We start from the raw sequence: 109925 nt of genomic DNA, 5'->3' as shown, positions 1-109925 counted from the left end.
AACCAGAAGGCGAAGCCGGCAATGTAGCCGAATACCGCACCACCGATGATCACGTTGTGGAAGTGGGCGATTACGAACAGGCTGTTGTGCAGAACGAAGTCAGCACCTGGAACAGCCAGCAGTACGCCGGTCATACCACCGATCGAGAAGGTAACCATGAAGCCCAGGGTCCACAGCACCGGCGCGGTGAAGCGCAGACGGCCCTGGTAGATCGTGAACAGCCAGTTGAACAGCTTCACCCCGGTCGGAATCGAGATCAGCATGGTCGCCAGACCGAAGAAGGTGTTGACGCTGGCGCCCGAACCCATGGTGAAGAAGTGGTGCAGCCATACCGCAAAGCCCAGTACCGCGATCGCGCCCGAAGCGTAGATCATCGACTTGTGGCCGAACAGGCGTTTGCCGGCGAAGGTCGAGGTGACTTCCGAGAACACACCGAAGGCCGGCAGGATCAGGATGTAAACCTCAGGGTGACCCCAGGCCCAGAACAGGTTGACGTACATCATCGGATTGCCACCAAGTTCGTTGGTGAAAATGTGGAAATCCATGTAACGGTCAAGCGTCAGCAGAGCCAGTGCAGCGGTCAGGATCGGGAACGAAGCGACGATCAGAACGTTGGCCCAGGTGCAGGTCCAGGTGAAGATCGGCATGTCCATCAGCTTCATGCCAGGCGCGCGCATTTTCAGCACGGTGGCGAGGAAGTTGACACCCGTTAGCGTCGTACCGAGGCCCGATAGCTGTAGCGCCCAGATGTAGTAGTCGACACCCACGCCAGGACTGTACTGGATACCCGCCAACGGTGGATAAGCGACCCAGCCGGTCTTGGCGAATTCACCGACGCCCAGGGAGACGTTGACCAGCACGACGCCGGACACCAGCAGCCAGAAGCTCAGGGAGTTCAGGAACGGGAAGGCAACGTCACGCGCACCGATCTGCAGAGGCAGGGCCAGGTTCATCAGGCCGGTGAAGAATGGCATTGCCATGAAGATGATCATGATCACACCGTGGGCGGTGAAGATCTGGTCATAGTGTTCGGGAGGCAGGTAGCCCTCGGAGCCGCCGGTGGCCATGGCCAGCTGCGTGCGCATCATGATGGCGTCGGCAAAGCCGCGCAGCAGCATGATCATCGCGACGATGATGTACATCACCCCGATCTTCTTGTGGTCGACCGAAGTCAGCCACTCGGACCACAGGTAGGTCCATTTTTTGAAATAGGTGATTGCACCGATCAACGCGAGACCGCCGAGCGCAATCATGGCAATGGTCACCATGACTATCGGCTCGTGATACGGAATCGCATCCAGACTTAGTTTACCGAACATCTCTTACTCCTCTGCCCCAGCAGCCGAATGCATAGTCACGTCCAACCCTTCGGTACCGGCCGCTGCTTTGCTCTGCTCTTTTTCGTGGACCGGCCGACCGCGGTTCATGCCTTCGTACTTGTCGACGATGGACTGGAACTGCTCAGGCGAGGCCACGCTGTACAGCGCGACTGGATTGTTTTCGCTCGTTTTGGCCAATGCCGCGTATTCAGCCGCATCCAGCTGTTTAGGCGATTGCTTGACTTCGTTCACCCATGCTTCGAAATCAGCCTGGGAGGTGGCGGTTGCCTTGAACTTCATACCGGTGAAACCAGCACCGCTGTAGTTCGCGGAGATACCGTCGAACTCACCGTTCTCGTTGGCGATCAGGTGCAGTTTGGTGGTCATGCCAGCCATCGCGTAGATCTGCCCGCCCAGGCCCGGGATGAAGAAGGAGTTCATCACCGAATCGGAGGTCACGCGGAAGTTGACCGGGGTGTTGGCCGGGAAGACGATCTTGTTGACCGTGGCAATGCCTTGTTCCGGGTAGATGAACAGCCATTTCCAGTCCAGGGCGACCACGTCGATCTGCACCGGCTTCACGTCGGAAACCAGCGGACGATACGGGTCCAGCTCATGGGTGGTCTTGTAGGTCACATAACCCAGGGCAATGATGATCAGAACCGGGATGGTCCAGACCGCCACTTCGATCTTGGTCGAGTGCGACCAGTCCGGGGTGTAGGTGGCTGCCTTGTTGGAAGCACGATACTTCCAGGCAAACGCGAGGGTCATGAAAATGACAGGAATCACCACCAGCAACATCAAGCCGGTAGCGATCAGGATAAGGTTCTTTTGCTCAATGCCGACCTGGCCCTTCGGGTCGAGCAGGGTCCAGTTGCACCCACTGAGTAAAAGCATGCCTAAAAAGGGCAGAATGCCAAACAGTCTGGGGTAACGCTTTTTACTCATCTCACGACCTCTAGAGCAGCTTGCTTCAATGCAATTTGTGTTTTGGTCGCCAACACTTCGTCCTGCCAAGCGTCAGCATTTATGGGATCGAATACGGTCACGCCTTGAGGCCAGCTGCGGCGGCTCGGCATAAACCGGATATTGCGGTGTTTATTATTTTGACTTCAGTAGGCAACAGGCCTGTCTTCAGACCAATTCCATTTGGTGCGGGAAATCACGGAGGGGGGTCAGCCCGGCATCGCCGCAGGCGATGCTCGTCAGAGTCAGCGAAAAGAGCCTGGGGCTCCTTTAATCCTGCGACTCGCAAGCGGTGCCGAACGGAAATTGGGGGCGATTGTAGATAGGTAACCAATCGTTGACTATGACTTATTGAGCAACAGTCCTTTACCAATTACGTAACAATCACGCCTGAAAAATCAGTTTCGCGACAGTTTGTCGCACCCCGTCCAATACCCCTGAAACGCCCGCTCTACAAGGGCTGGAACTTGATCAGGATCAAGTATGGTGCGACAAACCTGGTAAATCTCATTGCACAACGGGCTTGCGTCAATACATGACTTTTGTCTAAGCCTGACGGCGGTTGCGGTAGATGCCCAGGGGCACCAGAACGGCAGTCAGTACAAAGGCCACCAGGGCCCATTGCGCCAGGGACAGGCCCATGACCGGCGGGTAAGGCGTGGAGCAGAAACCATCGACCTGGAACACCAGCGGCAGCACCGAAGCCAGCGGCAGGCCGTCGACGATCGGTTGCAAGGTGTCGATGCCGCAACTGACCGCCGGATTGGCGAGGATGTACACATGGTTGCCGGCGGCGGCGATACCACCGATGGCGCTGAGCACCACCAGGCCCTCGAGCAGGGTCAGGCTGCGCTTGCCGGGCATGGCGGCACCGATAAAGGCGAACAGCGCGATCAGCAGCAAAGCATAGCGTTGCAGGATGCACAGCGGGCACGGCGCCTCGCCCAGCACGATCTGCATGTACAGCGCCCCGCCGATGAGGGCCAGACAGATAACCCCCAGCAGTACCAAAAAGCGCCGTTCCCGATTCAGGCGCGATGTTTGCTCGTTCATTGCTGTTCCTTCGTAGACTGGATGGCTCGACTGCCGATCCGCAATTCTACACGCTGTAGCAGACCATAGAGAGCGGCAAAAGTGCCGCGCCAGGCCCCTGTGGAGAGTGGCGAACAGCAGAATGCTGATTTGCCACTATCTTAGTCCTGTGGATTACCCTATCATTAACACTGTACAAATAAACAGTATCGAATACATCGATTACCAAAGGCATGTGAGGTGATGAATGGCCGTCGAAGTGGTATACCGCAGCAGCCGCGACCTGGAGCGCTTGTTCATGGATAAAGCCGAAGCAGACCGTCACGACAAGATGCTTGAACTGGCCGAGCTCCTGGCCGAGGTCCTGAAAAAAGCCGTGCCGTCGCTGAGCGAACAGCAGGTCGAGGATGCCGGTATCTATATGGCGAAGAACCGTGACGTGTTCGCCAAGGCCTTCAAGAGCCAGCCAGACGCCCTGTCCGAGCTGCTCGGGGACAGCGCCGCCGAATAATCGACCTTCAGCTGTAGATCAGCCGCTCGGCAAGCATCTGCGCCACCCGCGCCGGCGAGCGTTTCTCGGCCTGGGCATGGGCAAAGACTTCGGTCAGCCGCGAAGGGATGCGCGCCAGGTGTGCGGTAATGGTGCCCAGGTCCTCGCCACGGTGCCTGAGCGCCACGTAGATCAACCCGCCAGCGTTGATCACGTAATCCGGCGCATACAGAATCCCGCGGCTTTCCAGCTGATCAGCCACCTGCAAGGTGGTCAGCTGGTTGTTGGCCGCGCCCGCCACCGCTGCACAGCGCAACTGCATCACGCTCTGGCCATTGAGCACCGGCCCTACCCCGCACGGCGCAAAGATGTCACAGGGCGTGCTGATCAACATCTCATTGGCAACCGGCCGCGCATTGAACTGCTCGATGGCCAGTTGCACCCTGCCCGGGTCATGGTCGCTGACCAACAGCTCGGCACCCGCCGCATGCAGTTGCTCGGCCAGCGCATAGCCAACATTGCCCAGCCCCTGTACGGCAATGCGCAAGCCTTCGAGATTATCGCTGCCCAGACGCGCCATCGAGGTGGCGCGAATTCCGGCGAACACGCCCATGGCTGCATGGGGTGACGGGTCGCCGGCAGCGGTGGTACTGGTCACGTGCTGGGTGGTCTGGGCGATGCAATCCATGTCCAGGGTCGAGGTGCCGCTGTCCACGGCAGTAATGAAACGCCCCTGCAAGGTTTCGACAAAGCGCCCGAACGCCTCGAACAAGGCCGCGCGGTTTTCCACATGGGGGTTGCGAATGATCACCGCCTTGCCGCCGCCCAACGGCAGCCCTGCCAGGGCGGCCTTGTAGCTCATGCCCTGGGCCAGGCGGATGGCGTCGATCATGGCGCTGTCGTCGTCCGGGTAGGCCAGGTAGCGACAGCCTCCCATGGCCGGCCCCAGGTGTTCGCTATGGATGGCGACTACCGCTTTCAGGCCGGTCGGCGGGTCGATGCACAGGTGCAGCGACTGCGTGCGGGTGCTTTGCATGAGAGCGAACATCAACGGGCTCCTCGATGAGGTGCTGATCCCAGTATAGGTCGCGCTTTACCGACTGATGACAACACTCGGACCACTGGACTAAAACCCGCACCAGCGCTACAACAGAAGCTTGAGCGGAGATTGTCATGAACCCACGTAGCGCCTGCCTGGCTTGCCTTGAACGTGACCCGGTCGCCTTGCTGGAAGCGGCACTATGGATCGCCGCCGAGCACGACGACAGCGTGGTGCCGGCACAGGTATTGGCCGAGGTTCAGGCCTTGCAGCAGGAGGTCAGCGCCGGCCTGCCGATGCTGCCGCTCAGCGAACTGGCCCAGCCGTTGCTGCGCCACCTCAACACCCTGGGCTTCCAGCAGGACGAGTACCACCCCCTGCGCCCCCAGGCGGCGCTGCTCGACAAGGTCATACAGCGTCGTCGCGGCCAGCCTCTGGCCCTGGCCCTGCTGACCCTGGAACTGGCTCGCGGCTTGTCGATCCCCCTTGAAGGCGTGAACTTCCCCGGGCATTTCCTGTTGCGCGTACCGGGTGCCGATCACCTGCTCGACCCCTGCGGCGGGCGCCGCCTGTATCCGGCCGACTGCCGCGAACTGCTGGGCCGCCAGTTCGGCCCGCAACTGGCCCTGAGTGCCGACCACCTGCTGACCGCCAGCCCGCTGCAGATGCTCCAGCGCCTGTCGCGCAACCTGCGCCAGCTGCACGCCAGCCACGACGATCACCTGGAGGCCCTGAAGGACGCCGAACGGGTGTTGCAGCTTGGCCCGGGCACCGCCGCCGACTACATGGCACGGGCAACGCTGTATCAGCACCTGGAGTGCCCACAGGCCGAACGCTTCGACCTGGAGCACGCCCTGCTGCTCAGTGACGATCCAATCCAGCGCTTGCGCCTGACTGAACGCCTGAGCCACCTGCCTCCTGCGTCGTCATCGGTGCACTGACAGCCTCGGCCGGGCTGCGCACCTGAATGATCAACAATGCCGCCAGCACCGCAGGAATCGCGCAGAAGAAGAATATCTGCTCGACCGGTAAATGCATGGCCAGCAGCAGGCTGCCGAACAGCGGCCCCAGTATCGAACCAAAGCGCCCCACTCCCAATGCCCATCCCGTGCCGGTCGCCCGCACCTGGGCCGGGTAGAAGTTACTGGTAAAAGCATTGAGGGTCAGTTGCCCGCCGATGATGCAGAAGCCAGCGGCAAACACACAGACCACCAGCCAGCGCGGGTTATCGTGGTTCAGGCCGACCAGTACGGTAAACACCGCCGCCGCCAGCAGCACGGCGCTGAGCAGGCGCACCTTGCGCTTGAGACGGTCGGCGAACCAGGCCATGAATACCGCGCCGAGGGTGCCGGCAAACAGGAACATCGAGGTCACCAGATTGGCCTGATTCAGGGCCAGGCCGCTTTCCAGCAACAGCGAGGGCAGCCAGCTGATCATGAAGTACAAGAGGATCAGGCTGACGAAGAACGTCGACCAGATCAGCAGGGTCGGCCTGGCATAGCCGTCACGAAACAGCGCCACCACGGTGAACTTGTTCTGGTTTTCTTCCATGGCCTGCACACTGGCCGCAGGCGGCTGCCAGCCCGGGAGCATCTTCGTCGTGAGCTTGAGCAGGCGCGCATAGGGCGGCGCGTCACGCAGCAGGCGTGGCAAGGATTCGGGCAGGTACAGGGCCAGGAACGGAAACAGCAGCAGCGGCGCAATACCGCCAGCAAGGAACACCGCCTGCCAGCCGAAACTGTCGATGAACCCGGCAGCGACGAAACCACCGGCAGCGCCCCCCAATGAGAAGCCGCAAGCGGCCAGAGTGACCATCAGGGTGCGCAAACGCGGCGGTGCATACTCGGACATCAGCGCCATGGCACTGGGCATCGCTCCACCCATGCCGATACCGCAGACAAAACGCGCCAGCATCAGGCTGTTGAGGGAGTTGGCAAAGACCATCAGCACGGTCAGGCTGGAGTACAAGAGCACACAGCACAACAGCACCCGGCGCACGCCGAAGCGATCCGCCAGCGGTGTCACCGCCAGCGATCCCAGGGTCAGGCCCAGCAGGTTGGCGCTGAACACCGGCCCGAACGCGGCCTTTTCCAGGCCCCAGTCCTGGGCCAGGGAAGGAATCACATAGCCCAGCACCTGAGCATCATAACCATCGGTAACCAGCAACAACACGAGTAACAACAGCAATAACCACTGATAACGCGACACGGGCCGGGCATCCAGCGCCGTGCGAAAGCTGGCAATCTGATTGTGCATCGCAAGGTACCTTTTATTGTTATGGGTATCAGGTGCGGGCAGCGTGGTTTATGGGGTGTCGGGCTGCCTCGACGGGTGAGCCTGGGCAAACGCCGAATGCGCCTCGGCCAGGGCAGCGACCCGGCGAATGCGCGGGAAGCCACTCAAGTCGATATTGAAACGCTCGGCTGCATACAGTTGCGGGATCAGGTAGACATCGGCCAGCCCCGGCTCGTCGCCAAAGCAGAAGCCTTCATCACCGATCAACTGCTCGACAGCGGCCAGGCCCTGGCTGATCCAGTGGGCGATCCACTGGTTGACCTGGACGTCGTCATGGCCCAGCCCACGCAGCTGATTGAGCACGCTGACGTTGTGCAGCGGATGGATATCGCAACCGATCAGTGCCGCGACGCCACGGGCCTGGGCCCGGCGAACCGGGTCCTGTGGCAGCAGCGCTGGCTGTGGATAAACCTCTTCCAGGTATTCGATGATCGCCGGCGACTGCACCAGCACTTCACCCGAGTCGATCTTCAGCGCCGGCACCCGCCCTTGCGGGTTGAGGGCCATGAAGTGTTCTTCGCGCTGTTCGCCCTTGAGCAGGTTGACCGGCAACTGCCGGACCTCCAGTTGCTTGAGCGCCAGGGCAATCCGCACCCGGTAGGAGGAGGTCGAGCGGTAGTAGGTAAAGAGTTCCATGGCCCTGCCCTCTCAGCGTGCCGGAAGGATCTTGCCGCGGCATTCGCCGAAGCCGATCGAGGCCACGCCATCGCGCTTGCAACGCGCACGCAGGATGATCTCGTCGCCGTCTTCGAGGAACTTGCGCACCTCGCCAGACGCCAGTTCGACCGGCTCCTTGCCACCCTGGGTGATTTCCAGCAGGCTGCCGAACTGGCCAGGCTGGGCACCAGACAAGGTGCCGGAGCCGAACAGGTCGCCCGACTGCAGCTGGCAACCGTTGACGCTGTGGTGGGCAACCATCTGCGCCACGGTCCAGTACATGCTCAGGGTGTTGCTCAGGGTCAGGCGATGCGCGGGCAGGTTCTGCTCGCGCATGCGCTCGGTCAGCAGCAGCACTTCCAGCTCAATATCGAAGGCGCCGTTGGCCTGGTCGCGCTTGTCGAGCAGGTACGACAGCGGCTGCGGGTCGCCTTCCGGACGCGCCGGCTGGGCACAGCGAAACGGTTCCAGGGCTTCGGCGGTAACCACCCATGGGGAGATGGTCGAAATGAAGCTCTTGGACAGGAACGGGCCAAGCGGCTGGTACTCCCAGGCCTGGATATCGCGCGCCGACCAGTCGTTGAGCAGGCAGAAGCCGGCAATGTGCTCAGCCGCTTCGGCCACCGGAATCGAATCGCCCATGTCGTTGCCCTGGCCGATCCAGATGCCCAGCTCCAGTTCGTAATCCAGGCGCGCGCACGGGCCGAAGCTCGGTTCGTTCTGGCCGGCGGGCAGGGTCTGGCCTTTTGGCCGGCGCACATCGGTACCGGACGGACGAATGGTCGAGGCACGGCCGTGGTAGCCGATCGGCACGTATTTATAGTTGGGCAGCAGCGGGTTGTCGGGGCGGAACAGCTTACCGACATTCTTGGCGTGTTCGATGCCGACATAGAAGTCGGTGTAGTCGCCAATGCGTGCTGGCAGGTGCAGCTGGCACTCGCTGGCCGGATACAGCAGCGGCTTGAGTGCGGCCTGGTGTTCGCTGTGCTCGCCGAGCAGCTCCAGCAGGCGTTCGCGCAGGGCTACACGGGCGGTACGGCCGAGGGCGAAGAAAGCGTTCAGCGCACCACCACGAGTGGCTTCGACCGCAGCGCGGGCCTGGCCGTCGAACAGGCCGGCAGCCAGCACGGCTTCAAGGTCGAGAATGGCATCACCGATGGCCACGCCACAGCGCGGCGCCTGGTCCTTGCGGCTGAAGATACCCAGGGGCAGGTTCTGCAGCGGGAAGTCGCCGTGGCTGTTGGCGTGTTCTACCCAACTGCGGGCAAGGGCGGACTGATTCATGGGTTATCTCCGATTCGGGGTAAAGGTGCTCGGCAACGAGGCCCAGCAACTATCGTAGTCGGCCTGCAATTGCGGGCATTCGAGCGCATGACGGCTCGGGCGCAGCACCTGGCTGGTCTCGAACATGAAGGCCATGGTGTTGTCGATCTTGTTCGGTGCCAGCTCGACGGCAATGGCCTTGCTGCAGGTCTCGGCATCCGGGCCATGGGCGCTCATGCAGCTGTGCAGCGAGGCGCCGCCGGGCAGGAAGCCTTCGGCCTTGGCGTCGTACTCGCCCTTGATCAGGCCCATGAACTCGTTCATCAGGTTGCGGTGGAACCACGGCGGACGGAAGGTGTTCTCGGCCACCATCCAGCGCGGCGGGAAAATCACGAAGTCGAGGTTGGCCATGCCCGGCACGCTGGTCGGCGAGGTCAGCACGGTGAAAATCGATGGGTCCGGGTGGTCGAAGCTGACCGTGCCGATGGTGTTGAAGCGGCGCAGGTCATATTTGTACGGCACGTTGTTGCCGTGCCAGGCGACCACGTCCAGTGGCGAATGGTTGAGCTGGCAGCCCCACAGTTCACCGAGGAATTTCTGCACCAACTGCACCGGGCCATCGATTTCTTCGTAATGGGCCACCGGCGCGAGGAAGTCGCGCGGGTTGGCCAGGCCGTTGCTGCCGATCGGCCCCAGGTCCGGGATGCGCAGCGGCGCACCGTGGTTCTCGGCCAGATAGCCGCGGGCCTGGGCATCGAGCAGTTCGACACGAAACTTCAGGCCACGGGGCAGCACGGCGATTTCCAGCGGCTCGACTTCCAGCACGCCCAATTCGGTGACGATGCGCAGGCGACCCTGCTCGGGCACCAGCAGCAGTTCGCCATCGGCGTTGAAGAACACCCGCTCCATGGAGCGATTGGCGCAATAGGTATAGATGCTGATACCCGCCGGTTTTTCACCCGCCGAGTTGGCCGCCATGGCCACCCAGCCGTCAATGAAGTCGGTCGCTTCGCTTGGGATCGGCTGTGGGCTCCAGCGCAGGCGATTGGGCGTCACCGGGCCCAGCGGGCCACCGGCCAGCTGGCGCTCCAGGCGCTCGAAGCGTGGGTGCAGGGCCGAAGGGCGAATGCGGTACAACCAGGTGCGGCGCAACTCGCTGCGGGCCATGGTGAAGGCGGTGCCGGAAAACAGTTCGGCATACAGGCCGTACGGGGCTTTTTGCGGCGAGTTCTGCCCGACCGGCAGGGCGCCAGGCAAGGCTTCGCTGGCGAATTCGTTACCGAAACCGCTCTGGTAGCCGAGGACAGGGGTGTTATCGAGGTTCATCGAGCCTCCGGGCCCAGTGCAGGCCGGTCAATGGCAGTTGGCTGCGGGCCTTGAAGGGGGTGGCAGCGCTTCTGCGTTATTTTTATCGTAATTACATTACGCATAACGTAATTTGATTGGTGAAGACCGTCAAGCTATAAAGACGCCCATTGAACTCCCCGGATCGACTCCATCATGGCCAAAGCCAGCTCCCCCGCCGACAGCTCCGGCAAACAGAAGGTCCGCTCGGCCGAGGTCGGTACCGACATCCTTAAAGCCCTGGCCCAATTGTCGCCGTCTACCTCACTGTCGCGCCTGGCCGAGCATGTCGACATGCCGGCGAGCAAGGTCCACCGTTACCTGCAGGCCTTGATTGCCAGCGGTTTTGCCGAACAGAACCCGGCCACCAACCACTACGGCCTGGGCCGCGAAGCCCTGCGCGTCGGGCTGGCGGCGTTGGGCGGGATGGACGTATTGAAAGAGGCGGCGCTGCCACTGTCGCTACTGCGCGATGAGCTCAACGAAAGCTGCTTCATCGCCGTGTGGGGCAACCAGGGCGCCACCGTGGTCAATATCGAGCCGGCGGTTCGGGCAGTCACCGTGGTCACTCAGATCGGCTCGGTGTTGCCTTTACTCACCTCTTCGACCGGGCTGGTATTCGGCGCCTACCTGCCCGAGCGCGAAACTATCGAGTTGCGCGAGCAGGAACTGGCCGCGTCAGGTCACAGCGCCGACGACTACGAGGCCTTGTTCGCAACCATCCGCCAACGCGGCCTGCATCATGTCCATGGTCTGCTGATGCCGGGGGTCGATGCCCTTTCGGCTCCCGTGTTCAACGCCGTGGGCAAGATCGCCGCCGTGCTGACCGTGGTCGGCCCGACCTCGATCTTCCATGCCGATGAGCAGGGGCCCGCAGCCGGGCAGTTGCTGGCTACGGCGAAGATGATCAGCTGGCGCATGGGGCACGAAGGCTAGACCGGGATAGCCATGTGCATGCTCTTGTGTTCGAGGATTTCCAGGAACTGTTTGAGTTCTTCCTCCAGCGCCCGATTCACACTGTAAATCGATTTCGCCCCCACCGGGCGCAAGTCGCTGAACAGTTGTTTCAACAACCGAACGGTGGGTGAACTCGGTCCTTTTGAAAGGCCCGACACGAGTTTCGCCAGCCGCCCGCTGATACCTGACAAGGAAACAAGGCCAACCCCCGCTGTCAGAAAGAACTTCGTGGCTGCCGCCCGATCTCCATCCAGGTAAGCGATGACGCCCTGTCCAAACGCGCGCAGGGTCATGACCACGCTGAGGGCTAGGCTTGCCGGTGGAAACGGAACCGAGAGTATTGCCGCTACCCCGATCGCAACCTCGAACAACAAACCGGAGATCCTTTGCGCCACACTGGTGGTGTCTTCGTCCACATCGGCAACGATGCGCTCGACCATTACGTCGAACTCACGGGCCAGGTCGGTAATGCGCTTATAGTCACTGATCGCCGCCAGGATAATCGCCTCGCCATCCCCTGCCCGCTGGAAGCGCTCGATCAGGGCGCCGACAATAGGCTGATCGCGAATACTGACCCGCAGGTAAAAATAGTCCTGCAGGGCAGGATCGTCCCATTGCCGGGCCAGTGCCTGCGGCGCTCGAAAGAACAGGCCATCAGGGGCCTCCGGCGTGTAGACAAGATCCTCTACCACGCCTTGCACCACATTCCTGAACAGATACACACCCTCGACCCGTCGGCCACTCAGCGCGAATTGGAACACCCCGTTCTTGTGGGAAGTCCGATCACCACCAACAACCGCAGGCTCAAGATCGAGTAATTCATCGACAGCATTCTCCAGCCACCGGCTGCGCACAGCCGTCAGTCGCCCCGCCATGGTTTCGCTCAGCCAGGCGCGGCGCATCTGCAAGCGCAATAGCTCGCGGTGCAGCAGGCGACGGCGCCTGTAGTGCGGGTCAGTCGCATCGAGCAAGCGACTGCGAATCGTCTGGATGTAGCGCTCCCCCAGCCTGGCCGAACGAATGTAGCCGTCGAGAAAACGACGATCCAGGCGTGACAGGTCCTGGCCAACGGTTGAAGTGATTATTGCGAAGTCGGCGAAATTGAAACTGCTGTCGTATCCACTGATGACCGTGCGGGTAAGGCTTGCGACGTTACCAGGCTCGAGCTCGACCAGCACGGTATCAGGATCGACCTCAGGCCCAGGCGCGCCGGCAAATGTGTTGATCCTTTCTTTGACCAGGCGATGGGCGTAATCGGCAAAGGGCTCGATGTTGTTAATCTGCTGGTAGGCGTTCTGTACCAGGGTAAGTGACGCATCGATGTTGCTCAGTTGCTGACGCTGGAACAGCGGCGCATCGATGTACCACTGGGGCGTGGCGAACTGCAGCTGCTCCAGCACCCCATTGACCTTCATAAAGGCAATTTCCGACAGCAACTCCTGCCAACCGGCGTCAGGCCAGCGCTCCAGCGTAACGGTTTGTCGCGACCAATAACCAGGCAGTCTCTGCGCCTGCTTGAGTAGCTGAGTGAACTGCGGCCGCGCGTCGACCGACAGTTGGCCAAGCAAGTAGGCTTGCCCCTGATCCGTCAGCGCCCACCGGGCGATTTCCAGGCTGAGCTGCCGTGCATTGCGCAACACCCGAAGATCACCTCCCGGCGCGCCTGGGGCGTAAAGCAGGAAGCGCTGATCATCACTCTGGCCATAGCTCAGGTAAAACACATCCCTGAACGCCAACTGGAAGGGATCGAGGATCACGCCACCGACTTCGATGCCAAGCTCGCTCAGGGCCCCTTGGTGGTTACGAGCCGCTTCGAGGGCGTCGAAGGCCCTCCCGTCGAGCCCCTGGTAACGCGCTGCCAGGGCACTCAGAGCCAGCCGCGCATTGACCACTTCACTCATCAGTTGCGGGCCAGGGCCGTCAAAGTACACGGCTTGCAGCGCTTCCCGGTAACTCAAACGGATATCCAGTTGATCGATCATGGCCTGGATAAAGCCCGGTGTCAGTTGTACGGCCAGCTCGCTGTCAATGATCTGCGCTTGCAGTTCGCGGCCGTGGTAACCACCGGAAATTACCCATTGCACCAGCGTCATCTCGCGCTCACCGCACAGCACTTCACCCACGATATCCAACACATGCCTGACCCCCACCCGCAGTCGCCGGACATCAACGTCAAGCCCCATGGCTTGCGTCAGGTAATCGGCTATCTGCTCAGCGGCATAATCCTGCGCACTGGCCATGCCTTGCAGATGTTCATCGACCCGTTGCTGGCACACAGCAACAGCTCGTTCGCGTAACTCGTAGGCCGTACGCTCTTCACCTTCGAGAAAGCGTAACCATTCAGGCAGCTGGGCGTGACGGTGCTGCCTGAGCCTGGTTGCCAGGCGTTGTTGCAACAGGTTTTGTACTGGCACCTCGCGCAAGGCTTGGCGGACATCGTCGACCTGGCGTCGAAACGGAATATCGCTCAACGGCACCAAGGTCAATCGCGGCGCTTGGCCTTGCGCAAGACGCTGCCTAATTCCATGCGGCAACGGTTGGACCAGGGGATCTTCGGCAGCCGGCTTGCTCAGGCGCAGCGTCATGCGGTCGATGAATCGCCGTGTACTGCCCTGCTCCTGCAAGCCCTCCTGCAGGCTGTAAAGCCAGAGTTTGCTCGAAGATGACGCTTCGAACGACTCGCCGATGACAAACACCAAAGGCAACGTCAGCGCTTCGCCCCCAATGCTCAGCGCCAAGAGACGGACATGCTCGTCTGGATCAAAGATCTGCTCTTCCAGGGCGGCGAGTGCCGACTGCTGTCCTGGTTGGCGCAAAGCCACGAAACGCAGGTCGAGAAAAAACAGTTTCGTCACCTGTATGAACAGGCTCAGCGGGTTGGTACCAGGCTTGCGCGCCTGCTTCCAGAACTCATCGAAAGCTGCATCCGTCAGGGAGGGCAGCGACTCGAGCTGGTTCTTGATCTGAAAGGTGGTACTGCTGAGTTCCAGCAGAATTGTCTCCAGGCTGTTGTCGTCGAAGCTAAATCCTGGTGCATCGAAAAAACGGGACAAATCCATGTGCTGATCTCTTTATTCGGTGATAGTCATATCGCGACAAATTGACTGGTTCACCGACAGCAGAATTTCAGCGTAACCGTTCCCTATTGATACTGACGAAAAGCTCCAAAGTGGCTTGTTCAGCAACCCGAGAGAAGTGTCCTACGGCTAAAACCAGCAACAGCCTATTGATACCTCGGAATGGACAAACCCCAAGCAGACTTGTTTACACATGCTCACAGTCATCAATGAAATAACGGGTTACTGTCTTGTGGCTTCACTGTTACCAGTGCTGTAACAGTGAATGTCAGAAACACCTATTTTTCCGCTACCGCCAGGCACCTATTCTGGTTGCACCAAGACGGTGCTGACGCAGATCGAAGCAGTCAGCCCGATTCCATCAATCGGCGTGCACACTCCGCCTGATGAAGCTTGGCCCAGGTTCACCGACGTTGATTTTGAAGCTCCTTGATCTGCGTCTTACTTGGCCGCTGCACTGCAGCGGCCTTTTTTATGCCCGCAATTCAATCGTCATCGGCGTCGTCAAAGTGAAATCGGTGTAACAATCGATGGGCAACAGGCGCCAGGATCAGACCGATGGTGGCAACAAATACCAGCCCGACGTACAAGCCGTAGCCGGCAAAGAACAGCTTGCCGCCGATACTCTCGGGCAGGATCACCGGCCCGACTCCGCCCAGCAGCAAAGTGGCGTTGAACACCGCATCGTGCCAGGGCACGTCTGGCTCGAAGTACAGATGGCCGAGCACACCGAAGAGGATCGAGCCGATCAACATCAGGCAGGCTGCCAGGCCGTGACGCATCATGCGATAACTGAACTGACGGGAAGAAATGACCGGGTCCGTTCTGGATTCGTACATCCTCTGTGCTCCTGCAGCAAGGGGGCCCGCCCAGCATAGGCAACTTCAACTGGCGACCACAACCTTGGGGCAGGTTCAGCCCTGTGGATACTTCTGCAGATTGGCCATCATCTGCTGCAAGGCTTGCAGGCTGTCTTGCGGGTGCACAGCGTTGTCGAAGTTGCCGATCTGCTGCCAGTTGGCCGCAATATCGTCGGGTGAAAAGCCCTCGCGCGGGTCAAAGCCGACACCCAAGCTGCGTTCCCAACGCACCTTGCCGACCCAGCCGCCGCCCACTTCATACAGGCCGCCACTGTCCTGACAGTCGTCACTGCCCAGGTACACCACCAGCGGGCTGACCAGTTCCGGCTTGAGCTGTTCGAAGACCTGCGGTGGAATCAGTCCTTCGGTCATGCGCGTGCCGCCGGTAGGGGCAATGGCGTTGACCAGGATGCCATTCTTGCGTCCTTCAATGGCCAGGGTGCGGGTCAGGCCATACAGGCCAAGCTTGGCCGCGCCATAGTTGGCCTGGCCGAAGTTGCCATAGATGCCCGAGGTCGATGCGGTGAAAATCACCCGCCCCCAGTTCTGCTCGCGCAGGTGTGGCCAGGCGGCGCGGGTGACTTTGTAGGCACCTTCAAGGTGAACCTGATAGACCTGCTCCCAGTCACTGTCCTCCATCTTGTGGAAGGTCTTGTCGCGCAGGATGCCGGCGTTGTTGATCACTACATCGACCCGGCCGAAGCTGTCCAGGGCCTGTTCGACAATGCGCTGACCGTCGGTGACCGAGTCATGGTTGGCCACTGCCGTACCACCCTCTTCGCGGATCTGCGCCACTACCCGGTCGGCGGCCGAGGCGCTGGCGCCTTCGCCATGGGTCGAACCACCCAGATCGTTGACCACCACCCGGGCACCATGCCGGGCAAACAGCAGGGCATGGGCGCGGCCCAGGCCGCCGCCAGCGCCGGTGACAATCACCACTTTATCGTCCAAGCGAATCGTCATGCTCGTTTCTCCAGCAGAACAAAAGAGAGGGATGCCCGAGTGTCAGCCAGCACTGGCTGGCACACAATCAAGCGGGCAGGCGCTGAATGGCAGGCGATAAGGCCGGGCGATGATTGCGCACACCGGGTCGCTCAGGACCAGGCGACTCTCTGCGGCACATTCACCAGGGGTTGCTCACGAAACGCCAGGTAATGGCGCAGCACCTGTACCGGTGCTTCAGTATGCGGATAGTGGCCAATGCCCTGGAGCATCACGGTGTTGGCATCGGGCACCAGCTCCTGATAGCGTTCGAGCATATGGATACCGGAAATCGGGTCGACCGCGCCGTTGATCAGCCGCAGCGGCACCCCGTCGGCCTGCAATGCACCGACCCAGCGCTCGCGGTGGGCGACCCGCTCGGGCAGGTAAGTGATCAGCTTGTGCAGGATGCGCGTGCCGCGGTTGGAGGCAATCAGGCTCCAGTAGTCGTCCAGCGCACTTTCGCTGGGATGGGTGCAGGGCCCGTAGATCTGGGTGACGTTACGCACCAGATCATCGCGCCCGAACGAGCGCCCGACCAGCCAGCCCAGGCGGCTGAGCAACAGCTTCTGGATCAGCAGCGGCCGATGACGCTCGGGGAACAGACCACCATTGAGGAACACGCAACTGGCGATCTGCGCGCGGCCCTCGTGGTGGCGGGCGAGCAACTCCTGGGCGACGCTGCCGCCATAATCATGCCCGAGCAGATGCACCGGCTGCTCGACCTGAAGATGCGCGAGCAATGCCTGCTGCAGGTCGGCCTGCTCCAGCAGGCTGTAATCATGGTGCAGCGGTTTGGCCGAGTCGCCAAAGCCGAGCATGTCACAGGCAATCACCCGAAAACGCTGGGCCAGGGGTGTCCACAGGTAATGCCAGTCCCAGCTGGCAGTGGGAAAGCCATGAATGAGCAGTAGCGGTTCGCCCTGCCCTGCGGTCCAGTAGCGGATGGTCTGGCCACGGAACGAGAAATTCAGGCCCCGGGTCCGCCAGACGCACAATGGAATTTCGGCCAAAGGCATCACAGTGGTCCCGGTAGGTTGTAGGTAGTCGTGTTGGGCAAGGCATCGGCTGCGATCATTGCAATCACCTCGGCACATTCGTGTGCTCTACTGATCGACAGTCTAGTCAGGCAGGCCCGCCCGAGAGTTGCGTTCGCAGCCAGCTTATTGACCTTGGGAGTCAGCAAGCAAAATAGCGAGGTGAATCACAACAGCAAAGTCAGCAAGGGCGCGGCGAAGAGGTTGAGCAGGCCGGTCAGGACCATGACCAGGCCGGCCACCGACCCCTCCTCGCCCCCCACCTCATGAGCGCGGCTGACGCCCGCCCCATGCGCGCCGACGCCAAACAGCGCGCCACGGGCCAATGGCGTGCGCAGCGGCAGGTACTTGAGCAGCACGCCACCGAACATTGCCCCCAGCACCCCGGTAAACATCACGAACACCGCGGTCAACTCCGGCACGCCGCCCAGGTCCTTGGCCAGCGGCATGGCAAAGGGCGTGGTGATCGAGCGCGGCACCAGCGACAGGCTGACCGAGCTGTCCAGCGCCAACAGGTGCGCCAGGCCCCAGGAACTGCCGATCGATGCCGCACTGCCGACCAGCATGCCCAGGGTCAGGGCCGGCCAGTGGCGGGCGAGCAAGGCGCGCTGTTGCCAGATCGGCACGGCAAAGGCCACGGTGACCGGGCCCAGCACCGACATCAGCCAGTGGGTGTTGCGCGCATATTCGGCATAGGCGGTATGCAGGGGCACGGCAATCGCCAGCAGCACAGCCGGTACCAGAATCAACGGTGACAGCAGGTAGCGCGCGGTGCGCCGGTACAACCAGCGACTGCCCAGATAAGCCAGCAGGGTCAGGGCCAGCCAGAACAGCGGCATCGGCTCAAGCGTCATGACGCAACCTCCAGCGGCAGATCCACTCCACCGTCACCGCCGTCACCACCATCACCAGCAAGGTACTGACACCAATCACCAGCAAGATCCGCCAGCCTTCATCGCGCAGCAGGCTGCCGTAATCGAGCAGGCTCATCAGCGCCGGAATGAAGAACAGCAGCATCTCGGCCATCAGCACCCCGGCCCCCAGTTGCAACATGGCCGGCTTGAGCACGCCAACGGCGAACAGCAGCAACAGCAGCGCCAGGCCGATCACCCCGCCCGGAATCGGCCAGGCCAACCAGGCGGCCAATACGCCACCAACCTTGTAAAGAGCAAGCAACACCGCAAGCTCGGCGAGCAGGCGGACAAATCGGTTAAACGCAGGGGGTTTCATCGCAGGGATCCTCTCAGGCCTTCATTTTAAAAGCCCGCTCCCCACGCCAAAAGCGAATTGTTAGACTGCCAACTATTCCAAATTGGAATTCAGGCAATGGAATTCAAACAGCTACGCAGCTTTCTCGAAGTGGTGCACCGCGGCGGCTTTACCCAGGCCGCGCTGACCTTGCACATCAGCCAGTCCGCAGTGAGCAAGCAGGTCGCCCAACTGGAACAGGACCTGGGTGTGCCGCTGTTGGAGCGCCAGGGTTCGCAACTGCACCTGACCGCCGCTGGCAAAATCGTCCTTGAGCGCGGTGAAGCCATGCTACGCCTGCGCCAGGAGCTGCTCAGCGAACTGGATGATCTCAGCCAGCTGGCCCGCGGCGAATTGCGCCTGGGCTTGCCGTTACTGGGCAGTGACGCGCTGTTCGCCCGGTTGTTCGCCGAATACCGGCGGCGCTATCCGAATATCAGCATTCAACTGTTCGAAGGCGGTAGCCGCAGTGTCGAGCAAGCAGTGCTCAGCGGCGAACTGGAACTGGGCGGCAGCCTGACGCCCAGCGACCCGGTCTTCGCCTACCAGCCGTTCTGCAACGAGCCCCTCGACGCCCTGTTGCCCACCGATCACCCGTTGGCGGCCGCCGGCCGGGTCAGCCTGGCACAACTGGCCGATACACCGTTCCTGCTCTATCAGCGCAGTTTCGTGCTCAATGACCGTTTGCTCAGTGCTTGCCAGCAGTCGGGCTTCACGCCCAGGGAAGGTGGGCGCAGCGGCCAGGCCGACTTTCTCGCCGCACTGGTGGCGGCAGGCCAAGGCGTGGTGCTGTTACCGAGTGTGGTTGCCCGAGGCCTGGAGCGGCCCGGGGTGGTGCGTCTGGCATTGAGCCAACCGACGGACCTGCGCTGGGACATTGCCTTTATCTGGCGCCAGGGCGCCTACCTATCGCGTGCCGCCCAGGCCTGGCTGCAGCTGCTGCGCGAGCAGCCACAGCCGCAGTGATCAGCCGCGCAGCTTTTCCACCAGCTCGGCAATCCAGGGCTCTGCGTCGGTTTCCGGAGTAACGGTTTCGCTGGCATCCAGGCGCAGCATCGGCAGCACTTCCACCAGGCCCATCTCGGCGAACAGTTCACGCAGTTGCTCACCGCCGCCGCAGAAGGTGTCGCCGTAGCAGGAGTCGCCCAGGCCGATCACCGCGCCTTTGAGTCCGCGCCACTCGGCGGGCAGCACGTCACGGATTGCACTGAACAGCGGCATGATGTTGTCCGGCAGCTCACCCATGCCGGTGGTCGAGGTTACGGCCAGAAATGCCTGGGGGGCAAAACCCTGAATGTCCTGCAAGGTCGCCCGGTTAGCGTGCCAGGCCTCGAAACCTGCTTGTTTGAGCAACTTCTCGGCATGCCGGGCGACTTCTTCGGCGGTGCCGTATACCGAACCGGAAAGGATGGCGACTTTCATAGAGGTTTCCGAAACTGAGTAAAAACGTAGGATACTAGCATCCGGCACTGGCAAAAGGCCTTAATCTGCCGCTGTACAGCGACGGTCAATCTACTAGAATCAGCCAGCATGCCCGATCTACAGCCCTTGCGGACCTAACAAGATGATCAATGCCACACTGCTGCAGCGCATGATTGACGCCTCCAACGACGGGATCGTGGTGGCTGAACAGGAAGGCGATGACGACACTATCCTGATCTACGTGAATCCGGCCTTCGAGCGCCTGACCGGCTACGACGCCAACGACATCCTCTACCGCGACTGCCGTTTCCTGCAGAACGATGATCGCGACCAGGACGCCCGCGCACTGATTCGCCAGGCGATCAAGGATGGCCTGCCAAGCCGGGAAATCCTGCGCAACTACCGCAAGGACGGCAGCGCGTTCTGGAACGAACTGTCGATTACCCCAGTACTCAACGAAGCCGACAGACGCAAATACTTCATCGGCATCCAGAAGGATGTCAGCCGCCAGGTCGAAGCCGAACTGCGGGTGATCGCACTTGAGCGCCAACTGGCCGAGGCCCAAGCGCGCATCGCTGCGCTGGAAGCCGACCAACGGTCTTAACAAACGCGCCGTTTGGTTGTCCATGACGCTGAAGAAACGCATTCACGATTGTAACTTCGAGTTCGACCATGCAAGCAGATGCCCTTCTGACCCAGGATGAACTGGACTTCATCCGCTCCATGCAGCACGCGCCTCAGCCCATCCCGGCTGAACCGGCGTCGCGCCTGCTGGTCAATGGCGGCAGCGAAATCAAGAACCTGCTGACCCGGCTGATCGCCGACGAGCAAGTGACCCTGCAGGCACAGTTCAACAACCAGCAGATGACCTTCCCGCTGCAACTGGTCGAAGACGAGTTCCATGCCCTGCACCTGCAACTGGGTGCACCGAACATCTATGAAGAAGGCGCCGTGGTCCGACCCTGGCGCCTGACGCTTGAGCAACCGGTTGCCCTGGAGGACGAACTGGGCTTGAGCACCGGTTTGTGGGTCAGGGAAATTTCGTTCAAGGGTGTGCTGCTGGAAGTGCGCGAGCAACCCGAACCGCCCAGGCACTTCGATCTCTGGTTCAGCCCCGACGGCGATGCCCCCATTGCCCTGCACGGCACTCTGCAACGGCGTACCGGCGAACATCTGGCCGCCTACAACCTGGGCCAGAGCCTGCCGGCAGAAATCGAGCGCTTACGCGAATACATCCTCCAGGCCCACCGCCGCACTCACCCCGAGCTGCACCCTCAAGAATCCAGGTGACCGGCCAGGTATTGCTGCAGTCGCCGACGCATCAACCGACCTTCACTGCCCAGGCACGCGACTTGCGAACCCATCAGGCTATCCTGAGCCAGGTCCGCTGCCTCCCCCGCCAGCAATAACGGGCATTCCAGGGCCAGCGCCAGGCGCGCCAGGCGCTTGGGCAAGTCACTGGCCGGTGGATGGTTGGAAAACAGCACCAAGGCATGGGGCGTCATGCGCTCGCAGACCAGGCTCAACTCTTCCAGGGGCTGGCCAAGGCCGAGCACGCTGATGGCGATTTCACTGGTGCCGAGCAACAGCGCCGCCACCAGCAACTCCAGCTCGCGGCACTGGCCGGGGATCGCTGCCAGCACCACGCGCACTGCTTGCTGCTCGCGCGCCAGTTGCAAACGCTGCAACACCCGTCCACGCAGGAAACTGTCGAGGAACAGCCATTCACTGGCCTGGCCGAAGGCTTCGTGGGTGCTGCGCAGCTCCTGCCAGACCGGCATAAGGATGTCCTGGAATGCCACCAGCTGTGGATAACTGCTGAATACCTGGCCATAGACCTGCTCCAGGCGACGCTCATCAAATGCCCTGACCGATTGGCGCAACTGCGCTTGCCACTGAATGAAGTCGGCCTGTGATTCGTCGCTGCGCTGCGGCTGGTTTTCGACCTTGAGGTTCTGGCTTTTGGCGAGGATGCGTCCCACTTTGCTGACTGCGACACCGCGCTCGATCCAGCCGAGGATGCTGCGCACCTCGTCGATATCCGCTTGCGAGTACAAACGGTGCCCACTTTCGGTGCGCGTGGGCTGAATCAGCCCATAACGGCGCTCCCAGGCCCGCAGGGTAACCGGGTTGATGCCGGTCATGCGGGAGACTTCGCGGATCGGGAACAGTTCTTCGTGGTCGAGCTCAGGCGTACTCAATGAAGGCTGGTCAGGTTCGATCATTGCCGGGAAACCGCGAGTTTGTGGGCCAACGGGCATTCTACTCCGCCTGCCGCGAGCACTACCATTGGCATTTCTCTCAGGTTGGCGACCGCCAGCACTGACGGGTCAGCTTATTTAAGGAATAATCCGCGCCCGATTCTTGCATCGATTCTTGCAAAGAAGCGAATGCCGCCCACCACCCCGGGCGGCGTTCAAGCGGTAGGCCTACCCGCCACGCCCAGTTGCCAGGAGATATACCATGTCTACCCCACCCGTAACCCTGATGGTTACCCGCCGCGTCGCCGATGGTCGCTACCAGGACCTGATGGCCTGGCTGCACGAAGGCGAACAGCTGGCCACCGACTTTCCCGGCTACCTGGGCTCAGGCGTGCTCGCCCCGCCCCCGCAAGGCGATGAGTTCCAGATCATCTTCCGCTTCACCAACGAACAGACCATGCACGCCTGGGAGCACTCGGCCTCACGCAAGGCCTGGCTGGACCGTGGCAATGGCCTGTTCGCCGAGCCGTCGGAACAGCGGGTCAGCGGCCTGGAAGGCTGGTTCGGCAGTAACCCGGTGCAGCGCCCGCCGCGCTGGAAGCAGGCGGTGGCGATCTGGCTGGCGTTCTTTCCGGTGTCGCTGCTGTTCAATCTGCTGTTCGGCCACTGGCTGGGCGCGCTGGACCTGGTGCCGCGCATCCTCCTCAGCACCCTGGGCCTGACGCCGCTGATGGTGTATTTCTTCATTCCGCTGTCGACCCGCCTGCTGGCCAACTGGCTGAACGCCAGCCCAACCCGCCCGGGGCCGCAGGGCGCGCGCAATCCCGCCTAGTTCGGGTATGCTGGGGGTTATCCAAGCGAACCAGTAAAAGTTGACCGCCCCCACCATGAACAGCCCAATTCTTGTCACCGGAGCCAGCCAGCGAGTCGGGCTGGCGCTGGCCCTGAACCTGGCGCAGGCCGGCCATACCGTGGTCAGCGCCAGCCGCAGCAAAAGCCCCGAGGCCGCGCACCCGAACATCATCCAGTTCCAGGCCGACCTGTGCCAGGAAGACGAGCGCCTGGCCCTGATCGAACACCTGCAAGGCAACTACGACGGCCTGCGCGCCATCGTGCACAACGCCTCGTTGTGGCTCGACGATGACCTGGCCAACCTCAATACCATGTTCAAGCTGCACGTCGAGGCGCCCTACCACCTGAACCTGGCCCTGGGCGAGCAACTGGCCAAGGTGGACAAGGCCGACATTATCCATATCTGCGACGAGACCTCCTCGCGCGGCAGCGGCAGCCATATCGGCTATGCCGCGACCAAGGCCGCCCTGCAGAACATGGTGCTGTCGTTCGCCGCCAAGTACGCGCCGAACATTCGCGTCAACGCGATCCTGCCGGGCTTGCTGATCCTCAAAGAGAACAGCGACGAGGCCTACCGCCAGCAAACCCTGAAAAAGGCCCTGCTGGAATTCGAACCCGGCGCCCAGCCGCTGATTGATGCCGTGCGCTTTCTGCTCGACAGCCAATACAGCACCGGCAGCAACCTGGTCATCAACGGTGGCCGCCACCTGAAAAACCGCATCGCGGTAGACTGAGCTACCGCTGTCACGAGAACGTCCATGAACGATCAACAGAAACTCGAACTTGAAGCCGCCGCCTTCCGCCGCCTGGTTGCCCACCTGGACAGCCGCAAGGACGTGCAGAACATCGATCTGATGAACCTTGCCGGCTTCTGCCGCAACTGCCTGTCCAAATGGTACAAGGCCGCCGCCGATGAAAAGCAGATCGAGCTGAGCATGGATGAGGCCCGCGAAGTGGTCTACGGCATGCCCTACGCCGAATGGAAATCCCTTTACCAGCAAGAAGCCAGCGCCGAACAACAAGCGGCGTTCGCCAAAGGAAAGCCCAATGACTGATCTCAATACCCTGCGCGCCAGCCTGAAGTCCGGCGAGCACATCTTCGCCGATACCCTGGCCTTCATCGCCGAGCACTACGCCTACCAGCCACAAGCCTTCAACAACGGCGGCGTAGACAACGCTGCCGGGCAGAACGAAGGTTCGTGCAAGACCCTGGGCCTGGCCTTGCTCGAAGGCCTGAGCAATGAAGAAGCTTTGCTGGCGTTCGGCGAACACTACCGCTCGGTGCTGGCCACCCCGCAAGGCAGCGACCACGGCAACATCCGCGCGCTGATCGAGCATGGCCTGGCCGGAGTCAAATTCGCCGAGCAGCCGCTCAAGCGCCTGGGCTGATCAAACGCCCCGGTGTACCTTCGGCCAGTTGCCCCTGCTGCAGCCAGTACAGGGCAATTGGCCAGAGCCTGGGCTGGAAGCGACTGTGGAAAAAGGCGAAATGGCCGATCCGGCTCTCGTCGATATCGCCAGGGGCGATGCGCAGATGGCTGCGCTCACTGGCCTCGAAGTACCCCAGTAATCGCTCGATGGCGGCAACCGTGCCGAACGGATCGTCGCTCAGGCTGATGGCCAGGGTCCTGGCCCTGACCCGAGCGAAGGGTAAATCAACCAGCGCCCGTGCACTCGGACGTTGCTCATAGGCTGCAGACGGCGTGCTCCAGTCCTGCACCACCCCGGCCGGGGTATCCTCCAGCCAGCCCAGGCGCTTGCCGGGAAAATAACCGAACACCCGCGTCAGCAACGGCATCAGTACGTGCCATTTGCCGAACAGTTGCCAGCGGCTGTCGGCGGCATAATCGCGCCAGTAGGCAAACTGCGCGCCCACCGTCACCAGCCTGCGCAGCTGATCAGCCGACGGCGCCAGCCCCGCCGCACAACCTCCAAAACTGTGACCGACCACGTCGATCGGCTGGCCGGGAAACAGGCGTTGGGCACGTTGCAGCATGGCTTCGAAATCCAGCGCGCCCCAGTCGGTCCAGGAGGCCTTGAAGTGGCGCATGGACGCCGGGCGCGACTCACCGATGCCGCGATAGTCATAGGTGATGACCTCGAAGCCATGGGCGAACAGGTACTGGGCAAAGCGGGCGTAGTAGCTGCAGCGCACCGAAGTGGCGGCGTTGATGATCACCAGCGGGCGCGTAGCGTCCGGCACCTGGTGGCGCCAACAGAAACCGCCGAGGGAGTATCCGTCGGCGGTTGTTTCGCGAAAGGCCTGGCCGATGTTGCTGGCAACGGGCAAAACCGGGAATGCTTCGAGACTGCTCATCGACCTCTGTTATGCCGAAGCCGCTACCTGCGGTGCAGGGACCTTGCGCAAGCCGCTCAGTCGCGACCCATCGTAGCGGGTTTCGCGAAACAGGCGCCAGCGTCCGAACAATCCGTACACGTGCATAACTCGACCCTGCTCGTGATAGCCCATGCGCAGGTGCAGTTTGAGCGCCGGAATATTATGGGTTTCGCAGACATCCACTACCTTGTCGCAGCCTTTGGCGCGCATGGCCTCCCACAAGCTGATCTGGGCATCCACCGACAGGCGGGTACCGAAGTAGGCGCGGATCATCTCGCCGCCGAATTCAAAGAACTCACCGGGCTTCACCGGAAAGGTGCAGCCGTAATAATGACGGTCGTGATAGTCGCGCATGCTGCCGAAGATGAACGCCACGGCATCGCCCTGCTCATCCAGGTACATGTGCCCGGTGTGGCCTTCGGCGGCCAGCTCGCGCATGGTCTGTACGCGGTCGCCGAAGTGGCGGGCGAAGGCGTCGGCGTTCTCCGGGGTGATTTCCACCAGGCGTACCGCAGGATGGTCGCGCAGGTTGTGAGGCGCAACCGGGCTGATCAGGTCGCGTTCCATCCACAGTAACTCCCAATGGAAGAAGATGTAACGCTCACACAGGGTTTTCAGAGTTTTCTGCAAACCCTTCTGCCTGATCCGCTCTTTTAGTTTTTGCAGTCCACTCATAGCACCTCCTGACCAAACCTTGGCGGTTGAAAAAGGGCATGTAAAGAGTGGTATAGATCAGCGCGGCGGCGGGAATATCAAAAGGCCAGTGGCAGACTTGTTTCAAATTGTGTTTCGAGGATGAAACTGTTGCCGCACCCGGGGAAAACAGGTGCGGCAACAAACGCTTAGCGAGGGCTGATTACAGCTCGATGCAGTCAAACCGTACGTCGGTAGCCACATCGGCGTCATAGTCAACATCCTGACGCTCGAAACCGAACAGGTTGAGGAACTGCTTCTTGTAACCGGCGTAGTCGGTAATTTCGAACAGGTTCTCGGTGGTCACCTGCGGCCACAGGGCCTTGCAGGCATCCTGTACATCGTCACGCAGTTCCCAGTCGTCCAGGCGCAGGCGGCCTTCTTCGTCCAGCGCCGCTGGCGCGCCATCGGCACGGTACAGGCGGTCACGGAACAGACGATCGAGCTGGTCCTGGGTACCTTCGTGAACGTTCTTTTCCTTCATGATCTTGAAGACCATCGACAGGTACAGCGGCATCACCGGGATGGCCGAGCTGGCCTGAGTAACGACGGACTTCAGTACCGCGACATTGGCACCACCACCGACCTTCTTCTCCAGGCGCTTGGCGGTTTGGTCCAGGTCCATCTTGGCCTTGCCCAGGGCGCCGTGCCAGTAGATCGGCCAGGTGATTTCGGTACCAATGTAGCTGAAGGCCACGGTGCGCGCTTGTGGCGCCAGAACGCCGGCGGCGTCCAGGGCGTCGATCCACAGTTGCCAGTCCTGGCCACCCATGACGGTGACGGTGTCGGCAATTTCCTGCTCGCTGGCAGGCTCGATGGACGCCTCGATGATGGTGTCCTTGTTGGTGTCGATGGCGGTCGACTTGTACGGCTGGCCGATTGGCTTGAGCGCCGAGCGCACCAGTTCGCCGGTCTGTGGCAACTTGCGCACTGGCGAAGCCAACGAGTAGACCACCAGGTCGACCTGGCCGCCCATTTCGCTCTTGATCAGCTCGATGACCTTGGCCCGCGCTTCATCGGAGAATGCGTCACCGTTGATCGACTTGCTGTACAGGCCTTCGGCCTTGGCGAACTTGTCGAAAGCGGCAGAGTTGTACCAGCCCGCGGTGCCGGCCTTGGTTTCAGTGCCCGGCTTTTCGAAGAACACGCCCAGGGTATCGGCCTTGAAACCGAAGGCAGCAGTGATGCGCGCTGCCAGGCCGTAACCGCTGGAAGCACCGATCACCAGCACCTTTTTCGGACCATCCTCGCGCACGCCCTGCTTGCGGGTGGCTTCGATCTGATCACGTACGTTCAGCTCGCAACCGGTCGGGTGCGTAGTGGTGCAGATAAAACCGCGGACTTTGGGATGGATGATGGCCAATGTCTGTACCTCGTCAGTGAATTTGCTGAGGGAGCCGAATCGCGTGGACTCGAGGTTCCGTTTGCTGTGAGGGTGAGACTACACCCGCAGCGTTGCCGACACATCCGGCCCCCTGGAATCCTTCAGGGCGCTACTTTGTCACAGCGCGGAAAACTTCAGCAACCGCTGATCTCAGACCCGGAACGCACCGATCAGGCGCTTGAGCTCCAGCACCTGGGTCGACAGCTTGCGGCTGGCGTCTTCGGTCTGGTGCGCGCCCTGGGTGGTGTTTTCCGCCGCCCGGTTGATCTCGACAATGTTCTGGTCGATATCGTGGGCCACCGCCGTCTGCTGCTCCACCGCCGCGGCGATCTGCTGGTTCTGGTCGACGATACTGCCAATGGCGCCAAGGATGTTCTCCAGCGCCTGCTGCACCTGCTGCGATTCGCCAACCGTGCCCGAGGCCATCTGATGGCTGCTGTCCATGGCCTTGACGGCGGCCCCTACACCGCCCTGCAGGCGCGAGATCATCTGCTCGATCTCTTCGGTAGACTGCTGGGTACGCTTGGCCAGGGTGCGCACTTCATCGGCGACCACGGCAAAACCGCGGCCCTGCTCGCCCGCCCGGGCCGCCTCGATGGCGGCGTTGAGGGCCAGCAGGTTGGTCTGTTCGGCGATGCTCTTGATCACCTCCAGCACCCGGCTGATGGCCTGGCTGTCACTGGCCAGCTGGTTGATCACCGCCACCGACTGGTCGATCTCACCGGCCAGGCGGGCGATGTTGCCCTGCTGGGTCTCGACCAGGCCGCGCCCGCTGACGGTTTCCTGGTTGACGCTATGGGCGCTGCTGACCGCCGCCGCAGCGCTGCGCGCCACTTCCTGGGCGGTGGCCGACATCTGGTTCATGGCCGTGGCCACCTGCTCGATCTGCCCGCGCTGGCCGCTGACCGCCTGGTTGCTGCGCGCCGATACCGCATGCACCTGCTCGGCCTGACGCTCGACCTCGGCGACGGTGTGACCGACCTGTTCAATCAGGTCATGGATGCGCCGCACGGTGCCGTTGAACACCTGACCCAACTCGCCCAGTTCATCGTGGCTGCTGGCCTGGAAATTGACCGTCATGTCGCCGGCCGCGACCTTGTCCATTACCGCGCCAAGGCTCTTCAGCGTGTTGCGGGTCGAGGCATAGAAGCCGCTATACAGGTAGACGATCAGCAGGAATACGGCGGCCAGCGCCGACACCAGCAAAATCATGTGCAAACGGTGCTCGGCCAGGCGCTGCTCGAGCTGCTGGCCGAGAAACTCGCCAATGGCGGTATTGAGCGTGTAGGTCTGTTCCATCAAGCCGCTAATCTGCTTGTAGAACCCCGGCCACGGCGCATCGAGGGTGTCGGCCACCACCACCTGTTCTTCGATCAGTTCGCTGGCCTGCTTGAGCGACGCCTGACTGCTGCTGGCCAGGCTGCCGAGCCTGGCTTGCGCGCCAGGCTCGGTGGCCAGCGCCTCATCCAGGCGGATGGCATAGTCAGCGCCGAGCTTTTCCAGCTTCAATAACAGGTCATCAAAGCGGGCGCTGGAAGCCGAATTGACAAAACCCTGGCCTAGCGAATACGAGCCGATGGCCCGCCCTTCGCCGAGGGTCTGGGTCACTTGCGGTGTCACCGTGGTCATCAGCTCGCTGAGCTGGCGGATCGCCGAGTCGCTGTCCTGGCTAAGCCCGGCCTGGCTGGCAATCACCTTGCTCAGTACCTGGGCCTGGCCCAGCAGCTTGTCGAACAGCGCCACCTTGCTCAACAGCGAAGTCTCGCTCTGAGCGGCCTTGAGGGTATCGAGCATCTCGCTGCGCTTGTCGTCGAAGGCCTTGGCCTGGGCCTCGTCACCGGTCATTGCAATCAAGCCGGACAAGCGGCTCTGCACCTGTTGCTCGACGCTGGCGATCTGCGCCTCGACGTCCTCGGCCTTGCCCGACTGGCCGAGCACGGCGTTGATCTGCACCAGGTTGCCGAGGGTTTCCACATCGCCGCGCAAGGCCAGGCTGCCGCCCAGCAGTTCCAGGCTCTGCAGCTCGGTGCGGGTGGCATGGAACTGCGCATAGGAATCGCGGACCAGGTAGTAGTTGGTCACCAGCATGGGCAGGAAAAACAGAATACTGATCAGGCTGAACTTCATCCCGAAGCTCAGGCGGTTCATCAGCGCGATGGCCGGATACAACAGGCTCTTCAAGGGTGGTGCCCTCCGATTCTTATTGTTTTTACGGTTCCTGCCTTTGCACCATCCTCTGTAGGAGCGGGCTTGCCCCGCGATTGCGGCTTGCACCCCCACAGTGGCACAAGGCCACCGAACGTATTCAGCAACACCTGTATAGCGCATATCGGATCGGGGGTTTGTAACTTAAGGTTAACCGCCAGCGGAGCGACCAACGGCCGCTCCGCGATGGGCTTCAGCCGAGCACTGTCCACAGGGCGAAACAGGCGTACCAGAGCACTGCCGAGCGCAGCAGCAACTCCCACAGGTTGTCCAGCCCGAGCAGGCCGTCGGGGCCCGCCGAAGTGCTGGCGGGCAGGTCACCCGCGACGCGGCCGACCGAGCCGATCAGGCCGGCGGCGCTGATGTGCCAGTTCAGTAGCTCGTGCAGCATCACCCGGCTGACCGCAACGAAGTTGCCGACCAGGGCGAAACTTACGCCCAGCACGCGCACGGGTGCCCAGTCAAAGGCGTGGCGCAGTTGCAAGGCATGGTCGCGCAGCGTAGGTGTCCGTGCATGCCCGGCGGTCAGGGCCAGCAGCCGATAAGCCAGGGCTGCGGCCGGACCGAGCAGGAAATACCAGAAAATCACCGCAAAAAAGCTCTGGTAGGCCTGCCACAGCAGGTTGCCCTGCACCCGTTCCAGCAAGGCCTGGGCATTGTCGGCGGTCAAACCCAGGTCGCGTTCGGCGACATGCACCGCTGCTTGCTCGTCGCCGCGCCGCCAGGCGTCGCGAAACGGTCCTTGCGCTGCCTTGATGTCGCCACGGCCGAGGCTGTAGATCAGCACCAGCAGGTGCACCGGCAAGGCCAGCAAGCCATAGGCCACCGGCTCCAGCACGTGCAGGAGCAAGGCCAGCAGCGCCACCGGCAGCAGCACCAGGATGATCAGTACCCACCAGGGATGGCGCCTGCCGTCACGCTCAAGGCGAGCAAGCTCGGTAACGAAAAAACCATCGCGTTGCAGACGCTGGCGCAAGGCCGAGAACTTCTCGAACCACAGCACCAGCAACAGCACCAGAAAACTCATGTTTCACTCTCCTTGTCCTTGAGGCCGGCGCGGTAGCGCGGCCAGTCAAAAGCGCTACCCGGGTCGGTCTTGCGTCCCGGGGCAATATCGCTGTGGCCCTGAATCCGTTCAGTGCCAATGGCCGGCCAGGCATCCTGGATCTGCCGGGTCAATGCTTGCAGCGCCTGATACTGGGCATCGGTGAAAGGCAGCTCGTCGGTGCCTTCAAGCTCGATACCGATGGAAAAATCGTTGCATGCCTCGCGCCCCTCGAAACAGGACACCCCGGCATGCCAGGCGCGGTCCAGACAGGAGACAAACTGAGTGACCTCGCCGTCACGCTCAATAAGAAAATGCGCCGACACACGCAGATGCTTGATACCTTCGAAATACGGGTGTTCGCAGGCATCCAGGCGGTTCTGAAAGAACTCCTGGACCTTGCCGGTCCCAAATTGCGCCGGCGGCAGGCTGATATTGTGGATAACCAGCAGGGAGATGACTTCACCCTCGGCGCGGGCATTGCAGTTGGGCGAAGGACAGTGGCGGACGCCGGCGAACCAGCCAGTAGCGCGGTCCAGTTGCATAGAAAATCCTGAGACACGGGGGCACGGGCTCAGTATGCCCCGTGGTGGCGCTGGATGCATCGTTAAAACGCGTAGGAATCTAGCGTGCTTGCGCCTGGCGCAACTGGCTGAGTACCGAGTCCAGCGCCCGGTCGAACAGCAAGGTGTCGTCCAGCTGGCGCACATGCCCGCGGCGCAAGGCTACGGCAAGGGCCATGCGCGACCATTCACGGACCTTGAGGCCGGTGCGGTTGACGAAGATGAAGCGGTCTGTGCTGTCGATCCGGGCGATCAGCTTGCAGCGCTGCACGTCGTCTTCATCGACCAACTCGACCCAGGCGCCGATACGCAGACGCTCGACCTGCAGCAACGCCGGATCATCGTCGGCCAGGCGCACCTGGGCCGCTTGCGGCTCGCAGGCTTGCGGGGTGGGCAAGACGATTTCATCGAGCACCAGTACCTGCTCGCTGGCGTCATTGTGGATAACACGCCCGCCCACTACCGGTGTATCGAACATCTGCACATGCAGGGTTTCGAGCTGGGCAAAGAATTCGCTGGTGGCAAACGGATCGAACGCGGCACTGGCCAGGCCATCGCGCAATGCCTTGAGCAGTCCCGGCACCAGCTCCAGCAGGCGCAGGCGCGCCTGGTCTTCAGTGTGCGGTTGCACGCTCCAGATCAGCTCATCCATGGTCTCCAGCGCTTCGAGCCACTGGCTGGAGGTGTCGCCATGCTTGAGGCAGGCCAGCAACACCACCTGGCTCCAGGCTTCTTCGAGCAGGCGCACCACCACCCGCGGCAACGAGCGGCCAAGCAGACGCCGGTTGAGTTCCTGCTGCACCCGCTGACGAGCCAGCGCGGTGCGTGCGCGGCCCTCCTCGGCGTCGCGCGTGCGTTGTTCCAGCAGCTCGTTGCGGCGTCGCTCATCACTGCTGAAAGCAAGGAATTCAGCGAGCAGTTCGGAGAAAATCGCCGGGTCGTCGACAAAGTCGCTGAGCAGCCGCTGGACGATTTTTTCGACCCGCAGGTACAGGCTGTCGCGCTGGCAATCATCACTGGCGCCCCAACCCATGGCTGCCGTGGCGATCTCGTTGAGCAGGCGCCGGGCCGGGTGACTGCTGCGGCTGAAGAAGCTCTTGTCGAGTACCGCCACTTTGAGCATCGGGATCTGCATGCGGCCGATCAGGGCGCGCAGCGAGCGCGGCAAGTTGCGGTCGGCGAGAATGAACTCGAAAAGCATGGCGATGAGGTTGATGACATCCTCGTCGACCACTTCGATCTTGCGGTAGGTGCCGCTTTTTACGCTGACCCGGGTCAGCAGTTGTTCAAGCTGCTGGTGCAGGTCGAAGTCGTCGGTCTCGGGTGTTGGCGGCACGTAATGCTGCAGGTGCGAGAGCAGGCGCAACAGGTCACGGGTACTGATCGCCTGCACCTGCTCGCACGCCTCCAGGCGCGGGGCAACACGCCCGCGCACCGGCGAAAGCAGGGCCTGCAACGAGGCAAACACCGCCTGGCCGTTGGCATCCAGCGAATCATTGGGCGATTCGTTGCCGGCTGCGCTGGCCGAAGCCTCGCGTTCAGCCTGCGGGCGGTCCTGGGCGCGGCGCCGCGGCACGGCCTTGAGCTCGGGGAGCACGCCAGTGGCAATCAGCAGTTGATTGGCTTCGCCGTACAACTGGTCGGCGTCGTGCAGCACATAGCGCTCGAACAGCTTGAGAATGATCAGCTTGACCTTGATCCCCACGCCCAGACTGCGCCCGGCACGCAAAAAGTAATCGCAGAGCATCGCCGGGCCCAGCGGGTTGCGCGGATCGTCCAGGGCCTGGCCCACCAGGGCGCTGAATCGCAGGGTCAACTGGTTGAGGGCGATGCCGTCGCGGGCCAGCACCCGCGCGACCATGGCATCCAGCGCCACGGTACGTTCCAGCTCGTCATTGGCCACCAGCGCCAGGCGGTCGTAGCCATGGCTGTGCAGGGCCGGCAGTGAATCGGGCTGACCGATCTGCACGAAGGCTTCATAGAAGTGGTCAAGATAGCCGCGCTCGATGTTCTTGCGCTTTAGGCGCAGGTCGCGCATGGCTTCGAAAAGGATGTTCTGTTCGACGTTGTTGGCGGCCTTGTCGGCCATCTCGAACAGGGTGTCGTCGGCGTTGTCGAACAACGCCTGCAGGCCCTGGCGCAGTTGCAGCGCGGCCTTGTCACGTACCTGCAGAAGCACCACCGGCAGACGAGCGAGGGGCGCATTGTGCGCCTGATCGGTGATGGCCTTGATCGGCACCACCTTCCCGTCGTTGTGCATCCTGGTCTCCTTGCAGGTTCGATTTTGAGCTTTTCTGGTGGTCGTCAAAGCTATGACGCCAAATACAAGGCGCATTATCGAGTAAAAACCCTTCACTCGCCAGTGCGCGCATACCGCTGCTGATAGACCGGTGCCAGCGTGAAACGCTCATTCGGCCTGACCAAAGGTCAAGCTTCGGCCGCCACTGCAGTGTTTGCTGCAAGCGCGGGCTGCCCTGCCCTATAATCGCCGGCACTTAGCTTGTGGAGCCCGCCATGCCGAATTTACGCCTCGCCGACCTGACCGCCGAAATCGAAGCCAACGTGCGCCGTGCGTTGCTCGAAGACATCGGCAGTGGCGACATCACCGCCCAGCTGATCCCGGCCGAGCGCCTGGCCAAGGCCACCATCATTACCCGCGATGACTGCGTGATTGCCGGTACGGCCTGGGTTGATGCGGTATTCCGCCAGCTCGACCCACGGGTAGCGGTGCACTGGCAGGTCAAGGATGGCGACCGCGCCACCGCCAACCAGGTGCTGTTCCACCTTGAAGGCCCGGCCCGTTCCCTGCTCAGCGGCGAGCGCTCGGCGCTGAACTTCCTGCAGATGCTGTCGGGCGTTGCGACTCACGCGCAGTTCCTCGCCGACAAGGTGGCCGACACCCAGGTCAAGCTGCTCGACACCCGCAAGACCCTGCCCGGCCTGCGCCTGGCGCAAAAGTACGCGGTGACCTGCGGCGGTTGCCACAACCACCGCATCGGCCTGTACGACGCCTTCCTGATCAAGGAAAACCACATCGCCGCCAGTGGTGGCATCGCCGAAGCGATCACTGCCGCGCACCGCATTGCCCCGGGCAAGCCGGTGGAGATCGAGGTAGAAAGCCTGGACGAGCTCAAAGAGGCCCTGGATGCGGGCGCCGACATCATCATGCTCGATGAGCTGAGCCTGGACGACATGCGCGAAGCGGTGCGCCTGAACGGCGGCAAGGCCAAGCTTGAAGCCAGTGGCGGCGTGACTGAAAGCACCCTGCGGGTGATTGCTGAAACGGGCGTGGACTACATCTCGATCGGGGCGATGACCAAGGATGTAAAGGCGGTGGATCTGTCGATGCGCCTTAGCCTCTGAGGCGGATTGCAGACACAAAAAAACCGGCCATCAGGCCGGTTTTTTGTTAGCTCACAAGATCAACTGTGGGAGCTGGCCTTGCCAGCGATCGAGCACAGAGCGCTCGCGCAATCCTCAGAGCGCTGCGTTCTGCAGGCCGTCCAGGTAGCGCTCGACATCCAGCGCCGCCATGCAACCGGCACCGGCCGAAGTAATGGCCTGACGGTAAACATGATCAGCCACGTCACCGGCAGCGAACACACCTTCAACGTTGGTCGCAGTAGCGTTGCCGTCACGGCCGCCATTCACCACCAGGTAGCCGTCTTTCAAGGTCAGCTGGCCTTCGAATAGCGAGGTGTTCGGCGTGTGGCCGATGGCGATGAATACGCCGTCAACCTTGATTTCGTCGAAGCTGCCGTCGTTGTTCTTCAGGCGCGCACCGGTGACGCCCATGTTGTCACCCAGCACTTCGTCCAGGGTGGCATTGAGCTTCAGCTCGATCTTGCCTTCGGCCACGCGGGCGTTGAGCTTGTCGACCAGGATCTTCTCGGCGCGGAAGGTCTCGCGGCGGTGAACCAGGGTGACCTTGCTGGCGATGTTGGCCAGGTACAGGGCTTCCTCAACAGCGGTGTTACCACCACCGACCACGGCGACCGGCTTGTTGCGATAGAAGAAACCGTCGCAGGTCGCGCAGGCGGAAACGCCCTTGCCCATGAACGCTTCTTCCGATGGCAGGCCCAGGTAGCGAGCGCTGGCGCCGGTGGCGATGATCAGTGCGTCGCAGGTGTAGGTGGCGCTGTCGCCCTTGAGAGTGAACGGCTTGCTGGCCAGGTCAACGGCGTTGATGTGGTCGAACACCACTTCGGTCTCGAAGCGCTCGGCGTGTTCCTGCATGCGTTGCATCAGCGCCGGGCCGGTCAGGCCGTGGGCGTCGCCCGGCCAGTTGTCGACTTCGGTGGTGGTGGTCAGCTGGCCGCCGGCCTGCATGCCGGTGATCAGCAGCGGCTTGAGGTTGGCACGCGCTGCATACACGGCAGCGCTGTAACCGGCAGGGCCGGAACCGAGGATGATCACTCGCGAATGGCGTACTTCAGACATGTCACACTCCTGTCGAGCTGGCGTTCAATTGCCAGCATCGTATCGCCGGGATCGCCGGCTGGAATAAAAAAGAACCTGCGAAGCACTTGGGGAAGGCTTTTAGCCGCAGGTCCTGAAAAACGTTAGCTCGCCGCCTTACAGGCTGGCGGCGTTCTCGGCCAGGTAGTCGGCAACGCCCTTGGCATCGGCCTTCATGCCTTTCTGGCCTGGGCGCCAGCCGGCCGGGCAGACTTCACCGTGCTGTTCGGTGAACTGCAGGGCCTCGACCAGGCGGATCATCTCGTCGACTTCACGGCCCAGCGGCAGGTTGTTGACCACCTGGTGCTGCACAACGCCTTGCTGGTCGATCAGGAACGAGGCACGCAGGGCCACGCCGTCATCGTGCTCGATGCCATAGGCACGGGTAATCTCGTGCTTGACGTCGGCGACCATGGTGAACTCGACCGCGCCGATACCGCCCTTCTCGACCGGGGTGCTGCGCCAGGCGTGGTGGGTGAACTGCGAGTCGATGGAAACACCGACCACTTCCACACCCAGCTCGCGGAACTTGTCCATGCGGTTGTTGTGGGCAATGATTTCCGACGGGCAGACAAAGGTGAAGTCCAGCGGCCAGAAGAACAGCACGACGTATTTGCCGCGCAGGGAAGAAAGCTTGAAGCTGTCGACGATCGAACCGTCGCCCAACACTGCCGCCGCATCGAAATCAGGGGCTTGCTTGTTGACCAGAATGCTCATGGAAACTCCTTGAAAGTCAGAATTCGAAGGCGTTGAAAAGTTGTGCGCACTTTAGCGAGGTGGCAGAGATTAAGGAAATATCCTTAGACAATCCACCTTATAGGCCGGCTCTATTCATCAATAAAATCGCACGCGGTTTATCTATGAAGCCCAGCCCGGGATGCTGCCGAGGTTTTGTTACAGCCCGTTTCTCGCTCTGCGCCGCGCTTTCGCCCGCCGCACAAACTCGGTAAGGTCAGCGCGTTTGCCTTTACCCGGAGCCTCCCCCTTTATGCAAGCCCCTGTCCTCTCTGGCCCACAGTACCTGCGCGAAGGACTGAAACTGGTCCTGAGCCCGAGCCTGCGCCTGTTCGTGCTGCTGCCGCTGGCGGTCAACCTGCTGCTGTTCGTCGGCCTGGTCTACTTTGCCGGCCATCAGTTCAGCCTCTGGGTCGATTCGTTGATGCCCAGCCTGCCGAACTGGCTGAGCTTTCTCAATTATGTGCTGTGGCCGCTGTTCGTGATTCTGGTGGGGTTGATGGTGTTCTTCACCTTCACCATGCTGGCCAACATCATCGCCGCGCCGTTCAATGGTTTCCTCGCGGAGAAGGTCGAAGTGGTGGTGCGCGGCACCGATGATTTTCCCGCCTTCAGCTGGGCCGAACTCACTGCCATGGTGCCACGCACCCTCGGCCGCGAGGCGCGCAAGCTGGGCTACTTCCTGCCACGGGCCATCGCTCTGTTCATCCTTTCGCTGATCCCGGTGGTGAACATCGTCGCCGCGCCGCTGTGGCTGCTGTTCGGTATCTGGATGATGGCCATCCAGTACATCGACTACCCGGCGGATAACCACAAGATGAGCTGGCAGGACATGCTCGCCTGGCTGCGCGAAAAGCGCTGGCAGAGCCTGGGTTTTGGCGGTTCGGTGTACCTGGTGTTGCTGGTGCCCTTCCTCAACATCCTGATGATGCCGGCGGCGGTGGCGGGCGCCACGCTGTTCTGGGTGCGCGAACGTACCTGAGGCATCGCCGCGTAGCCGCCCGGCTACGCGGCACCTCCATCAGCTCGACAGCTGGTTGGAGAACTGCCCCACCGCATTGACCACCTTCTGCGCACCGTCCTGAATCTCGACGATCACCGTACCGGTTTGCCCGGCCAGTGACAGGCCTTGCTCGGCCTGGCGCTTGCTGCTGTCGATGATATCCACCGCCGCCTTGGCCAGGTGTTCGTTCTGCTGCACCACTCGGGCGATTTCCTCAGTCGCGGTGCTGGTGCGCGAAGCCAGTTGCCGGACCTCGTCGGCGACCACGGCAAAGCCCCGGCCCTGCTCGCCGGCACGTGCGGCCTCGATGGCGGCGTTGAGGGCCAGCAGGTTGGTCTGCCCGGCAATGTCGCTGATGGTCTTGATGATCGAACCGATCACCTGCGACTGCTTGTCCAGCGCCTCGATGCCTTCGGCGGCTTCCTGCATGTAGGTTTCCAGGCCGCGCATGACATCCACGGTCTGGGTCACCACCTCGGTGGCCCTGCGCGCACAGGCGTCGGTTTCCAGCGAGGTGTTGTAGGCGATGTCGGCAGCCTGGGCCACGGCCGTTTCCTGGTTGACCTGGTCGGTGATCACGGTGGCGAACTTGACCACTTTGTAGAGCACGTCATGGGCATCGATGATCGGATTGTAGGACGCCTCCAGCCACACCACGCGGCCATGGGCATCGATGCGCTTGAAGCGTTCGGCGACGAACTCGCCGCGGCGCAGCTTGTCCCAGAACGCGTGATAACCCACCGAGTTGTACTCTTCCGGTTCGCAGAACAGGCGGTGATGTTTGCCCACCACCTGGTCGAGCTTGTAGCCCATGGTCTGCAGGAAGCGCTCGTTGGCCGTCAGCACTTCACCGTTGAGGTTGAACTCGATCACCGCCGTGGAGCGCATCAGCGCCTTGATCAGGCTCTCGTGCTCGCGGGAGGTTTCGATGGTGCGGGTCAGGTCGCTGGAGTGCAGGGTGAAGTATTTGATACGCCCTTCGCTGTTTTTCACCGGCTGCAGGATCGAGCGCAGCCAGGCCTCTTCGCCATTGCCCCGCAGCAGGCGGAAAGCGCCATTGAGATGCTCGCCACGGGCAATGGCGTGCTTCATGCGCTGGTAAAAGTCGAGCTGCTTGACGTGCGCCGGGACGATTTCCTCGATGTTGCGGCCAATCAGTTGATGGCTGCTGTAGCGCATCTCTTTTTCGAAGTTGCTGTTGACCGATTCGATGCGCCCCTGCGGGTCGAGCTGCAGCACCAGCATCTCGCTGTCGAGGCTGCACTTTACTTGCTCCACTGATTGCAGTTCTTCGCGCAGCCGGAGGATTTCTTGCTTGAGTTTGCTGTTGAACATGACGCTCTCCCGGAGCGAAATCAGTCATTCGAATGCTTCTGCATCGGCTGGCGGACCTGCAATCTTGAGTCACTTGCTGGGAAATATTTACGCGCCTGCAATCGCCAGTAATCAGGCGTCATCGATCTGTCATTTGGCGGTCACAGAGCGGCAATCGGCACGGTCGAAACTGGCTTCATGAGCACACTGTCCCTGCATGTCACCCTGATCAGCGAAACCTTCCCACCGGAGATCAACGGCGTGGCCAACACCCTTGGCCGCCTCAGCGATGGCTTGCGATCACGCGGCCATCGGGTCGAGCTGGTACGCCCGCGGCAAGCGGCTGAACAGCCCTCGGCCAGCGACGACAACCTGCTGCTGTGTCGCGGCTGGCCGTTGCCGGGGTACCCGGGTTTGCAATGGGGCCAGGTGTCGATGCACAAACTGCTGCGCCGCTGGCGCCGGCAACGGCCGGATGTGCTTTACATCGCCACCGAAGGCCCGCTGGGTTTGAGTGCCCTGCGCGCGGCGCGGCGCCTGGGCATCGCCGTGGTCAGTGGCTTCCACACCAACTTCCAGCAATACTCCAGCGAGTACGGCCTCGGCCTGCTGGCGCGGCTGCTTACCCACTACCTGCGCTGGTTCCATCACCGAACCCACACCACCCTGGTGCCCAGCCTCAGCCAGCGCCTGGAGCTGGAACGGCGCGGCTTCGACAACCTCAGCCTGATGGCCCGGGGAGTGGACAGCCAGTTGTTTACCCCGGCCAGGCGTAGTCAGACCTTGCGCGAGCAATGGGGCCTGGGCGTCGACGATATCGCCCTGCTGCATGTCGGACGCCTGGCCGCCGAAAAGAACCTGGGTTTGTTGCAGCCGTGCCTGGACGCCCTGCAACAACAGTACCCGCAGCGGTGCATCAAGCTGATCGTGGTCGGTGACGGGCCGCAACGCAGCGCACTCGAGCAGCGCCTGCCGGGCGCGATGTTCTGCGGCGCCCAGCGCGGAGAACGCCTGGCCGAACACTACGCTTCAGGGGATATCTTTGTGTTTCCCAGCCTGACCGAAACCTTCGGCAACGTCGTGCTCGAAGCCTTGGCCTCAGGCCTGGGTGTGGTCGCCTACGATCAAGCGGCGGCAGCCCAGCACATCCGCCACGGGCATAGCGGTGCGCTGGCCATGCCAGGGGACGAAGCGGCCTTTATCGATGCCGCCTGCTGGTTCCTGGAAGAGCCGGAAACCCTGCGCCGGGTGCGCCTCAATGCCCGCCAGCATGCCAGCCGTCAGGGCTGGCCGGCGATTGTCGAGCAATTCGAGGCGCATCTGCAGGCAGCCTGCCGCCAGAGTCAGGTCAGCATGGCGCGCCCGACTGCAGCGGCAATTGCGATCAAACCAGGGTCGTCAACGCCTCGCGGCTGAACGGCAGGATGTCCTGCTCGCGACCATCGCGCACCTTGGCCGCCCATTCCGGGTCGACCAGCAAGGCACGACCGACTGCCACCAGGTCGAATTCGTCGTTGTTCAGGCGCTGGAGCAGGTTTTCCAGGCTGGCCGGCTGGGCCACCTTGTCGGTCGCGACCATGAACTGCAGGAACTCGCCATCCAGGCCGACACTGCCGACGGTGATGGTCGGCTTGCCGGTGAGCTGGCGGGTCCAGCCGGCCAGGTTGAGGTCCGAACCTTCGAACTCAGGTTCCCAGAAGCGTCGGGTCGAGCAGTGGAAGATATCCACACCAGCATCCACCAGTGGTTGCAGGAATGCGCCCAGGGCATCGGCGCTCTGCACCAGACGTGCGCTGTAGTCCTGCTGCTTCCACTGCGAGAAGCGGAAAATGATCGGGAAGTCCGGGCCTACCGCGGCGCGCACGGCCTGGATCAACTCGATGGCAAAGCGCGAACGGCCGGCCAAGTCGCCGCCGTATTCGTCCGTGCGCTGGTTGCTGGCTTCCCAGAAAAACTGGTCGATCAGGTAACCATGGGCACCGTGGATCTCGACGCCATCCATGCCAATGGCCTGGGCATCACGAGCGGCCTGGGCGAAAGCCTCGATCACTTCACGAATATCCGCCTGGGTCATGCCATGCACCACGACCTGGCCGTCCTTGAGCTTCTCGCTCGGGCCATGGCCCGGCACGCTGGCATCCGGCTCGGTACCCAGGCGGCGCACGCTACCCACGTGCCAGAGCTGCGGCACGATGCGCCCGCCTTCAGCGTGCACGGCTTCAACGACTTTCTTCCAGCCGGCCAGGGCATCTTCGCCGTAAAAACGCGGCACATTCGGGTAGCCGTTGGCGGCTTTATGACCGACCGTGGTGCCTTCGGTGATGATCAGGCCAACGCCTGCGGCGGCGCGGCGACGATAGTACTCAACCACTTGTGCGTGAGGGACACCACCAGGGCAGAAGGTACGGGTCATCGGTGCCATGACCACGCGGCTCGGCAGCTCGAGGGCGCCCAGTTGGAAGGGAGTGAACAGTGCGGTGGCGGACATGCGGCGCTCCTGGGAATAGGGAATGCGCCTGAGGATAGGGTGAGCCGTTCGGGTGGCCCAGTACTATTGATCTGGGTGATTGAACAGCATCGCGGGGCAAGCCCGTTCCTACTTCTGCAGGAGCGGGCTTGCCCCACGATGGGGCCGATCAGGCCAGAGCCTTCTCGATCGCCTGCACCACCGCCGGATCATCCGGCGCGGTGCGTGGCGAGAAGCGCGCCAGTACCCGGCCGTCCTTGCCGACCAGGAACTTCTCGAAGTTCCAGGTGATATCGCCCGGAAACTCGGCGCCTTCGCCGGCCAGCAAGCGGTACAGCTGATGACGGTCATGACCGTTAACTTCGAGCTTGCTACCCAGTGGGAAGCTCACGCCATAGTTCAGGCTGCAGAACGCCTGAATTTCCTTCTCCGTGCCCGGCTCCTGGCCGGCAAACTGGTTGCACGGCAGGCCCAGCACGCTGAAGCCTTTGCTCTTGTACTGCTGATAAAGGTTTTCCAGCGCCGCGTACTGCGGGGTCAAGCCACACTTGGAGGCGACATTGACCACCAGCACCACCCGGCCCTTGAACGGTGCCAGAGGCAATTCCTGGCCGTCCAGCGCTGTCAACTTCAGGTCGTGAAATGCACTCATGACGTACTCCCCTTTCCAGATCCCGGTTGCCGCTGGGGGCTGCAATCAGTAAACCCAGCCCATTAAAAAGGCGCCCTGCCAAGCCGTCTTCCCCTGCTGGAGCGACGGACTTGCCCGGGCGCCTTCGCGACTCTCTGAGCTTAGCGCAGAAAATCAGTGGTGATGGCCACCTTCGCCATGGACATGGCCATGGGCTACTTCTTCTTCGCTGGCTTCACGCACATTGACGACCTTGACCTTGAAGTTCAGGCGCTGGCCAGCCAGTGGGTGGTTGCCGTCAACGGTGACGTCGTCGCCGTCCAGGTCGCGAATGGTGACGATCTGCATCTGGCCATCCGGCGCCGAAGCGTGGAACTGCATGCCCACTTCCAGCTCGTCGACACCTTCGAACATGCTGCGGTTCAGGGTGCTGACCAGCTCGGCCAGGTATTCGCCGTAGGCGTCTTCCGGCTCGACGGCGACTTCCAGTTCGTCACCGGTGGTTTTGCCTTCCAGGGCTTTTTCCAGACCCGGGATGATGTTGCCTGCGCCATGCAGGTAGACCAGCGGAGCGCCGCCGGCGGAGCTGTCGATGACCTCACCAGCGTCGTTGGTCAGGGTATAGTCGATGGAGACAGCCTTTTTGGCGGCGATCAGCATGGGGCGAGACCTTTTGCATAAGAATGTAGAACGAACAAGTGTAACCAAGGCATCGCCTGAAAGCGAACGCAACCCGGACAAACGGGTTGCCGGATATTTGCGGCGGGTGCGCTCAGGGGGCCGATAGCGATACCCTTGGCAATTGACTCTTTTGCACAGCTCATTTCGAGAAGCTCGCATGCAGACATTTTTTATCGCGCCGACCGACTTTGGCGTCGGCCTGACTTCCATCAGCCTGGGCCTGGTGCGCACCCTGGAGCGCGCCGGGTTGAAGGTCGGCTTCTTCAAGCCGATCGCCCAGCCGCACCCGGGTGATACCGGCCCTGAGCGCTCCACCGAACTGGTTGCCCGTACCCATGGCCTGAAGCCGCCACAGCCGCTGAGCCTGGCCCATGTCGAGCGTATGCTCGGCGATGGTCAACTGGATGAACTGCTCGAAGAAATCATCACCCTGTACCAGCAGGCCTGCGTCGGCAAGGACGTGGTGGTGGTCGAAGGCATGGTCCCGACCCGCCACGCCAGCTACGCCGCGCGGGTCAACCTGCACCTGGCCAAGAGCCTGGATGCCGAGGTGATCCTGGTGTCGGCGCCGGAAAACGAAGTGCTCACCGAGCTGTCCGGGCGCGTCGAGCTGCAGGCCCAGCTGTTCGGCGGCCCGCGCGACCCGAAAGTGCTCGGGGTAATCCTCAACAAGGTGCGCACCGACGAAGACATGAACGCCTTCGCCGCGCGCCTGACCGAGCATTCACCGCTGCTGCGCGGCGGCGACTTCCGCCTGCTCGGCTGCATCCCGTTCCAGGCCGGCCTCAACGATCCGCGTACCCGCGACGTGGCCGAACTGCTCGGCGCCCAGGTGCTCAATGCCGGCGACTACGAAACCCGGCGGATGAACAAGATCATCATCTGTGCCCGCACCGTGGCCAATACCGTGCCGCTGCTCAAGCCCGGTACGCTGGTAGTGACCCCGGGCGACCGCGACGACATCATCCTTGCGGTGAGCCTGGCGGCGATCAACGGCGTGCCGCTGGCCGGCCTGCTGCTGACCAGCGACAGCAAACCCGACCCGCGCATCCTCGAACTGTGCCAGGGCGCGCTGCTGGCCGGCCTGCCGATTCTCTCGGTAAGCACCGGCTCCTATGACACCGCCAACCAGCTCAACGGCCTGAACAAGGAAATCCCGGTGGATGACCGCGAGCGCGCGGAGCTGATCACCGATTTCGTCGCCAGCTACCTGGACGCCGACTGGCTGCACCAGCGCTGCGGCACGCCGCGCGAACTGCGCCTGTCGCCCGCGGTGTTCCGCTACCAGTTGATCCAGCGCGCCCAGCAGGCCAACAAACGCATCGTCTTGCCGGAAGGCGCAGAACCGCTGACCGTGCAGGCCGCGGCCATCTGCCAGGCCCGCGGCATTGCCCGCTGCGTGCTGCTGGCCAAGCCTGACGACGTCCAGGCGGTGGCCCGCGCCCAGGGCATCACCCTGCCCGAGGGCCTGGAGATCCTTGACCCGGACCTGATCCGCGAGCGTTATGTCGAGCCGATGGTCAGCCTGCGCAAGAGCAAAAGCCTTAATGCGCCGATGGCCGAGCAGCAACTGGAAGACCCGGTGGTGATCGGCACCATGATGCTGGCCCTGGACGAGGTCGATGGCCTGGTCTCGGGCCTGGTGCACTCCACCGCCAACACCATCCGCCCAGCCCTGCAACTGATCAAGACCGCGCCGGGCTGCAGCCTGGTGTCGTCGGTGTTCTTCATGCTGTTCCCCGAACAGGTGCTGGTGTACGGCGACTGCGTGATGAACCCGCACCCGACAGCCAACGAGCTGGCGGAAATCGCCCTGCAGAGCGCCGACTCCGCCGAAGCCTTCGGCATTGCCCCGCGGGTGGCGATGATCAGCTATTCCAGCGGTGACTCGGCCAGCGGCGAAGAGGTCGAGAAGGTCCGCGAAGCCACCGTGCTGGCCCAGGAATCCCAACACGGCCTGCTGATCGACGGCCCGTTGCAGTACGATGCCGCGGCCAACCTGGAGATCGCCCGGCAACTGGCGCCCAACAGCCAGGTGGCCGGCCGCGCCACGGTGTTCGTGTTCCCCGACCTGAACACCGGCAACACCACCCACAAGGCCGTGCAACGCAGTGCCGACTGCGTCAGCCTCGGGCCGATGCTGCAAGGCCTGCGCAAGCCGGTCAACGACCTGCCACGCGGCGCCCAGGTCGACGACATCGTCTACACCATCGCCCTGACCGCCATTCAGGCCAACCGCTCACTGGATAGCTGAACATGCTCGGATTGCTACCCGCGCCACTGCGCGGGGTTATCGCCTCGCTGCTACTGGGGCTCAACACCATCGTCTGCTGCACCCCGTTGTTCATCGTCAGCCTGTTCAAGCTGTGCCTGCCGTTCGCGGCCGCGCAACGGCTCACCGATGAACTGATGCGCCACATCCACGAAGCCTGGATCAGCAACAACAATGCCTGGATCAACCTGCTGGGCAAGGCCCGCTGGCAGGTCGAGGGCCTGGCCGGGCTGGACTACCAGCACAGCTACCTGGTCACCAGCAACCACCAGAGCTGGGTCGATATCCTGGTACTGCAGTACGTGCTCAACCGCCGTATCCGCCCGCTGAAGTTCTTCCTCAAGCAGGTGCTGATCTGGGTGCCGGTGATCGGCCTGGCCTGGTGGGCGCTGGGCTTTCCGTTCATGAAGCGCTATTCCAAGGCGTACCTGGCCAAGCACCCGGAAAAGGCCGGCAAGGACCTGGAAACCACCCGCCGCACCTGCGCCAAGTTTCGCGGCAAGCCGACGGCGATCTTCAACTTCGCCGAAGGCACGCGCTTCACCGAAGCCAAGCATCGCCAGCAGCAGTCACCGTTCCAGCACCTGCTCAAGCCCAAGGCCGGCGGCATTGCCTTTGTACTGGATGCCATGGGCGAGCAACTGCAGTCGATCGTCAACGTCACCATTCATTATCCGAACGGTGCACCGGGCTTCTGGGACTTGCTGTGCGGGCGGGTCAGGCACATTGTCGTGCACTTCGAGGAACTGGCGATTCCGGCGGAGTTCCTGGGCAAGAACTACGACCAGGATGAAACCTATCGCCTGGCCTTCCAGCAATGGATCAACCAGCTGTGGCAGGACAAGGACGCCTTGCTCGAACGGCTGCGACAAAACGCCGACGGGTAATTTGCCGGACAGCATCTATGCTCACTTCCTACGATGTTTTTCATTAGCCATCACAAGGAATGTAAGCCTATGAAACCGTTGCGCCGCTTTGCCCATGCTTTTGCTGTTGTTTCACTTCTGTCTGCAGCCAGTTTCACGGTGCAGGCAGAAGAGAAGCTGATCGACGCTGTCGCCACTGAGGATGTGGTGGATACCAAAGTCCTTGCCGTTGACCTCGATAAGCGCGTCGTTACGGTGGCAGGGCCTGAGGACTCTGAGGTGCCGATCCAGGTGAGCGAACAGGCCAAGGACCTGCATAATCTCAAGGTCGGCGACCTGGTCAACATCACAGTCAACCGCTCGGTTGCTACTGTGCTCGAAACCGACCTCACCAAGGCCCCGGGCATCAGCAAGGAGGCCGGTGTCATTCGCGCCACCAAGGACAACCCTAACCCAGGTGGCGAGGCATTTCGGCAGATCAAGGTCACCTCGAAGATCACCAAGATTGATCTGAAAACCCACGAAGTCACGCTGACGCCACCTGAAGGTCCACAAAAGGTAGTGAAGGTCGAAGACCCTGAACTTCAGGAGCGCATGAAGAATCTCAAGGTCGGCCAGTCTGTGGTCATCGTTTATACCGATGTGCTGAAGATCACCACCAGAAGCCCAAGCTGAGTCGCCTGACCGACCGTATCGCCGGCAAAGCCGGCTCCCACAGTTAATCTGGGCACACTCCGGACCTGTGGGAGCTGGCCTTGCCAGCGATCGAGCGCAACGCGCTCGCAACTCAGGCGCCGCCTGGCATCCTGATCAAACGGCTCTCCAGCCCATCGAGCAACGCATCAACCAATGCCTTGGCCATTTCATGGGAATGTAGGGTCGCCTGAAGAAACCCTCGCCCCGGCTCACGGGTATGCTCGACCGCCAGCGGCCCGGTCAGGCTCGCGCACTTCAAATACAGCGACGCATGCACCAGCGCATCTTCGACACGATCTTTTTCATGATGAAGCTCCTGATGTTAAGGGAGCTGCACCATCAATGTCGCCAAACAGAAATGGTGGCAGCTGTACGCAGGTTGGCGAACCGAGACATCAGGACAACCCGGCAGGGCCGAAGCCCTCCCGCGCACAACTGCCATAACGACTGACGTCATGGAAGCAGGATGATGTACTCGGGTCGCCAAACCCGATCGCTGATACATCAGCGACCCAGTGAGCCTAGTGGCGTACTTCCCCCGGAGCAATCATCTGCAGGGCGACAGAATTCGTAGGATAGGTCCTGGGACGCTCAAACTACCAGCCCAAGGCTGTTGCAGGATGCTAACCAGGCCTCTGTGGGAGCTGGCATGCCAGCGATGAGGCCACTGCAGGCACAAAAAAGGGGAGCCAGGCTCCCCTTCTTACATCTTGCTACTTACTGATACTGCTGCCCGGGAATCGGCTTGAGGTTGACCTCTACCCGACGGTTCTGCGCGCGGCCGTTGGCGTCGGCGTTGCTGGCGATCGGCTGGTCCGGGCCCAGGCCACGGGCGCTGACACGGCTGCCATCGACACCCTGGGAGGTCAGGTAAGTGACCACCGATTGTGCACGACGCTGGGACAGGTCCATGTTGTGCTGGCGGCTGCCGGTGCTGTCGGTGTAGCCGACCACTTCAATGGTGTTCTGGTTGAACTGCTTGAAGGAGTTGGCCAGGTTGTTCAGCGGCGAGTAGAAGCTCGGGGCAATGTTGGCCGAGTCGGTGGCAAAGGTGATGTTGCCCGGCATGATCAGTTTGATCTGGTCGCCCTGGCGTTGAACCTCGACACCGGTGTTGGCCATGCTTTCACGCAGCGCGGCCTCCTGCTTGTCGGCGTAGTAACCATAACCTGCGGCGGCAGCACCGACGGCGGCAGCGCCGATCAGCGCACCTTTGCCGCGGTTGTTATGGTCGATGGCAGCACCGGCAATGGCACCGGCCAGCGCGCCCAGGCCGCCGTACTTGGCGGTTTTGCTCATCCCTGTGGAGCCCTGCTGCGCCTGACCCTGGCTGTCATACGGGTTTTGGCTGGCACAACCGGACATCAGCGCGGCAGCGGTAGCGACGATAATCAAACGACGCATGGTGAACATGGACAAGCTCCTACTGTAATTCGAAAGTGCAGCGGATCTGATTCGGATCTATGCCAGCCTTGGATTGCAGCAAAGCGAAAAAATTCCCTTAACGGTCAGGCGCGCACGAACGGGTTCTGGCGCATCTCGTCGCCCAGGCGGGTATCCGGACCATGCCCGGTCACCACCGTGGCCTGTTCATCCAGGCTGTACAGGCGCTGCTTGATCGAACGAACGATAGTCGCCTGATCGCCACCCCACAAATCGGTGCGACCAATCCCACGCCGAAAAAGCGTATCGCCTGCAATCAGCAGCTTGGCGTCAGCGAACCAGAAACTCATCGAGCCCGGCGTATGACCCGGGGTGTGCAAGGCCACGCCACAGCCGCAGGCCAGCTCTTCATCGTCGACCAGCCAGCGGTCCGGTGCCGGCACCGGGGTGTAGGGCACGCCGAACATCTGGCACTGCATTTCCAGGTTGTCCCAGAGGAACTGGTCATCCTTGTGCAGGTGCAAGGTGGCGCCGGTCATCTCCTTCAACTGCCCGGAGGCGAGGAAGTGATCAAGGTGCGCGTGGGTATGGATGATGCTCACCACTTTCAGGCCATGGGCGTCCAGGCGGGCGAGGATCTGCTCAGGGTTGCCACCCGGGTCGACGACGAGGGCCTTTTTGCTGATCGGGTCGCCGATGATGGTGCAGTTGCACTGCAAAGGGCCGACGGGGAAGGTTTCGCGGATCAGGGCGGGTTTTGCCGGGTTCATCGGAGCAATCCTGTGGAGCAAATGACGGAGTGTCGCACAGGCCGGTTGTGCCTGCGACGACGCTCGTCACTTCACTTCAAGAAGTCGCTCGCCACGCTTCATGGCAGATAAAGCCTGAACAGCCCTCCCCCCAAGGCCCCGCCATTGGCAATCTCGATCCGCCCTTTCACCCCGTTGCGTTCATGCAACGCGGCAATCCGTGCCGCGAAGTACAGGCCCAGGCCGGTGCTGCCGCTCTGGCCATCGATACCCTGCACATACTCCTGCTGACGCTCGAGCATGCGCGCCGGGAAGCCCGGGCCGTCATCGTTGATGCTCAGCACCAACTGTTCGCCTTCGTCACTGACGCTGATCAGCAAGGTGTGCCCGGCATAGCGAATGGCGTTGTTGAGGATGTTGGCAACCACCGAACCGACCAGTTCGCGGTCGAAAAAGCCCAGCGGGCTGGCGGTTTCGATGCGCCAGCTGGCGAGGATGTCGCGGTGCTGCAGCAGGTTCTGCTGGGCGGCGAGCTGGGCTTCGATAAAGTCGTCGAGCTCATGATAGTCGGGGCACATCGGCAGTTGGTTGACGCCCAGTTTGTACAGGCCCAGCAACTGCACCAGCATGCCGTTGAGGTGGCTGAATTCGTGCTCCATCACCCCCTGTTCGCTGCCACTGCGCAGGGCCTCCGGCAAGCGCGCCAACCACTGGCTGTGAGCCTGGGTCAGGGCGGCGAGGGAGTTCTTCATGTCGTGTACGGTGGAGGCGATCACCGTGGAAAAATCCAGCCCCTGGTTGTCCTGGTTCATGCGCCAAAGGCCCGAATGTGCAGTTTGCGGTAGCGATCGTAACGGTTGTCGCTTTTCGGGATGCCGGTCACGCTGCTCAGGCAGGCGCGGCACTCGTCCATGATCGCCGGCGGCGGTGTCTCGCCACCGATACGCAGCAGCGCCTGTGCGGTGTTGAGGGCGATGCTGATGTTCTTCGGCTGCAGCGTCAGGGCCCGGCGGAATTGTGCCAGCGCTTCGCTGAGCTGGCCGGCCTGGTAACTGCGTACGCCCTGGCGGTTGAGGTCGACCGCTTCAGTGACTGCGCCGAGTACCGCCGGATCATCGGTCAGCTGTGCCACGCTCTGCATCACCTTGGGGTCGTCACCGTAGGTTTCCACACAACCTTTGAGGATCGAGGTGCCAGCGGATTCCTGGCCCAGTTTCTGCAGTTGCGTGGCCACTACCAGCGCCGCTTCCACCGAGAAAAACTGGTCCATCTTCTCCAGCCGGGCCATGGCCTGTTCGGTCAGTTTGGCGGCGGTTTCGGCGTCGCCGGCCTGCTGCAGGCTGGCGGCTTTCATCAACCGCGCGCGCACCTGCAGGCCCTGGTCTTCGACATTCTCTTTGGCCACTTCGCTGAGCACGGTGTTGATCTCGACCCGGGTGCGCGCATCCAGGCCGTTGCCGGCGTTCTTGTTCATCAGGGCCTGGACCAGCCCGAGGTTGCTCTCCGGGTCCTTGTAACGCGAGCTCTGGCCCTGGTTGACGGCGTGCCGGTAGGCCTTGGACGAGGTGTCGTAGTCGTCGTTGCTCAGGGCCAGCTTGCCCAGCATCATCTGCCGGCGTACGGCCAGCGGCGAGAGACGCACGGCCTCTTCCAGCACGCCCTGGGCGCGCTTGCTTTCGCCCAGGGCTACCAGCACCTCGGCCAGGCCGTCGTACAGGCCGGGCATCATCGGGAAGGCCTTGAGCGCCTGCTCGTAAACGCCCTGGGCCTGGGCCAACTGGTTGCGCTTGTACAGCAGGCTGCCGAGGGCTGCAAAGGCCCAGGGCGTGGCGCGGCTGGCGATGATGGTGGTGAGAAACTTCTCCAGCTCATCGAAGCGGTTGAGGTCGCGCAGGGCATCGGCGCGGTAGCGCAGGCACAGCGGGGCGAAGCGCGGGTCCTTCTTGCACAGCTCGGCGCAGGCCGCCAGCACTTCGGCCGGGCGGCCGCGGTCCAGGGCCTGGAGGATCGGCTTGAGCAGGGTTTTGCGCTGCACCAGTTTTTCCAGGCGCTGGGCCAGGCCGATGCGGTTGAACGGCTTGGTCAGGTAGGCGTCGGGCTCGTGCTCCAGCGCGCTGAGGACGATCGCCTGGCTGCTTTCGGCAGTGACCATGAGGAACACGCACTCATGGCTGATCAGCTTGTCGAGGATCAGGTCCTCGAGCACCTGCTGGCCGTTCTTCTTGCCATCGCCCAGGTGGAAGTCCTGGAGGACAAAGTCGTAGCGCTTCTGCGCGCACATGCGCAGCGCCTGCTCACCGCTGTCGGCCGTGTCGACATCGCGTACGCCCAGCTCGCGCAGCATGGAACGGGCCGAGCTGCGAAAATCAGAGAAATCATCGACGATCAGAAAGCTTTTTTGGCTGTAGACCTGCATCCACGAGACCTGTCATGGCAAATAAAAAAATGGACGCAGAGACACCTTCACGGACAGGCTCGGCTTCGCGGGTAGATTCGCTGCGGCGGTGAATCGGGCCGCACTCGCAGAGTATCGGCCACACAGGGCGATAGCTTGAGGCTTGCAGAGCGCATATTTGGCGGACGTTCGTACCAGTCACGGAGCAAATAATGGCATTGCGCCATCATCGTTTATAGCCATTGGATAGTAAAGCGCCGCAGCCCTGCTTGCCGGTGCCGGGCCGGCACATGGCTAATGCAGCATGCCCAACGCCTTGGCCCGGGCCACCGCCTGGGTACGACGCTCGACGCCGAGTTTGCTGTTGATATGGCTGGCGTGGGTTTTCACCGTGTGCAGGGAGATGAACAGGCGCTCGCTGATCTCCTGGTTCGAACAGCCCTGGGCAATCAGTTCGAGCACGGCCATCTCGCGGGTGCTCAAGGCCTCGCTGGCGCCACTGGCCGGTTCAATTGATTCAAGCGCGGGCAACAAGCCCAGCAAGCCGATTTGCGCCGGGCCCGGAGGCTGCAACAGCAACTGTTCGCGCAACCACTGCGGGTGATCCTGCAACAGGCGCTGGAAGGGTTGCAGCGCCCCGCCGCGAGCCGACTCCAGGGCCAGCACCAACAGGTCGCGCGCCTGGCCTTCGTTGTTGTTGGCCAGCAGCAGCACCATCCACTGGCACAGCGCGGTGACACAGAGCATCTGCCCACCACTGGCCTGGCCACGCTCCACCAGCGCCTGCAAGCGCCGCCCGGCCTGCTCCAGGCGGCCCTGGGTGCGTTCGAGCAAGGCCTGCTGCAACTCGATATGCGGCGGCAACAGCGGGTGGAACTCCGGTGCGGCCGCCGCCTGTTCGCCACCGTAGGTCTGGCCCAGGCGCAGCAGCCAGGATTCGGCCAGGTCGGTGCGGCCCTGCGCAAGCCACAGCTCGCATTTGACCAGGGTGATCATCGCCAGATAGAAAATCGGCGGCACGTCCCAGATGTGCATCAGCCGCTCGGCTTCGGCAAGCTCGGCGAAGGCTTCGGCGAATCGCCCTTCGCGGCCATCCAGCGCAGCGATCACGCAATGGCCGATCAGCACGCTGATGTCACGGCAGGCGCGGGCCTCGATCAGCCCGGCACGCAGGCGGCTACGCCCGGCCTCCGGCTGTAGCCTTGCCGCCAGTAGATAGCCCTCATACAACGTCAGTCGTGCCCGCGCCGCGTACAGCCGTTGCGCCGACAAGCCCTGCAGGCGTTGCAAGCCCTGGCGCACTTCATCCAGGGCGCGCAGCACCTCGCCGCGGGCGTGCAGCACCCGCGCCCGATCGTAATGGGCCAGGGCTTCAAATAACGGATTGCCCACCCGCTGAGCCAGTTCCAGTGCCTCACGGTTCCAGCCGCGGGCGCGCCAGAAATCGGCATCGGCGATGGCCAGGTTGGACAGGGTCGAAAGGCATACAAGGCGCTGCCCGTAACGTTTGAACGGCAAGCTGTGCAGGGCTTCGGAGCAGTATTCGAGGGTGCGCTGGCGGTCGCCACGACCGCGCGCGATCACCCCGCTCAACGCCAGCCACTGGGCCAGCATGGATTTTTGCGCAGTGGCCGAAGGCGCCGGCAGGAAGCGGCTCAGGTGGCTGGCCAGTTCTTCGGCAGCATCCAGCTGCCCGGCCAGGCCCAGGGCCCAGCTGTACAACACGATCAGCCGCGGGGTGCTGATCAGCAGGCTATCGGGCAGGTCCATCTTCCAACGCAGGAGCATGCCGACGTTCTGCTCGGCCAGCAGTTGTTCTTCGGACAGGTTCTGCACCAGATTGGCGGCCACATCCAGGTGCCCGGCGCGCAGGGCCTGCTCGACGGCTTCATCGAGCAGGCCCTGGCCGTGAAACCAGCGGCAGGCACGCAAATGCAGGCTCGACAGCGGCAGGCTGGCCTGGCGGGTGCGCAGCAGGTCGGAAAACAGGTGGTGATAACGGAACCAGCGCCCGTGTTCGTCCAGCGGTACCAGGAACACCTGGTGGGCCTGCAGGTAACGGAGGATCTCGGCGCTGTCATGGCTTTCACGCAGGGCGTCGCAGAGTTCTGCGCAAAAGCGCTCCTGGCAGGCGGTGTCGTAGAGAAAGCCCTGCACTTCGGCCGGCAGTATCTCGATGACTTCTTCGAGCAGGTAATCGCGAATCAGCCCTTCGCCGCCATGCAGCGCCTGAGGCAAGGCGCTGTCGGCGCCCGCCTCGTTGGCGGCCAGCAGCCAGAAGCGCAAACCGGCGACCCAGCCATCGCTGCGCTGGATCAGGTTGTCCAGCGCCTGCCCGCGCAACACCGTGGGTTGCTGGCCAAGCACGGCGAGGGATTCATCGGTGGTCAGGCGCAGGTCCTGCTCGTTGAGCTCAAGCAACTGGCGCGACAGGCGCAGGCGCGCCAGGTGCCAGTCCGGCCGTTGCCGACTGGTCACCAGCAGCACCAGGCCAGGCGGCAGGTGATTGAGGAAGAACTGCAGGCAGCGATCGAGCACCGGCCCCTGAGCCAGGTGGTAGTCGTCCAGCACCAGTAGCAAGGGGTTATCCGGTTGCAGGTGACGAGCGAGTTCATCGAGCAGACCGTCGAGCCACTCTTCGAAAGCAAACGGCTGGTGTCGCTGACGCATCTTCAGCAGGCCCAGGGCCTGGCCGCCGAGCGCCGGGCAGTACTGCTGCAAGCCTTCGAGCAGACGCTCAAGGAAACGCCCGGGGTCGTTGTCGCGCCGACTCAACCCCAGCCACAGGCTGCTCCAGTGGTTGGGCAGGCCCTGGCAGAACTCCACCGCCAGCGAACTTTTACCGAAGCCCGCCGGTGCGTTGACCAGCAGCAAACGCCCACCGAGCCCCGCGTGCAAACGCTGGCACAAGCGCGCCCGCGGCACATGGCCTTCGGGCAGTGGCGGGCGAAAGAAACGGCCCTCCAGGATGCTCATGGCCTGGCTGGCGAACCCTTGCGTACGGGACAGATCAGTCATGGCCGGCTCGTTTTAGTTAGGGAATCTTCGGCAGTACGGATCAGGGCAGACTAGCGGGTTAAACCGCACATTTGAAGATGATTGCCCCGTTTTGCGGAAAAAAGACTACAACAAAAAACGACAAACCCGAGCCGGTCAGGATGCGCAAACAGAAACGCCCCGGCAAGCCGGGGCGTTCTGGGAGATCACACGGAGGTTTGAAGCTTAACGCACGCCTGACTGGCGAAGCGCTGCAGGCTGGAAGTCAGCCTTGGAGGCAGTGAAGCCGAAGTCGTAGGCTTTCTTTTCCTCGTTCTTCATGCCCAGGGCCAGGTAACGCCCCGATTGCAGGTCGTAGATGGCTTCCAGGGTGTACCACGGCACCTGGACGTTGTAGTAGTCCTGGGAGTGGGCCTCGGACACGCGCCACAGCTGGTTGCGACCGTCGTACTGGTCGATCACCGCGGCTTGCCAGGTGTCTTCGTCGATGTAGAAGTCACGCTTGGCGTAGATATGGCGCTGGCCCGGTTTCAGGGTCGCGACCACATGCCATACCCGGCGCAGCTCGTAACGGGTCAGGTCCTGGTTGATGTGCCCGGCCTTGAGGATATCGGCGTACTTGAGCTTCGGATCGTCGAGCTTGTAGCTGTTGGAGGCGATGAACAGCTCTTTCTTGCCTTCCAGCTTCCAGTCGTAACGGTCCGGCGCGCCGTTGTACATGTCCAGGTTGTCAGAAGTTCGCAGGCCGTCAGCAGCGGTACCAGGACCATCATAGGAAACTTGAGGTGCCTGGCGTACGCGGCGCTGGCCAGCGTTGTACACCCACGCCTTGCGTGGTTCCTTCACCTGGTCCAGCGTTTCATGAACTAGCAAGACCGTACCCGCCAGGCGCGCTGGCGCAGTTACCTCTTGTTTGAAGTAAAACAGAATGTTGCCAGGGTTACTTGGGTCGTAGTCTTTCATCCGGTCACGGAAGACGAACTGATCCTTGAAGTACACCAGGCTGTACGAGCCGCTCTGCTGCGGCGTGGCCTGGGTTACCAGGCGGGTCACGCTGCCACCGCGGTAACGGGTGATGTGGTTCCAGATCACTTCGACGCCGCTTTTCGGAATCGGGAACGGCACGGCGGTGTCGAAGTTTTCCAGGCCGTTGCCGCCACCCACCAGGTTGGTACTGGTGGCGTTTTTCTTGATTGCCGCGAACACCGCATCCGGCACGCTCGCGCCCCGGTGGGTCGGGTACACCGGCATCTTGAAGCTGTCCGGGTAGCGCTTGAACATCGCGACCTGGCCTGGGGACAGTTTGTCCTTGTACTGGTCGACGTTCTGCGCGGTGATGGTGAACTTCGGTTGCTCGGTGCCGAACGGGTCGGAAAGGAAGCCCTTGCCGTCGACGTTACCGGCGCTTTTGGAAAGCGGCTTCCAGGCGGTGATCGAGCCGTCGGCGTTGCCGGCCTTTTCCGCGCCCATCGGCGTCAGGCTGGCGCCCAGCTTGGCCGCCTCGTCGGCGGAAACCGCCGCCATGACACTGGTCGCCAACAGGGACAGGCCCAGTACACCGGCTTGCAGCAGAGTCTTGGTTGTTTTCATCTTCATGGTCGTCCTGAATCCGAATTCTTAGAAGTTCACGCCGAAGCTGAGGGCGATGAAATCGCGGTCATCCACGGTGGTGTACTTGCCGTCGAAGAAGTTGGTGTACGACAGGCTGGTGGTGTAGGTGTTCTGGTACTCAGCGTCCAGGCCCAGGCTGATCGCCTTGCGCCCTTCCTCGAAGTTGCTGCCAGGGCCTGGCGAATAACCGGAAACGTCATGCGACCAGGCCACGCTTGGCTTGAGGTTGACCCCGGCGAACACGTCGTTGTAGTCCCAGATCGCCCGGGCACGGTAGCCCCACGCGGTGCTGGTGGTGTAACCGTCGTTTTCGCAGTTGCGGCTACGGTTGGCACCCGAAGCACCAGGGCCTGCACCGTTGATGGTGCCGGTGTTGATGATCGCCGAGCAGGTGTCGAGGTTGCCGGCACCTGGGGTTGCTGGCAGCGGGCCTGGGCCATAGACCGGGTCGCGGCCGTAACGCACATCGTGGGCACTTTCCAGGCCGCCGACATGGGTCACGCCCACTTCACCCACCACGGTCAGACGGCTGGCGCCCATGACCTGGTCGAAGAAGTGCGTCAGGGTGGTCTGGAACTGGGTGATTTCCTTGCGACGGTAGCCGTGCAGGTCCTGGCCCGGTACACCGTTGAGCAGCGAGGCATTGGCCAGGGTACCGCCGATCGGGCGTACGCCGGCGTAGAGGATATCGGTGGTGTTGAGCTGCACCGGCGCGTTTGGCCGGTAGCTGATTTCACCGCTCCACGCCGTACCGGTAGGCAAGGTGGTGGAGAAGCTCAGGCCGTACAGGCGGATGTCTTCCGGGTACTCGACGAAGTAGCTGGAGTTGCCGGCGACGATCAGCGGCGCCAACGGACGCAGTGCTGCCGGCAGCCCGGCCAGACCGGCATAGACGCGCGGATCGGCACCGTGGGCGCTGAAGATCGGCGCACGGCTGTGGTAGTTCATGAAGTAGGCGCCGAATTCGGTACCCAGCGGGTCGTACATGTAGCGGAAGGCCACACCGAACTGGCCGCTGTCACGCGCATCGCGGTCAGGGCCACGGGCGACCTTCACACCTTCGCCGTTGACGTCCACACCCTGGGTAGCGAGGAATCCGCGGGCGGCCGCTGGCAACGCATTGGCGCTGTTGAGCACGCGCAGGTTGTCGGTACAGCCGTCGGCAATGATGTCCGGCTGGGAGAAGAAGGTGCCGCAGTTGTCGACGACGGTCTGGTCCCATTCGATCTGGTAGAAGGCTTCGGCCGAGAGATTGTCGGTCAGGCTCTGGGACACGTAGAACATGTTGACCGGAATCAGGCCTTCCTTCACCTCGGCGCCCGGGCGACGGAATGCGGCGACGTCGATCGGGTTGATCGAGTTGATACCGTTGCCAATGAAGGTACTTTCACCCCAGCTGACCACCTGCTTGCCCAGACGCACCGAGCCCGGCTGATCGGCGATGGAGTAGTTGTGATAGACGAAGGCGTCGAGGATCTGCCCGCCGGACGACTTGGCGCCCTCTTTGCGGTTGGAATCGCTGATGTCCTTGAACTCGCGATGCTCATCCTTGAGTTCGAAGTCGTACCAGTACTTGCCACGGACGAATACCCCGGTATCGCCGTACTTGAGCTCCAGGTCATGGATGCCCTTGAAGATCTTCGAGAAGGTCTCACCGCGCTTGAAGTTCAGGTGGCCGTCATCGGAGGTTTGCGACAGGCCCTTGCCGCCGTTGTTGACGCCGATAAGGTTCTTGTTCGGGCTGGCTGTCGACCAGCTCGCCCCCACCGACAGCGACGAGTCGAACGAGCCTTCGATTTCACCGATGTTGAAACTGACGCCGAATGCAGGACCGGCGAGCGTAGAAGCGAGGCTGACGGCCAGGGGTAGTTTCGCCCGGCGCCAGAACAGATTTGCTGATGTCATCGACGCTACTCCATGTACTTTATTTTTATGGCAGTGAGTCCTTTGCAGAAACGCATCGGTCGAGCGGTGTGAGCGCACCTTTTTGCTCGAGCGAGTGGCTGGGCACATGCATGTGCGATCCCCCCGTTCCTGAAAATCCCCTGAACCGACTATAGCCAGCAGGTTGAACTGCTTGATCCCTCTAAAGTGTGATTTGCATCCCAACCCCTCTGGCGTGGTCTGCATGACCGGCCACTACGCTGGCAGGGGGAAGAATGGCTTAATTTTGTCATTTGACAAGGCGGCCATGCGTCTGGCGTGCGGGTCGCGCCGAATCAGGCGCGACCCGCCAGCTTTTATAGGGTCGAGAGGAAGGTGCTGTTACTGGCTTGCAACTGGCTGATGTCCAGGCGGATGCGCTTCTTGTCGAGCTTGCCGACGCTGGTCTTGGGAATTTCAGTAACAAGGGCAATCTGGCTGGGGATCGCCCACTTGTTGATGTGCCCCAGTTCCACGAACGGCTTGAGGTGTTCCTTGAGCGCCTTGGCGTCGATGCTCTGGCCTTCGTGGATCACCAGCAGGGCAAACGGCCGCTCCCCCCACTGCGGATCGGCGACACCGACCACCGCCACTTCGCGGACCGCCGGGTGGCGGCTGATCAGGTCTTCAAGCTCCAGTGACGAGATCCACTCACCGCCGGTCTTGATCACGTCCTTGATGCGGTCGCGGATATCGATCACGCCCATGCTGTCGAGGGTGGCGACGTCACCGGTGTGCAGCCAGCCGCCCTGCCAGAGTTCGGCGCCTTTCTCGGGCTCGCGGAAGTAACCCATGGTCAGCCAGGGTGCGCGCAGCACCAGCTCGCCCTGGCTCTCACCATCGGCCGGGAGGAAGTTGCCGTTGCCGTCGACAATCGCGGTTTCCACCAGCGGCACCGGTACCCCGGCCTTGATCCGGTAGGTGATGCATTCGTCTTCGCTACCGGCCAGCAGCTCGTCGTTGAGGTGGGCGCAGGCCACCAGCGGGCAGGTCTCGGACATGCCGTAGGCGGCGGTCAGCTGAATCCCGTGAGCCTTGGCCGCCTCGTACAGGGCGCGGTTCAGGGCACTGCCGCCAATGATGATTTTCCAGCCGCCGAAGTCCTGTTGCTGGGCGCCCTTGGCGTTGAGCAGCATCTGCAGGATGGTCGGTACGCAGTGCGAGAAGGTCACCTTCTCGTTGCGCCACAGCTCACAGAGCATCTCCGGCTCGTAACGCCCCGGGTAGACCTGCTTGATGCCGAGCATGGTCGCCACGTAGGGGATGCCCCAGGCGTGGACGTGGAACATCGGGGTGATGGGCATGTACACATCGTTGCTGCCGAGCAGGCGCACGCTGTCGATACTGCCGGTTACCGAAGCTGCCGCCAGGGTGTGCAGCACCAGTTGCCGGTGGGTGAAATACACCCCTTTTGGGTTCCCGGTGGTGCCAGTGGTGTAGAAAGTGGTGGCGATCGAGTTCTCGTCGAAATCAGGGAAGTCGTACACCGGGCTGGCCGCCGCCAGGAGTTGCTCGTACTCACCGACCAGGTTGGGCAGGTCGGCGGTTTTCTGCTCGCCATCGGTCAGCAGCAGGGTTTTCTCGACCGTGGTCAGTTGCCCGGCGATGGCCTGGTAAAGGCCGACAAAGTCGCTGTTGACCAGCACGAAGCGGTCATCGGCGTGATTCATGGTGTAGAGGACCTGCTCCGGTGACAGGCGCACGTTGATGGTGTGCACCACCGCGCCGATCATCGGAATGGCGAACATGCATTCGAGGTAGCGATGGCTGTCCCAGTCCATCACTGCCACGGTGTCACCGGCCTTGACTCCCGCCTCGGTGAGCACATTGGCCAGCCGCGCGATGCGCTCGTTGAGGGTCAGGTAGCTGTAGCGCAGTTGATCGCGGTAGACGATTTCGCGGGTTTTCTCGTAGCGGCTGCCGGACAGCAACAGGCGCTTGATCAACAGCGGAAACTGATAGGCGCCCTCGGCGGGAGGGATGACGCGAGTCTGCAACATAGGAGTCCCTTTTCTAGAGTGCACAGGCTGGGCAAGACATGTCCTACTCTAGAACGCCACAGCAGCGGCCAAATCAGCCAAAGGAATGATTTGGCTGCTGCAGGGACTAGTGGCGCTTAACCATTGCCGCTTAGTGCATCTCGGTAAAGGCGATCTTCACCCCCAGGGCAATCAGCACCGCGCCCATGGTGCGGTCGAACCAGTGGCCCATGCGCGCAAAGGCGGCGCGTACCCGCTGTTGGCTGAACAGCATGGCCACCAGGCAGAACCACAGGCCGGTAGCCACGGCCAGGTACGCACCATAGCCGGCCTGGATCGCCAGCGGCGTGTGCGGGTTGATGACGACGGTGAACAGCGAGAGGAAGAACAGCGTCGCCTTGGGATTCAGGCCGTTGGTCATGAAGCCTGCGACAAAGGCCGCACGTGGCGTGCGCTCGACTGTCGAGGCCTGAACGTTTTCGCTGCCAGACGCACCGGGGCGGGCGCGCAGGGCCTTGAAGCCGATGTACAGCAGGTAGGCTGCCGCCAGCCACTTCAGCGCGTTGAACAGCATGATCGACTGCGACACGATCAGGCCGATACCCAGCAGCGAATAGCCCACATGCAGGAAAATCGCGGTGCCGACGCCCAAAGCGGTCCAGGTACCGGCGCGCCGGCCGTGAGTAACACTCTCGCGTACCACCACGGCAAAGTCCGGGCCGGGGCTGGCCACCGCCAGCAGGTGAATCAACGCGACAGTCAGAAATTCGGCCCAGTACATGGGGGCTCCTTGCGGCAAAGAAGGCAATCGGGGGCGCTACATTACGCTTTCGTCCTTTCCGGCAACAGTCTCTGGTAGGAGCGGGCTTGCCCCGCGATAGCAATCTGTCAGTTGCTTCGTATCGCGTGGCAAGCCCGCTCCCACAGCCAAAGACAGGCTTGACTCTCCTCCTAAGGGCAGACGTTAACCTCAGCGCTTTTGCCCCTGGACCCGCCTTCGATGAGCAAACGAATCCTGGTGATACTCGGCCACCCTTCGCGCAACAGTTTCTGCGCTGCATTAAGCGACAGCTACATCACCAGCGCCCGCGAGCAAGGCCATGACGTCTGCCTGCTGGAGCTTGGCAACCTGGCCTTCGACCCGATCCTGCATGACGGCTATCAACAGGTACAACCCCTGGAACCCGACCTGTTGCACGCCCAGCAATTGATCAGTTGGGCCGAGCATCTGGTGTTCGTCTTCCCGGTCTGGTGGGGCGGTATTCCAGCCCTGCTCAAAGGCTTCTTCGACCGGGTCCTGCTGCCCGGCTTCGCCTTCAAGTACCGCAGCGGCTCGCCTTTCCCTGCGCAACTGCTCAAGGGCCGCAGCGCCGACCTGCTGGTGAGCATGGATACGCCGCCCTGGTACTACCGCTGGATCTATCGCATGCCCGCTCTGCAACAGATGCGCCGCACCACCCTGGGCTTCTGTGGAATCAAGGCGAAAAAGACGTTAACGTTTGGCCCCATCATCAGCTCGACCGACCAGCAACGCGAAACCTGGCTGCAGCAGGCGCGCACGCTGGCTCGTCGGTACTAAAGGGACGTTTGATGTACATCGGCAAAGCCGCGCAACTGTCCGGGGCGACCATCAAGAGCATTCGCCACTATGAGCGCATCGGCCTGTTGCCGGCGCCCAGGCGTCAAGGAAGCTATCGCCTGTATGATCAGCAGAGCATCGCCCTGCTGAGCCTGATCAAATGCGCGCAAAAGCTCGGTTTCAGCCTCAAGGAAATGCAGGCGCTGGTCGGCGATGATCAGGCCGGGCTGCCGATGGAGCGCGTGCGCCAGGCGATTGCCGGCAAGAAAGCCCATCTGCAGGCGCAGATCCAGGCGCTGCAGCTCCAACATCAAGGCCTGCTCGAGCTGCAAAGCAGTCTTGAGCAAAACCATTACGATTGCTTCGACTACACCGCTTGAGCCCTCACTGGAGCCGCCCTATGCCCACATCCCGTCGCGCCGTGTTTCTCGACCATAGCTCCCTGGACCTGGGTGACCTGGCACTGGATCGTCTCAAGGCCTGTTTCGATGAGCTGCAACTCTACCCGGCAACAGCGCCGGCGCAGGTCGCCGAACGCCTGCAGGGCGCAACCGTGGCGATCAGCAACAAGGTCATGATCGACGCCGCCACCCTGGCGGCCTGCCCCGAGCTGAAGCTGATCCTGGTGGCCGCCACCGGTACTAACAATGTCGACCTGCAGGCGGCCCGCGCCCAGGGTGTGGTGGTCAGCAATTGCCAGGGCTACGGCACGCCGTCGGTGGCGCAACACACCCTGACCCTGCTGCTGGCGCTGGCTACGCGCCTGAGCGACTATCAAAAGGCCGTCGCCGACGGCCAGTGGGCAAAGGCCAAACAGTTCTGCCTGCTGGACTTCCCCATCGTCGAACTGGAGGGCAAGACCCTCGGCCTGCTCGGCCATGGCGAACTGGGCGGTGCGGTAGCGCGCCTGGCCGAAGCCTTCGGCATGTGCGTATTGCTTGGCCAGTTGCCCGGCCGCCCGCCCCGCGAAGACCGAATTGCGCTGGACGAGCTGCTGCCGCAGATCGACGCCCTGACCCTGCACTGCCCGCTCAACGAACACACCCGCCACCTGATCGGTGCCCGGCAACTGGCCCTGCTCAAGCCCGGCGCCTTTGTGATCAACACCGCCCGCGGCGGCCTGATCGACGAGCAAGCACTGGCCGACGCCTTGCGTGCCGGCCACCTGGGCGGCGCGGCGACCGATGTGCTCAGTGTCGAGCCGCCGGTCAACGGCAACCCGCTGCTGGCTGCGGACATCCCGCGCCTGATTGTCACCCCGCACAGCGCCTGGGGCGCAGTCGAATCACGGCAGCGTATCGTTGAGCAATTGAGCGAAAACGCCGAGGCGTTTTTCGCCGGCAGCCCGCGCCGCCAGGTCTAAGCCAGGCCAGGCTCTGGTAAACTGCGCCACTTTTTTCAGGAGTCGCCGTCCATGGACCCGCGCAGTGAAGTGTTGCTTCGTCAGGCCGATCTTTTCCAGGGCTCGCTGTTGCTGGCCGGTTTGCCTGCCGACGACCTGCTCGGCAAATTGCCCGCGGCCCATGGCTGGAGCTGGCATGCCGGCGATCAGGCGGCGCTCGATGCACGCTTCGCCGGGCGCAGCCACTTCGGCGTAGAAGCGCCAGCCCAGGCCTTCGACGCCGCCGTCTTGTTTTTGCCCAAGTCCCGCGACCTGGCCAATTACCTGCTCAACGCCCTGGCTTCGCGTTTGGCCGGCCGTGAGCTGTACCTGGTCGGCGAGAAACGCGGCGGCATCGAAGGTGCGGCCAAGCAGCTGCACGCCTTCGGCAAGCCGCGCAAACTCGACAGCGCCCGCCATTGCCAGCTGTGGCAGGTCACGGTGGAACACGCGCCTGAAGCCAAATCACTGGAAAGCCTGGCCGAGCATTTCCAACTGGAGCTGGCCGATGGCCCGCTGCAGATCGTCAGCCTGCCGGGTGTGTTCAGCCACGGTCGCCTGGATCGCGGCAGCGCCCTGCTGCTGGAAAACCTCGATCAATTGCCCACCGGCCACGTGCTGGATTTCGGTTGTGGTGCGGGCGTCCTCGGCGCGGCCATCAAACGTCGCTATCCGCAAAACCGCATCACTTTGCTTGACGTTGATGCCTTCGCCGTCGCCAGCAGCCGCCTGACCCTGGCCGCCAATGGCCTGGAGGGTGAGGTGATCAGCGGCGACGGCATCGATGCTGCACCGCGCGAGCTGGACGTAATCATCAGCAATCCGCCGTTCCATACCGGGGTGCACACCAACTATCAGGCCTCAGAAAACCTGCTGAGAAAATCTGCCGATCATCTGAAAAAAGGCGGCGAAATGCGCCTGGTGGCCAACAGCTTCCTGCGCTATCAGCCGCTGATCGAAGAGGCCCTGGGCAACTGCAGGATCCGCGACGAAGGGCAAGGCTTTCGTATCTACCAGGCAACACGCGGTTAAAAAGAGCGCTTGCCGAAACGGATTCGCCTAGGCAGAATCCGCTCCGTCCTAGGGGAGTAGTCTCCCGCGAGCACCCAGCTCGCCCGGTACGCGTCAACATACTTGGTCCACAGACCATGGCGCATGCGACCCACGGTCCGCACAGACGGACCCAGGGTTTGACAAGACCTATGACACGAACACCTTACCCGGGGCGGGAAGGTTGTACGTGTCATAGCCGTGTCGACCCGCCCCCGTAGGAATCCTGATGCTGGAATCATTGCTCGTCCCCACCGCGATCGTGGCCCTCGCCGAAATTGGCGACAAGACCCAATTGCTCGCGCTGATCCTTGCCGCGCGCTTTCGCAAACCCTGGCCGATCATCGCCGGTATCATCGCTGCAACCCTGGCCAACCATGCGGCTGCAGGCGCTGTCGGTGCCTGGGTCAGTACCTTCTTCAGCGCCGCTACCCTGCACTGGATTCTCGCGGCCAGCTTTGCTGCCACGGCGTTGTGGACGCTGATTCCGGACAAGATGGATGACGACGAATCCAGTACGGCACGGCGCTTCGGCCCGTTCCTGACCACCCTGATCGCGTTCTTCATCGCTGAAATCGGCGACAAGACCCAGGTCGCCACGGTGATGCTGGCGGCGCAGTATCCGCACCTGATCATGGTGATCATCGGTACCACCCTGGGCATGTTGATTGCCAACGTGCCGGTGGTACTGGCGGGTAACTTTGCTGCGGAGAAACTGCCGCTGATCCTGATCCGCCGCCTGGCTTCGGCCGCGTTCTTCGTCCTGGCCGCTGTGGCGGTGTATTCGGCGATGCAGGTCAGTGGCTGGATAGGCTGACCGGTGGTGACTTCATCGCTGGCAAGCCAGCTCCCACAGGCCTTGTATACACAGGACCCTGTGGGAGCCGGTCTTGCCGGCGATGGGCCGCAGCGCGGCCCCGGCTATAACTTACTTGTGGGCCTGCTCGTACAACGGCATCACCTTCGGAATCGCCGCCTGCAACGACGCCTGACGGCTGGCCGACGCCGGGTGAGTACTCGTGAACTCTGGCTGCGAACTGCCCGAAGCCTGGGCCATCTTGTCCCACAGGCTGATCGCCGCATTCGGGTTGTAACCGGCACGGGCGGCCAGTTCCAGGCCGATCAGGTCGGCTTCGTTCTCGTTGCCGCGGCTGTTAGGCAAGGTCAGGCTGTACTGCACCACCGCGTCGGCAAGCGCCATGCTGCTCTCTCCAACACCGAGCAAGATGCTGGCGCCCTGTCGGCCCATTTGCACAGCGTAGGCCTGGGACATGGCTTCACGACCGTGCTCACGCAGGGCGTGGGCAATTTCATGGCCCATCACCGCGGCAAGTTCGTCATCGGTGAGCTTGAGCTGCTCGATCAAGCCGCTGTAGACAAAAATCTTGCCGCCAGGCCCACAGCTGGCGTTGAGCTCGTCGCTCTTGATCAGGTTCACTTCCCAGTTCCACTGCGCCGAATCCGGGCGGAACTGCGGGGCCTGGGCAATCAGGCGGTTGGCAATGGTCTGCACGCGTTTGGCATTGGCGCTGCTCTTGTCAAGTATCCCCTTGCTCGAAGCTTCGCCCAGGGTTTGCTGGTAGGACTGGGCATACATCTGATTGACCTGGGCGGTCGAAAGCAAAGGGAACATGTATTGCGTACGCTCGACACCCACGGCGCCGCCGCTGGTGGTGTTCACCGCCTGGCAGCCAGCGAGCAGGACGCTGGCGCTCAATGCACCGATTACAAATGACTTACGCATGAAAACACTCCCTTCGAACATGCCGCGTATCCTAGGCCGACTCGGTTGAGCCCGCCATATCCCTGATGAAGATTTCTCCAGACGGTGCTCATGCTTTCGCCCCGCCGGGCCGATAACGCAAGGCAGACGCCTTTCCTTGCGCTTGGAGCCCCACATGAAGTTCCGGTCGATCCAGTTTTCCGTCGCCGCCCTGGCTGGCGCCATTGTCCTGAGTATTGTCGCTGCCCTGGTGCTCTACGCCGTGTACTCCGGCGAACGCACCCAGGAGCTGGTGCAAAGCCGCACCCAGCAGCAGTTCGAAGCGGTGATCGAGCAGCGCCTGACCGCCCTGGCGCGGACTCAGGTCAGCGAGATCCAGCGCGGCCTGGAAGCGCCGCTGCTGATTGCCCGCGGCCTTGCCACCAGCAACGCCATGCTCGGCATGCAGGACGCCAGCGGCAATCCGCTGCTGAAGATCGAACGCCAACAACTGATTGCCCTGCTCAAGCAGACGGCGCTGACCAACCCGCTGATCCTCGGCACCTACCTGGGTTGGGAAACCAATGCCCTGGACCACGATGACGCGCGCTTCGCCGGTACCTCGGTCACCGGTATCGACAGCGCCACCGGGCGCTTCCTGCCCTGGTGGTTCCGCAACGAAGACGGCAGCCTGGGCCTGGACAAGCTGGCCGACGTCAATGACCAGACCATCCTTGCCACCGGCGTGCGCGCCAGTGAGTACTACCTGTGCCCGCGGGAATCGAAGAAAGCCTGTGTCATCGACCCGGCGCCTTATAAGGTCGGCGACAAGGTGGTGATGCTCGCCTCGTTCGTCGAGCCGATCATGATCGACGGCAAGTTCCAGGGCATCGCCGGCGCCGACCTCTCGGTTAACTTCATCCAGGAACTGCTCATTACCGCCGACCGCCAGCTGTACGACGGCGCCGGCGAACTGGCGCTGGTGTCCGGCAACGGCCGCCTGGTGGCCTTCACCAAAGACCCGGGCAAGTTTGGCGAGAAAGCCAGCGACGTCCTCGACGCCAATGCCGCCGGCACCCTGGCACAATTGAGCGGCGAAAAACTGCACTACGAAGTCGATCAGGCCGCTGGCCGCATCGAGCTGTACCTGCCGTTCAAGATCGCCAATACCGACGCCCGCTGGACCCTGCTGCTGGAGCTGCCGATCAGCGCAGTGATGGCCGATGTGGAAAAACTGCAAAGCGACCTCAGCGCCCAGCGCCGCACCGACATCACCGGCATGACCGTGGTCGGCCTGGGCATCGCCGCCCTTGGCCTGCTGGTGATCTGGCTGCTGGCCCACGGCATTGCCCGGCCGCTGCGGCAGATGGTGGCGATGCTCGATGACATCGCCCAGGGCGAAGGCGACCTGACCCGCCGCCTGAGCAGCGATCGCGCCGACGAACTGGGCTCGATCGCCAAGGGCTTCAACACTTTCCTGAGCAAGCTGCAGGCGATGATCAGCCAGGTGGTGGCCTCGGTGCAGAAGGTCAGCGACTCCTCGGAGCACACCGCCGACATCGCCATCCGCACCAATCAGGGCGTGCACAAGCAGATGGCCGAGATCGACCTGGTGGCCACCGCCGTACACGAGATGACCGCCACTGCCCAGGACGTGGCGCGCAACGCCACCCATGCGGCCCAGGCCGCCAGCAATGCGGACCATGCGGCCCACCAGGGCCTGGCCATCGTGCGCGATACGTCCCATTCGATCAGCGCCCTGGCCGAGGAAATCGGCCGCGCGGTCGGCGTGGTGCAGAATCTGGCCCGTGACAGCGAAAACATCAACGCCATCCTTATCGCCATCCGCGCGATTGCCGAGCAGACCAACCTGCTGGCGCTCAACGCCGCCATCGAGGCGGCCCGCGCGGGTGAACAGGGCCGTGGTTTTGCCGTGGTGGCCGACGAGGTGCGTAACCTGGCACAGAAAACCCAGCAGGCCACGGAAGAAATCCAGCAGATGATCCAGCAACTGCAGCAGGGTACCCGCGATGTGGTGCGGGTGATGGAAGACAGCCAGGGCAAGACCGACGACAGCGTGCAGCAGGCCGCCCGCGCCGCCGAGGCACTGGAGAGCATCACCCAGGCGGTATCGGTGATCAACGACATGAACACGCAGATTGCCAGCGCTGCCGAAGAGCAGAGCGCGGTGGCCGAAGACATCAACCGCAATGTGATCAATATCGGCCAGGTGGCTAACGAGGTAGCTGGCGGGGCGGATGAGTCGAGTACCGCCAGTGCCGAGCTGACCAAGCTGGCCGAGCAGCAGCGGCGCTTGATCAATCAGTTCAGGGTGTGAGGTCTTGGGGCTGCTTCGCAGCCCATCGCTGGCAAGGCCAGCTCCCACAAGGTCAGTACACACACTCCACTGTGGGAGCCGGCCTTGCCGGCGAAGCCCTTTCAAGCACCCTCAAGCCGGGGTCAAACACTCCGGCCCATTAAGCTTCGGATCGTTGACCATATTGGCCAACACCCGCTCACGCAGCGGTGCCTGGCCGCCCGCCAGCAGCTCGTACAAGCGCGCTGGCGGGGTTTCGGGATCAAGCCAGGCTGCCTGCCCGGCCGCATCGAGAATCAGCGGCCGACGCTGGCTCAGCGCTGCCTGGGTCACCACTGCGGTGCTCAGCCAGACCTGGTCCTGCACCGGATACGCCTCCCAGATCGCGGCAAAAAACAGCGAAGAGCCCTCCCCCGGCGTCAGCCAGTACGGCCGTTTGCGCTGGGTGCCACGCCACTCGTAGAAACCGTTGGCCGGCAGCAGGCAGCGGCGCAGGCGAAAGGCTTCACGAAACATCGGCTGTTCGGCCAGGGTCTCGGCCCGGGCATGAGCCGGGGTGCGCGATAAATCGGTGAGCCAGGCGGGAGTCAGCCCCCAGCGTGCCCGCGCCAGTTCCATCTGACCATCGTCGAGGCGGCGCTGAATCAGCACCGAAGCGCCGGGGGAGATGTTCCATTGCGCCTGCTGGTCACTGGGAAATCCCGGCAAGGCAGCAAAGGCGGGAGACCAGCGAAACAGTGCATAACGTCCACACATGAGGGCAAAAACCTAGCAAATCAGGGTTCCGGGGATGTTCTCCGGTTCGTCGCCCGCAAGTGGCTGGGCGCTATTGTACGCGGCGATCAGCTGGCGTGCGCTGTCGGCCTGCTCATCGGCGACCGCCAGGCCCAGCAGGCCGTGCATCGGCAGGTCGCCCATGGCGCCCATCAGGTCGCGGCCAACCAGGTGCACGGGGATGCCTTCACTGGCGAGCATGCCGATGAGCATTTCGGCTTCCAGCAGGCTTTCGGGATCGTAGATTCGCCGCATCAGTCATTCTCACCATAAACGTCCAGCATCCATTCCTCGCCATGCACCTGCAGCACGAACCTGATCGGCTTGCAGCACACCTGGCAGTCCTCGATGTACTCCTGATCACCGCCCGACAGGTCCACCGTCGTCTCGACTTCTTCACCACAATAAGGACAATCGTAGAACGCTGTCTCCAGCATCGCGGCCTCCCGAGTGACTTGTGCGTATAATTGCCGGTCTATTTACAGGTCCTGAGTGTGTCTGAGCCGTTTTTCAGACCCCGGCCCCTACCTATTACCCTAGCCGTTTCCAACAAGAGAGCATGATGGGCGAATTCGATGCCATCCGACCGTACGACGACGCTGAAGTCCCTGCCGTTCTGGCACGGCTGCTCAGCGACCCGGCATTCCTCGATATCCTCACCCACTTCCGCTTCCCGCGCATGGCCGGGGCCTTCGGCTGGCTGCTCAAGCCGCTGATCGCCCGGCGCCTGCGTAAAGAGTTTGCCGGGGTCAGCTGCGTCTCGACCCTGCAGGACAAGGTCGAATACTACGTCGACCACACCATCGAGCGGGCGACCGACGGCGTGACCTACACCGGCGTCGAGCAGCTCAAGTCGGGTACCGCCTACCTGTTCCTGGCCAACCACCGCGATATCGTCATGGACCCGGCGTTCGTCAACTATGCCGTGTACCACGCCGGCCTGCCGACCCCGCGGATCGCCATCGGCGACAACCTGCTGCAAAAGCCGTTCGTCAGCGACATGATGCGCCTGAACAAGAGCTTTATCGTTCATCGCTCGATCAGTGGCCGCCGGGAAAAGCTTGCTGCTTACCAGTTGCTCTCAGCCTACATCAACCATTCGATCCGCAATGATTGCCAGTCGATCTGGATCGCCCAGGCCGAAGGCCGGGCCAAGGATGGTGATGACCGTACCGATTCGGCAATCCTGAAAATGTTCCACATGAGCCGCAAGGACGAGCCGTTCGGCGCAGTGATCCAGTCGCTGAACCTGAGCCCGGTGTCGATCAGTTACGAGTACGACCCGTGCGACCAGGCCAAGGCCCGCGAGCTGTACATTCGCGCCACCACCGGCACTTACAGCAAGGCCCCCGGTGAAGATGACGTCAGCATTGCCCAGGGCATTACTGGCTACAAAGGCCGTGTGCACATCAACTTTGCCCCGCCGGTGACCGCGTTTGTCGAGGACACCAAGCAACTGGCCGCCGAGATCGATCGGCAGATTCTGGCCGGCTACCGGTTGTTCCCGGTGCATTACCTGGCGTATGCGCAATGGGCTGATGCCGATCCGGCGCTGGACGTGCCGGCAGCGGCCAAGGTGTTCCCGGCCGATGAACTGGCCCGCGCCCAGGCCGAATGGCAACGCCGCCTGGACGCCTGTCCGGCCGAGCAGCGGCCGTACCTGGTGCAGCAGTATGCGACGCCGGTACGCAATCAGTACCGGGTCAAGGCGGGGTTGGCGCTTTAGGTCGCACCGCGTCGCCTGCATCGCTGGCAAGCCAGCTCCCACAGGAACACTCTGGGGGAGCTGGCTTGCCAGCGATGGGCTGCGAAGCAGCCCCGATCACACCCAGGTGCTGAACCAGGACAGCAACAAGGCCAGCGCCAAAAAGGCAAAACCGAGAATGTAGTAGAAACGGTTGATGCGCAGGCTCATGCCATCGACCACCACTTCATCGGCGGCCATGCCCGCCAGGGTTTGCGCCGCGCGGCGGCGGGCGCTGTGCAGCAGCAAGCCGCCCGGGCAGGTCAGCACCAGAGCCAGCAGGTTGATCAGCTTGGCCGGATGGGCGGCAAACAGCCCCCAGATCACTTGCAACGACATCGCAAAACCTCAAAAGAAGTACATCGATACTTTCGACACGGCGGGCATTCTACCCAAGCCCCGTGCCCCTGCCTGCCCTTTGCGACAAACGACGATTAATTCGCACCGTCACACGCTCGTCATCTAGGCACGCCACTCTATCGGCCGTCGTCACCCACCGGAGCTTGTCATGCTGCACGCCGAAAACCAGGACCGCCTCTACCTGATCGCCCAGAGCGACGAGCAGCAGGCGCTGATCGACGGCCTGGCGTTCAACGTCCAGGACCGCCAATGGCTGGTGTACTGCGCCTTGGGCGGGCACGCTCATGATGATCTGCCCGAAGTCGACGTTCCGACCGGCATCAGCATGCTGGACTTCTACGTCGAAGCCGCCTGAGCGCCCAGAAACGCAAAAGCCCGATGCCTGCCACGCAGACATCGGGCTTTTTGCTGTTGGGATTTATTCGCCGAGGATCTGCCCGATGGCCTGGTCCTTGAACAGACGGGTCAGCGCATCGCTGAGCACATCGCCCACCAGCTTGGTGTTGGTCTCCTGGTTGGGTGCCATGCCGAAGCGCTGGTCCAGCGAAGCACCGTAACGGCCGCTGTAGCGACGGTTGGCGTTGGCCACGTCAGCCTTGAAGGTCGCACCGATGGTGGCTTCGGTCACGTACATGCCTTCTTTTGGCGACTGGTACTTGAGTTCGGCCAGGGTCACGGTCAGCTGGGGCGCGTTGTAGGCGTTCGGCGTCGGGGTGAAGCCCAGCAGACGCACCGCCGCTTCGGCCTGGGCCTGCAGTTTTGGCAGGATGTCGTTGCCGGCCACGGTGATGGCGCTGGTTTCCGGGTACAGGCCGCCACGGGTGCCCAGGGTTTGCGAAGCACGGCCATCAACCACCTTGACCACCACCGGCTGACCATGGCCGACCGGCGCCAGCTGGGCGTTGAGTTTCGGTTGCGGGCTGAGTTGTTGCGGGCTGTGGGCACAACCGGCCAGGGTCAGACTGGTCACCGCGATCAAACCGAACAACAAACGTTGCAACATGCTCATCTCTCCAGAATAGGCAGCAAAGGCCGCCAGTATAACCAGCACGGGGCAGCCCAGCTATCGGCGTGCCATTAGTGAATAAGACAGGCGTGCCCAGCCCCGGTTCGCTGTCACAATCGTTTCATCACTGCTCGGTTATCCTTGCCTCAGTTCTTCACAGGGATACCTCGCCATGTCCTCGCTCCTGGCCTTGCTGTTCAAACGCAATCCGCAACGCTGCTTCGCCCGCCTCGACGCCTTGGGCCATTGCCAGGCCTTCAAGCAGTGTGCGCAGGCTCCTTCGACCAGCGGCTGGGTGGAAATCAACGAAATTCGCCTGGCCTGGCTTAACCGCCCGCTGCCCGCCAGCGCCCGTGTTTCAAAGCGTGTCAGCGGAAACTGGCTGCAGCGCAGCCTCGCCGCCTGAGTTTTGCCTCAATAAAAGTCGCTAATAAAGAGCTTTTCTGCCCGCGACATCGCTATAATCTCCCCCCGATTATAAGGACGTCTCCTGATCGGGCCTCGCAGTACCGCCAATGCCCAGCATTGCGCATCCCCCGCACCGCCCACAGAGAGCCTTCCACACAGGTCTTGCACCAGCCAGTGTGCCTGCGTCATTCGGCCCTCTGCTCTGCCTGAACCTGCCGGGTCTGCCATCGCGCAGTCCATTTTGAGGTTCACGTCTCCAAAAGAGCGTGAAAAAACGGGTTTTCACAACTTCACGAGAGTGTGGCGAGCAATGAACAGTCTGGCATGTGCAAAAGCACCTAAAGTGTCCCGAACAGCCCTGAACAGCTGGCAACAGCGCTCATTTGCAATGGGTGCCTGAAACCGGTCCATAACGCACGACGGATACCTTGACCATAAGTCGAATTGCCGCACCGGCTGTAAAATGCGTTCATAGGCAACGCAAAGCCCGGTTGGTGGTGTCCGCTGAAGTTGCAAAAACTGCGAAGAATCGGACATGGCGATCCTGGCAAGCCAGGGATCCTATGCTGTCAATTTGGTGCTGAAGATTTTGGAGACGCGTTAATGGCGCAGAACGAAGCAGTCGATGTAGTACTGGTAGGGGCAGGCATCATGAGTGCCACCCTGGCCGTACTGCTCAAGGAACTCGACCCGGCGATCAAGCTGGAAGTCGTCGAGTTGATGGATTCGGGTGCCGCGGAAAGTTCCAACCCGTGGAACAACGCCGGGACCGGCCATGCCGGGCTGTGTGAACTGAACTACACGCCACAGGCCGCCGACGGCAGCATCGATATCAAGAAAGCGGTGCACATCAACACCCAGTTCGAGGTGTCCCGGCAGTTCTGGGCCTACCTGAGCAAAAAAGGCGCATTCAGCTCGCCACGGGCGTTCATCAACCCTGTGCCGCACCTGAGCTACGTCGAGGGCGAAAAGGGCATCAGCTTCCTCAAGAAGCGCTTCGAGATGCTCAAGCAGCATCATGCCTTCGCCGAGATGGAATACACCGAAGACAAGGCGCTGATGAACGAGTGGATGCCGCTGATGATGCCAGGTCGCCCAGCCGACCAGCAGATCGCTGCCACCCGCGTCATGAAAGGCACCGACGTCAACTTCGGCGCGCTGACCAACAAGCTGCTCAAGCACCTGGCCAACGCTCCCGAAGCACAGGTCAAGTACTGCAAGAAGGTCACCGGCCTGCGCCGTAACGGCAGTGGCTGGACCGTCAGCATCAAGGACGTCAACAGCGGCAGCAGCCGTGAAGTCGACGCCCGCTTCGTGTTCCTCGGCGCCGGTGGCGCGGCCCTGCCGCTGCTGCAACTGTCGGGTATCGAGGAGAGCAAGGGCTTTGGCGGCTTCCCGGTCAGTGGCCAGTGGCTGCGTTGCGACAATCCGGAAGTAGTCAAGCGCCACCAGGCCAAGGTCTACAGCCAGGCTGCGGTAGGCTCGCCACCGATGTCGGTGCCGCACCTGGACACCCGCGTGGTCGACGGCAAGACCTCGCTGCTGTTCGGCCCGTATGCCGGCTTCACCACCAAGTTCCTCAAGCACGGCTCGTTCCTCGACCTGCCGCTGTCGGTACGCATGGGCAACATCGGCCCGATGCTGGCCGTGGCCCGCGACAACATGGACCTGACCAAGTACCTGGTCAGCGAAGTGATGCAGTCGATGGAGCAGCGGCTGGACTCCCTGCGCCGCTTCTACCCCGAGGCCAAAGCCGAGGACTGGCGCCTGGAAGTGGCTGGCCAGCGCGTGCAGATCATCAAGAAAGACCCGAAAAAAGGCGGCATCCTGCAATTCGGTACCGAACTGGTCGCAGCCAAGGACGGCTCCCTGGCCGCCTTGCTCGGTGCTTCGCCGGGTGCTTCGGTGACTGTGTCGATCATGCTGGAACTGATCGAGCGCTGCTTCCCCGAACAGACCAAGGGCGCCTGGGCTGCCAAGCTCAAGGAAATTTTCCCCGCCCGGGAAAAGGTCCTGGCCACCGACGCTGCCCTGTATCACAAGATCAGCGCGCACAACGACGAGGTCCTGGGCCTGGTCGAAAGCAGCCCGGCACAGAGCTACGCGTAACTTGCCGGCATAAAAAAACGCCCTTCGGGGCGTTTTTTTATGGGCGCTGTTTTATCAGCCGCGGGCGTTATCGATGATCTCGATGTACTCGGCGGCGTTGCGCTGGTCCTTGATGATCTCGACGAAGGTCTGGCCGTGCTCGTCCTTGCCGTCCAGGTCATAACCGGCTGCGACGAAGAAGCCGACATAGCGCTCGAAGTCATCGATGCGCAGGCCGCGGTAGCCCTTGATCAGCTTGTGATGCGACGGCGAAGTAACGGCATCAGCCGGCTCGTACTGGAGGAACGACTTGATGTAGTCGTCGCTGATCTCATCACCAATCACTTGCTTCTTGTCTTTACGCATTGCCGACTCCAACTGAACCATCACGGACATTTTCACGGGTCGGCAGTTTACCCCCGGGCAGCGCCGGCACTCAACGCGCGCGTACGCTACCAGTGTGCAGATCCGCCCAGATGTGGCCATTGGGGTAACTGAGGAACTGCACATAGACGGTATCGTTGCGCAGCAGGTCGAGCATCACCCGGTACTGGGCCAGCGGGTAGTTGAGCGTCAGGGTCTTGCTCTTGTCGTCGAACACCGGCTTTTTCAGGCTTTTGCTTTCGGCATCGAAGCTGATCAGCACCTGGCTGATGGTCGCACCCTTGCTCAGCGGCTTGCCCTTGAGGCGCAGGATCAACGGCGAAGTGACGGGGATCGGTTGCTGGTTGGACTGGCGCTGATTGCCCACCACCACCGAGTAGCTGGTGACCTGCAGCAACTGCTGCGAATCTGCCACTTCCTTGCGCACCCCAAGGTCATCGGGCGGCAGGAACTGGCTGTGCAGGGGCGCCGCGGCCAGCGGCAGGCTCAGCAGGAACAACAAGGGGAAAAATGCACGCATGACAGGCTCCTTGGGGGCAGCCTGGCACTCTAGCATGGGACTGCGTCATCGCAATTTCAATCGAACTGCGCGCGCATCCAGGCGTGATACTCGGCAACACCGGGTTCGCCTTCGCGCGGCGCCCAGGTAGAAAAGTCCCCCTGCGCCACCGGCCGGAAAGGTCCAGCCTTGCACTCGAACATCACCGTGTCTGGCTCGAGCACCACCAGGCCATGGAAAACACCAGTCGGCAGGTCAACACCCAGGCATTCCCCGCCCGCCTGCAAAATACGCTTCTCCACCACCTCGCCCTGATCATTGAAGACCAGCAACCCCAGCTTGCCACGCAGCACCAGCAGGCACTCAGCCTTGTCCAATGCTTGATGGCGGTGCGGGGGAATATAGGTAGAAGGCTGCAACCCTACAGCCATGCGATGGCAGGGCTCTTCCATCTCGTGAAAGTTGTAATGTTGGCGACCGCGCGGATTTGCCGCAGCCTTGGCGGCCAGCTCGGCGAACAGCGCTTGATCAAGAAAGCCGGGCTGGCGCATGTGTCAGAGTCCTTTGACGGCGTAAATACCAGCAGCATTGCGCCAGTATCCTTTGTAATCCATTCCATAACCGAACACGTAACGGTCAACGCAGCTCAGGCCACAGAAATCGGCCTTGAGGTCGGCGCTGGCCTTGCGGTCATGGTCCTTGTCGATCAAGACGGCAGTATGCACGGCACGAGCACCGGCATGTTTGCAGAAATCGATAATTGCACTGAGGGTATGACCTTCGTCAAGAATATCGTCGATGATCAGCACATCGCGATCAATGAACGAGACTTCCGGCTTGGCCTTCCAGAACAGGTCACCGCCGCTGGTCTGGTTACGGTAGCGGGTGGCGTGCAGGTAGGACGATTCCAGCGGGAATTGCAGATGGGTCAGCAACTTGCCGGCGAAGATCAAACCGCCGTTCATCACGCAGAAGACTACCGGATTGCTATCGGCCAGCACTTCGGTGATCTGCGCGCCCACGCGGGCAATGGCTGCTTCGACTTCGGCTTCGGTGTGCAGGCAGTCAGCCTCGCGCATGACTTGACGGATGTGCTCGAGATCGGCGGACATGGCGCTCTCCAAGGGGCGGCAATTGAGAAAAGCGGGCAAAGGTACGCATCCCGTCGCATCAGATCAAGCATTTCTGGACTAACGTCCAGTAAGCCTGAGGACATGCATGGCTGAATAGATTAATCTAGCGCGGTTTTTTGCCCGCCCCCCGGAGCTTTTCCCTATGCCTACCCGTGAGATCCGCCATCCGCTGATCCGCCACAAGCTCGGCCTGATGCGCCGCGCCGATATCAGCACCAAGAATTTTCGCGAGCTCGCCCAGGAAGTCGGTACGCTCCTGACCTACGAAGCCACCAAAGACCTGCCCCTGGAAAGCTATGAAATCGATGGCTGGTGCGGCAAGGTCCAGGTCGAGAAGATCGCTGGCAAGAAGATTACTGTAGTACCGATCCTGCGCGCCGGCATCGGCATGCTCGACGGCGTGCTCAGCCTGATTCCGGGCGCCAAGGTCAGCGCCGTGGGCGTGGCCCGCAACGAGGAAACCCTCGAAGCGCACACCTACCTGGAAAAGCTGGCACCGGAAATCAACGAGCGCCTGGCCCTGATCATCGACCCGATGCTGGCCACCGGCGCCTCGATGGTCGCCACCATCGACCTGCTGAAGAAAGCCGGCTGCAAGGACATCCGCGCGATGGTCCTGGTTGCCGCGCCAGAAGGCATCGACACCGTCGAGAAAGCCCACCCGGACGTACAGATCTATACCGCCTCCATCGACAAGTGCCTGAACGAGCACGGCTATATCATCCCTGGCCTGGGCGATGCCGGTGACAAGATCTTCGGTACCAAGCAGAAGGACGCCTGAGCATGCAGGATGAGTTCAACGACCCGCTCTGGCGCCAGGTCGTCTCCGGCGCGCAGATGCTCTTCGTCGCCTTCGGCGCGCTGGTATTGATGCCACTGATTACGGGGCTGGACCCCAACGTCGCGCTGTTCACTGCGGGTCTGGGAACTCTGCTGTTTCAGGTGGTAACTGGCCGTCAGGTTCCGGTATTCCTGGCGTCCAGCTTCGCCTTCATTACCCCGATCATCCTCGCCAAAGGCCAGTTCGGCCTGGCCGAGACCATGGGCGGGGTAATGGCTGCAGGTTTCGTCTACACCTTCCTCGGCCTTGCCGTAAAAATCAAAGGCACCGGCTTTATCGACCGCCTGCTGCCACCGGTAGTGATCGGCCCGGTGATCATCTCGATCGGCCTGGCCATGGCACCGATTGCCGCCAACATGGCCATGGGCAAGGCGGGTGACGGCACCGAACTGCTGCCGTACGGCACCGCCATGATGATCTCCATGCCGGCGCTGCTGACCACCCTGATCGTCGCGGTGTTCGGCAAGGGCATCTTCCGTCTGGTGCCGATCATCGCCGGTGTACTGATGGGCTTTGGCCTGTCGTTCTACTTCGGCGTGGTCGACACCGCCAAGATCGCCGCCGCGCCATGGCTGGCCCTGCCGCACTTCACCGCGCCAGCATTCAACTGGCAGGCGATCCTGTTCATCGTGCCGGTGGCCCTGGCACCTGCGATCGAGCACATCGGCGGCGTGATTGCGGTGGGCAGCGTGACTAGCCGCGATTACCTGAAGAAGCCTGGCCTGCACCGTACCCTGCTCGGTGACGGCATCGCCACCACCACCGCCGGCCTGTTCGGTGGGCCGCCCAACACTACCTACGCCGAAGTGACTGGCGCAGTGATGCTGACCAAGAACTACAACCCGAAGATCATGACCTGGGCGGCAATCTTTGCCATCACCCTGGCTTTCATCGGCAAGTTCGGCGCGCTGCTGCAAAGCATTCCGGTACCGGTAATGGGCGGCATCCTCTGCCTGCTGTTTGGCTCGATCGCCGCAGTGGGCATGAACACCATGATCCGTCACAAGATCGACCTCAGCGAGGCGCGCAACCTGGTGATCGTTTCGGTGACCCTGGTATTCGGTATCGGTGGCGTGCTGATCGGTAGCGGCACTGGCCCGGACGACTGGGGCCTGAAGGGCATCGCCCTGTGTGCCGTGGTGGCTATTGCCTTGAACCTGCTGCTGCCGGGTAACGACAGCTGGAAAAACAAGGCGCTGGACGATCAGTTGCCTTGATCTGATTGCCTGATGGGGCCGCTGCGCGGCCCATCGCTGGCAAAGCCAGCTCCCACAGAGTGCATGCATTGCCATTGTGGGAGCCGGCGTTGCCGGCGATGGGTCGCACAGCGGCCCCTTGCATTCAATCTGCTTGCAGACACATCCCCTTCAACGCCTGCACCCACTGTGGGTGATCATTCAGGCACGGCACCAGCACCAGCTCTTCGCCGCCCGCCTCGACAAACTGCTCGCGCCCACGATCACCGATTTCCTCCAGGGTCTCGATGCAATCGGCGACAAATGCCGGGCACATCACCAGCAGCTTTTTCACCCCTGACTTACCCAGCTCATCCAGGCGCGTTTCGGTATAGGGCTCGATCCACTTCGCCCGCCCCAGCCGTGACTGGAATGACACCGACCATTTGCCGTCGGCAATGCCCATCTTCTTCGCAAACGCCTGGGCGGTGCGCAGGCACTGGCCGCGGTAACAAACTGCAAGCATTTCGGGCGAAGCGTCTCGACAGCAATCGGCATCCTGGAAGCAATGGTTGCCGGTCGGGTCGAGCTTTTTCAGATGCCGCTCGGGCAGGCCATGAAAGCTCAGCAGCAGGTGGTCGTAATCCTGCTGCAGATAAGGCTGCGCACTGGCGGCCAGGGCATCGATGTATTCAGGCTTGTCGTAGAACGGCTGCAGGATCGCCATCTCAATCGGCAGCTTCTGCTCGACAATCACCTGCTTGGCCTGCTCGATGACCGTGGTCACGGTGCTGTCGGCAAACTGTGGATACAGCGGCGCCAGGGTGACCTTCTGCACGCCCTGGCTGGCCAGGCGTGCCAGTACTGTCGGCAACGAAGGCTCGCCATAGCGCATGGCGATTTCCACCGGGCCGTGGCTCCACTGCTCGCGCATGGCCGCCTGCAGGCGACGGGTCAGCACCACCAGTGGCGAGCCCTCGTCCCACCAGATCGAAGCATAGGCATGGGCCGACTGCTCCGGGCGCTTGATCAGAATCAGCGACACCAGCAACCGGCGCACCGGCCACGGCAGGTCGATGACATAGGGGTCCATGAGAAACTGATTGAGGTACCGGCGCACGTCGGCGACAGAGGTGGAAGCCGGTGAACCCAGGTTGACCAGCAGCAAAGCGTGATCGGTCATGCAACGTCCTATTTCAGAGGCGGCTGGACAGTTCATCCAGGGCCGATTGCAGATCATTGAAGCGGAAGGTGAAACCGGCGGCCAGCAAACGTACCGGCCGCGCCCTTTGCCCCCCCAGCAGCAGGGTCGACAGCTCGCCCAGCCCGGCCTTGAGCACCAGCGCCGGCAGCGGCATGAACGCCGGGCGATGCATGGCCCGGCCCAGACGCCTGGCAAACTCGCGGTTGCGCACCGGCTCCGGGGCGCAGGCATTATAAGGACCGCTGGCATCCTTGTGCTGCAAGAGAAAATCAATCAGGGCGATCTGGTCGTGTATATGAATCCACGGCATCCACTGCCGACCATCGCCAATAGGCCCGCCCAGCCCCAGTTTGAACGGCAGGCGCAGGCGCGACAAAAAGCCGCCCTCGCTCGACAGCACCAAGCCGGTACGCACCAGTACCACACGAATACCCAGAGGCTGGGCAGCCATGGCGGTTTCTTCCCAGGCGATGCACAGCTGGCTGGCAAAATCCTCCTTGACCGGCTGCGAGGCTTCGGTGAGCTCACGCTCGCCACCATCGCCATACCAACCTACCGCCGAGCCCGAAATCAGCACTTGAGGGCGCTGCTGGCGCGCCTCCAGCCAGGCCAGCAATTGTTCGGTCAGGGTGATCCGACTGGCCCAGAGCAATGCCCGTCGACTGGAACTCCAGGGCCGATCGGCTATCGGTGCACCGGCCAGATTGATCACCGCATCCACGGTGTCGTCATCGGCCAGCTCGTCAAGCCGGGCAATGCCGCGCACGCCAGCACCACATAACCTGCCCACCTGTTCAGGGCGACGACTCCAGACCGTCAGCCGATGCCCCTGGGCCAGCCAGTGCTGGCACAGGTGTTGGCCGATCAACCCGGTACCGCCGGTCAGCAATATATGCATGGCTGTGTCCTCACATGGCGCGCCAGTGGTCTATTTTTAACAACAAGGCACTTTTTTGACCGATCGCTCTCGGATAAACATAGGCCAACCTGTGGTAACGAGCGGAATCATCTTATACAGGATTCATGCATTGTACAGGTTTACCGGGCAGCGTAGTCTGCAACCATAAGGTTCGAAGAGGCCATCATGACTGTACCTATTGCCATCATCGGGGCCGGTATTGCCGGCCTTTCCGCGGCCCAGGCATTGCAGAAAGCCGGGCAGACCGTTCATTTGTTCGACAAGGGCCACGGCAGCGGGGGACGCATGGCCAGCAAGCGCAGCGATGCCGGCGCCCTCGACCTTGGCGCCCAGTATTTCACTGCCCGTGACCGGCGTTTTGTCGACCAGTTGCAACAATGGGTGGCCGCCGGCTGGGCGGCAGAATGGAAGCCGCAGCTGTATCACTACCAGGATGGTGTACTGAGCCCCTCCCCCGATGAACAGACGCGCTGGGTCGGCGTACCGCGCATGAGCGCCATCACCCGCGGCCTGCTCAAGGATGTCACGGTGAACTTCCGTTGCCGTATTGCCGAGGTCTATCGCGGCCAGAAGTACTGGCACCTGCAGGACACAGACGGCTGCAGCCACGGTCCGTTCAGCCGGGTGGTGGTCGCCGTGCCGGCACCCCAGGCTACCCAGCTGCTGAGCGCCGCCCCCAAGCTCGCCGCCACTGCGGCCGGCGTGCAGATGGACCCGACCTGGGCCATTGCCCTGGCCTTCGACACACCGCTCGACACCCCGATGCAGGGCTGCTTCGTGCAAGACAGCGCCCTCGACTGGCTGGCGCGCAACCGCAGCAAACCCGGGCGCGATGAACATATGGACACCTGGGTACTGCATGCCACCGCAAGCTGGAGCAAACACCATATCGACCTGGCCAAGGAGGCCGTCATCGAGCAGCTGTGGGGCGACTTCGCCGAGCTGGTCGGCTGCGTGGTCCCGGCTCCGAATTTCTCCCTCGCCCATCGCTGGCTTTATGCCCGGCCGGCCAGCAACCACGAATGGGGTGCCCTGGCGGATGCCGACCTGGGCTTGTATGCCTGCGGCGACTGGTGTCTGTCTGGCCGCGTCGAGGGTGCCTGGTTGAGCGGCCAGGAAGCGGCCCGGCGTTTGCTGGAACACCTGGAATAGCTTATCGGGGCTGCTTCTGTTCAGCCCCGCTGCGCGTGTTTCGACATCCTGCACAAAGGTTGTACAAGTAATTTGACTTGCACAGGTTTATCTCTATGATGAGATTTATCTGTACAGCTTTTTATTTTTGTACAATATTTTTCAGGATCTGTTCATGGACGCTCATGACCTGCCACGCAAACCCCGCATCGCTGTCAGTGCCTGCCTGATCGGTCAGGAGGTGCGCTTCAACGGTGGTCACAAGGCTTCGCGACTGTGCAACGAGGTGCTCAGCGAACACTTCGAGTTCGTCCCGGTGTGCCCGGAAGTCGCCATTGGCTTGGGCGTGCCTCGCGCACCTATCCGTCTGATCGGCGATCCAGCCGACCCGCAGGCGGTGTGCAGTCGCGACCCGGGCCTGGATCTGTCCGGTCCGTTGCGCGCCTATGGTCAACAGATGGCCAAGGATCTTGGCGACATCTGCGGCTACATCTTCATGCACAAATCACCGTCCTGCGGCCTGGAACGGGTCAAGGTCTATCAGGCCAATGGCTACCCGGCAGCGGAAGGCGGCCGCGGGCTGTTCGCCGCCGCGTTCTGCGAACAGCATCCTGACCTGCCGGTGGAGGAAGACGGCAGGTTGTGCGATCCGGTACTGCGGGAGAACTTCATCACCCGCGTGTACGCCTACGCCGACTGGCAGCAACTGCTCACCGATGGCGTCAGCCGTGGCGCCCTGATCGCTTTTCATGCCCGCTACAAGTACCAGCTGATGGCCCACAACCCTCAACGGTACAAGACGCTGGGCAAACTGCTGGGCAGCATGACCCGTGACGACGACCCCGAAGTGCTTGCCCCGCACTATTTCAGCCAGCTGATGCAGGCCCTGCGCCGCTGCGCCAGCCGCGGCACCCACAGCAATGTGCTGCTGCACCTGAGCGGTTACCTGCGCGATGCCCTGAGCCGCGACGACAAGCAGGAAATCCAGCAACTGATCGCCCAGTACCATGCCGGCGTAGTACCGCTGGTGGTGCCTCTGACGCTGCTCAAGCATCACTTGCGCAACCACCCCGCCCCCTACCTGGCGCAGCAGGTATACCTGCAACCGCACCCGGAAAACCTGAGCCTGCGCAATGCCATCTGATGCGCTGCTGCCGATCCGCGAGGTGACGCGCCTGACCGGCGTCAACCCGGTCACCCTGCGCGCCTGGGAACGCCGTTATGGCCTGATCGTGCCGCAACGCACCGGCAAGGGGCATCGCCTCTACAGCCAGGAAAACGTCCAGCGCATCCAGCAGATTCTCACCTGGCTCAACCGCGGTGCCGCGGTCAGCCAGGTCAGATCCTTGCTGGACGCCACCCCCAGTGCAGCGCAATCGCCTGCCGGCAGCGACTGGCAAGGCCTGCGTGAGCAACTGAAAGAGGCCATTGCCGCCCTCGCCGAGCGCCGCCTTGAGCAACACCTGAACCAGGCCATGGCCCTGTACCCGGCGGCAACGCTCTGCGAACACCTGTTGATGCCGCTGCTTGCCGATCTGGAACTGCGCTGGCAGGGCCAGTTTGCCGCAGGGCTTGAGCAAGTGTTCTTTCATTCCTGGCTGCGCAGCAAACTGGGCACGCGGATCTACCACAACAACCATCAGCTCGGCGGAGCCCCGTTGCTGCTGGTCAACGGCTCGGACCTGGCCTTCGACCCACGGCTCTGGCTGAGCGCCTGGCTGGCGAGCAATGCCGGGTTTCCGGTGCAGGTCTTCGACTGGCCGCCGCCCGGCAACGAGCTGAGCCTGGCTGTAGGCCATCTGCAGCCCTGGGCGTTGCTGCTGAGCGTCGACAAGTCGGTCGACATATCCCGATTGCAACGAAACCTGGCCAACGTCGAAATTCCGAAACTCCTGTGTGGCCGCGCAGTCAGCATTCATAAGCATGCCCTGCAGGCCTGGACGGACGAGACGCTGTTTGCCCTCGACTCTCCCCAGGCAGCGCTGCACTGCCTGCAACGACTCAGTGGACGCGCGCCATGAACACCACCGCCAATGGCAAAGGAACACCATGCAACTGATCTGGCTGCGCAGCGACCTGCGCGTACTCGACAACACCGCGCTGGCAGCGGCCTGCGAACACGGCCCGACCCTCGCGGTATGGCTGCTCAGCCCCGGGCAATGGCTGGACCATGACGATGCGCCGTGCAAGGTCGACTTCTGGTTGCGCAACCTGCAAAGCCTGCGCACAGCGCTGGCGCAGTTGAACATTCCCCTGCTGATCCGTCACGCCGACACCTGGCAACAGGCACCGCAAGCCTTGCTACGACTGTGCCGTGAACACCAGGTACAGGCTGTGCATTTCAACGAGGAATATGGCGTCAATGAACGCGTCCGCGACCAGGCGGTACAAGCCGCCCTCGGCCAGCAAGGCATTGCCGTACACGGCTATCTCGACCAACTGCTGTTCAAGCCCGGCAGCATCCTTACCCGCAGCGGCGGCTACTTCCAGGTCTTCAGCCAGTTCCGCAAGGTCTGTTACGAGCGCCTGCACCTGGGCTTGCCGCGCCTGGTCAACGAGCTGAAGGCGCAAGCGCCGACAGCTGTCGCCAGCGACCCGGTGCCCAGTGAAGTCGCCGGTTTCCAGCCGCCCCCACAATCCTTGCGCGACCTCTGGCCAGCCGGTGAGGATGAAGCGCAGCGACGCCTGCAACGCTTCATCGACGAACGCGCCGAGGATTACCAGGAGCAGCGCGACTTTCCCGCGGTCGCCGGCACCAGCCAATTGTCGGCCTATCTGGCTGCCGGGGTGATCTCGCCGCGCCAGTGCCTGCACGCCGCGCTAAGCCACAACTTTGGCGAGTTCGACAGTGGCAACCGGGGCCTGGTGACCTGGATCAACGAACTGCTCTGGAGGGAGTTCTACAAGCATATTCTGGTTGGCTACCCGCGGGTCTCGATGCACCGCGCCTTCCGCCCGGAAACCGAGGCCCTGCCCTGGCGCCACGCGCCGGATGAACTCAAGGCCTGGCAGCAAGGGCAGACCGGTATCCCGATCATCGATGCCGCCATGCGCCAATTGCACGCCACCGGCTGGATGCACAACCGCCTGCGCATGATCGTCGCCATGTTCCTGACCAAGAACCTGTTGATCGACTGGCGCGAAGGCGAACGCTTTTTCATGCGCCACCTGATCGACGGAGACCTGGCCGCCAACAACGGCGGCTGGCAGTGGAGCGCCTCGACCGGTACCGATGCCGCGCCGTACTTTCGTATCTTCAATCCGCTCAGCCAGTCGCAACGCTTCGATGCAGGTGGTAGCTTCATTCGGCAATGGCTACCGGAATTGGTGGATGTAGCTGAAAAAAATATCCACCATCCAGTGATTACTGACGATCTTTTTGCTTCTAACCTTTATCCACAGCCTATTGTGGACCTCAGTAGCAGTCGCCAACGTGCGTTGAATGCATTCAAGAATTTACCCACGCGGCAGGAAGAGAGGGCAGTAACGTGAGCGAACCCATCGCGCGTAAAGTGTGGGTCACCGGCGCCAGCAGCGGCCTGGGCCTGGCATTGGTGCAACAGCTGCTTGAGCAGGGCTGGAAGGTCGCGGCCAGCGGCCGGGCATCGCCTGAACTGACGGGCCTGTCGCAGCTCAACCCCGAGCAGCTGTTGTTGCTCGACGGCAGTCTGGATGATGGTGTGCAAGCGGCGCAGGCCGGCCAGCAACTCCAGGCACACTGGGGCGCCCTCGATTGCCTGCTGGTGAATGCCGGCACCTGCGATTACCTGGACGCCAGCCTCTCGCCGACGGCAATTTTCGAAGCCATCGCCAGCAGCAACCTGAGCGCCTCGGTCCACTGCCTGAACGTTGCAGTGCCGCTACTGGAAAAAGGCCAGGCACCACAAGTCCTGGCGGTGCTCAGCCGCTATTCCGCACTGCAACTCTACGAGCCAAGCCAGCCGGCAACACCGAGCAACAACCTGGCAGAAGTGTTTCGTGCCGAGCGGCAGAATCTGCAGAGTAAAGGCATCGACCTGACCCTTGTCGCGCCCCAGGCCTTGAAAGTGCCGCTGGTCGGAGTTCAGGTCATGCCCGAACAGTGGACCCCGGAAAGCGCCGCCGATGTGATCGTCCAGCGGCTCCCCGAACGAGCCCCGGAATTACTGCTCGAAGCCCTCAACCTCAACAGCCTCTGGCCATTGCCCGAGCGACCTTCAAGCCCTGTGTAAACCACAGGGCAGCACTTGAAGTCAGAGCGGCATACGGTAGTGCAATGCGTAACTTTCTACACCATCGTTGGGCGTTTGCAGCCCGGCGTTGGAGTAGTGAATGGCGCGCACACCAACTTCGTGGCCACCGGCAAAGCGCAGGCCGAAGCCGATACGGTCTTCGAACTGGAAGGAGGAGCCAAGTTTGTTGCTCTCAACTTCGGTACTGGAGAATGCGGCGACACCAATACCGGCTTCGATGTAGGGCTTGACTGACTCACCGGCGAACTCATAAACAAACACCGGCGCAAACGACAGGCTGTGGTTACTTGCCGTCTCGTCGCCATCCCAGTAGGTGTAGGCACCATCCCAATAGCCGGTAATACGGCCTACGCTGGTTTGCCACCAGCTGGCATCCCAGTTCGATTGCAGGCCCAGCCGATAGGTCATGGTCGAGTCGCCGGTCTGCCCGATCGAGAACGAAACGTCCGCTGCTTGAGTTGTGAAAGATTGCCCCAGGGTAACGGCTGCAAGAGCAGCCAAGCAAAGCAGTTTCTTCATGAGAAACGTCCTATTTCCTAATGCTGTTGTTGGTTTTCTTGTCTCACCAGACAATAAATAGAAATCGGCAACGTTGCGTTAGTTCAGTCAATGTTGAGTGCTTTTCACACTTTTTTTACATTGCAAAGCTTCGCACACTGTCAGATTTATTCCACAACATTGGAAGGATCTTTCTCATATGTTCGGGGCTGGCGCTGGTCCAGAATTGCGCATCCCGAGCAGGTCCCGTGGCCAGCAGCTCGCGCTCGCCCAGAAGGCGCTGTAATTGCCGGGCAACCGCGGCGCCGGTATCGATGATCGCCACCGAGGCCGGGAGCATTTGCGCCAGCAAAGGCTTGAGGAAGGGGTAATGGGTGCAGCCCAGGATCAGGGTGTCGCAGCCGGCATCGAGCAAGGGTTTCACATAGCCTTGCAGCAGCTCGCGCACCACCGGGCTGTTCAAGTCGCCAGCCTCGATGCACTCCACCAGCCCCGGGCAAGGCTGGGTGACGACGCGAACGTCGTTGGCAAAGCGATCAAGCAAGGCGACGAATTTGGCGCTTTGCAGGGTGCCGGTGGTGGCCAGCACGCCAACGACACCGCTGCGGGTCGCGGCAGCGGCGGGTTTTACCGCCGGCTCCATACCCACTATCGGCCAGTGTGAATACTGTTCGCGCAAATCTGCCACCGCCGCCACTGTCGCGGTATTACAGGCCAGGACCATGGCCTTGGCGCCCTGTGCACGGAAGAACTCGGCAACCACACGGCAACGCTGGCGGATGAATTCCGGCGACTTCTCGCCATAGGGAATGTACCCGCAGTCGCCGACATACAGCAGCGACTCATTAGGCAGCAGGCGCTGGATCTCGGCCAGTACCGACAGGCCGCCGACCCCGGAATCGAAAACGCCGACCGGCGCCGCCGCAGCTTCAGTCATGATGCTCGCCACAGACACTGCAGCCTGGGTCACGCTTGACCCGCAGCTCACGGAATCGGCTACCGAAGGCATCGATCAACAACAGGCGCCCCACCAGCGGCTCACCGAAACCGGCCAGCAGCTTCAAGGCCTCGAGTGCTTGCAGGCTGCCGACCAGGCCGACCAGCGGGCCAAGCACACCGGCTTCGCTGCAGGTCAGCTCGGCTTCGCTGCCATGCCCGTACAGGCAGTGGTAGCAGGGGCTTTCCGGGCGGCGCGGGTCGAACACCGACAACTGCCCTTCCAGACGAATTGCCGCGCCGCTGACCAGCGGCTTGCCCTGGGCTACACAGGCGGCGTTGACCGCTTCGCGGGTGGCGAAGTTGTCCGAGCAATCCAGCACTAGGTCCACGACCTTGACTGCCTCGGCCAGGGAGTCTTCGTCCAGGGCACTGCGATGAGCCTGCAAGGTGATTTCAGGGTTTATCGCAGTGAGGCGTGCAAGCGCCGAGTCGACCTTGCTCAGGCCCACCGAAGCGGTGTCATGCAGTACCTGGCGCTGCAGGTTCGTGACGTCCACCGTGTCGAAGTCAGCCAGGTGCAACTCGCCAACGCCAGCCGCCGCCAGGTACAGCGCCACGGGCGAACCGAGGCCGCCGAGGCCGACGATCAGCACCCGACTGTTTTTCAGCCGCAGCTGACCGTCGATATCTACCTGCGCCAGGAGGATCTGCCGGCTGTAGCGCAACAGTTCCTGATCGGTCAGCACGACAGCCGCCCCAGGGTGATGCGCTCGTGGGCGTTGAGGTCCAGGCGGCTTTCAATCTGTTCGAAGTCATGTTTGGCCAGCAGCTCGCGCACCGCGGCGGCCTGGTCGTAACCGTGCTCGAGCAGCAACCAGCCACCGGGCAGCAGGTGCTCCGGCGCCTGGCTGATGATGCTGCGCAGGTCATCCAGGCCGTCTTCGCCGGAGACCAGCGCGCTGCTTGGCTCAAAGCGCACGTCGCCGGCCACCAGGTGCGGGTCGGCGGCGGCAATGTACGGCGGGTTGCTGATGATCAGGTCGTAGCACTCGCCTGCCAGGGCATCGAACCAGTGACTGCTCCGCACCGTCACGTTGTTCAACTGCAAGCGCTGGCGGTTGCGCTCGGCCAGGGCCACGGCTTCGAGGACGCGGTCAACGGCGGTGACCTGCCACAGCGGACGTTCGCTGGCCAGGGCCAGAGCAATGGCGCCGGTGCCGGTACCAAGATCGAGCAGTTTGACGGCGCTTGCCGGCAACAACTGCAGGGCGGTTTCAACCAGCAGTTCGGTTTCCGGCCGTGGGATCAAGGTATGCGGGGTCACCTCCAGGTCGAGGTTCCAGAACCCCTGCTGACCGAGGATGTAGGCCACCGGCTCGCCGGCACGCCGACGTTGCAGGTAGTCGGCAAAGGTCAGTGCCGCTTCGCTGCTGACAATCCGCTCCGGCCAGGTGTGCAGGTAGCTGCGCGACTTGCCGATGGCCGCAGCCAACAGCAGTTCGATATCCAGACGCGCCGTCGGCGAATCCGGCAGCTCCGCACCGCGGAGCAAGCTGGCAATAATCGTCATTTACTCACCCAGTGCAGCCAGTTGGTCAGCCTGGTATTCGGCCAGCAACGGCTCGATAACCGCGTCGACCCCACCGGCCAGAACGTCATCCAGGGAATACAGGGTCAGGTTGATGCGGTGATCGGTCACCCGCCCCTGTGGATAGTTGTAGGTACGAATTCGTTCGGAACGGTCACCCGAGCCGACCAGCAGCTTGCGCTCGCTGGCCATGGCATTCTGCGCCGCGCTGGTCTGGATGTCGTTGAGCTTGGCCGACAGCCAGGACATCGCCCGGGCACGGTTCTTGTGCTGGGAGCGTTCTTCCTGGCACTCGACGACGATGCCGGTGGGCAAGTGGGTGATACGGATCGCCGAGTCGGTCTTGTTGATGTGCTGACCACCGGCACCGGAGGCGCGGTAGGTGTCGACACGCAAGTCCGCCGGGTTGATCTCGATCGCTACCTGCTCGTCAGGCTCGGGCAGCACCGCCACGGTGCAGGCCGAAGTGTGGATACGGCCCTGGGATTCGGTTTCCGGTACGCGCTGAACTCGATGAGCACCGGACTCGAACTTCAGCTTGCCGTAGACGCTGTCGCCTTCGACCCGGGCGATGATTTCCTTGTAACCGCCATGCTCGCCTTCGTTCTCCGAGAGAATCTCCAGGCGCCAGCCACGCTTTTCGGCGTAGCGCGAATACATGCGGAACAGGTCGCCGGAAAAGATCGCCGCTTCGTCACCGCCGGTCCCGGCACGGATCTCCAGAAACACGTTGCGCCCGTCGTTGGGGTCCTTGGGCAGCAACATGCGCTGCAGCTGGTTTTCCAGCAGCGCCAGTTGCTCCTTGGCATCGCGCACTTCCTCAACGGCCATTTCGCGCAGGTCGGGGTCGCTGTCCTTGAGCAGCGCCTGGGCGCCGGCCAGGTCATCCTGGACCTTGCGCCACTGGGCGTAGGCAACGGCTACCGGCTCGACTTCAGCATATTCACGGGAATAGGCGCGAAAGCGAGTCTGGTCGGAAATGACCTCGGCATCGCCCAGCAGGGCGGTCAGTTCCTCGAAACGGTCCTGGAGCGTGTCCAGTTTATTCAGCAGCGACGCTTTCATTGCGGGGTTTTATCCGTCGAACCCTCGGAGAGGGCAAAGAGTTCCTGGGCCATGGCCAGCGCATCGAGGCGGCCTTCGGCAGAGAGCTTTTTCAGCTGCACGCTGGGCGCATGCAGCAATTTGTTGGTCAGGCCACGGGCCAGTTGCACCAGCACTTCGTCGGCGCTGGTACCGTTGGCCAGCAGGCGCTGGGCCTTTTGCAGCTCTTCGTCGCGCAGGCGTTCGCTCTGCTGACGATAAGCCTTGAGTACATCCACCGCAGCCAGCTCGCGCAGGCGCAGCATGAAATCTTCGGCGCCCACCGAAACCAGCTCTTCGGCGGCCTGGGCAGCGCCCTGGCGGCTCTTGAGGTTCTCGGCGACCACTTCATGCAGGTCGTCGACGGTATACAGGTAGACGTCGTCCAGCTCGCCAACCTGCGGCTCGATATCCCGCGGCACGGCAATGTCGACCATGAAGATCGGCTTGTGCCGGCGCTGCTTCAGCGCGCTTTCCACCGCGCCCTTGCCGAGGATCGGCAACTGGCTGGCGGTGGAGCTGATGACGATATCGCTGTTGACCAGCTCCTGGGGAATGTCGGCCAGCAATACCGCATGCGCACCGAATTGTTCGGCCAGGGTGCTGGCCCGCTCCAGGGTGCGGTTGGCCACGACGATGCGGCGCACCCCCTGCTCGTGCAGGTGGCGGGCGACCAGGGTAATGGTTTCACCGGCGCCGATCAGCAGCGCCTGGCTACGACCCAGGTCACTGAAGATCTGCTTGGCCAGGCTCACCGCGGCAAAGGCTACCGACACCGGGTTTTCGCCGATGGCTGTGTCGGTGCGTACCTGCTTGGCGGCACTGAAGGTGGCCTGGAAAAGCCGCCCGAGCAATGGGCCGATGGTCCCGGCTTCGCGGGCCACGGCATAGGCCGACTTCATCTGCCCGAGGATCTGCGGCTCGCCGAGCACCAGCGAGTCAAGCCCGGAGGCCACCCGCATCATGTGCCGCACGGCATCGTGATCTTCATGGATGTAGGCGCTGGCGCGCAGTTCATCCAGGCTCAGTTGATGATATTCGGCCAGCCAGCGCAGGATACTCTCTGCGCCCAGGTGGTCCTGCTCTATATAAAGCTCGCTGCGGTTGCAGGTCGAAAGGATCGCGGCTTCGCGGCTGGCGGTCAGTCGGCAGAGCTGCTGCAAGGCGTCCACCAACTGCTCAGGGGTAAACGCCACGCGCTCGCGTACGTCTACCGAGGCAGTCTTATGGTTGATACCGAGGGCAAGAAAGGCCATGCAAGGTCGCTGATTGTGACGAGAAGCCGATAATTGTCCTACTTCGCAGGGCGTAGAACAACCACCGCTCGCTATTGTCTCTATAGTCTACCCCTACCGAGACCTTCGCTTATGGGTTTGCCCCGGCGCTTGTGTCATGATGATCCGACCGCTGGTAAGCCGCCCAAATCCCGATTATGAATAGATCCTACGCGTTGCTCCTTGCCCTTGCCTTGCTCCAGGGCTGCCAGACCCTGGCTCCGAGTTCACCGGATGCCAAGGCGCCTGCAGATGCCGCTCCGGTGCAACCGGCCAAGCCCACCGTCTACGGATCGTTCAGCCAGGACACCGTGTACAGCCTGTTGACTGCCGAACTTGCCGGCCAGCGCGACCGTTTCGACATCGCCCTGGACAACTATGTCAGCCAGGCGATCAAGACCCAGGATCCGGGCATTTCCGAGCGCGCCTACCGCATCGCCGAATACCTGGGCGCCGACCAGGCCGCCCTGGACACCTCGCTGATCTGGGCCAAGAACGACCCGAACAACCTCGACGCCCAGCGCGCCGCTGCTATCCAGCTGGCCCGCGGCGGCCGCTATGACGAGTCCATGGTCTACATGGAAAAGGTCCTGCAGGGCCAGGGCGACACGCACTTTGATTTCCTCGCGCTGTCAGCGCTCGAAACCGACCCGGACACCCGCGCCGGCCTGCAAAACAGTTTCGATCGCCTGCTGGTGAAATACCCCGACAACGGTCAGCTGGTGTTCGGCAAGGCCCTGCTGCTGCAACAGGATGGCAAGGCCCAGGCCGCCCTCGACCTGCTCGAAGAACACCCGCCCGAGGCTGGCGAGATTGCCCCGGTACTGCTGCGCGCCCGCCTGTTGCAAGGCCTGGAGCGCGGCAAGGAAGCCCTGCCGCTGCTGCAAAAAACCATTCGCCAGTACCCGGACGACAAACGCCTGCGCCTGACCTATGCGCGCATGCTGGTCGAACAGGATCGCCTGGCTGACGCCAAAGCCGAATTCGTCAGCCTGGTCCAGCAGTACCCGGATGACGACGAACTGCGTTACTCGCTGGCCCTGGTCAGCCTGGAAACCAAGGACTGGGACGAAGGCGCCGGCTACCTCGAAGAGCTGATCGCCCGCGACAGCCATGTCGATTCGGCACACCTGAACCTGGGCCGCATTCATGAAGAGCGCAACGACCCCGAAAGCGCCCTGAACGAATACGCCCTGGTCGGCCCCGGCAACGACTATCTGCCGGCGCAACTGCGCCAGGCCGATATCCTCATCGCCAACGGCCGCAGCGCCGAGGCCTCGCGGCGCCTGGCCGCAGCCCGCGACGCCCAGCCCGACTACGCCATCCAGCTGTACCTGATCGAAGCCGAAGCCTTGGGCAACAACGACAAGGACGCCCAGGCCGGGCAGGTTCTGCAGCAGGCGATCAAGCAGTACCCGGACGACCTCAACCTGCTCTACACCCGGGCCATGCTGGCGGAAAAACGCAACGACCTGACCCAGATGGAAAAGGATCTGCGCAGCATCATCAGCCGCGAGCCGGAAAATGCCATGGCCCTCAACGCCCTTGGCTACACCCTGGCAGACCGCACCAGCCGTTACGCCGAAGCCAAGGCGCTGATCGACAAGGCTCACCAGATCACCCCGGACGATCCGGCGGTGCTCGACAGCCTCGGCTGGGTCAACTACCGCATGGGCAACCTTGACGAAGCCGAGCGCCTGTTGCGCCAGGCCCTTGAGCGTTTCCCCGACCACGAGGTCGCCGCTCACCTGGGTGAAGTACTCTGGGCCAACGGCAAGCGCCGCGAAGCCCGCCAGGTCTGGGCCAAGGCCTTCGAAGCCCAGCCCGACAGCCCCATCCTGCGCAAGACCGTCCTGCGCCTGACCGGATCCGAGACTCTATAAGCCTATGTTTTTGCGCCACTGCATCACCTTTTGCCTGATCGCCCTGCTTGCCGGCTGTGCCGGCTTCGGCTCCCGCGAGGCCCTGCGGGGCGAGGGCAGCCCACAGCTGTGGCGCGAGCACAAGCAACAGCTGAGCACCCTCGATGGCTGGCAGATCAACGGCAAGGTCGGTATCCGCGCGCCGAAAGACTCCGGCAGCGGCACGCTGTTCTGGCTGCAACGCCAGGATTACTACGACATCCGCCTGTCCGGACCGCTGGGCCGCGGCGCCGCACGCCTGACCGGGCGCCCCGGCGGCGTCACCCTCGAAGTCGCCAACCAGGGCCGCTTCGAGGCGCAAAGCCCGGAAGCCCTGCTCGAAGAACAACTGGGCTGGGAGCTGCCGATTTCGCACCTGGTCTGGTGGATTCGCGGCCTGCCCGCCCCCGACAGCAAGAGCCAGCTGACCCTCGACGGCGACAGCCGCCTGGCCAGCCTCAAGCAGGACGGCTGGGACGTGCAGTACCTGAGCTACGCCGAACAGAACGGCTACTGGCTGCCCGAGCGCATCAAGCTGCACGGGCAAAACCTCGACGTGACCCTGGTGGTCAAGGACTGGCAACCACGGCAACTGGGCCACTGATCTATGAACACTGCAACCCTGACCCTGCCGGCACCGGCCAAGCTCAACCTGATGCTGCACATTCTTGGCCGCCGCCCCGACGGTTACCATGAGCTGGAAACCCTGTTCCAGTTTCTCGACCATGCCGACGAGCTTTCCTTTGCCCTGCGCGAAGACGGTGAAATTCGCCTGCACACCGAGATCGACAACGTTCCCCATGACAGCAACCTGATCGTCAAGGCCGCGCGCAAGCTCAAGGCCCTGACCGGTTGCAGCCAGGGCGTGGATATCTGGCTGAAGAAAATCCTGCCCATGGGCGGCGGCATTGGCGGCGGCAGCTCCGACGCCGCCACCACCCTGCTCGGCCTCAACCATTTGTGGCAACTGGGCTTGAGCGAAGACCAACTGGCCGAGCTGGGCCTGACCCTGGGTGCTGACGTACCGGTTTTTGTCCGTGGCCATGCGGCGTTCGCCGAGGGCGTGGGCGAGAAGCTGACCCCGGTCGACCCCGAAGAGCCCTGGTACGTCGTGCTGGTCCCGCAAGTATTTGTTAGCACAGCAGAAATTTTTTCAGATCCGCTGTTGACACGTGATTCCTTGCCCCTTAAGATGCGCCCCGTTCCCAAGGGAAACAGTCGAAATGACTGCCAACCGGTGGTAGAGCAGCGTTACCCAGAGGTACGCAAATCGTTGAATTTGTTAAACGAATTCACTGATGCTCGGCTTACCGGAACTGGAAGTTGTGTGTTTGGGGCCTTCCCAAACAAAGCTGAAGCTGATAAAGTTTTGGCCCTTCTTGCAGAGACCCAAACAGGGTTTGTAGCTAAGGGAAGTAACATTTCGATGTTGCATCGCACGCTGCAGAGTCTGCTCTAGGAATCGAGCACCAGGTGCTCGCAGCAACAGATACAGGGGCGTCGCCAAGCGGTAAGGCAGCAGGTTTTGATCCTGCCATGCGTTGGTTCGAATCCAGCCGCCCCTGCCATTTTCCTTATACTCATCCAGGTATACCCTCAGCCTTCAGGTACTGCGCGTGTCCAAGATGATGGTCTTTACGGGGAACGCTAACCCCGATCTGGCTCGGCGTGTCGTACGTCAGCTGCATATCCCACTGGGTGATGTTTCTGTCGGGAAATTCTCCGACGGCGAAATCAGCACTGAGATTAATGAAAATGTTCGTGGTAAGGACGTTTTCATCATTCAGCCGACTTGCGCGCCAACCAACGATAACCTGATGGAACTGGTAGTGATGGCCGATGCCTTCCGCCGCTCCTCAGCTTCCCGAATCACTGCCGTGATTCCTTACTTCGGATATGCCCGCCAGGATCGCCGTCCGCGTTCGGCGCGTGTAGCTATCAGCGCCAAAGTCGTCGCTGACATGCTCACCGTCGTAGGTATCGACCGTGTTCTCACCGTCGACCTGCACGCTGACCAGATCCAGGGTTTCTTCGATATTCCGGTAGATAACATCTACGGCTCCCCCGTTCTGGTGGATGACATCGAAGACCAGCGTTTCGAAAACCTCATGATCGTGTCCCCGGACATCGGCGGCGTCGTGCGTGCACGTGCTGTTGCCAAGTCCCTGGGCGTTGATCTGGGTATCATCGACAAACGCCGTGAAAAGGCCAATCACTCCGAAGTGATGCATATCATCGGCGACGTCGAAGGACGTACCTGTATTCTCGTCGACGACATGGTCGACACCGCCGGCACCCTGTGCCACGCGGCCAAGGCCCTGAAAGAACACGGCGCTGCCAAGGTTTACGCCTACTGCACGCACCCTGTCCTGTCGGGTCGGGCGATCGAGAATATCGAGAACTCCGTGCTGGACGCACTGGTGGTGACCAACACCATCCCGCTGTCCGCTGCAGCACAAGCCTGTGACCGTATCCGTCAACTGGATATCGCACCGGTTGTTGCCGAAGCGGTTCGCCGCATCAGCAATGAAGAATCGATCAGCGCGATGTTCCGCTGAGGGTTTTACCCTCGCGAACCTCTCGTTGACGAAAAGCGCCCCGCCCCAACACTGGTTGTTGGGGCGGGGCTTTTTTGCCCACCCCGTTTGGCGCTGGTCGCAAACGCCTGCGGGAGATGGCTATTTTGGAGATACAAAATGACTGATTTCACTCTGAACGCCCAAGCGCGTACCGACCTGGGGAAAGGTGCGAGCCGCCGCCTGCGTCGTCTCGCCGCCCAGATCCCTGCCGTTGTTTACGGTGGTGACAAAGAAGCGCAATCCCTGACCATCGTGGCCAAGGAAATCGCCAAACTGTTCGAAAACGAAGCTGCTTACAGCCACGTTATCGAACTGAACATCGACGGCAAGAAAGAAAATGTCGTTGTTAAAGCGATGCAGCGTCACCCAGCCAAGCAGTTCATCCTGCACGCCGACTTCGTCCGCGTTGTTGCTGGCCAGAAACTGACCGCCAAAGTCCCTGTGCACTTCATCAACGAAGAAGCTCCGGTCAAGAAAGGCGGCGAGATCTCCCACGTTATCAACGAGATCGAAGTTTCCTGCGAAGCCAAAGACCTGCCTGAGTTCATCGAAGTCGACCTGGCCAACGCCGCCGTCGGCGCGATCATCCACCTGTCGGACCTCAAAGCTCCGAAAGGCGTTGAATTCGTCGCTCTGGCTCACGGTAACGACCTGGCTGTTGCCAACGTTCACGCTCCGCGTGTTGCGCCTGAAGCTGCAGAAGGCGCTGCTGAGTAATCTACTCGGCACGCCGGTGTTGACCGGGTTACAGCGCCCAGCGCTGTAACCCACAACTCCAAGGAAGAGCCCCTGACGTGACCGCCATCCAACTGATCGTCGGCCTGGGAAACCCCGGCCCCGAATACGAACAGACCCGGCATAACGCAGGGGCTCTTTTCGTAGAACGCATTGCCAGCGCCCAGCGCGTCAACCTGACGGCTGATCGCAAGTATTTCGGCCTGACGGCAAAATTCAGCCATCAGGGCAACGACGTTCGTCTTCTAATTCCGACCACCTACATGAACCGCAGCGGCCAAGCCGTTGCTGCACTGGCGAATTTCTTCCGCATCCCGCCAGATGCCATCCTGGTGGCCCACGACGAACTCGACCTGCCTCCCGGCGTCGCCAAGCTCAAGAAGGGCGGCGGCCATGGCGGGCACAACGGGCTGCGCGACATCATCGCCCAGCTCGGCAACCAGAATGACTTTCACCGTCTGCGGCTTGGCATCGGCCACCCGGGTGACAGCAGCAGGGTCTCCGGTTTCGTCCTCGGCAAGGCGCCACGCGCCGAGCAGGAGAAGCTGGATGCCAGTATCGATTTTGCCCTCGGCGTGCTGCCGGACATCCTCGCCGGCGACTGGACGCGTGCGATGAGAGAGCTGCACAGCCAAAAGGCCTGACTCCACGAAGAGGGATTCACCATGGGTTTCAATTGCGGCATCGTCGGCCTGCCCAACGTCGGCAAGTCCACCCTGTTCAACGCCTTGACCAAATCCGGCATCGCCGCTGAGAACTTCCCGTTCTGCACCATCGAGCCGAACAGCGGCATCGTGCCGATGCCTGATGCGCGCCTGGACGCCCTGGCGGCCATCGTCAAGCCGAACCGCGTGCTGCCGACCACCATGGAATTCGTCGACATCGCCGGCCTGGTCGCCGGTGCCTCGAAGGGTGAAGGCCTGGGCAACAAGTTCCTCGCCAACATCCGCGAGACCGACGCCATCGCCCACGTGGTGCGCTGCTTCGAAGACGAGAACGTGATTCACGTCTCCAACAGCGTCCACCCCAAGCGCGACATCGAGATCATCGACCTGGAACTGATCTTCGCCGACCTCGACAGCTGCGAGAAGCAACTGCAGAAGGTTGCGCGTAACGCCAAGGGCGGTGACAAGGATGCCCTGGCACAGAAAGCCATCCTCGAAAAACTGATCCCGCACTTCACCGAAGGCAAGCCAGCGCGCAGCCTGATGAAGAACATGGCGGACGACGAGAAGGCCCTGATCCGCGGCTTCCACCTGCTGACCAGCAAGCCGGTGATGTACATCGCCAACGTTGCCGAAGACGGTTTCGACAACAACCCGCATCTGGACGCGGTCCGCGCGATCGCCGAAGAAGAAGGCGCGATCGTGGTGCCGGTGTGCAACAAGATCGAAGCTGAAATCGCCGAGCTCGACGACGGTGAAGAGAAGGACATGTTCCTCGAAGCCCTGGGCCTCGAAGAGCCAGGCCTGAACCGCGTGATCCGCGCCGGTTACTCGCTGCTCAACCTGCAGACCTACTTCACTGCCGGCGTGCAGGAAGTCCGCGCCTGGACCGTCCGCGTCGGCGCCACCGCCCCGCAAGCAGCCGGCGTGATCCACACCGACTTCGAGAAAGGCTTCATCCGTGCCGAAGTGGTCGCCTATGACGACTTCATCCAGTACAAGGGTGAAGGCGGCGCGAAGGAAGCCGGCAAATGGCGTCTGGAAGGCAAGGACTACATCGTCAAGGACGGTGATGTGATGCACTTCCGCTTCAACGTCTGATCCGCTCCCTGGGTCCTGCCGGATCCGGATGAGCCCGAAACCCCTTGAGGCTATGCTTCAAGGGGTTTTTCTTTGCCTGCGTTGCGTACAAACGCTGGCCAATACCCAGGTCTATACTCAAAGCCGCATTCAAACGCCTCCCGTCCACAGACCAGGTATTGGCGCATGGCTAAGAAGAAGGAACAGCAAAGCAACAACGAACGCCTCCCGCGCAAGGAGTACGAGCAAGCGCTCAAGGCCCTGCACGTCGAGCTGGTCAAATTGCAGCAGTGGGTGGTGGCCAAGGGTCTGAAAGTCTGCATCGTCTTCGAAGGTCGCGACGGTGCCGGCAAGGGCGGCACCATCAAGGCCATCAGCGAACGCGTCAGCCCGCGGGTGTTTCGCGTGGTGGCGCTGCCAGCGCCGACCGAGCGGGAAAAAAGCCAGATGTACGCCCAGCGCTACATACAGCACATGCCCTCGGCCGGGGAAGTGGTGATCTTCGACCGCAGTTGGTACAACCGCGCCGGCGTGGAGCGGGTGATGGGATTCTGTACCGAGGAGCAGGCCAGCAAGTTCCTTTCGGTGGTGCCATTGTTCGAGAAGATGCTGGTCGATTCCGGTATCGTTCTCATCAAGTACTGGCTGGAAGTAAGCCCCCAAGAGCAGGAACGGCGCCTGAAAGAGCGCATCACCGACGGGCGCAAGATCTGGAAACTGACCCCGATGGACCTCAAGTCCTTCACCCGCTGGGACGACTACACCCGTGCGCGGGATGACATGTTCGCCGCCTCCGATACCTCCTGGGCCCCCTGGTATGTGGCCGTTTCCGAGGACAAGCGGCGGGTGCGCCTGAACATTATCAGCCACTTTCTCAAACAGGTGCCCTACGAGGACATCACCCAAAAGCAGAAGATCGAGTTGCCCAAGCGCGGCAAGATCGGGCGCTACAAAAGCACCCGCTACACCTCGCGCATGGTTCCCGAGCGTTTCTGAAAGGCACCTGGCACGCGAGTTCTACGCCGCGCCCTGATCGGCGCGCTGAGCCCGGAATGCACGACGCCGGGCACTGCGAGCGAACACCACGAACAGCGCCGCCATGGCCGTCAGCGCCATCGGCAGGCCATGGGGCGCAACGTCCATGGCCGCGCCGCTGAGCAATGGCCCGAGCAGGCTGCCGACGCCCCAGAGCAAGCCAACGCTGGCATTGGCGGTGACCAGGTCCTGGCCCTTGAACTGCTGACCGATCAACACCAGCGCCAGGGTATAGACCCCGCCCGCCACCGCGCCGAGCACCACCAATGCCGGCCACAGCAACCATTGCATGCCGATCAGCCACGGTAGCGCCAGGCCAATCAGCATCGCCACCACGCCACATACCAGGTGCACGGTGGTGCGTTCGCAGCGGTCGGCCAGCCAGCCGATCGGCAACTGGAAAAGCATGTCGCCGGTGAGGATCACCGTCACCATCAACGCCGCGACGCCCACTGCGTAGGCATGGTTGGTGGCATACACCGGCAGCAGCGAAAGAATCACCGCGTCGAAGAACGAGAAGAACAGCACGCCCATGCACAAGGCCGGCGCCACGCGGAAAAAGCCTGCCAGGGAAAAGCTCTTGCCGCCCTCCTCGCCATGCTCGACATGATCATTGGGTACCGTCAGCACAATGCACAGCAGCGCCAGGCCGTAGCAGGCAGTCACCACTGTCGTCACCCAGGTACTGTGCGCCCCGAGCAACGCCAGCATCGCCGGGCCGAGCATCTGGAACCCGGTGAATGCGGTAGCGTACAGGGCCATGATCTTGCCACGGTTGTGCTCCGGGCTCAGCTCGTTGACCCACGACTCGCCGAGGATGATCGCGATACCCATGCCGATACCCAGCCCCAGGCGCAACACGCCAAGCAGGTAGATCGAAGAAAAAGCCCATTCGAGCAGGCCGATGCTCAGGGTGCACAGGCCGAAGCACAGCAGGTAGATGGTGCGCCGGGTCAAGTGCCGGCAACAGGCATCGACCATGAACGCTGAAAGCATCATCCCTGCCGCCGGAATCGCCGAGACAACACCAATCTGCAAGGTACTGGCACCGCCGTCGAGCAAGCGCAGCGACACCAGCGGCAAGCTCGCCCCGAGGCTGAAACCGACCACCGAGACAGCAAACAACAAGCCCAGCAACAAACGCGTATTCATCACAACTCCAGACTCACCGGCGCAGGCACGACATCGCACCTGCGCAGGCGCATACATGACCGTAAAAAAGATTCGGATACAGGCGCGCCAGCCACGGCAAAACGCCGGGCATGCAGCCGCCAGGTCAGGAGGTGTGACGGTGAGGCGAGAAGGTAAAGGCGAACAGCACGCTGCGCCGACGCTTGAGCACCGTGTCACACGGCCAGTCGCACACCACGGTCTGGATAACAGCCGGCTGGATTGCGCGAGGACGGGAAAAGCGGTTCATGGGTCGACTACAGGCAAAAAGGAAGGTCGGCACTCTAGGTGAAGCCCGGGCCAGACGTCAATCTCGCCGTGCTACTCTCGCGCCATCATGGAAGAGGATCAGCGCATGTCCGAGCATCATCAGTTCATTTTCCCCCGCTATCGCCACCTGCCCGCAACGGACTGGAAAGCCCTGGAGCGACAGCTGCTGGCGCGCGGCTGGCTCGAGCCCGCTGCGGCCGATGCCCTGGATGAAACCGGCGACAGTGATGACAGCCTCTGGTGCAGCCCGCTGTACCGGCCGAGTGCCGAGCTGTTCCGGCGTCTCGGGATCGAAGCGGACCCCGCGCAGATCGTGCGCCTCTTCGAATTCGAGCCCGGCCAGCCGTTTGTCTGCGCCGGCGAGAACTTCACCTTGCCCGCGCAGTACCAGCAAGCTCAGGTGGCCGAAGAAACCTTCATGCAGTTCATGGGCGACGCCATCGAAGCGCCACACACGACATGGCGCAGCCCTGTGGAGGGTACCGCTTACTACCTGATGGACCTGGATTGGAACTTCAGCTTCGGCGTTGGCGAGCAAGTACTGCGCAGCGACCGCCTGAACCGCGCCGAAGCCGAATGCCTGGCGGCACTGATCGGCGAGCTGGCCGGGCAGCCGATGAGCTGCGCCCACCGGCATCGCTGATGGGGCCTCAGCGCTTGCCGGTGGACGGCAGGAGGATTGCCAGCAGGCCGAACAGCGGCAGGTACGAGCACAGGCTGTAGACGTACTCGATGCCCTTGAAGTCGGCCAGGTACCCCAGCAGGGCTGCACCGATGCCGCCAAAGCCGAACATCAGGCCGAAGAAGATCCCGGCGATCATGCCGACATTGCCCGGCACCAGCTCCTGCGCGTAGACGACGATGGCCGAGAACGCCGAGGCGAGGATGAAGCCGATGATGACGCTGAGCACGCTGGTCCAGAACAGGTCGACATAAGGCAGCAGCAGGGTGAAGGGCGCCACGCCGAGGATCGAGAACCAGATCACCGCCTTGCGCCCGATACGGTCACCGATCGGCCCGCCGAAGAAGGTCCCGGCCGCTACCGCGCCGAGGAACAGGAACAGGTGCAACTGCGAGCTGGCCACCGAGAGGTCGAACTTCTCGATCAGGTAGAACGTGAAGTAGCTGGTGAAGCTGGACATGTAGAAGTACTTGGAGAACACCAGCAACCCCAGCACCACCAGGGCGCCGATCACCCGCTGGCGCGAAAGGCCGTGGGTGGCGCGCTGGCCCTGCTTGGCCTTGAACAGGTTCAGGTGCTCCTTGTACCAGCGGCTCAGGCCATAGGTGACCAGCACGGCACAGACCGCGAACAGGCCGAACCACACCACATTGCCCTGGCCGAAGGGAATGATGATCGCCGCCGCCAGCAACGGGCCGAAGGCGGAGCCGGCGTTGCCACCGACCTGGAAGGTCGATTGCGCCAGGCCAAAACGCCCACCCGAGGCCAGCCGGGCGATACGCGAGGTTTCCGGGTGGAAGGTCGACGAGCCAATACCCACCAGCGCCGCCGCCAGCAGAATCATCGGGAAACTGCCGACATAGGCGAGCATGACAATGCCCATCAGGGTGCACAGGGTGCCCAGCGGCAACAGGTTCGGCATCGGTTTGCGGTCGGTATAGAAACCCACCCAGGGCTGCAGCAACGAGGCGGTGATCTGGAACGTCAGGGTGATCATCCCGACCTGGGCAAAGGTCAAACCATAGTTGGCCTTGAGCAGCGGGTAGATCGACGGCAGTACTGACTGGATCAGATCGTTGATCAAGTGCGCCAGGGCACAGGCGGCGATGATGCGCATCACCAGCGGGCTGCTCTGGGCAGTCGCGGTGCTGGCGGGTGACGTTGACGAGGCAGTGCTCACAGCCATGACAAAAGCTTCCATCCGGTGGGCGGGATCCAATTATCCAGAAATCGTTAGCAAGCGCACTATTCTTTTCGACCAACGTACTTTCGACGCACTTGTTAATAATTCTCAATAACGTTAGCATCGGCTGCGTTTTCACAGACTCCACTGCCTGCCTATCCGAGGCCCGCATACGCCATGTCCGACGACCAGGACAACCGCAGCCTGTCGCTGCTCTATCAGCATCATCGCAGCGAACTGCTGGCCTTTCTGACCCGCCGCGTGCGCTGTCGGGAAACCGCCCGCGACCTTCTGCAAGATGCCTTTGTCCGGCTGATGCACAGTGAGCGCGGCGAGGTTGGCAACCTGCGAGCCTTTTTGTATCGCATCGCCAACAACCTGAGCATCGACCATGCTCGGCGCAGCCAGGTACGTGGGGTCAATGACGAGCAGGCGCTGGAGCAACTGCTCAACGAAACCTCACCCGAGCGCAGTGCCGTGGCCGGAAACACCCTTGACCATCTTGAACGCCTGATCGACGGCCTGCCTTCGCCGACCCGCGAGGTGTTTCTGCTCGCCCGGGTCGAGCAATTAAGCTACAAGGACATCGGCGCACGCCTGGGGCTCGACCCGCGTGCGGTCGAGCGTCATTTGAACAAAGCCCTGAGCCATTGCGCCGCGGCTGCCCTGCATAACCGAAACAAGACTGACCTGCCATGAACCCATCGCCAAATTCCTCCCATCCGACCGAACCTGGCGACCGGGACCAGCAAGCCCTGGACTGGTTTACCCGGCTGCGCGCCGACGACCTCGGCGCCGAGCAGCGCCAGGCCTTCGAACAGTGGCGCCAGGACCCGGAGAACGCCCGCACCTTTGCCGAAGTCGAGCTGTTCTGGCAACAGCTGGAACTGCCGGCACGCCGCCTGCACAAGATCGAACGCCGCGCGGCACCACGCTCCTGGGGCGGTTGGGCAGTGGCCGCCAGCGTCTTGCTGATCAGCGGCCTGGTGATGCTGCAACTGCCGTTGCTGCAGCGCCTGAACAGCGATGTCGCCACCGCCGTTGGCGAACGCCGGCAGATTCAGCTGGCCGATGGCTCGCGGCTGACCCTCGACAGCGCCAGTGCCGTCGATGTCGACCTGCGCGGCCCCGTGCGCAAGCTGCGCCTGGTGCAAGGGCAGATGTTCATTGAAGTGACCCACGATGGCCGGCCCTTCGTGGTCGATATCGATGATGCTCAGGTGCAGGTGCTGGGCACGCGGTTCTCTGTCAGCCGCGGTCGCGATCACGATGAAGTGGTGCTGCTCAAGGGCAAGGTCGAGGTCAGCAGCGCCGGCGACAAACGCATGCTCGCCCCCGGTGAACGGGTGACCCTGAGCGGCAGCCGCCTGGACCAGGTCGAGAAGGTCGACGCCGAACGCCTGCTGGCCTGGCGCGACGGGCAGCTGCGGGTACGCGAGGTACCCTTGCGCAAGGTGCTGGAACAACTTGCCGAGTATCAGGGCAGTCGCCTGCTGTACATCGACGAACAGGTCGGCCGGCGCCCGGTCAGCGGTAGCTTCAACCTCGACCAGGCCGGCAGTGCGATCGATGCCCTGGCGCGCAATCAGAACCTGAGCGTCAGCCACCTGGCCGGCCAATGGATCATCGTGCGCTGAGCCGGTGAATTAATTTTTTTAGTTTTCGGTAATTGCCGTTCCTGCTGCGTCACACCTCCACATAAGAAGCATTATCGTTTGTATTCTCTGGGGGAGGACACATGCAGTACCCACGCGATTTCGTATTCAGCCGTCAACCGCTGGCCCGCGCCATCCTTGCGGCCAGCCTGTTTTGCGTCACCCTGAGCCTGCCGGTACAGGCCGCCGAGCCTGCCCAGGCCCAGGCCCAGTCGCAGGATTTCAACATCCCGGCGCAACCCTTGGCCGATGCCCTGGACCAGTTCAGCGCCCAGAGCGGGCTGCAGGTGATCTACGACGCCAATCAGCTCAACGGACGCTCGTCGCCCGGGGTAAAGGGCCGCATGAGCCCGACCCAGGCGCTGCAGGCACTGACCGCTGGCAGCAGCGCGCGCTTGAGCCAACCCAACGCCAGCAGCTTCGTCATCGACCTGCCGATGGAACTGGGCAGCGCTTTGCAACTGGATGCCCTGAGCATTTCCGGCAAGGCACCGGGGTCGACCACTGAAGGCACCGGGCTCTATACCACTTACTCCTCCAGTAGCTCGACGCGGCTTAACCTCACCCCGCAGGAAACCCCGCAGTCACTGACCGTGATGACTCGCCAACGCTTGGATGATCAGCGTCTGACCAACCTCAGCGACGCGCTGGAAGCCACCCCCGGGGTGATCGTCGTGCGCGATGGCCTGGGTGCCGAGACCGACAGCTATTATTCGCGCGGCTTCGTCATCCAGAACTACGAGATCGACGGCGTCCCTACCGTCACGCGGATGGACAACTACACCCAGAGCATGGCGATGTATGACCGCATCGAGATCGTGCGCGGCGCCAGCGGCCTGATCAGCGGCATGGGTAACCCGTCGGCGACCATCAACCTGATCCGCAAGCGCCCGACCGCCGAGGGCCAGGCCAGCGTTACCGGCTCGGCGGGCACCTGGGACCGCTATGGCACCGGCTTTGACGTCTCCGGGCCGCTGACTGAAAGCGGCAACGTGCGTGGCCGCCTGGTCGCCGACTACAAGACCGAAGGCGCCTGGGTCGACCGCTACAAGATGGAAAGCCAGTTGCTGTATGGCATCAGCGAATTCGACCTGAGCGAAGACACCCTGCTGACCATGGGGTTCAGCTACCAGCGCACCGACGTCGACTCGCCGCTGCGTACCGGCTTGCCAACCCGCTTCAGCACCGGCGAACGCAGCAACCTCAAGCGTTCGATCAACATGGCCCCCGACTGGTCCTACAACGACCACGAACAGACCAGCTATTTCGCCTCGGTGGAGCAGCAATTGGGCAATGGCTGGAGCGGCAAGATCGAGTACAGCCATTCGGAAAACAAGTTTGACGAAGTGTTCGGCTTTCTCATGGGCAACCTGCAGCCCGACGGCAGCGGCCTGACCCAGTTGCCGACGCGCTTTTCCGGCACACCGCGCCAGGACAACCTGGACATGTACCTGACCGGCCCGTTCAGCCTGTTCGGTCGTGAGCATGAACTGATTGGCGGCGTGACCCTGTCCAAGTACAACGAAAACGTGCCGAGCTGGGGCGGCTGGCGCTACGACTACAACGCAACGCCGGGTGCGGCGGTGGATAACATCTTCGACTGGGACGGCAAGCAGCCCAAGCCGGACTGGACCATCAGCGGCAAATCCTCGATGGAGGAGACCCAGTACGCCGCCTACCTCTCCTCGCGCCTGCACCTGACCGACGATCTCAACCTGATTCTCGGCAGCCGGGTGATCGACTGGAAACGCGATACCGAAGATCGTCCATACGGCGGCGAAAAAACCGAAGTCAGCCGCAAGGAAACCGGAGTATTCATCCCCTATGCCGGTGTGGTCTACGACCTTGATGAAACCTGGGCGCTGTACGCCAGCTATACCAAGATCTTCAACCCGCAGGCCTCCTGGGTCACTGACGAAAACAACAAGCCGCTCGACCCGATGCAAGGCATCGGCTACGAGGTCGGCGTCAAGGGCAGCCATTTCGACGGCAAGTTGAACTCGAGCCTGGCGCTGTTCAAGCTCGAACAGGACAACCTGGCGATCTGGCTGCATGACAACGTCTACGATGCCAAGCAGGACACCACCTCCAAGGGCCTGGAGATGGAGCTCAATGGCGAGCTGGCCGAGGGCTGGCAGGCGTCTGCCGGATACACCTACACCCTGACCACCGACAACCAGGATGAGCGCATTGCCACTGTGTATCCGCGCCACAGCCTCAAGACCTTCACCAGCTACCGCCTGCCCGGGATGCTCGACAAAGTCACCGTCGGCGGCGGCGTCAACTGGCAGAGCAAGGTCGGCCTCGACCTGCACAGCTTCGACCAGGGCAGCTACGCGCTGGTCAACCTGATGGCGCGCTACGACATCAGCGAAAACCTCAGCGCCACGGTCAACCTCAACAACGCCTTCGACCGCGAGTACTACTCGATGGCGTCGTCGTACGGCAACTACGGGGCGCCACGCAACCTGATGACCACGTTCAAATATGACTTCTGAGCCCGTTTACGGCTAAGCGGTTGATCGCGCGTTAATTTTTTTGAAAAAGAGTGTTGACACAAATCCGTTTCAGGCGAATAATGCGCGCCACTTGGCTACATAGCTCAGTTGGTTAGAGCATAGCATTCATAATGCTGGGGTCCGGGGTTCAAGTCCCTGTGTAGCCACCAAGTACTAAAAAGGGCTTACCGCAAGGTAAGCCCTTTTTTCTTGCCTGCGATTTTTACCCCTCCCGCTTAGCGCACATTGGCGAACACCACCGCCAGCCCCAGGCCAATCAAGGCCACGCCAATCACCCGGTCAACCAGACGCTGGCGTTCGAGCATGGCCCGACGCAATACCGCGCTGGAGAAAAACACCGCCACCAGGCTGAACCACAGCCAATGGGCGAACGACATGAACGCACCGTAGCCGAAGTTGATCGCCAGCGAGCTGCCCGGCTGCACCACCTGGGTATAGGCGCTGACCACGAACAGCATGGTCTTGGGGTTCAGGGCGTTGGTCAGAAAGCCCGAGCGCAAGGCCGCCAGCACGCCAAGCTGACTGCTGCTGCCGCCCTCCAGGGAAATCCGCGTGGTGTTGGTCAGCGACTTGTAGCCAAGATAAATCAGGTACCCCGCTCCCAGCACCTTCATGGCCAGGAACAGCGCCGGACTCTGGCTGATGATCACCGCGATGCCCAGCACGGTGTACAGCACATGCACCTGTACGCCAAGGGCGATGCCCAGGGCCGCAGCCAGGCCCGCACGGCGGCCAAAGGCGTAGCTGCTGCGGGTCACCATGGCAAAGTCGGCGCCCGGGCTGATCACCGCCAGCACGGTGAACAGGGCAACGGCTATGAGTTCATTCACGTAAAGCTCCTCGATCTGCTAGGCCAATGCACAGATACGTCTGCGCGCTGCCATTATCGAAAGCTTCGGGTAGGGCCAAAAGCGATTTATAGTGAGGCAAATCCGCTAGTTTTTCTCACAGATATGAAACTGCCTGCACTGTCCGCCTTTCGCTATTTCGACGTTGCCGCGCAAACCCAGAGTTTCGTGCGCGCCGCCGAACTGCTCAATGTCACCCACGGCGCCGTGAGCCGGCAGGTGCGCCTGCTGGAGGAGTCGCTGGGGGTGCCGCTGTTCGAGCGGCGCAATCGGGCGATCTTCCTCACCGCCGCCGGCCGCGCCCTGCACGGCACCACCCTGTCGGTGTTCGAGCAACTTGAAGGCGCGGTGTACCGCCTGCAGCAACAGGCGCGAGAGAACGTACTGGTGCTGTCGTGCGAACCGACCATCGCCATGCGCTGGCTGATCCCACGGCTGCCGGCCTTTCATGCCGCCCACCCGGATATTCACCTGCACCTGGTGGCGGCCGGCGGGCCGATCGACTTCGCCCGCAGCGGTGTCGACCTGGCCCTGCGCCGCGATGACTTTCACTGGGACGCCAACCTGCATGCGCTGAAGATCTGCGACGAATGGGTCGGCCCGGTGTGCAGTGGCGGCCATGCGCTACCCGAACAGGGCCTGGCCGGCCAACGCCTGCTGCACAGCGCTTCGCGTCCCAATGCGTGGAACACCTGGCTGCGCCAAAGCGGCGAATCGGCTCAGGGCAGCAGCCGCGCCGATTACGAACACTTTTACCTGTGTATCCAGGCTGCCGCTGCCGGGCTGGGTGTGGCCATGGCCTCGCGCCTGATGGTCCAGGATGAAATCGACAGCGGCCAACTGCGGGCGCCGCGCGGTTTCATCCAGGATCAATCGGCCTATTTCCTGCTCAGCCCCCAGGCGATTCTTGAAAACGACAAAAGCCGCTGCTTCGCCGAATGGGTGATCGAGCAATCGGCAGCCTGCCTGGCTCACCTGGCCTGAGCTTTGCCGGCCACCGCCGGGGCGCAGAAGGATGACCCGGCGCTGAAGTCGCCGCCCCAGGTGCGGTAACCCGCCGTGTCGATGTGAATGCGCCCCGACGGGTAACGCCCCAGGCCCATGTTCCAGTCCTTGCCATGGGCCTGCCAGAAGCTGCACAGCGGCGTCGGATCGGCCCAGTCCGGCAGCAGCAGGTCGACCGCGAACGCACGGGTATGGGCGCTCCCCATGGCGCCCCCCGCACAGCGGTTGAGCACCGGGTTGCGGTAAGCCGAAACCACCTCATAGCGCTTGAGCACGCCCTGGTCACCCAGGGTCTTGAGCAGTAGCAAGGTCGAACGCACCGCCGGCCACTGCGAGGCTGGCGCCACTGCAAACGGCTCGGCCCTGCACAAGCGCCAGTCACTGGCCGAACGCAGCAGCTGATGGATTGGCACTACGCCATACACGCGTGCATCCACCAGCATCTGGCGAAAAGGCCGAGTCTGATGATCACCGGCCCACTGGGCAAACAGGTACAGGTCACGCTCTTCGGCCTGCGCCTGCGCAACGCCGAGCACTGTCAGCAAAAATCCTGCACCGATACCAGCCTTGCACCACGGTTTCATCAGCCTGCTCCCCTTCCCAATCCCCAGGAAATTCCTCCAGTATGGCAAGCCTCCCGACTGCGGGGAGAAACTGACAAGGAGTTTAAGCATGCACAAGACTGCTCCATTGACCTTCGCCCTGGCCACACTGGCCTTCAGCAGCGCCATCCAGGCCGACGCCCGGATCGACCTGGGCAACCAGGAACGCGTGAACCGGCTGTTTGCCTACCCCAACAACTGCAACGTCATCTGCTTTCGCGACTGGACGCTTGAGCAGACCGTGGAACACTACCTGACCCAGAGCGTGCAACGCGACGGATACACAGGCGCGACCGTGAAGGTCAGTCGTGACAACGACAAACTGCATGCTGACATCCAGGGGGTACCGAGCGACTACAGCAAGCCCCTGCAAGCGCTGCTCGACACTGGCGAGCTGGCCTATCAAGGCGCCAGCCAGCTCAACCGCGAAGGCAAATGGGCTTATAGCTGGAACCTCTTCCTGCCCCTGGGCATGGCCCTGGAAAAGCGCCGCAGCATTGAGCTTTTGCACTTCCCGCCGGATTACTCGCTAACCCAGGCCCAGGACTACCTGCGCTCCAACACCACCGACCGCTGGGCCACGCTGCTGACCTTCAACGGCATCCCCGCCGAGCAGACCCCGGCCTACCAGACCATCGTCGACATTGCCCCGATCGCGGCCCCGGCCAGCGCCGGCAAAGATCTGGAAGGGGTGTATGACTACTTCAAGGACTATCAGGTGCAGATGGTCAGGGAGGTGACGCGAACCGGCAATGGCGCATCCTTGCCGATGGTTGCCTTCGGCTCGCCGGTGCGCAGCTGGATCGAACAGCAGTATGGGCCCAAGCTCTATGTACTGGGCCTGGCGACCATCAGCCCGACGCCCGGGCAGAAGGTCCCGGTGCTGGGTGCCAACCACCCGAGTGCGATCTGGTATGCGGCGGACAAAAACAACAATGGCGGCGACCAGGACAAAGCCGACCAGGCCGGGCTGAAGATGATGGGCCAGGATCTGAGCGCCGCCTGCTGGCAGGCAGGCATGGGTCGTAACCCGGGGGCGGATGCCAAGGCTACGCTTGGCGCCTGTACGCAGAAGTGGCAGGTGACGGCGAAGAAGCAGACCTGCGAGCTGTATTTTCGCACGATTCGCAACATGACCCCGGAGCAGGCCAGTGCCAAGTGCAATACCGGGGCGGTGACGCGGACGTTGCGGGACTTGCAGAAGACTTGAGGTGAAGCCTGTCGCGGGGCAAGCCCGCTCCCACTTCTGTAGGAGCGGG

Annotated in this window: 109 protein-coding genes, 2 tRNA genes and 3 pseudogenes (1 of these 114 running past the window's edge); 51 read left to right on the top strand and 63 right to left on the bottom strand. The window is 62.2% G+C overall.

What is annotated here, in order from left to right; translation table 11 throughout:
- The 3 genes from cyoB to ABM562_RS06410 form a co-directional block, all read right to left on the bottom strand.
- On the bottom strand, positions 1-1319 hold the 5' portion of the coding sequence (cyoB, locus tag ABM562_RS06420) for a cytochrome o ubiquinol oxidase subunit I (protein WP_115088673.1). 700 nt of this gene lie to the left of the window's left edge; the window shows 1319 of its 2019 coding nt (coding positions 1-1319); the start codon lies at positions 1317-1319; the stop codon falls past the left edge of the window.
- A gap of 3 nt (positions 1320-1322) precedes the next feature.
- Entirely contained in the window at positions 1323-2267 is a 945-nt protein-coding gene (gene cyoA / locus ABM562_RS06415) for a ubiquinol oxidase subunit II (RefSeq protein ID WP_115088674.1), read from the bottom strand.
- A gap of 564 nt (positions 2268-2831) precedes the next feature.
- Complete coding sequence (locus tag ABM562_RS06410; protein ID WP_115088675.1) at positions 2832-3338, bottom strand: disulfide bond formation protein B; 507 nt, start codon at positions 3336-3338, stop codon at positions 2832-2834.
- Positions 3339-3564: 226 nt separating this feature from the next.
- Here ABM562_RS06410 and ABM562_RS06405 point away from each other — a divergent pair, with 226 nt between their 5' ends.
- Positions 3565-3828: a YebG family protein gene (locus ABM562_RS06405; protein ID WP_115088676.1), complete on the top strand. Its 264-nt coding sequence runs from the start codon at positions 3565-3567 to the stop codon at positions 3826-3828.
- Positions 3829-3835: 7 nt separating this feature from the next.
- Here the strand turns inward: ABM562_RS06405 and ABM562_RS06400 are convergent, their stop codons facing one another.
- Entirely contained in the window at positions 3836-4855 is a 1020-nt protein-coding gene (locus tag ABM562_RS06400; RefSeq protein ID WP_115088677.1) for a Leu/Phe/Val dehydrogenase, read from the bottom strand.
- A 125-nt stretch (positions 4856-4980) separates the two neighbouring features.
- Between ABM562_RS06400 and ABM562_RS06395 the strand changes: the two genes are divergently transcribed.
- Entirely contained in the window at positions 4981-5787 is an 807-nt protein-coding gene (locus ABM562_RS06395) for a SirB1 family protein (RefSeq protein WP_115088678.1), read from the top strand.
- On the opposite strand, the gene ABM562_RS06390 is transcribed toward ABM562_RS06395, so the two are convergent.
- Genes ABM562_RS06390 through hmgA form a run of 4 tightly spaced genes read right to left on the bottom strand, consistent with a single transcriptional unit; the run spans position 5708 to position 10387 of the window.
- Positions 5708-7102 carry an MFS transporter gene (locus ABM562_RS06390; protein WP_134064250.1) on the bottom strand — a complete coding sequence of 465 codons (1395 nt, stop codon included), beginning with the start codon at positions 7100-7102 and terminating at the stop codon, positions 5708-5710. The genes ABM562_RS06395 and ABM562_RS06390 overlap by 80 nt on opposite strands.
- 48 nt (positions 7103-7150) lie before the next feature.
- Positions 7151-7777 (bottom strand): maleylacetoacetate isomerase, encoded by a 627-nt coding sequence (maiA, locus tag ABM562_RS06385; protein WP_115088680.1) that lies wholly within the window; start codon positions 7775-7777, stop codon positions 7151-7153.
- A gap of 12 nt (positions 7778-7789) precedes the next feature.
- Positions 7790-9082 carry a fumarylacetoacetase gene (gene fahA / locus ABM562_RS06380; RefSeq protein ID WP_115088681.1) on the bottom strand — a complete coding sequence of 431 codons (1293 nt, stop codon included), beginning with the start codon at positions 9080-9082 and terminating at the stop codon, positions 7790-7792.
- A gap of 3 nt (positions 9083-9085) precedes the next feature.
- Positions 9086-10387, bottom strand: a complete 1302-nt coding sequence (gene hmgA / locus ABM562_RS06375; protein WP_115088682.1) for a homogentisate 1,2-dioxygenase — start codon at positions 10385-10387, stop codon at positions 9086-9088.
- Between the two features lie 174 nt (positions 10388-10561).
- Between hmgA and ABM562_RS06370 the strand changes: the two genes are divergently transcribed.
- Positions 10562-11341, top strand: a complete 780-nt coding sequence (locus ABM562_RS06370; RefSeq protein ID WP_115088683.1) for an IclR family transcriptional regulator — start codon at positions 10562-10564, stop codon at positions 11339-11341.
- Here the strand turns inward: ABM562_RS06370 and ABM562_RS06365 are convergent.
- The 6 genes from ABM562_RS06365 to ABM562_RS06340 form a co-directional block, all read right to left on the bottom strand.
- Positions 11338-14421, bottom strand: coding sequence for a dermonecrotic toxin domain-containing protein (locus tag ABM562_RS06365; RefSeq protein WP_460421196.1), 3084 nt, complete (start codon positions 14419-14421; stop codon positions 11338-11340). The genes ABM562_RS06370 and ABM562_RS06365 overlap by 4 nt on opposite strands.
- A gap of 503 nt (positions 14422-14924) precedes the next feature.
- A complete protein-coding gene (locus tag ABM562_RS06360) occupies positions 14925-15278 on the bottom strand; it encodes a hypothetical protein (RefSeq protein WP_115088685.1) in 354 nt (117 codons plus the stop codon).
- 75 nt (positions 15279-15353) lie between these two features.
- Positions 15354-16262, bottom strand: a complete 909-nt coding sequence (locus ABM562_RS06355; RefSeq protein WP_115088686.1) for an SDR family oxidoreductase — start codon at positions 16260-16262, stop codon at positions 15354-15356.
- A 131-nt stretch (positions 16263-16393) separates the two neighbouring features.
- Positions 16394-17299, bottom strand: coding sequence for an alpha/beta fold hydrolase (locus tag ABM562_RS06350; RefSeq protein WP_115088687.1), 906 nt, complete (start codon positions 17297-17299; stop codon positions 16394-16396).
- A 185-nt stretch (positions 17300-17484) separates the two neighbouring features.
- Complete coding sequence (locus ABM562_RS06345; RefSeq protein WP_134064260.1) at positions 17485-18171, bottom strand: LrgB family protein; 687 nt, start codon at positions 18169-18171, stop codon at positions 17485-17487.
- Complete coding sequence (locus ABM562_RS06340; RefSeq protein ID WP_115088689.1) at positions 18161-18547, bottom strand: CidA/LrgA family protein; 387 nt, start codon at positions 18545-18547, stop codon at positions 18161-18163. Before ABM562_RS06340 ends, ABM562_RS06345 begins: the two co-directional genes overlap by 11 nt.
- A 96-nt stretch (positions 18548-18643) precedes the next feature.
- On the opposite strand from ABM562_RS06340, the gene ABM562_RS06335 reads away from it, so the two are divergent.
- Positions 18644-19531 carry a LysR family transcriptional regulator gene (locus tag ABM562_RS06335; protein WP_115088690.1) on the top strand — a complete coding sequence of 296 codons (888 nt, stop codon included), beginning with the start codon at positions 18644-18646 and terminating at the stop codon, positions 19529-19531.
- Here the strand turns inward: ABM562_RS06335 and ABM562_RS06330 are convergent, their stop codons facing one another.
- Positions 19532-19987, bottom strand: coding sequence for a flavodoxin (locus ABM562_RS06330; protein ID WP_115088691.1), 456 nt, complete (start codon positions 19985-19987; stop codon positions 19532-19534).
- Between the two features lie 142 nt (positions 19988-20129).
- On the opposite strand from ABM562_RS06330, the gene ABM562_RS06325 reads away from it, so the two are divergent.
- Positions 20130-20591 carry a PAS domain-containing protein gene (locus tag ABM562_RS06325; protein WP_115088692.1) on the top strand — a complete coding sequence of 154 codons (462 nt, stop codon included), beginning with the start codon at positions 20130-20132 and terminating at the stop codon, positions 20589-20591.
- Between the two features lie 68 nt (positions 20592-20659).
- Complete coding sequence (locus ABM562_RS06320) at positions 20660-21277, top strand: hypothetical protein (RefSeq protein ID WP_115088693.1); 618 nt, start codon at positions 20660-20662, stop codon at positions 21275-21277.
- Here the strand turns inward: ABM562_RS06320 and ABM562_RS06315 are convergent.
- On the bottom strand, positions 21262-22212 hold the full coding sequence (locus ABM562_RS06315) for a MerR family transcriptional regulator (RefSeq protein WP_233674483.1): 951 nt from the start codon (positions 22210-22212) through the stop codon (positions 21262-21264). The genes ABM562_RS06320 and ABM562_RS06315 overlap by 16 nt on opposite strands.
- Positions 22213-22450: 238 nt before the next feature.
- Here ABM562_RS06315 and ABM562_RS06310 point away from each other — a divergent pair, with 238 nt between their 5' ends.
- From ABM562_RS06310 to ABM562_RS06295, 4 genes are read left to right on the top strand one after another with little or no spacing between them, the layout of a single operon-like run.
- Positions 22451-23020, top strand: coding sequence for an antibiotic biosynthesis monooxygenase (locus ABM562_RS06310; protein ID WP_134064268.1), 570 nt, complete (start codon positions 22451-22453; stop codon positions 23018-23020).
- 55 nt (positions 23021-23075) lie between these two features.
- Positions 23076-23774, top strand: coding sequence for a dihydromonapterin reductase (gene folM, locus ABM562_RS06305; protein ID WP_115088695.1), 699 nt, complete (start codon positions 23076-23078; stop codon positions 23772-23774).
- Positions 23775-23798: 24 nt separating this feature from the next.
- Entirely contained in the window at positions 23799-24095 is a 297-nt protein-coding gene (locus tag ABM562_RS06300) for a DUF1244 domain-containing protein (protein ID WP_045196092.1), read from the top strand.
- Complete coding sequence (locus tag ABM562_RS06295) at positions 24088-24429, top strand: HopJ type III effector protein (protein WP_115088696.1); 342 nt, start codon at positions 24088-24090, stop codon at positions 24427-24429. Before ABM562_RS06300 ends, ABM562_RS06295 begins: the two co-directional genes overlap by 8 nt.
- Here the strand turns inward: ABM562_RS06295 and ABM562_RS06290 are convergent.
- The 8 genes and pseudogenes from ABM562_RS06290 to ABM562_RS06255 all read right to left on the bottom strand — a co-directional run bounded on the left by ABM562_RS06290 (position 24413) and on the right by ABM562_RS06255 (position 33528).
- A complete protein-coding gene (locus ABM562_RS06290) occupies positions 24413-25357 on the bottom strand; it encodes an alpha/beta hydrolase family protein (RefSeq protein WP_460421190.1) in 945 nt (314 codons plus the stop codon). The genes ABM562_RS06295 and ABM562_RS06290 overlap by 17 nt on opposite strands.
- 9 nt (positions 25358-25366) lie before the next feature.
- Positions 25367-26053, bottom strand: a complete 687-nt coding sequence (locus ABM562_RS06285; protein WP_134064274.1) for a GNAT family N-acetyltransferase — start codon at positions 26051-26053, stop codon at positions 25367-25369.
- A gap of 181 nt (positions 26054-26234) precedes the next feature.
- Positions 26235-27434, bottom strand: a complete 1200-nt coding sequence (fabV, locus tag ABM562_RS06280; protein WP_115088699.1) for an enoyl-ACP reductase FabV — start codon at positions 27432-27434, stop codon at positions 26235-26237.
- Between the two features lie 171 nt (positions 27435-27605).
- Positions 27606-28310, bottom strand: a complete 705-nt coding sequence (locus ABM562_RS06275) for a methyl-accepting chemotaxis protein (RefSeq protein ID WP_460421323.1) — start codon at positions 28308-28310, stop codon at positions 27606-27608.
- A gap of 150 nt (positions 28311-28460) precedes the next feature.
- Positions 28461-28667: pseudogene (locus tag ABM562_RS06270) on the bottom strand (HAMP domain-containing protein); the annotation flags it as partial.
- A 1186-nt stretch (positions 28668-29853) separates the two neighbouring features.
- Complete coding sequence (gene ampE, locus ABM562_RS06265; RefSeq protein WP_115088701.1) at positions 29854-30687, bottom strand: regulatory signaling modulator protein AmpE; 834 nt, start codon at positions 30685-30687, stop codon at positions 29854-29856.
- Positions 30684-31250, bottom strand: coding sequence for a 1,6-anhydro-N-acetylmuramyl-L-alanine amidase AmpD (gene ampD / locus ABM562_RS06260; RefSeq protein WP_115088702.1), 567 nt, complete (start codon positions 31248-31250; stop codon positions 30684-30686). The genes ampE and ampD overlap by 4 nt, the downstream gene beginning before the upstream one ends.
- A 79-nt stretch (positions 31251-31329) precedes the next feature.
- Positions 31330-33528: a DUF1631 domain-containing protein gene (locus tag ABM562_RS06255; protein WP_233674485.1), complete on the bottom strand. Its 2199-nt coding sequence runs from the start codon at positions 33526-33528 to the stop codon at positions 31330-31332.
- A 254-nt stretch (positions 33529-33782) separates the two neighbouring features.
- On the opposite strand from ABM562_RS06255, the gene nadC reads away from it, so the two are divergent.
- On the top strand, positions 33783-34631 hold the full coding sequence (gene nadC, locus ABM562_RS06250; protein WP_115088704.1) for a carboxylating nicotinate-nucleotide diphosphorylase: 849 nt from the start codon (positions 33783-33785) through the stop codon (positions 34629-34631).
- A 114-nt stretch (positions 34632-34745) separates the two neighbouring features.
- On the opposite strand, the gene trxB is transcribed toward nadC, so the two are convergent.
- Together trxB and ABM562_RS06240 are read right to left on the bottom strand one after the other, a co-directional pair.
- Positions 34746-35708: a thioredoxin-disulfide reductase gene (trxB, locus tag ABM562_RS06245; protein ID WP_134064282.1), complete on the bottom strand. Its 963-nt coding sequence runs from the start codon at positions 35706-35708 to the stop codon at positions 34746-34748.
- 135 nt (positions 35709-35843) lie between these two features.
- Positions 35844-36443, bottom strand: a complete 600-nt coding sequence (locus ABM562_RS06240) for a peroxiredoxin (RefSeq protein WP_010223549.1) — start codon at positions 36441-36443, stop codon at positions 35844-35846.
- A 271-nt stretch (positions 36444-36714) separates the two neighbouring features.
- Between ABM562_RS06240 and cysZ the strand changes: the two genes are divergently transcribed.
- Complete coding sequence (cysZ, locus tag ABM562_RS06235; protein ID WP_115088706.1) at positions 36715-37443, top strand: sulfate transporter CysZ; 729 nt, start codon at positions 36715-36717, stop codon at positions 37441-37443.
- 39 nt (positions 37444-37482) lie between these two features.
- Here the strand turns inward: cysZ and ABM562_RS06230 are convergent, their stop codons facing one another.
- The gene (locus ABM562_RS06230; protein ID WP_115088707.1) at positions 37483-38799 is read right to left on the bottom strand and encodes a methyl-accepting chemotaxis protein; all 1317 of its coding nucleotides are present in this window, start codon (positions 38797-38799) and stop codon (positions 37483-37485) included.
- A gap of 177 nt (positions 38800-38976) precedes the next feature.
- Between ABM562_RS06230 and ABM562_RS06225 the strand changes: the two genes are divergently transcribed.
- Positions 38977-40194, top strand: coding sequence for a glycosyltransferase family 4 protein (locus ABM562_RS06225; protein ID WP_258578779.1), 1218 nt, complete (start codon positions 38977-38979; stop codon positions 40192-40194).
- Here the strand turns inward: ABM562_RS06225 and ABM562_RS06220 are convergent.
- The 3 genes from ABM562_RS06220 to ABM562_RS06210 form a co-directional block, all read right to left on the bottom strand.
- Positions 40163-41266, bottom strand: a complete 1104-nt coding sequence (locus ABM562_RS06220) for an NADH:flavin oxidoreductase (protein WP_233674486.1) — start codon at positions 41264-41266, stop codon at positions 40163-40165. The genes ABM562_RS06225 and ABM562_RS06220 overlap by 32 nt on opposite strands.
- Before the next feature lie 148 nt (positions 41267-41414).
- Complete coding sequence (locus tag ABM562_RS06215; RefSeq protein WP_115088710.1) at positions 41415-41897, bottom strand: glutathione peroxidase; 483 nt, start codon at positions 41895-41897, stop codon at positions 41415-41417.
- Between the two features lie 153 nt (positions 41898-42050).
- The gene (locus ABM562_RS06210; RefSeq protein ID WP_115088711.1) at positions 42051-42536 is read right to left on the bottom strand and encodes an FKBP-type peptidyl-prolyl cis-trans isomerase; all 486 of its coding nucleotides are present in this window, start codon (positions 42534-42536) and stop codon (positions 42051-42053) included.
- On the opposite strand from ABM562_RS06210, the pseudogene ABM562_RS06205 reads away from it, so the two are divergent.
- The 4 genes and pseudogenes from ABM562_RS06205 to ABM562_RS06190 form a co-directional block, all read left to right on the top strand.
- Positions 42505-42621, top strand: a pseudogene (locus ABM562_RS06205) (DUF3565 domain-containing protein); the annotation flags it as partial. The gene ABM562_RS06210 and the pseudogene ABM562_RS06205 overlap by 32 nt on opposite strands.
- Positions 42622-42714: 93 nt before the next feature.
- Complete coding sequence (pta, locus tag ABM562_RS06200; protein ID WP_115088712.1) at positions 42715-44811, top strand: phosphate acetyltransferase; 2097 nt, start codon at positions 42715-42717, stop codon at positions 44809-44811.
- A gap of 2 nt (positions 44812-44813) precedes the next feature.
- The gene (locus ABM562_RS06195; RefSeq protein WP_115088713.1) at positions 44814-45716 is read left to right on the top strand and encodes an acyltransferase; all 903 of its coding nucleotides are present in this window, start codon (positions 44814-44816) and stop codon (positions 45714-45716) included.
- A gap of 69 nt (positions 45717-45785) precedes the next feature.
- Positions 45786-46370 (top strand): hypothetical protein, encoded by a 585-nt coding sequence (locus tag ABM562_RS06190; protein WP_346616810.1) that lies wholly within the window; start codon positions 45786-45788, stop codon positions 46368-46370.
- A 112-nt stretch (positions 46371-46482) separates the two neighbouring features.
- Here ABM562_RS06190 and ABM562_RS06185 read toward each other — a convergent pair whose 3' ends face one another.
- The 10 genes from ABM562_RS06185 to ABM562_RS06140 all read right to left on the bottom strand — a co-directional run bounded on the left by ABM562_RS06185 (position 46483) and on the right by ABM562_RS06140 (position 60209).
- Positions 46483-46668, bottom strand: a complete 186-nt coding sequence (locus ABM562_RS06185) for a hypothetical protein (protein ID WP_258578775.1) — start codon at positions 46666-46668, stop codon at positions 46483-46485.
- Between the two features lie 440 nt (positions 46669-47108).
- The gene (locus ABM562_RS06180; protein ID WP_115088716.1) at positions 47109-47804 is read right to left on the bottom strand and encodes an OmpA family protein; all 696 of its coding nucleotides are present in this window, start codon (positions 47802-47804) and stop codon (positions 47109-47111) included.
- A gap of 95 nt (positions 47805-47899) precedes the next feature.
- The gene (locus ABM562_RS06175; protein ID WP_115088717.1) at positions 47900-48544 is read right to left on the bottom strand and encodes an MBL fold metallo-hydrolase; all 645 of its coding nucleotides are present in this window, start codon (positions 48542-48544) and stop codon (positions 47900-47902) included.
- Between the two features lie 98 nt (positions 48545-48642).
- Complete coding sequence (locus ABM562_RS06170; RefSeq protein ID WP_115088718.1) at positions 48643-49335, bottom strand: sensor histidine kinase; 693 nt, start codon at positions 49333-49335, stop codon at positions 48643-48645.
- Positions 49332-50939 carry a tetratricopeptide repeat-containing response regulator gene (locus ABM562_RS06165; protein WP_115088719.1) on the bottom strand — a complete coding sequence of 536 codons (1608 nt, stop codon included), beginning with the start codon at positions 50937-50939 and terminating at the stop codon, positions 49332-49334. The genes ABM562_RS06170 and ABM562_RS06165 overlap by 4 nt, the downstream gene beginning before the upstream one ends.
- Before the next feature lie 273 nt (positions 50940-51212).
- Positions 51213-53936 (bottom strand): LuxR C-terminal-related transcriptional regulator, encoded by a 2724-nt coding sequence (locus tag ABM562_RS06160; RefSeq protein WP_460421181.1) that lies wholly within the window; start codon positions 53934-53936, stop codon positions 51213-51215.
- Between the two features lie 204 nt (positions 53937-54140).
- A complete protein-coding gene (locus ABM562_RS06155; RefSeq protein ID WP_115088892.1) occupies positions 54141-55505 on the bottom strand; it encodes a DUF1329 domain-containing protein in 1365 nt (454 codons plus the stop codon).
- 27 nt (positions 55506-55532) lie between these two features.
- Positions 55533-57431, bottom strand: a complete 1899-nt coding sequence (locus tag ABM562_RS06150) for a DUF1302 domain-containing protein (RefSeq protein ID WP_115088721.1) — start codon at positions 57429-57431, stop codon at positions 55533-55535.
- Between the two features lie 335 nt (positions 57432-57766).
- Positions 57767-59449 carry a fatty acid--CoA ligase gene (locus tag ABM562_RS06145; RefSeq protein ID WP_115088722.1) on the bottom strand — a complete coding sequence of 561 codons (1683 nt, stop codon included), beginning with the start codon at positions 59447-59449 and terminating at the stop codon, positions 57767-57769.
- Positions 59450-59579: 130 nt separating this feature from the next.
- Positions 59580-60209: a LysE family transporter gene (locus tag ABM562_RS06140; protein WP_233674620.1), complete on the bottom strand. Its 630-nt coding sequence runs from the start codon at positions 60207-60209 to the stop codon at positions 59580-59582.
- Between the two features lie 219 nt (positions 60210-60428).
- Between ABM562_RS06140 and ABM562_RS06135 the strand changes: the two genes are divergently transcribed.
- From ABM562_RS06135 to ABM562_RS06115, 5 genes are all read left to right on the top strand, one after another.
- Positions 60429-61007: an NAD(P)H-dependent oxidoreductase gene (locus ABM562_RS06135; RefSeq protein WP_115088724.1), complete on the top strand. Its 579-nt coding sequence runs from the start codon at positions 60429-60431 to the stop codon at positions 61005-61007.
- Between the two features lie 11 nt (positions 61008-61018).
- On the top strand, positions 61019-61387 hold the full coding sequence (locus ABM562_RS06130) for a MerR family transcriptional regulator (RefSeq protein ID WP_346616812.1): 369 nt from the start codon (positions 61019-61021) through the stop codon (positions 61385-61387).
- A 20-nt stretch (positions 61388-61407) separates the two neighbouring features.
- Positions 61408-62370: a 2-hydroxyacid dehydrogenase gene (locus ABM562_RS06125; protein ID WP_460421178.1), complete on the top strand. Its 963-nt coding sequence runs from the start codon at positions 61408-61410 to the stop codon at positions 62368-62370.
- Between the two features lie 51 nt (positions 62371-62421).
- Positions 62422-63420, top strand: a complete 999-nt coding sequence (locus tag ABM562_RS06120; RefSeq protein WP_115088727.1) for a class I SAM-dependent methyltransferase — start codon at positions 62422-62424, stop codon at positions 63418-63420.
- Between the two features lie 247 nt (positions 63421-63667).
- Complete coding sequence (locus ABM562_RS06115) at positions 63668-64255, top strand: TMEM165/GDT1 family protein (RefSeq protein WP_460421176.1); 588 nt, start codon at positions 63668-63670, stop codon at positions 64253-64255.
- 111 nt (positions 64256-64366) lie between these two features.
- On the opposite strand, the gene ABM562_RS06110 is transcribed toward ABM562_RS06115, so the two are convergent.
- On the bottom strand, positions 64367-65182 hold the full coding sequence (locus tag ABM562_RS06110) for a M48 family metallopeptidase (RefSeq protein ID WP_460421174.1): 816 nt from the start codon (positions 65180-65182) through the stop codon (positions 64367-64369).
- Between the two features lie 154 nt (positions 65183-65336).
- Here ABM562_RS06110 and ABM562_RS06105 point away from each other — a divergent pair.
- Both ABM562_RS06105 and ABM562_RS06100 read left to right on the top strand, forming a co-directional pair.
- Positions 65337-66623 (top strand): annotated as a pseudogene (locus ABM562_RS06105) (methyl-accepting chemotaxis protein); the annotation flags it as partial.
- A 12-nt stretch (positions 66624-66635) separates the two neighbouring features.
- Entirely contained in the window at positions 66636-67478 is an 843-nt protein-coding gene (locus ABM562_RS06100) for a methyl-accepting chemotaxis protein (RefSeq protein ID WP_460421320.1), read from the top strand.
- A 111-nt stretch (positions 67479-67589) separates the two neighbouring features.
- On the opposite strand, the gene ABM562_RS06095 is transcribed toward ABM562_RS06100, so the two are convergent.
- From ABM562_RS06095 to ABM562_RS06085, 3 genes are read right to left on the bottom strand one after another with little or no spacing between them, the layout of a single operon-like run.
- The gene (locus ABM562_RS06095) at positions 67590-68213 is read right to left on the bottom strand and encodes an SOS response-associated peptidase (RefSeq protein WP_115088730.1); all 624 of its coding nucleotides are present in this window, start codon (positions 68211-68213) and stop codon (positions 67590-67592) included.
- Positions 68214-68225: 12 nt separating this feature from the next.
- The gene (locus ABM562_RS06090) at positions 68226-68486 is read right to left on the bottom strand and encodes a putative signal transducing protein (RefSeq protein ID WP_115088731.1); all 261 of its coding nucleotides are present in this window, start codon (positions 68484-68486) and stop codon (positions 68226-68228) included.
- Positions 68486-68668, bottom strand: a complete 183-nt coding sequence (locus ABM562_RS06085) for a CPXCG motif-containing cysteine-rich protein (protein WP_134064296.1) — start codon at positions 68666-68668, stop codon at positions 68486-68488. Before ABM562_RS06085 ends, ABM562_RS06090 begins: the two co-directional genes overlap by 1 nt.
- Before the next feature lie 122 nt (positions 68669-68790).
- On the opposite strand from ABM562_RS06085, the gene ABM562_RS06080 reads away from it, so the two are divergent.
- Positions 68791-69957, top strand: coding sequence for a 1-acyl-sn-glycerol-3-phosphate acyltransferase (locus ABM562_RS06080; RefSeq protein ID WP_166675726.1), 1167 nt, complete (start codon positions 68791-68793; stop codon positions 69955-69957).
- A gap of 96 nt (positions 69958-70053) precedes the next feature.
- Here the strand turns inward: ABM562_RS06080 and ABM562_RS06075 are convergent, their stop codons facing one another.
- A complete protein-coding gene (locus ABM562_RS06075; RefSeq protein WP_115088733.1) occupies positions 70054-70314 on the bottom strand; it encodes a hypothetical protein in 261 nt (86 codons plus the stop codon).
- 169 nt (positions 70315-70483) lie between these two features.
- On the opposite strand from ABM562_RS06075, the gene ABM562_RS06070 reads away from it, so the two are divergent.
- Positions 70484-70690, top strand: a complete 207-nt coding sequence (locus ABM562_RS06070) for a hypothetical protein (protein WP_115088734.1) — start codon at positions 70484-70486, stop codon at positions 70688-70690.
- A gap of 63 nt (positions 70691-70753) precedes the next feature.
- Here ABM562_RS06070 and ABM562_RS06065 read toward each other — a convergent pair whose 3' ends face one another.
- Positions 70754-71338 carry a YajG family lipoprotein gene (locus tag ABM562_RS06065; RefSeq protein WP_115088735.1) on the bottom strand — a complete coding sequence of 195 codons (585 nt, stop codon included), beginning with the start codon at positions 71336-71338 and terminating at the stop codon, positions 70754-70756.
- A gap of 175 nt (positions 71339-71513) precedes the next feature.
- Here ABM562_RS06065 and ABM562_RS06060 point away from each other — a divergent pair, with 175 nt between their 5' ends.
- Positions 71514-71747: a hypothetical protein gene (locus ABM562_RS06060; RefSeq protein ID WP_115088736.1), complete on the top strand. Its 234-nt coding sequence runs from the start codon at positions 71514-71516 to the stop codon at positions 71745-71747.
- 605 nt (positions 71748-72352) lie between these two features.
- On the top strand, positions 72353-73858 hold the full coding sequence (gene mqo, locus ABM562_RS06055) for a malate dehydrogenase (quinone) (RefSeq protein WP_134064298.1): 1506 nt from the start codon (positions 72353-72355) through the stop codon (positions 73856-73858).
- A 54-nt stretch (positions 73859-73912) separates the two neighbouring features.
- Here the strand turns inward: mqo and ABM562_RS06050 are convergent, their stop codons facing one another.
- The 4 genes from ABM562_RS06050 to ABM562_RS06035 all read right to left on the bottom strand — a co-directional run bounded on the left by ABM562_RS06050 (position 73913) and on the right by ABM562_RS06035 (position 75832).
- Complete coding sequence (locus tag ABM562_RS06050) at positions 73913-74203, bottom strand: PA4642 family protein (RefSeq protein ID WP_115088738.1); 291 nt, start codon at positions 74201-74203, stop codon at positions 73913-73915.
- A gap of 70 nt (positions 74204-74273) precedes the next feature.
- Positions 74274-74741: a hypothetical protein gene (locus ABM562_RS06045; RefSeq protein WP_134064300.1), complete on the bottom strand. Its 468-nt coding sequence runs from the start codon at positions 74739-74741 to the stop codon at positions 74274-74276.
- Between the two features lie 56 nt (positions 74742-74797).
- Positions 74798-75271 carry a WbuC family cupin fold metalloprotein gene (locus ABM562_RS06040; protein WP_115088740.1) on the bottom strand — a complete coding sequence of 158 codons (474 nt, stop codon included), beginning with the start codon at positions 75269-75271 and terminating at the stop codon, positions 74798-74800.
- A 3-nt stretch (positions 75272-75274) separates the two neighbouring features.
- On the bottom strand, positions 75275-75832 hold the full coding sequence (locus tag ABM562_RS06035) for a hypoxanthine-guanine phosphoribosyltransferase (protein WP_115088741.1): 558 nt from the start codon (positions 75830-75832) through the stop codon (positions 75275-75277).
- A gap of 163 nt (positions 75833-75995) precedes the next feature.
- Between ABM562_RS06035 and upp the strand changes: the two genes are divergently transcribed.
- Positions 75996-76634 (top strand): uracil phosphoribosyltransferase, encoded by a 639-nt coding sequence (gene upp, locus ABM562_RS06030; protein WP_115088742.1) that lies wholly within the window; start codon positions 75996-75998, stop codon positions 76632-76634.
- A gap of 2 nt (positions 76635-76636) precedes the next feature.
- Positions 76637-77911 carry a uracil-xanthine permease family protein gene (locus ABM562_RS06025; RefSeq protein WP_460421169.1) on the top strand — a complete coding sequence of 425 codons (1275 nt, stop codon included), beginning with the start codon at positions 76637-76639 and terminating at the stop codon, positions 77909-77911.
- A 124-nt stretch (positions 77912-78035) separates the two neighbouring features.
- Here the strand turns inward: ABM562_RS06025 and hemH are convergent, their stop codons facing one another.
- Positions 78036-79052, bottom strand: a complete 1017-nt coding sequence (hemH, locus tag ABM562_RS06020; protein WP_115088744.1) for a ferrochelatase — start codon at positions 79050-79052, stop codon at positions 78036-78038.
- Positions 79053-79065: 13 nt separating this feature from the next.
- Entirely contained in the window at positions 79066-79971 is a 906-nt protein-coding gene (locus tag ABM562_RS06015) for a TIGR01777 family oxidoreductase (RefSeq protein WP_115088745.1), read from the bottom strand.
- Between the two features lie 186 nt (positions 79972-80157).
- On the opposite strand from ABM562_RS06015, the gene ABM562_RS06010 reads away from it, so the two are divergent.
- The 5 genes from ABM562_RS06010 to ABM562_RS05990 all read left to right on the top strand — a co-directional run bounded on the left by ABM562_RS06010 (position 80158) and on the right by ABM562_RS05990 (position 85334).
- The gene (locus ABM562_RS06010) at positions 80158-81144 is read left to right on the top strand and encodes an NAD(P)/FAD-dependent oxidoreductase (RefSeq protein WP_115088746.1); all 987 of its coding nucleotides are present in this window, start codon (positions 80158-80160) and stop codon (positions 81142-81144) included.
- Between the two features lie 154 nt (positions 81145-81298).
- Complete coding sequence (locus tag ABM562_RS06005) at positions 81299-82267, top strand: YbgA family protein (RefSeq protein ID WP_460421166.1); 969 nt, start codon at positions 81299-81301, stop codon at positions 82265-82267.
- Positions 82257-83144: a MerR family transcriptional regulator gene (locus tag ABM562_RS06000; protein WP_134064306.1), complete on the top strand. Its 888-nt coding sequence runs from the start codon at positions 82257-82259 to the stop codon at positions 83142-83144. Before ABM562_RS06005 ends, ABM562_RS06000 begins: the two co-directional genes overlap by 11 nt.
- A gap of 28 nt (positions 83145-83172) precedes the next feature.
- Entirely contained in the window at positions 83173-84615 is a 1443-nt protein-coding gene (gene phrB / locus ABM562_RS05995; RefSeq protein WP_460421164.1) for a deoxyribodipyrimidine photo-lyase, read from the top strand.
- Entirely contained in the window at positions 84612-85334 is a 723-nt protein-coding gene (locus ABM562_RS05990) for an SDR family NAD(P)-dependent oxidoreductase (protein WP_233674630.1), read from the top strand. The genes phrB and ABM562_RS05990 overlap by 4 nt, the downstream gene beginning before the upstream one ends.
- 21 nt (positions 85335-85355) lie before the next feature.
- Here the strand turns inward: ABM562_RS05990 and ABM562_RS05985 are convergent, their stop codons facing one another.
- From ABM562_RS05985 to hemA, 6 genes are all read right to left on the bottom strand, one after another.
- Complete coding sequence (locus ABM562_RS05985) at positions 85356-85874, bottom strand: acyloxyacyl hydrolase (RefSeq protein ID WP_115088750.1); 519 nt, start codon at positions 85872-85874, stop codon at positions 85356-85358.
- Between the two features lie 115 nt (positions 85875-85989).
- The gene (gene murI, locus ABM562_RS05980; protein WP_115088751.1) at positions 85990-86790 is read right to left on the bottom strand and encodes a glutamate racemase; all 801 of its coding nucleotides are present in this window, start codon (positions 86788-86790) and stop codon (positions 85990-85992) included.
- Complete coding sequence (locus ABM562_RS05975; protein WP_115088752.1) at positions 86783-87538, bottom strand: molybdopterin-synthase adenylyltransferase MoeB; 756 nt, start codon at positions 87536-87538, stop codon at positions 86783-86785. Before ABM562_RS05975 ends, murI begins: the two co-directional genes overlap by 8 nt.
- Positions 87532-88362, bottom strand: coding sequence for a peptide chain release factor N(5)-glutamine methyltransferase (prmC, locus tag ABM562_RS05970; protein ID WP_460421162.1), 831 nt, complete (start codon positions 88360-88362; stop codon positions 87532-87534). Before prmC ends, ABM562_RS05975 begins: the two co-directional genes overlap by 7 nt.
- Complete coding sequence (gene prfA, locus ABM562_RS05965; RefSeq protein ID WP_460421160.1) at positions 88363-89445, bottom strand: peptide chain release factor 1; 1083 nt, start codon at positions 89443-89445, stop codon at positions 88363-88365. It abuts the gene before it with no gap.
- The gene (hemA, locus tag ABM562_RS05960) at positions 89442-90719 is read right to left on the bottom strand and encodes a glutamyl-tRNA reductase (protein ID WP_115088755.1); all 1278 of its coding nucleotides are present in this window, start codon (positions 90717-90719) and stop codon (positions 89442-89444) included. The genes prfA and hemA overlap by 4 nt, the downstream gene beginning before the upstream one ends.
- A 176-nt stretch (positions 90720-90895) precedes the next feature.
- Between hemA and ABM562_RS05955 the strand changes: the two genes are divergently transcribed.
- The 9 genes from ABM562_RS05955 to ppk2 all read left to right on the top strand — a co-directional run bounded on the left by ABM562_RS05955 (position 90896) and on the right by ppk2 (position 98693).
- A complete protein-coding gene (locus tag ABM562_RS05955; RefSeq protein ID WP_115088756.1) occupies positions 90896-92620 on the top strand; it encodes a tetratricopeptide repeat protein in 1725 nt (574 codons plus the stop codon).
- Positions 92621-92624: 4 nt separating this feature from the next.
- Positions 92625-93242 carry a lipoprotein insertase outer membrane protein LolB gene (gene lolB, locus ABM562_RS05950; protein ID WP_115088757.1) on the top strand — a complete coding sequence of 206 codons (618 nt, stop codon included), beginning with the start codon at positions 92625-92627 and terminating at the stop codon, positions 93240-93242.
- Between the two features lie 3 nt (positions 93243-93245).
- Positions 93246-94097 carry a 4-(cytidine 5'-diphospho)-2-C-methyl-D-erythritol kinase gene (gene ispE / locus ABM562_RS05945; RefSeq protein ID WP_233674632.1) on the top strand — a complete coding sequence of 284 codons (852 nt, stop codon included), beginning with the start codon at positions 93246-93248 and terminating at the stop codon, positions 94095-94097.
- A gap of 34 nt (positions 94098-94131) precedes the next feature.
- A tRNA-Gln gene (locus ABM562_RS05940) sits at positions 94132-94206 on the top strand.
- A 48-nt stretch (positions 94207-94254) separates the two neighbouring features.
- A complete protein-coding gene (locus ABM562_RS05935; protein WP_010225730.1) occupies positions 94255-95196 on the top strand; it encodes a ribose-phosphate pyrophosphokinase in 942 nt (313 codons plus the stop codon).
- Positions 95197-95334: 138 nt separating this feature from the next.
- Complete coding sequence (locus ABM562_RS05930) at positions 95335-95934, top strand: 50S ribosomal protein L25/general stress protein Ctc (protein ID WP_115088759.1); 600 nt, start codon at positions 95335-95337, stop codon at positions 95932-95934.
- 77 nt (positions 95935-96011) lie between these two features.
- Positions 96012-96596 (top strand): aminoacyl-tRNA hydrolase, encoded by a 585-nt coding sequence (gene pth / locus ABM562_RS05925; protein WP_038997179.1) that lies wholly within the window; start codon positions 96012-96014, stop codon positions 96594-96596.
- 21 nt (positions 96597-96617) lie between these two features.
- Positions 96618-97718 carry a redox-regulated ATPase YchF gene (gene ychF / locus ABM562_RS05920; protein ID WP_115088760.1) on the top strand — a complete coding sequence of 367 codons (1101 nt, stop codon included), beginning with the start codon at positions 96618-96620 and terminating at the stop codon, positions 97716-97718.
- A gap of 165 nt (positions 97719-97883) precedes the next feature.
- A complete protein-coding gene (gene ppk2 / locus ABM562_RS05915) occupies positions 97884-98693 on the top strand; it encodes a polyphosphate kinase 2 (RefSeq protein WP_115088761.1) in 810 nt (269 codons plus the stop codon).
- A gap of 21 nt (positions 98694-98714) precedes the next feature.
- Here ppk2 and ABM562_RS05910 read toward each other — a convergent pair whose 3' ends face one another.
- Entirely contained in the window at positions 98715-99884 is a 1170-nt protein-coding gene (locus ABM562_RS05910) for an MFS transporter (protein ID WP_115088762.1), read from the bottom strand.
- 124 nt (positions 99885-100008) lie between these two features.
- Positions 100009-100152: a hypothetical protein gene (locus ABM562_RS05905; protein ID WP_166675727.1), complete on the bottom strand. Its 144-nt coding sequence runs from the start codon at positions 100150-100152 to the stop codon at positions 100009-100011.
- A 105-nt stretch (positions 100153-100257) separates the two neighbouring features.
- Here ABM562_RS05905 and ABM562_RS05900 point away from each other — a divergent pair, with 105 nt between their 5' ends.
- On the top strand, positions 100258-100815 hold the full coding sequence (locus ABM562_RS05900) for a hypothetical protein (RefSeq protein WP_460421155.1): 558 nt from the start codon (positions 100258-100260) through the stop codon (positions 100813-100815).
- 7 nt (positions 100816-100822) lie between these two features.
- Here ABM562_RS05900 and ABM562_RS05895 read toward each other — a convergent pair whose 3' ends face one another.
- Positions 100823-102040, bottom strand: a complete 1218-nt coding sequence (locus ABM562_RS05895) for an MFS transporter (RefSeq protein WP_460421153.1) — start codon at positions 102038-102040, stop codon at positions 100823-100825.
- 174 nt (positions 102041-102214) lie between these two features.
- On the opposite strand from ABM562_RS05895, the gene ABM562_RS05890 reads away from it, so the two are divergent.
- The 4 genes from ABM562_RS05890 (at position 102215) to ABM562_RS05875 (ending at position 106360) form a co-directional block, all read left to right on the top strand.
- A complete protein-coding gene (locus ABM562_RS05890) occupies positions 102215-102736 on the top strand; it encodes an RNA polymerase sigma factor (protein WP_052251588.1) in 522 nt (173 codons plus the stop codon).
- The gene (locus ABM562_RS05885; protein WP_134064323.1) at positions 102733-103674 is read left to right on the top strand and encodes a FecR family protein; all 942 of its coding nucleotides are present in this window, start codon (positions 102733-102735) and stop codon (positions 103672-103674) included. The genes ABM562_RS05890 and ABM562_RS05885 overlap by 4 nt, the downstream gene beginning before the upstream one ends.
- A 101-nt stretch (positions 103675-103775) precedes the next feature.
- Complete coding sequence (locus tag ABM562_RS05880) at positions 103776-106190, top strand: TonB-dependent siderophore receptor (RefSeq protein WP_115088766.1); 2415 nt, start codon at positions 103776-103778, stop codon at positions 106188-106190.
- A 93-nt stretch (positions 106191-106283) separates the two neighbouring features.
- Positions 106284-106360 (top strand) — tRNA-Met (locus ABM562_RS05875).
- A gap of 66 nt (positions 106361-106426) precedes the next feature.
- On the opposite strand, the gene ABM562_RS05870 is transcribed toward ABM562_RS05875, so the two are convergent.
- The gene (locus tag ABM562_RS05870; RefSeq protein WP_115088767.1) at positions 106427-107041 is read right to left on the bottom strand and encodes a LysE family translocator; all 615 of its coding nucleotides are present in this window, start codon (positions 107039-107041) and stop codon (positions 106427-106429) included.
- 123 nt (positions 107042-107164) lie between these two features.
- Between ABM562_RS05870 and ABM562_RS05865 the strand changes: the two genes are divergently transcribed.
- The gene (locus tag ABM562_RS05865; protein ID WP_460421151.1) at positions 107165-108043 is read left to right on the top strand and encodes a LysR substrate-binding domain-containing protein; all 879 of its coding nucleotides are present in this window, start codon (positions 107165-107167) and stop codon (positions 108041-108043) included.
- Here ABM562_RS05865 and ABM562_RS05860 read toward each other — a convergent pair.
- Entirely contained in the window at positions 108031-108648 is a 618-nt protein-coding gene (locus ABM562_RS05860) for a D-Ala-D-Ala carboxypeptidase family metallohydrolase (RefSeq protein WP_460421149.1), read from the bottom strand. The two genes, ABM562_RS05865 and ABM562_RS05860, sit on opposite strands and share 13 nt — an antisense overlap.
- A gap of 88 nt (positions 108649-108736) precedes the next feature.
- On the opposite strand from ABM562_RS05860, the gene ABM562_RS05855 reads away from it, so the two are divergent.
- On the top strand, positions 108737-109876 hold the full coding sequence (locus ABM562_RS05855) for a hypothetical protein (RefSeq protein ID WP_134064329.1): 1140 nt from the start codon (positions 108737-108739) through the stop codon (positions 109874-109876).
- Positions 109877-109925: the final 49 nt, after the last annotated feature.

This window comes from Pseudomonas sp. ZL2 (genome assembly GCF_054788455.1).
This window is presented reverse-complemented; position numbering and strand designations above follow the sequence as displayed.

What these genes read in the sequence shown, in the direction of transcription:
- ABM562_RS06230 (WP_115088707.1), bottom strand. Translation starts at nt 38,799, where the DNA reads ATGTTCAACAGCAAACTCAAGCAAGAAATCCTCCGGCTGCGCGAAGAA.
- ABM562_RS06160 (WP_460421181.1), bottom strand. Translation starts at nt 53,936, where the DNA reads ATGACTGATCTGTCCCGTACGCAAGGGTTCGCCAGCCAGGCCATGAGC.
- ABM562_RS05855 (WP_134064329.1), top strand. Translation starts at nt 108,737, where the DNA reads ATGCACAAGACTGCTCCATTGACCTTCGCCCTGGCCACACTGGCCTTC.
- ABM562_RS06220 (WP_233674486.1), bottom strand. Translation starts at nt 41,266, where the DNA reads ATGTCCGCCACCGCACTGTTCACTCCCTTCCAACTGGGCGCCCTCGAG.
- ABM562_RS06195 (WP_115088713.1), top strand. Translation starts at nt 44,814, where the DNA reads ATGCTCGGATTGCTACCCGCGCCACTGCGCGGGGTTATCGCCTCGCTG.
- ABM562_RS05930 (WP_115088759.1), top strand. Translation starts at nt 95,335, where the DNA reads ATGACTGATTTCACTCTGAACGCCCAAGCGCGTACCGACCTGGGGAAA.
- ABM562_RS06310 (WP_134064268.1), top strand. Translation starts at nt 22,451, where the DNA reads ATGTCTACCCCACCCGTAACCCTGATGGTTACCCGCCGCGTCGCCGAT.
- ABM562_RS06395 (WP_115088678.1), top strand. Translation starts at nt 4,981, where the DNA reads ATGAACCCACGTAGCGCCTGCCTGGCTTGCCTTGAACGTGACCCGGTC.
- ABM562_RS06095 (WP_115088730.1), bottom strand. Translation starts at nt 68,213, where the DNA reads ATGTGTGGACGTTATGCACTGTTTCGCTGGTCTCCCGCCTTTGCTGCC.
- ABM562_RS06155 (WP_115088892.1), bottom strand. Translation starts at nt 55,505, where the DNA reads ATGAAAACAACCAAGACTCTGCTGCAAGCCGGTGTACTGGGCCTGTCC.
- prfA (WP_460421160.1), bottom strand. Translation starts at nt 89,445, where the DNA reads ATGAAAGCGTCGCTGCTGAATAAACTGGACACGCTCCAGGACCGTTTC.
- ABM562_RS06400 (WP_115088677.1), bottom strand. Translation starts at nt 4,855, where the DNA reads ATGTTCGCTCTCATGCAAAGCACCCGCACGCAGTCGCTGCACCTGTGC.
- ABM562_RS06285 (WP_134064274.1), bottom strand. Translation starts at nt 26,053, where the DNA reads ATGAGTGGACTGCAAAAACTAAAAGAGCGGATCAGGCAGAAGGGTTTG.
- nadC (WP_115088704.1), top strand. Translation starts at nt 33,783, where the DNA reads ATGCCGAATTTACGCCTCGCCGACCTGACCGCCGAAATCGAAGCCAAC.
- ychF (WP_115088760.1), top strand. Translation starts at nt 96,618, where the DNA reads ATGGGTTTCAATTGCGGCATCGTCGGCCTGCCCAACGTCGGCAAGTCC.
- phrB (WP_460421164.1), top strand. Translation starts at nt 83,173, where the DNA reads ATGCAACTGATCTGGCTGCGCAGCGACCTGCGCGTACTCGACAACACC.
- ABM562_RS06065 (WP_115088735.1), bottom strand. Translation starts at nt 71,338, where the DNA reads ATGTTGCAACGTTTGTTGTTCGGTTTGATCGCGGTGACCAGTCTGACC.
- ABM562_RS06045 (WP_134064300.1), bottom strand. Translation starts at nt 74,741, where the DNA reads ATGCGTGCATTTTTCCCCTTGTTGTTCCTGCTGAGCCTGCCGCTGGCC.
- ABM562_RS06210 (WP_115088711.1), bottom strand. Translation starts at nt 42,536, where the DNA reads ATGCTGATCGCCGCCAAAAAGGCTGTCTCCATCGACTATACCCTGACC.
- ABM562_RS06350 (WP_115088687.1), bottom strand. Translation starts at nt 17,299, where the DNA reads ATGCCTTTGGCCGAAATTCCATTGTGCGTCTGGCGGACCCGGGGCCTG.
- ABM562_RS06025 (WP_460421169.1), top strand. Translation starts at nt 76,637, where the DNA reads ATGCAGGATGAGTTCAACGACCCGCTCTGGCGCCAGGTCGTCTCCGGC.
- ABM562_RS06135 (WP_115088724.1), top strand. Translation starts at nt 60,429, where the DNA reads ATGAGCAAACGAATCCTGGTGATACTCGGCCACCCTTCGCGCAACAGT.
- ABM562_RS06190 (WP_346616810.1), top strand. Translation starts at nt 45,786, where the DNA reads ATGAAACCGTTGCGCCGCTTTGCCCATGCTTTTGCTGTTGTTTCACTT.
- ABM562_RS06115 (WP_460421176.1), top strand. Translation starts at nt 63,668, where the DNA reads ATGCTGGAATCATTGCTCGTCCCCACCGCGATCGTGGCCCTCGCCGAA.
- ABM562_RS06225 (WP_258578779.1), top strand. Translation starts at nt 38,977, where the DNA reads ATGAGCACACTGTCCCTGCATGTCACCCTGATCAGCGAAACCTTCCCA.
- ABM562_RS06170 (WP_115088718.1), bottom strand. Translation starts at nt 49,335, where the DNA reads ATGAACCAGGACAACCAGGGGCTGGATTTTTCCACGGTGATCGCCTCC.
- ABM562_RS06340 (WP_115088689.1), bottom strand. Translation starts at nt 18,547, where the DNA reads ATGAAACCCCCTGCGTTTAACCGATTTGTCCGCCTGCTCGCCGAGCTT.
- ABM562_RS06035 (WP_115088741.1), bottom strand. Translation starts at nt 75,832, where the DNA reads ATGTCCGCCGATCTCGAGCACATCCGTCAAGTCATGCGCGAGGCTGAC.
- ABM562_RS06215 (WP_115088710.1), bottom strand. Translation starts at nt 41,897, where the DNA reads ATGAGTGCATTTCACGACCTGAAGTTGACAGCGCTGGACGGCCAGGAA.
- ABM562_RS06040 (WP_115088740.1), bottom strand. Translation starts at nt 75,271, where the DNA reads ATGCGCCAGCCCGGCTTTCTTGATCAAGCGCTGTTCGCCGAGCTGGCC.
- ABM562_RS05900 (WP_460421155.1), top strand. Translation starts at nt 100,258, where the DNA reads ATGTCCGAGCATCATCAGTTCATTTTCCCCCGCTATCGCCACCTGCCC.
- cyoA (WP_115088674.1), bottom strand. Translation starts at nt 2,267, where the DNA reads ATGAGTAAAAAGCGTTACCCCAGACTGTTTGGCATTCTGCCCTTTTTA.
- trxB (WP_134064282.1), bottom strand. Translation starts at nt 35,708, where the DNA reads ATGTCTGAAGTACGCCATTCGCGAGTGATCATCCTCGGTTCCGGCCCT.
- ABM562_RS06110 (WP_460421174.1), bottom strand. Translation starts at nt 65,182, where the DNA reads ATGCGTAAGTCATTTGTAATCGGTGCATTGAGCGCCAGCGTCCTGCTC.
- ampE (WP_115088701.1), bottom strand. Translation starts at nt 30,687, where the DNA reads ATGAGTTTTCTGGTGCTGTTGCTGGTGCTGTGGTTCGAGAAGTTCTCG.
- hemH (WP_115088744.1), bottom strand. Translation starts at nt 79,052, where the DNA reads ATGACCGATCACGCTTTGCTGCTGGTCAACCTGGGTTCACCGGCTTCC.
- ABM562_RS05895 (WP_460421153.1), bottom strand. Translation starts at nt 102,040, where the DNA reads ATGGCTGTGAGCACTGCCTCGTCAACGTCACCCGCCAGCACCGCGACT.
- ABM562_RS06180 (WP_115088716.1), bottom strand. Translation starts at nt 47,804, where the DNA reads ATGTTCACCATGCGTCGTTTGATTATCGTCGCTACCGCTGCCGCGCTG.
- mqo (WP_134064298.1), top strand. Translation starts at nt 72,353, where the DNA reads ATGGCGCAGAACGAAGCAGTCGATGTAGTACTGGTAGGGGCAGGCATC.
- ABM562_RS06405 (WP_115088676.1), top strand. Translation starts at nt 3,565, where the DNA reads ATGGCCGTCGAAGTGGTATACCGCAGCAGCCGCGACCTGGAGCGCTTG.
- ABM562_RS06000 (WP_134064306.1), top strand. Translation starts at nt 82,257, where the DNA reads ATGCCATCTGATGCGCTGCTGCCGATCCGCGAGGTGACGCGCCTGACC.
- ABM562_RS06130 (WP_346616812.1), top strand. Translation starts at nt 61,019, where the DNA reads ATGTACATCGGCAAAGCCGCGCAACTGTCCGGGGCGACCATCAAGAGC.
- ABM562_RS06085 (WP_134064296.1), bottom strand. Translation starts at nt 68,668, where the DNA reads ATGCTGGAGACAGCGTTCTACGATTGTCCTTATTGTGGTGAAGAAGTC.
- ABM562_RS06300 (WP_045196092.1), top strand. Translation starts at nt 23,799, where the DNA reads ATGAACGATCAACAGAAACTCGAACTTGAAGCCGCCGCCTTCCGCCGC.
- ABM562_RS05860 (WP_460421149.1), bottom strand. Translation starts at nt 108,648, where the DNA reads ATGAAACCGTGGTGCAAGGCTGGTATCGGTGCAGGATTTTTGCTGACA.
- ABM562_RS06175 (WP_115088717.1), bottom strand. Translation starts at nt 48,544, where the DNA reads ATGAACCCGGCAAAACCCGCCCTGATCCGCGAAACCTTCCCCGTCGGC.
- ABM562_RS06330 (WP_115088691.1), bottom strand. Translation starts at nt 19,987, where the DNA reads ATGAAAGTCGCCATCCTTTCCGGTTCGGTATACGGCACCGCCGAAGAA.
- ispE (WP_233674632.1), top strand. Translation starts at nt 93,246, where the DNA reads ATGAACACTGCAACCCTGACCCTGCCGGCACCGGCCAAGCTCAACCTG.
- ABM562_RS06240 (WP_010223549.1), bottom strand. Translation starts at nt 36,443, where the DNA reads ATGAGCATTCTGGTCAACAAGCAAGCCCCTGATTTCGATGCGGCGGCA.
- ABM562_RS06410 (WP_115088675.1), bottom strand. Translation starts at nt 3,338, where the DNA reads ATGAACGAGCAAACATCGCGCCTGAATCGGGAACGGCGCTTTTTGGTA.
- ABM562_RS05865 (WP_460421151.1), top strand. Translation starts at nt 107,165, where the DNA reads ATGAAACTGCCTGCACTGTCCGCCTTTCGCTATTTCGACGTTGCCGCG.
- ABM562_RS06355 (WP_115088686.1), bottom strand. Translation starts at nt 16,262, where the DNA reads ATGACGATTCGCTTGGACGATAAAGTGGTGATTGTCACCGGCGCTGGC.
- folM (WP_115088695.1), top strand. Translation starts at nt 23,076, where the DNA reads ATGAACAGCCCAATTCTTGTCACCGGAGCCAGCCAGCGAGTCGGGCTG.
- ABM562_RS06255 (WP_233674485.1), bottom strand. Translation starts at nt 33,528, where the DNA reads ATGCACAACGACGGGAAGGTGGTGCCGATCAAGGCCATCACCGATCAG.
- fahA (WP_115088681.1), bottom strand. Translation starts at nt 9,082, where the DNA reads ATGAATCAGTCCGCCCTTGCCCGCAGTTGGGTAGAACACGCCAACAGC.
- ABM562_RS05985 (WP_115088750.1), bottom strand. Translation starts at nt 85,874, where the DNA reads ATGAAGAAACTGCTTTGCTTGGCTGCTCTTGCAGCCGTTACCCTGGGG.
- ABM562_RS06005 (WP_460421166.1), top strand. Translation starts at nt 81,299, where the DNA reads ATGGACGCTCATGACCTGCCACGCAAACCCCGCATCGCTGTCAGTGCC.
- ABM562_RS06145 (WP_115088722.1), bottom strand. Translation starts at nt 59,449, where the DNA reads ATGTTGCAGACTCGCGTCATCCCTCCCGCCGAGGGCGCCTATCAGTTT.
- ABM562_RS06090 (WP_115088731.1), bottom strand. Translation starts at nt 68,486, where the DNA reads ATGCGGCGAATCTACGATCCCGAAAGCCTGCTGGAAGCCGAAATGCTC.
- ABM562_RS06360 (WP_115088685.1), bottom strand. Translation starts at nt 15,278, where the DNA reads ATGTACGAATCCAGAACGGACCCGGTCATTTCTTCCCGTCAGTTCAGT.
- ABM562_RS06335 (WP_115088690.1), top strand. Translation starts at nt 18,644, where the DNA reads ATGGAATTCAAACAGCTACGCAGCTTTCTCGAAGTGGTGCACCGCGGC.
- ABM562_RS06075 (WP_115088733.1), bottom strand. Translation starts at nt 70,314, where the DNA reads ATGTCGTTGCAAGTGATCTGGGGGCTGTTTGCCGCCCATCCGGCCAAG.
- pta (WP_115088712.1), top strand. Translation starts at nt 42,715, where the DNA reads ATGCAGACATTTTTTATCGCGCCGACCGACTTTGGCGTCGGCCTGACT.
- ABM562_RS06050 (WP_115088738.1), bottom strand. Translation starts at nt 74,203, where the DNA reads ATGCGTAAAGACAAGAAGCAAGTGATTGGTGATGAGATCAGCGACGAC.
- upp (WP_115088742.1), top strand. Translation starts at nt 75,996, where the DNA reads ATGCCTACCCGTGAGATCCGCCATCCGCTGATCCGCCACAAGCTCGGC.
- ABM562_RS05955 (WP_115088756.1), top strand. Translation starts at nt 90,896, where the DNA reads ATGAATAGATCCTACGCGTTGCTCCTTGCCCTTGCCTTGCTCCAGGGC.
- hmgA (WP_115088682.1), bottom strand. Translation starts at nt 10,387, where the DNA reads ATGAACCTCGATAACACCCCTGTCCTCGGCTACCAGAGCGGTTTCGGT.
- ampD (WP_115088702.1), bottom strand. Translation starts at nt 31,250, where the DNA reads ATGCAACTGGACCGCGCTACTGGCTGGTTCGCCGGCGTCCGCCACTGT.
- ABM562_RS06290 (WP_460421190.1), bottom strand. Translation starts at nt 25,357, where the DNA reads ATGAGCAGTCTCGAAGCATTCCCGGTTTTGCCCGTTGCCAGCAACATC.
- ABM562_RS06165 (WP_115088719.1), bottom strand. Translation starts at nt 50,939, where the DNA reads ATGCAGGTCTACAGCCAAAAAAGCTTTCTGATCGTCGATGATTTCTCT.
- ABM562_RS06390 (WP_134064250.1), bottom strand. Translation starts at nt 7,102, where the DNA reads ATGCACAATCAGATTGCCAGCTTTCGCACGGCGCTGGATGCCCGGCCC.
- murI (WP_115088751.1), bottom strand. Translation starts at nt 86,790, where the DNA reads ATGACTGAAGCTGCGGCGGCGCCGGTCGGCGTTTTCGATTCCGGGGTC.
- prmC (WP_460421162.1), bottom strand. Translation starts at nt 88,362, where the DNA reads ATGACGATTATTGCCAGCTTGCTCCGCGGTGCGGAGCTGCCGGATTCG.
- ABM562_RS06140 (WP_233674620.1), bottom strand. Translation starts at nt 60,209, where the DNA reads ATGTACTGGGCCGAATTTCTGACTGTCGCGTTGATTCACCTGCTGGCG.
- ABM562_RS06370 (WP_115088683.1), top strand. Translation starts at nt 10,562, where the DNA reads ATGGCCAAAGCCAGCTCCCCCGCCGACAGCTCCGGCAAACAGAAGGTC.
- ABM562_RS06315 (WP_233674483.1), bottom strand. Translation starts at nt 22,212, where the DNA reads ATGATCGAACCTGACCAGCCTTCATTGAGTACGCCTGAGCTCGACCAC.
- ABM562_RS06080 (WP_166675726.1), top strand. Translation starts at nt 68,791, where the DNA reads ATGATGGGCGAATTCGATGCCATCCGACCGTACGACGACGCTGAAGTC.
- ABM562_RS06295 (WP_115088696.1), top strand. Translation starts at nt 24,088, where the DNA reads ATGACTGATCTCAATACCCTGCGCGCCAGCCTGAAGTCCGGCGAGCAC.
- ABM562_RS06010 (WP_115088746.1), top strand. Translation starts at nt 80,158, where the DNA reads ATGACTGTACCTATTGCCATCATCGGGGCCGGTATTGCCGGCCTTTCC.
- ABM562_RS05890 (WP_052251588.1), top strand. Translation starts at nt 102,215, where the DNA reads ATGTCCGACGACCAGGACAACCGCAGCCTGTCGCTGCTCTATCAGCAT.
- ppk2 (WP_115088761.1), top strand. Translation starts at nt 97,884, where the DNA reads ATGGCTAAGAAGAAGGAACAGCAAAGCAACAACGAACGCCTCCCGCGC.
- ABM562_RS06060 (WP_115088736.1), top strand. Translation starts at nt 71,514, where the DNA reads ATGTCCTCGCTCCTGGCCTTGCTGTTCAAACGCAATCCGCAACGCTGC.
- ABM562_RS06150 (WP_115088721.1), bottom strand. Translation starts at nt 57,431, where the DNA reads ATGACATCAGCAAATCTGTTCTGGCGCCGGGCGAAACTACCCCTGGCC.
- ABM562_RS06015 (WP_115088745.1), bottom strand. Translation starts at nt 79,971, where the DNA reads ATGCATATATTGCTGACCGGCGGTACCGGGTTGATCGGCCAACACCTG.
- ABM562_RS05910 (WP_115088762.1), bottom strand. Translation starts at nt 99,884, where the DNA reads ATGAATACGCGTTTGTTGCTGGGCTTGTTGTTTGCTGTCTCGGTGGTC.
- ABM562_RS05885 (WP_134064323.1), top strand. Translation starts at nt 102,733, where the DNA reads ATGAACCCATCGCCAAATTCCTCCCATCCGACCGAACCTGGCGACCGG.
- ABM562_RS06100 (WP_460421320.1), top strand. Translation starts at nt 66,636, where the DNA reads ATGATCAGCCAGGTGGTGGCCTCGGTGCAGAAGGTCAGCGACTCCTCG.
- ABM562_RS06275 (WP_460421323.1), bottom strand. Translation starts at nt 28,310, where the DNA reads ATGTCGGCCACCGCCCAGGAAGTGGCGCGCAGCGCTGCGGCGGCGGTC.
- ABM562_RS06320 (WP_115088693.1), top strand. Translation starts at nt 20,660, where the DNA reads ATGCAAGCAGATGCCCTTCTGACCCAGGATGAACTGGACTTCATCCGC.
- ABM562_RS06365 (WP_460421196.1), bottom strand. Translation starts at nt 14,421, where the DNA reads ATGGATTTGTCCCGTTTTTTCGATGCACCAGGATTTAGCTTCGACGAC.
- ABM562_RS06070 (WP_115088734.1), top strand. Translation starts at nt 70,484, where the DNA reads ATGCTGCACGCCGAAAACCAGGACCGCCTCTACCTGATCGCCCAGAGC.
- ABM562_RS05880 (WP_115088766.1), top strand. Translation starts at nt 103,776, where the DNA reads ATGCAGTACCCACGCGATTTCGTATTCAGCCGTCAACCGCTGGCCCGC.
- lolB (WP_115088757.1), top strand. Translation starts at nt 92,625, where the DNA reads ATGTTTTTGCGCCACTGCATCACCTTTTGCCTGATCGCCCTGCTTGCC.
- ABM562_RS06125 (WP_460421178.1), top strand. Translation starts at nt 61,408, where the DNA reads ATGCCCACATCCCGTCGCGCCGTGTTTCTCGACCATAGCTCCCTGGAC.
- maiA (WP_115088680.1), bottom strand. Translation starts at nt 7,777, where the DNA reads ATGGAACTCTTTACCTACTACCGCTCGACCTCCTCCTACCGGGTGCGG.
- ABM562_RS06345 (WP_134064260.1), bottom strand. Translation starts at nt 18,171, where the DNA reads ATGACGCTTGAGCCGATGCCGCTGTTCTGGCTGGCCCTGACCCTGCTG.
- ABM562_RS05905 (WP_166675727.1), bottom strand. Translation starts at nt 100,152, where the DNA reads ATGAACCGCTTTTCCCGTCCTCGCGCAATCCAGCCGGCTGTTATCCAG.
- ABM562_RS06325 (WP_115088692.1), top strand. Translation starts at nt 20,130, where the DNA reads ATGATCAATGCCACACTGCTGCAGCGCATGATTGACGCCTCCAACGAC.
- hemA (WP_115088755.1), bottom strand. Translation starts at nt 90,719, where the DNA reads ATGGCCTTTCTTGCCCTCGGTATCAACCATAAGACTGCCTCGGTAGAC.
- cysZ (WP_115088706.1), top strand. Translation starts at nt 36,715, where the DNA reads ATGCAAGCCCCTGTCCTCTCTGGCCCACAGTACCTGCGCGAAGGACTG.
- ABM562_RS06120 (WP_115088727.1), top strand. Translation starts at nt 62,422, where the DNA reads ATGGACCCGCGCAGTGAAGTGTTGCTTCGTCAGGCCGATCTTTTCCAG.